The following is a 100,839-nucleotide window of genomic DNA, read 5'->3' as shown; positions in this document are numbered from 1 at the left end:
GGCCAGGCAGGAGGCCGCCTCAAGCTGGCCTTTGGGAATGCTGAGAAAGCCCGCCCGCATGATTTCCGTGGTGTAGGCCCCGACATTGATGGTCAGCGCAATCACCGCCGCATTGAACGGACCTATGCGCGCGCCCAGCACAGCCAGACCAAAGAACAGCCAGAAAACCTGAATGACCAATGGGGTGTTGCGGATCGCCTCCACATAAATCGTGACCGCGCGTTGTGCGAAAGGCCCGCCATAGAGCCGGGACACCGCGCAGAATGTGCCAAGCGCAAAGCCGGGAACGATGGAAAGCAGTGTCATCCAGATAGTCTGCTGAACACCGATCCAAAGCTCTGGCATGTAGCTCGACAAAAATGAAAAGTCGAATTCGTAAGACACAAAAGCTCCGTCTGCGCGAATACATTCCGCGCCAGCATTTAGACTTAGAGTTTTAATGGCAAACCGGACCAATAGACGCCATAAAGACACAAAAACTTTATATCTTCTGCGTTAGTACCGGAAAACCTCCCATTTCGCTTGCAAAAGTCCGTTGATTTTTCTTGACTAACGCAGCGCTATCATAGAATGGCTATTGTAGGCAATGATCAATTTTAAAAATTCTAAGGGTCGCCATGTCATCCGTTAATGACGTTTCCGCCACCATAATTCTCAACCAGCGCGATAATGTAGCCGTTGCACGGTTGGCAGTAGAGCCCGGAACCCCCGTTGCGCCCGGCGTTATCGCCAGTGCCACGATACCCAGTGGGCACAAGGTGGCCGTGCGCCACATTGCCGCTGGCGAGCCTGTGCTGAAATACGGGCAGGTTATCGGCACTGCGTCACGGGCAATTGAGCCCGGTGAGCACATCCACCTGCACAATCTGGAAATGCAGGACAGTGATGTGCGCCACGAATTCGCTGCCGATGGCCGGGAAACTCCGTTGCTGCCGGAAAATGAGCGCCGCACATTTGAAGGATATCTGCGCCCGGATGGCCAGGTTGGAACACGCAACTATATCGGCATCATTTCTTCAGTGAATTGTTCTGCCACCGTGTCTCGGGCCATTGCCGACCATTTCAATCGTGGCGGCGGGTTGAACGGCTTTGATAATGTTGACGGAGTTGTGGCGCTGACGCACGGCACCGGATGCGCCATCAACATGAAGACCGAAGGCTATCAGTACCTGATCCGGACGCTGAACGGCTATGCCCGCAACCCGAATTTTGGTGGCATTCTGATGATCGGTCTGGGTTGTGAGACCAACCAGATTTCGTTCATCACCGAAAAATACGGCCTGGAGGAAGGCCCCTTCCTGCGCACCATGACCATTCAGCAGCTTGGCGGCACGCGCAAGACCATTGAGGTCGCGAGTGACATCATCAAGGAAATGCTGCCCGCGGTTAACGCTGTAAAGCGCACGACTCAGCCGCTGTCGAAGTTGAAGGTGGCGCTGCAGTGCGGCGGTTCTGATGGCTATTCCGGCATTTCGGCCAATCCGGCGCTGGGATATGCCGCAGACCTGATTGTGGAAAACGGTGGAACGGCCGTGCTGAGTGAAACACCGGAGATCTACGGTGCCGAACATCTGCTGACTCGCCGTGCGACAACCCCTGCCGTTGCACAGAAACTGATGGACCGCATTGAATGGTGGCGTGAATACACGGCCCGCCATGGTGCCGAGCTGAACAACAACCCGTCGCACGGCAACAAGGCAGGTGGTTTGACCACGATTCTGGAAAAGTCGCTGGGCGCAGTGGCCAAGGGTGGCAGCATGCCGCTTGAGGCTGTGTATGAATATGCCGAGCTGATTGACCAGACCGGCTTTGTGTTTATGGACACACCGGGCTACGACCCTGTCGCCGTCACCGGGCAGGTAGCCGGCGGCTGTCAGCTTGTGGTCTTCACCACGGGGCGCGGTTCGGTTTCAGGCTTCAAGCCTGCGCCCTGCATCAAGGTTGCCACCAACAATGAAATGTACACTCATATGAGTGATGACATGGACATCAATTGCGGTGGCATCGTTACTGGCGAAGACAGCATTGAGGCCTCCGGGCAGCGGATTTTCGACAAGATCATTGCAGTTGCTTCCGGCGAAGCGCCATTAAGCGAGACCTATGACTACGGCGATAATGAATTTGTGCCCTGGCAGTTGGGCGCTGTGACTTGAGGCGGAATGAACGCTCCTTTTGAAACATCATCCAGCGGGCGCGTACCAGCCTATGCCCGGATCTGTGCCACGGTTCGCGCCAGCATTGCGCGCGGATCGTTGCCGCATGGTGCCGTGTTGCTGGAAGGCCCTCTGGCCGAACTTTTCAATTCCAGCCGCTCGCCGGTCAAACAGGCATTGGCACAGCTGGAATCAGAGGGGCTTTTGTTTCGCTTTGCCGGTCGTGGACTCATGGTTGGGAAGGCCGATGCGCCCCTGCGCCTGGATATCACTGCCGAAATGCTGGCTGATTCTGCTCAGGAACTTGCGCCTGAGCGTTTGAGTGTGGCCGAAACCCTGTATTACGAAGTTGAGCGCGAGATTCTGAAGCGCTCGCTTTTCGGGCGGTTTCGGGTCAACGAACTGGCATTGGCGCGCCACTACGACGTCAGCCGCATTGTTGCCCGGGAAATTCTGCTCAAAGTGCAGCAGGCCGGTGTTGTGGTGAAAGGCGAGAAAGCGCATTGGTGGATTGTTCCGCTGGATCAGAAGCGCCTGCGCGACCTGTATGAACTGCGCGAACTGCTGGAACCTGTGGCCCTGAGAGCCGCAGCGCCCCTGCTACCGGCACCTGTTCTGGCAAAGGTTGCCGAGCGGTTGCAAAATGCCACCACCCGCTTCCCGGATATTGGCATGGCAGAGCTTGGCCTGTTGGAAGAAGACCTGCACGGCACCTGCCTTTCCTTCTGCCCCAACAGGGACCTGACCGAAGCTTTGCTGCGGTCTCGCGCCTCGCAGATTTCCGGCAAACACATGCAGAGCATTCTCATGCGCACGCCCAGCACAGACGCGTTTCTGGAAGAACACCTTGCGATTGTCGGCGCGCTGCAGGCAGGTGATACCGACGAAGCTTGCAATGCCCTGTTGCAACACCTTGTCATCTCGCGCGAAAAGGGTGCAGATCGCTTGGCGGAATTCCACTCACGGTTTTCCGCTACGGCAATTGACTACATCATGGACTGAGCAAATCCACCGGGAGGGGTTATGAACCAGATTGACTTGAACGGGCGCGTCGCCATTGTAACAGGAGGGGCACGCGGACTGGGAGAGGCGACTGCAAAGCGCTTTATTGAAAGCGGAGCCCATGCGGTCATTTGGGACATTGACCCCGCCGCAATTGATGCAGCCATTGCCAGGCTTGGCGGCAAGGCCAGCGGTCAGGTTGTGGAACTGACGAATGAAGCCGTGGTTGGTCAGGCAGCCGATGCCGTGCGCGACCAGTTTGGCAAGATCGACATCCTTGTCAACAATGCCGGCATTACCGGCGGCAATGGCAAAACCTGGGAATTGCAGCCGGATGTCTGGCGGCAGGTTCTGGAAGTGAACCTTGTAGCCCCTTACCTCACCTCACGCGCCGTTGTTCCGGGCATGATTGAAAAAGGCTATGGGCGTATCGTCAATATTGCCTCCATCGCAGGCAAGGAAGGCAACCCGAACGCCTCCCACTATTCCGCATCAAAAGCGGGTTTGATTGGCTTGACCAAATCGCTTGGGAAGGAACTGGCCGGAACCGGCGTTCTGGTGAATGCGGTGACTCCGGCGGCTGCACGCACGCCGATCTTTGACCAGATGAAACAGGAACATATCGACTATATGCTGTCGAAAATTCCGCTGAATCGTTTTCTGGAACCTTCGGAAGCAGCGGCAATGATCGCCTGGCTCAGCTCCGAAGATTGCTCATTCTCAACCGGCGCCGTGTTCGACCTGTCTGGCGGGCGCGCGGTTTACTAAGGCCCATTGGCCCTTAGGCACTATGTGATTCTTGAAGACGAAAACGCCTCTGCACGTTTCCATGCAGAGGCGTTTTTTAATGCTCAATCCGCTCAGGCAGCCAGAAGTTTTTCCACTGCCGAAATTGCCAATTCAGCCTTGTCGCCATCCGGTCCACCGGCTTGCGCCATATCCGGCCGGCCACCGCCGCCCTTGCCGCCGATTGCTTCAGCCGCAGCGCGCACAAGGTCAACTGCGTTGATTTTACTGGTCAGATCGTCTGTCACGCCAACAACGACACTGGCCTTGCCATCATCCACGGCAACCACGGCCACAACGCCGGAGCCTAACCCCTGCTTCATGCCATCAACCACCGCTTTCAGTTCACGTGCTGGCACGCCTTCCAGCACACGACCCAGAAAAGCAACGTCACCAAGCTGTTTGGGTGCCGGTGCAGCGGAACCGCCATCACCCGCCAAAGCCAGTTTGCGGCGGGCATCTGCCAGTTCACGCTCCAACTTGCGGCGCTCTTCCAGCAAACCATCCACCCGATCAGCGATTTCTGCGGCACCCACCTTCAGTGAAGCGGCGATGCGGCGCACCCGTGCGTCCTGCTCCTGCAGATAGGCCCGTGCCGCCGAGCCGGTCAAAGCTTCGATACGCCGGACGCCTGCACCAACGGCAGATTCCGACAGAACATGAACAAGCCCAATATCGCCAGTTCCCCGAACATGCGTACCGCCGCACAGCTCGACAGAAAAGGTTTTGCCCTTTTTGTCGCCTTCATTCGCCTGACCCATGGAAACCACGCGAACTTCATCGCCGTATTTTTCGCCGAACAGCGCCATTGCACCCATGGCAATCGCGTCATCAACCGCCATGAGCCGGGTTTCAACCGGCGCATTCTGCAACACGATCTCATTGGCCAGCCGCTCAACCTCTGCCAATTCCGCATCGTCCATTGGCTTTGGGTGCGAAAAGTCAAAACGCAGACGTTCCGGCGAAACCAGCGATCCCTTCTGCGCAACATGCGTGCCCAGAACTTCCCGCAGACCTTCATGCAGCAAATGGGTGGCCGAATGGTTGGCGCGGATATTGCTGCGCCTTCCATGATCAACAATCAATTCCAGCGCAGCACCGACGCCCAATGTGCCACGGGACACCTGACCGCGATGAACAAACAAGCCGCCCGCGACCTTCTGCGTGCTGCTGACATTGAAGGTAACGCCTTCCGCCTTCAAAACACCCATGTCGCCGACCTGGCCACCGGATTCGCCGTAGAACGGCGTCTGGTTCAGCACAACTGAGGCCTCCTGCCCTTCGGCAGCCGATTCGACCTCCTTGCCATTAACGACAATAGCCGCAACCTGGCCTTCGGCAGTTTCGGTGTCGTAGCCCAGAAACTCGGTCGCACCCAGTCGCTCACGAATACCGAAATAGACCGTTTCGTCAGACACCTCACCCGACCCTGCCCAACTGGCGCGGGCTTCAGCCTTCTGGCGGGCCATTGCATCCTGAAAACCGGTCAGGTCGACGTGAATATCACGCGCTCGCAAAGCGTCCTGTGTCAGATCCAGCGGAAAGCCATAGGTGTCATAAAGCTTGAACGCCGTTTCACCGTCCAGCTTGTCACCCGCATGCATGGACTGCGTTGCATCATTCAAAAGCGAAAGGCCGCGGTCCAGCGTGACCAGAAAGCGCTTTTCTTCCAGTTGCAATGTTTCCGAAATCAGCGCTTCCGCCCGCCCCAGCTCAGGATAGGCACGGCCCATTTCGCCGATCAAAGTTGGCAAAAGCTTGTAAATAACCGGCTCGCGCGCGCCGAGCAGTTTTGCATGGCGCATCGCCCGCCGCATGATGCGGCGCAGAACATAACCACGCCCCTCATTGGACGGCAGAACGCCATCGGCAATCAAAAATGCGGTCGCGCGCAGATGGTCGGCAATAACCCGGTGGCTGGCAACCGTCTCATCCGTTATCGGCGCGCCGATGACATCCACCGAGGCTCTGATAAGCTGGCGGAACAAGTCGATATCATAATTGTTGTGCACGCCCTGCAGCACCGCCGCAACACGCTCAAGCCCCATGCCTGTATCGATAGAGGGACGCGGCAGTTCTACCCGCTCCCCACCCGGCATCTGCTCGAACTGCATGAAAACCAGGTTCCAGATTTCAATGAATCTGTCGCCATCTTCTTCCAGGCTGCCAGGAGGGCCACCCCACACATGGTCGCCGTGATCATAGAATATTTCGGAGCACGGGCCGCAAGGGCCGGTGTCGCCCATGGCCCAGAAATTATCGCTGGTTGCGATACGAATGATGCGATCGTCCGGAAGACCCGCAATGCTTTTCCAGAAATTGGCCGCATCTTCATCAGTGTGGTAAACCGTGACCAGAAGTTTGTCTTTGGGCAACCCGAATTCTTTGGTGATCAGGTTCCAGGCCAGCTCGATTGCATTTTCCTTGAAGTAATCTCCAAAGGAAAAATTGCCCAGCATTTCAAAGAATGTGTGGTGGCGGGCGGTGTAGCCCACATTATCCAGATCATTGTGCTTGCCACCGGCGCGCACGCATTTCTGCGATGTCGCTGCACGGTTGTAAGGCCGGGATTCAAGGCCGGTGAAAACATTTTTAAACTGCACCATTCCGGCATTGGTAAACATCAATGTCGGATCGTTGCGTGGCACCAGCGGCGACGAGGCTATCTGCTCATGACCATGCTTGCCAAAATATTGCAGAAACGCTGACCGGATTTCATTAACGCCGTTCATTCAATACACCCTGGAATGGCAGTTTGTGGCTTGGTCTTGCCTTATAAACCAGCAAGCCGCCTATGCTGCTTTAGAGCGTTTCAGACGAAAACGAAATGTAGAAAACGAGAAGCGGCAGATTTGAACCCGGCTGTGTAGCGCTTTTGCGTTTGACAGCCGCCATCGCAAACAAATCTGGTGCGGCTTTGCCATTCAGTCGAATGCAAAACCGCACCATTATCCATTCAGAAAAATCAGACCGCTTAAGGCAATCACTCGCCTTCAGCGTCACCCACTTCCAGAAGCTTTTCAGCAATCAACCCGGAATTCTGGCGAATAGAGGCTTCCAGCTCGGCGGCCACTTCCGGATTTTCACGCAGGAAGTTTTTGGAATTCTCCCGGCCCTGCCCCAGACGCTGGCTGTTATAGGAGAACCACGCACCGGATTTTTCAACAATGCCGCATTTGACGCCGAGGTCGAGGATTTCGCCCAGCTTGGACACGCCCTCGCCATACATGATGTCGAATTCAACCTGCTTGAAAGGTGGAGCCAGCTTGTTTTTGACGACTTTGACGCGTGTCTGGTTGCCGGTGATTTCCTCACGGTCCTTAACCGCACCAATGCGCCGGATATCCAGCCGAACCGAAGCGTAGAATTTCAGTGCGTTGCCACCAGTGGTGGTTTCCGGCGAACCATACATCACACCGATCTTCATGCGGATCTGGTTGATGAAAATGACCATGCATTTCGACTTGGAGATCGAGCCGGTCAATTTGCGCAACGCCTGACTCATCAAACGGGCCTGAAGGCCGGGCAAGGAATCGCCCATATCACCTTCGATTTCCGCACGCGGTGTCAAAGCGGCAACCGAGTCCACAATCAAAACGTCAATGGCACCAGAGCGAACCAGCGTGTCCACGATTTCAAGCGCCTGCTCGCCTGTATCAGGCTGCGAGATCAGTAGGTCATCAAGGTTGACGCCAAGCTTGCGGGCATAGACCGGATCAAGCGCGTGTTCAGCATCAACAAAAGCGCAAATGCCGCCGCTTTTTTGCGCTTCAGCAACGGTGTGCAGCGCCAGCGTGGTTTTGCCGGAGCTTTCCGGACCGTAAATCTCGACGATTCGCCCCTTTGGCAAACCGCCTACGCCCAGCGCAATATCCAAACCAAGTGAGCCGGTTGAAACCGTTTCGATATCCAGCTTTTCTGCAGCACCAAGCCGCATGATGGAGCCTTTGCCAAAAGCTCTTTCGATTTGCGAAAGTGCTGCTTCCAGCGCCTTATTTTTGTCCACCGAAACATCCTCAACAAGACGAAGTGAATTTTGTGCCATCTCAGCCCGGTCCTTATTTCACGCGTTGTCGCGGTGCGCAACGCTTATCGGCTCGAGGTTGAATGTACATACTTTGTTCTCATCACGCAAGTGTTTGATCTTGTTTTGTTCTGCACCTTGCGCGGGAGGAAAAGCCTATTCCTCCAGCATGTCCTTTACCGCAACTGCCAGGTCACGAAGGGAAAACGGCTTGGCAAGAAAGCCGAAGCGGGCACCCTCGGGCAGGTTTTTGGCAAAGGCGTCTTCGGCATAACCCGATACGAAGATGAACTTCAGTTCAGGCCGGGTCTTGCGCATTTCCCGCAACAATGTCGGGCCGTCCATTTCCGGCATCATCACGTCGGAAACAACAAGATCCACTTCGCCGCCTATTTCTTCCATGACGGCCAGTGCCTCAATGCCGGATGACGCCTCGTGCACGTCATAACCGCGCATTTTCAGCGCCCGCACATTGCCCGCACGCACATGGTCTTCATCTTCAACCAGCAGAATTGTTGCTGTACCGGACAAGTCCACCTTGCTGCCAGGATGCGCTGTCTCGGCTGTCGTTTCGACCTTCGCCACCGCTGGTTCAACTGGCATATGCCGTGGCAGGAAAATGCGGAAGGTTGTGCCCTCACCCATTCGGGAATCAACGAAAATGAAGCCGCCTGATTGCTTGATGATTCCGTAAACCATCGAAAGCCCAAGTCCGGTTCCCTTGCCGATTTCCTTTGTGGTGAAGAACGGCTCGAAAATACGCTCGGCAACATCTGCCGGCATGCCTGTACCGGAATCCGCCACCTCAACCAGCACATAATCGCCATAGGTCAGTTCGGGATAGCCAAAGCCTGCCACTTCCGCGGAGGCAACATTGCGCGTCGAAATTGCGATGTTGCCGCCATCCGGCATGGCATCGCGCGCATTCTGCACGAGATTGGTGATCACCTGCTCAAACTGGCCGATATCTGCCATCACTGGCCAAAGGTCACGCGCATGGTGCCGCTCCAGCTTGACCAGATCACCGGAAATGCGCCGCAGCAGCAAATGCATGTCGGCAACCACATCCGTCATGTTCAGCATTTTCGGCCGCATGGTCTGCCGGCGGGAATAAGCCAGAAGCTGCCGCACCAGTGATGCTGCGCGGTTGGCACTTTGCTTGATGAGCAAAAGGTCCTGGAATGAGGGGTCGCCACTGCGATGATTGAGCAACAGAAAATCCACCGACGCGGTGATGATTGTCAGCACATTGTTGAAATCATGCGCGATGCCGCCGGCAAGATTGCCGATTGCCTGCATTTTCTGAGCTTTGGCAAATTGCTCTTCCAGCGCGCGCTGGTCGGTGAAGTCGACACCAAAGACCAGTGCAGCCTCATCGCTTTCGCCGTTGATATCCGACACGGCGCTGAAGTAGAGCCGCACCGAACGGCTGTCTTCGCCAGCAAGCTCAACATCCAGAGACGGGATGCCCGCACGCCCCTGCATGGCCGTTTCCATGGCACCGCGAATAGCCTCGTGCGATTCATCACGCAGGGCTTTTTCCAGTGCGACCGTGCCATCAGCGACGGTTTCACCAAACAGGCGTGCAAACGCTGCATTGGCTTGAACCGGATGCCCGGCTCCGTTCAGCGAAGCTATGGCCATGGGGGAGGAATTGAAAAAGCGATTGAACCGGATTTCCGCCTTTTCAAGCGCATCAACCTCATGCTCTTTTCTGGCAGAAAGGTTGAGAACAACGGTGCGCATTCGACCAAGCCTGTCATCTGAGGCTGTTTCGGCCTGCTGCAACAAGCGAACAGGCAGACGCTTGCCGGACTGTGTCACCATGTCCACGTCCACCACACGCATACGCCCGGCCTCTGCGCGGGCGGCGGTCTGCAACAAAGCTCGCCCCTCAGCGCCAACAATATCGGCCACTGCCAGTTTCCCGGCGTCCAGTGCAGTCAGGTCCAGTCCCAACCACCCTGCCAGCGTTCCGTTCAGGTAGACAATGCTGCCAACCTCATCAGAAGCAAAAAAGCCCACCGGCGCGTGGTCCAGATAGTCGATAGCGTCCTGCAGCTCCTGGAAGAAAGTTTCCTGTTCGGTCCGCTCATCGGTGATATCGCAGATTTCCCAGACACTCAGCCGCCGCGCGCCAGAATTCAGCGCGCGCACCCGCACCCGGTACCATGTTGGCTGCGCCTTGCCGGACAAGGCCCGGGAAAGGCGAAACTCTTCCTGCCCGTCACCTCCTTCGCGGGCCAGATTGGACAGACGGTAGGTGGCTTCCGCCGCCTCAGGCTCTCGCAGCAGAAGCTGCTCAAATGTGCGCGCATCCTGCGCCGAATGCATGCCCGTGGCTTCACCATAGGCCCGGTTGGCATAGATGATTCGCCCGCGCTCATCGGTCATCAGCGTTCCAACGGGCAGATTGTCCATAAAATCCTGCGCCAGCCCCGCATCCGCAGATCGGGTGGAAAACTGCAGGAAGCCAAGCGCCAGCGCGAAGCATGCCAGAACACCGATTGCCGCCAGAAACCCGAAAATCGCCAAAACCGCGAACCCGCCAGCCGCATGCCCCCAAAGTGCCAATGCACCCGCCACGACCAACAGAAATGCGCTTAATGCCAGCAACCGCCAGACATTTGCGTGCCCTGCACTGCGGTTCACCAATGGCTTTTTGGGCGGAACTGAAGTTTCAGCAGTCATTTGAGAAGCCATCGGCCAAGGTGTAGAGTCCTGTTGGTTATTTGCCTTGTATGGCAACTTGCTGCGAAACTGCGCTACATGTCCAGAAGCGGCAAAACTGCCGCAGATTACAGGAATATATTCAGCACCGCTGGCAATTCTACCACTCAAAGCTGTCGCGGCCCTTGATGTGAGCAAGATTTCATAACAGAACCGGTGCAGAGTGCTGCGCCTGCCGGTTTGCTGGCAGCAATTGCAGCAGGAAGCTATATAATGACCATTGCAGCCAACGGATAAACCACTGGCCAATATGGACGACCAGGGAGACCGTAGAATGTTTGAGGGGCTCGTTAACGCTCTTGGGGGCGCAGGAATAGCCTCGGCTGTCGCTGTCATATTGGCCATCGCAGCAATTCTGATCATTGGCTATTTCATCTATGCACTGTTTCGCAGCCTTACTGGCAGCGGCAGGCTGCACCGCGGGCGCAACGCCCAACCGCGTGTTGCCGTGCTGGACATGACCCCGGTCGATCAGAAACGGCAGCTGGTTCTTATTCGCCGGGACGAAGTTGAACATCTTGTTCTGATCGGCGGATTGAACGACGTGCTGATAGAGTCCGGCATTGTGCGCCAACCGGCTGGTCGAAGAATAGATCCCGCCTTTGCTAACGAAAGCTCTGCTGCTCCAAAGCGGGCCGAGCCGGAACCTGTAGCCATGCCACGCGCACCGGCTGCGCAGGTGCGTAAGCCGGCCGCTGCACCTGCGCCTGCGCCTGTCGCGGTGCCAGTAGCGCCAGTAGCACAGGAAGTGCCAGAGCCGAGGCTGGAAACTCCGGCAGAACCGACCCTTACCGTTCCACAGGCTGCGCCACAGGTTCAACCACCACGCCCGGTGCAGCCACCGCGCTCCATGGCAACGCCCACCCTGCCAACAGCCCGCCCCGCACCCCAGGCGCCGGAAAGCTCTGGCACCATGCAATTGCGCGGCACGACCGGCATTCCGCAGCAGGCAGCACCAGCAGCGGCTGAACCAGCGGAGTTTGCCAAATCGGAGTCAACAGAGCCGACCCCTGCGCCACAACCACTTCAGGTGCGTAGTTTTGCCAGCAATGTGCAAATTCCGCGCCAGCAGCCACTGACCGCAAAACCAGCGGCTACCGCCCCGGCGGTTACGCCGCCGGCACCCTCCGGCAATGCTGGTGCTTCCAAAAATGACATTGAAAGCTTTTTGACAGCGGAACTGAACACCCGTTCAGCGGCAAAGTCAGCGCAAGCCACCACCCCTGCACCGGCCGCAACAGCGCAACCGGAAAAGCCGGAACCGGAAGCTGCGCGCAAGGAAGCAACGAAAATGCCAACGCTTGAGGATGAAATGGACGCGTTGCTCCGCGACTTCACCCTCGAATCGCCAGAACGGCGCTAGAGCCCAACTCGTTCATGCGGCCTCGTTTTAGCGATGAGGCCATGTGAAAAAACAGAGAGTTAAAGCGTTTCAGATCAATCACTCTTTCTGAAACGCTTTTGGAAGACACGCTGCAGACAAAGAAACGGCCGGATTTTCATCCGGCCGTTTTAATTTTACGCTTGGCAATGAGTGGTTCTACTCGTCCCGATAAACCTTCTCACGCCTCTCATGCCGTTCCTGCGCTTCCAGCGAAAGCGTAGCAATCGGACGCGCATCCAGCCGCCTCAGACTGATAGGCTCGCCGGTTTCTTCACAATAACCATAGGTTCCTTCATCGATCCGCTCGAGAGCTGCATCGATTTTCGCGATGAGCTTTCTCTGCCGGTCCCTCGCCCGCAGCTCTATGGCACGGTCGGTTTCCGAAGAAGCACGATCCGCCGCATCAGCAAGGTTTGGGTTTTCCGATGCAAGTGCATCCAGCGTTTCACGGGATTCACGCAGGATTTCAACCTTCCAGGCAAGGAGTTTCTTGCGAAAATACTCCCGCTGACGGTCATTCATGAAAGGCTCATCTTCCCTGAGTTCGCCTTCGACTTGAAGAGTTTCGCTCATTTCGCTTCCTCTATAACCGTCATTTTGCGCTGCTTATACCGGCAGTTTTTCGCCCCTACAAGATGGTTCTATTGTCAACATACCTTCGAAGGCATCAGCCATCAGAACTAGCAATTACTGCATTTTACGCAAGAATGGTTTAAAGCTTCTCAACCAGTCACATGCCCCGTTGCAGAGCGCGCAGAAAGCGGCAAAATAAGCATATGTCAGCACCATTCGCCCAACGGCTTTACCTACTTCGCCACTTCCATGCCTCCCCACCCATGCCGGGGCAGAGTGATTTTCAGCGGGATCTGGACACGCGAGGCATGCTTCAGGCGCGCAGTCTTCTGGCTAAAACCGGAACTGCGGGCCTGGAGTTTTCCAAGGTTTTTTCATCGCCTTCCGCACGAACCCGGGCGACTTTGCGGGGCATGGGAATTGCCGAAGACGATTCGCGAATCGAATTTGTGGATGCGCTGTATGATGCCGATGAAGCTGTTTACTACGACCTGACATGCCAAGGCGTGCAGGATGGAACACTGATTGTGGGCCACAATCCCGGCATGGAGGATTTTCTGATATCGCTCTGCCGGGAGGTGGACGGCGTCCCACCCGCTATGGCTGGCGGGCTTTCCACCGGCGTGCTCGCAGTGCTGCAGGTTCCCCGTCTGGCCGGCGCCATGCGCCCGGGCGCTGCAAGGCTGGAAAAGCTGCTGCTTCCGGATATTGCCTGAACGCGAATTGAAACGGCCCCGAACGGGAGTATGCATCAATCATGCCAAGCCTTGCCGATGAAGCGCGCTATGCGCTGGACAATCTGGCAGACCGCACAGCCGAGTTGTTTCACCCCACCCTGCGCATTGGCGTGACCGGCCTATCCAGGGCGGGAAAAACCGTTTTCATCACCGCGCTTGTTCACAACCTTCTGCATGGGGGAAGATTGCCGCTGTTGAATGCGCAGGCAGAAGGCCGCATTGGCCGCACTTATCTGGAAGAACAGCCGGATGATGCCGTGCCGCGCTTTCAATATGAGGAACATGTCCGTACCATTCTGGAAGATCGACAATGGCCACAATCCACCCGCGCCATTTCGGAACTGCGGCTGACCATTGAGTTTCAGTCGGCATCAGGTTGGTCGCGGCTGTTTTCCGCCGGGCGCATTTCACTTGATATTGTCGACTATCCCGGCGAATGGCTGCTGGATCTGCCTTTGCTGGATAAGGATTTTGCTGCTTTTTCGCAGGAATCCCTGGAGCGTGCGTCATTGCCGCAGCGCAGCGCCATTGCATCGCCTTTTCTGGAAATGATGCGGCAGATTGATCTGGCAGCCCCTGCCGATGAAGTGACCAGCCAGAGGCTGAGCGCCAGTTTTGCCGACTATCTGCGGCGCTGCCGGGAAGATGATGCCGCCCTGTCGACCTTGGCCCCGGGCCGGTTTCTCATGCCGGGCGATCTGGAAGGTTCTCCAGCATTGACCTTTGCGCCGCTGCCTGTAACGCCGGGCGCCGAATATCCGAAAAACAGTTTCGCCGCCGTGCATGCAAGGCGTTACGAGGCCTATAAAACCGTTGTTGTAAAACCGTTTTTCCGTGAGCATTTTGCCCGGCTTGACCGGCAGATCCTGCTGGTGGATGCCATGCAGGCCATTAATGCCGGGCCCGACGCGGTGCGAGATCTGGAAACCGCCCTGACCGATATTCTGACCTGCTTTCGCCCCGGAAGGGCAAGCTGGCTGGGCGGGCTTTTGACGCGGCGCGTGGACCGGCTTCTTGTGGCTGCCACCAAGGCTGACCATCTGCATCGGGAAAGTCATCGGCGTATGGAGGCAATTGTGCGCAGGCTGGTCAATTCAGCAGTTCAGCGCGCGCAATTTTCCGGCGCGCAGACAGAGGTCATTGCCATGGCGGCAGTGCGTGCCACGCGGGAAGCCAGCGTTGAAGACCATGGCGAGCGATTGCCGGTTATTGTTGGCACCCCGTTGATGGGTGAGCGGATTGCGGGCAAGCTGTTTGACGGCGAAACTGAAACGGCAATTTTTCCCGGAGATCTGCCAAAAGACCCGGCGGCATTGCTGGCCGCTGGTGATGAAGCTCTGGCCTCCATGGCTCCCCTGACCTTTGTGCGCTTCAAGCCACCAAGGCTTGAAAAGGATGAAAGCGGCCTGACCCTGTCGCTGCCGCATATTCGACTGGATCGCGCCCTGCAATTTCTGATTGGGGATCGGCTGGCATGAGCGATGACAGACAACGCCCGCCCCGGGCATTTGATACCACACCTGCCAGTCCGGCACCGCCGCGCCCTGCCCGTGCGCCGCGCGCCGTAACCGACCTTTCCATGGTGCAGCTTGACCCGGAAGAGGCACTGGAACTGGAAATGCTGGAAAGCTCTGCCACCGGCACTTTGCAGGCGCCCGCGCGCCGGCGACGCCTGACGTTCGGCAAGGTGTTTTTCGCCGGACTTGGCCTTGTTGTTTCCATGAGTGTCGGCCTTGCCCTTGACAGTCTGGTGCGGGATTTTTTCGCAAGGGCTGATTGGCTTGGCTATGCTGCAATGGTTGCATCCGCAGTGCTGGTTATCGGTGCGGTTGGCGTTGCCCTGCGCGAGCTGCGCGGCCTTATGAAACTGCGTCAGGTGGAGACAGAGCGCCGAGAGGCCCGCCAGGCCTATGACAGCAATGACGAAACCGCCGCGCGCCACGTCATTTCCAGGCTTTCCAGCATGCTTTCCGGCCGGGCGGAAACCTTTGCCGGACGCCAGCGCCTGAATGCGCTGGAGAATGAGGTGATTGACGGTCGAGACAGGATTGTGCTGGCCGAGCGCGAGTTGCTGCAGCCGCTGGACCTGCGCGCTCGCGCACTCGTGCTGGGCTCGGCCAAGCGCGTATCGGTTGTCACTGCCGTCAGCCCGCGTGCGCTGGTCGATCTGGCATTTGTTTTCTACGAAACTGTGCGGCTAATTCGCAGAATATCTGAACTTTACGGCGCACGCCCTGGCACAATTGGCCTTGCGCGGTTGACCCGCGACGTTTTGACACACCTGGCGGTAACTGGCTCAATAGCGGTGGGTGATGGGCTTGTGCAGCAGGTTGTCGGCCATGGATTGGCGCAAAAACTTTCGGCAAAGCTTGGAGAAGGCGTGGTTAACGGGCTTTTGACAGCGCGAGTTGGCCTCGCCGCCATGGATTTGTGCCGCCCTATGCCGTTTCTTTCCATTCAGCGTCCGGGCATGGGCAGCATGTTCCGCGACCTTTCGGCCGTTTTGAATGAGCGGACGGAAAGGAACGATTAACCGTTTTTCGAAATAATGGCAGTCTGATGTTCCCGACCTTCGAGGCCCGTTCCATGTTTCGCTCCATTCTTGCCGGCATTGTGCTTATGGCAACCACTGCAACTGGCTTTGCCGGTTCTTCGGATGCTTTTCTGAAGCATATTGACGGGCGTTGGATTGGCCCGGGGGAAATTGTTGCCGGCAAATACAAGGGCACACGTTTCACTTGCGATCTGGCTGGCGGCACCGAAAACCGCCCTTCCTCGATGGAACTTGACGGCACATGCCGCGTCGGTCTGTTTTCACAGAAAATGACCGCAAAAGTTTCGCACAATGGCTCAACCTATCAGGGCGCGTTTCTGGACGGTGCAAAAGGTGCAGGGCTGGACATCAGCTCTGGCGTTATCGAAGGCGACCGCATGGTTTTCGGGCTGGACCGCAAAAGCCTGAACGGTGCCATGGTTGCGCGAATGGAAAGCCGGGATGCGCTGAATGTCACAATTTCGGTCAAGGTGGACGGCAAGCTGGTACCTGTGCTGGGCATGAAGCTGAAACGCGAAGCAGGCTCCGTCCGCCAGACCGCGCTTCAAGAAGACTAGCTGCAAGGTCATCAAGTTATTAATAAGGCCGCCTGATCACCTCAGGCGGCCTTTTCAATGTTTAGAACTTCACGCGCAGACCAGCGCGGATGCCATGGTCTGAAATGCCGGAGCCGAACTGCCCGGAATAGTTAACAGCAAAGCTGGCATTGGGGCGGAACTCGGCGCTGAATCCTGCCTCTAACACGGCTACATCCTGCGCGAGCGGCACACCGGAAACGGCAAAGAGGCCCGATCCGGCAAATGAGTTGGTGCTGGCCGGCACATCGTCATTCAGGCTGTGACGCCACCCGGCCATACCATTGGCCGAAACCGTTATGCCGTTGACCTTGAAGTCGCTGCTCGCTCGCAGACCCAGCGTGGTAAAACTGGCTTCCTGCGTATCACCATTGCTGCTCAGTGATTCAGCCCCACCCGCTTCTGTGAAGCTCGAAGTGTCGAGATTCACGTAAGCGATGCCGGCAAATGGTTCGAACGAAACAGATTTCACATCAACGCCGTATCCGACTTCACCATAGGCCTGCGCTGTTCTTGCGGAATAGTCGGCAGACAGGGCATCGGCAAATCCGGAAAAGGCCACGGCGCGGCTGGATGACATATCATGCCAGGCATGATTGAGACCAAGCTTCAGGTTGAACGCGTCCCACTGCCCGCCGCCATAGACGCCCAGGCTGTAGGTGTCAGCCGATACGGAGCCCCGGCCACCATCCAGTTCAAGCTTTGAATGCCCGTAACCGCCCACAACACCGATGCGCAACGCGTCCTGTACAGAACCATCTACGCCCAGGAACAGCCCGCCCGCATCGCGGTTCGCGCCAGCCACATTGGTATTGCCATCAAAGCTGCCCCAGGAACCGTAACCCTGCATCCAGATGGCTCTTTCCCCGCCTTCAAAACTGCTTTGCAATTGCCGTGTCGTTGCCTCCCGGACAAAGCGACTGTCCTGCAACAGGCCGGTTTTGGCAGAGGCGTAAACCTCACCCGAAAGCTGGTCCAGCGCCGCCGGCATGGGCGCATCACTCTGGAAAGCGCCAACAGCAAGCCGCAGCGCATTGTCGTAGCTCAGGCTTTGCACACCGGTGGCCGCTGCGAACTGGTTTGGTGTTACCGCTGCTGCCGTGAACGGACGGGTTTGAACAGCGTTGATGTAGATGGCGTTGGGCGCATAGACCGCATCCAGCTCGAAAAATGCCGAGATGGCCCTTTCGCCAGTCAATTCATAAGTGCCGGCAACCCCATCAGTGGCGGTCAGCACGGTGTAATGTGCGTTGGTGGCAAATTCGCCGCTGCCGTATCTGCTCAGGTTCAACACTGCACCGGCGTCAATTGTCGCCGCACCGCTCACTGCTATCAGATCGGACACCATGCTGCCCGGCACCAGTTCCGCCTCATACACAGTGCCGCTTGCCTGGTTGTAATCGCCAACAATTTCCAGCGTACCTGGGCTGTTGCCCGGTGCAATGGTCGCTCCTGCCTGCAGCGCGGTCGCCCCCACTTTGCCCGATCCGGAAAGTGTGGCACCGGCAAACACAGTCACTGCCGATAACGCATTGTCGCCATTGACCACCAGTTCACCGCTTTTCACCAGCGTAGAGCCGGTAAAGCCGCCGCTACTATCGGCAAATGTCAGCACGCCATTGCCAGTCTTTTCGATGTAATCAAAATTGCGAAACTGCCCTTTGGCGCCAACGGAAAGCATCGAAACCGTGGCCGCCTCACCGGTGTCCAGAATGAGGTAATCTTCGCCGATACCGCCCTTTACAATGCCTTCAATGTTCAAATTCTCCGCGTTGACATAGAGCCGGTTTACGCCGCTGCCAAATCTGATGGCGTCACCGCCGCCAGTATTGGCAATCCGGCCGGAATTGCGGATCGTTGTATCGAAATCACCGGTAACAATGGTTGCATCAACATCTGAACTGCTGACGATCGTTCCGGTGTTTTCCACCATGTTGGACGTTCCACTGATCGTCACGCCGGGGCCCGTGGCATTGATTGTGCCGGTGTTCGTCAACGAAACTGCGCCATCATCACTGGTGACGACAACACCGCTGGCCCCCGAGACGATACCATCCTGCTGAACAGTGCTGGTGCCAAGTTTGGTTTCAGCCCAGATGCCCATCTGCTCGCCGGAAACCGAGCCGCCCAGCTTGTTTTCAACCAAAACGTCGCCGGAAACGCCGACCCGTGCATGGATGCCGTAATGGCCGATGCCCGCATCCGCGTGATCTGTATCGTCTTGCGAAACAAGCGTGCCGCTGTTGGTAATGGTGACATTTCCGGTTTCCGACCAGGAAACCGCGGCGGAATCGTCTTTCGCGGTCACCGTGCCGGAATTGATGACGGAAGAAGGGCCAGCCGAAGACCAGGCTACCAGGCCCTGCCGGATATTGCTGACCACCTGTCCGGAATTGTCGATAGTGGCCAGACCGTTATAGTTGATCGCCCGAATGCCCGCCTGCTCTGCCGTGACGGTGCCGGTGTTGGTTATGCTGACCACAAGCTCATCTTCGCCACTGCCATCAGCGTAAAGGCCGCGATACTGCGTCGATGTGACATTTCCGGAGTTGATCAGAGTGACGTCGCCGCCATGCGTGGTCAGCGTTATGCCAACCTGCTCTGTGCCATTGGCAATCACCGTGCCGGCATTGTCGGCATACATGCTGCCCGAACTGTTGTTGCGCATCCATATCGCGCCGAAATCCTTGTCAGACGTCAGCGATACATCCGCCCCGGCGATCAGCTTCATCTGCACATTGCTGCGCTCGGTGAACATCACCACGGCGGGATAATCCGCCCTGTGGACGGTGGTGCTGCCGATGATGGTCAAAGTCGCGTCAAGCGGGTCGGTCGAGCTGTCGCTCGTATTGAAAACAATTGCGCCTGTTGGTTCCGAGTCGATCGTTGCAGTGACGACGCCATCAACCGCACTGAAGGCGATTTCCTCAACGTGGCAGCTGATAACCGAGGCATTTCCTGTGACTGTACAATTGCCTGAAGGCTCTGCCAGAGCCGGTGTGCCCCCAAGCACGCCCAGCGCCAGCAATGGCGCGAAGGCCGCGGTCGCCAGCAAACGGCGTGTTACCTGCCCATAGTTTGATGTGCAGGCAAATTTGCAAAGTCTGGTCATGATGAACTCTATCCTGACAGCGAACTCAAACCGCCAGACACAGCTTCCTGTCCGCGGCTATACGTTGCATTGATTGAAGGGACTGAAGAATCCCGGGACGATCCCACCTCGCCCTTGCCGTCAGATTATACGCTCTAAAGTTATTTGTCTTTCACAAATATGATATCATATATAAGAATTTCTCAGTAAACTTTCTGGTCTTGCCACCACGTCCCGTCAGCAGAAACCGCATCAATTCCCGCGGTATCAGTCATGCTCAGCCAATGGCGCACGGTCTTGCCTGCCACTGCCATGTCTGGCGCAATATCAGCCAGCGGACACAGCACAAATGCGCGTTCCTGTATACGCGGATGCGGCAGCTCCAGCCGCTCACTGGCCCAGTGCGTTTCACCATAGGTCAACACATCAATATCAATTGTGCGCGGCCCCCATCGCATATGGCGCTGCCTTTTCAACGAAATTTCAACGCTCAGACACAAATCCAGCAACAGCTCGGGTTGCAAGGCTGTTTCCAGCAAGGCGCAGGCGTTGAAGAAGTCCGGCTGGTCCGTGACACCCCAAGGCGGTGTCTTGTAAAGGCGTGACACCGCCAGCACGGATGTGTTTTCACTATGGCTTAGAATTTCAAGCGCGCGACGCATGTTGGCGACGGGTTCGCCAATGTTGCCCCCAAGGCCGATGCACGCCCGGTTCATTGCGGCTGTCCTGCCGCCAGAACTGCGTCAGCAACCAGCAAGGCATCGCGGTTGGTCCGCACTGCATGCACCCTGAAAATATCCGCGCCCCGTTCTCGCAGCAGCACGCTGGTGGCAGCGGTGGCGATGTCGGGTTCGGGGTCATCCCGCTCCATCATGGCTTTGACAAAGCGCTTGCGTGAAGTGCCGACCAGCAGCGGAAAACCCAATTCATGCAGTTCGTCCAGACGCAGCATCAGCTCCAGATTTTCGTTGCGGTCTTTTTCAAACCCGAAGCCCGGATCCAGCACAAGGCTCTCATCCGATACATTGAATTTTCTGGCAATCTCTATGGATTTGTTGAGAAATTCAAACTGGTCATCAATCACACCAGTCAGTTTCTTCCGCTCTCTTCCGGTGTGCATCAAACACAGGCCAGCCTGCAGATTTCCGGCCACCGCTGCCATTTGCGGGTCCTTCTGCGCCCCGAAAACATCATTGATCACATGCGCTCCGGCAAGAACTGCCTTTTGTGCCGTTTCCGCACGATAGGTGTCTACCGAAATCAGGCAGTCGGACATCTGCGCCAACGCTTCAATGACGGGCAGGATTCGCCGCTGCTCTTCCAGCGGGCTGACCGGAACAGCGCCGGGGCGTGTGGACTCGCCGCCGATATCAATAATGTCTGCGCCATCATTCACCATTGCCAAAGCTGCGCTGACGGCCGCGTCAACGCTATCGCGATAGCGCCCACCATCGGAAAAGCTGTCGGGCGTCACGTTCAGAATGCCCATGATGCGGGCTTTTGGTCCCAGCTTCAGTGAGCGCCCATGCGCCAGACGCCAGACCCGTGCCGGATGCATCAAACGTTTCATACTCTGGCACCTCACGTTAACGATTTCCGAAGCCTTGATGCCCATATCATAAGACTGGCTTCGTAAAGACTGTGTCTTGCGTTAGTCTGGCGAACCGATGAACCAAAGTCTGGCGGAAAAATTATGAAATGCACAGTCGCCTTGCTTTGCACTTTCGGGCTTACCCTGGGGCTTGCCTCCTCGGCAATTGCGGCCAGCGTCAAACAGCGCGTCAGCTATTTCCCCATTTATGGCAACACGCTGGAAAAGCTGGAAGCTTCAATGTTGAAAAATGGGCCGCATTTCAATGAAAGCGCCTCTGGTCACCCCGGTGCCGCGACTGTCACTTTTGACGGCGTTGTCAGCTACAAGCCAACAGAGCGTGGCTGCGTGATCGATAACGCCGACTTTTCCCTGGTTGTCGAGCTTTCCCTGCCCAAATGGACCAACCGAAGCGGTGCGTCCGAGGAAACCATATTTTTATGGGAAACATTTGAGCGTGACGTGGTGCGTCATGAAATGCACCATGCAGATATCGCCCGTAAATGGGTGACAAAGCTTGAAATGGCGGTTCGCAACTCATCGGCTGCACCAGATTGTGAAACGCTTGAAAATGCGGTCCACAGAACATCCGAGCGCTATTTGAAATGGCATGAGGATGAACAACGCGATTATGACCGCAAGGAGTTTCGGGAAATGAACCTGCGGCTGAAGCGTGCGCTACGTGACAGGCTTCGGGCGGGCGACTGACAAGAGCGTTTCAGATGACCATCCGGTCAGCCGAAACGCTCCAGGCTTCATTCATAGGAACGTCCGCGCTTGAACGCAAAGACCGCACTGAGCAAAGCAACCAGCAATATGCACAGAGTGATTGGACGCGTTGCCACGGTGAAGAAATCACCACCGGCGAAAATCATTGCGCGGTTCAGGTTCACCTCGATGATACCGCCCATGACAAAGCCAAGGATCATCGGGATGGGTGAGAAGCCAAGCTTTTCCATGACAAATGCCAGCGCACCAAAGCCCAGCACCATGATCGAGTGGCCGATATTGTTGTCATAGGCATATGCGCCCACGGCCAGAAGCATGATGATGTAAGGCCCCAGAGTTCCGGCAGGAACCTTGGCGATTGGCACAAAGGCGCGCATGCCGAATATTCCGATGACCAGAAGCAGGATATTGCACAGGATCAGGCCGAAAAAGATCGACAGGACCAACGGCCCACCACTGGTGAACAGGGTTGGCCCCGGCACAATGCCCTTGCTGATCAGAACGCCCATCAACACGGCAATGGCGCCTGAACCGGGAATACCCAGCGCCAGAGCGGGCACCAGAGCGCCGGCCACGCATGCATTGTTTGCGGCTTCCGGCGCAGCAATGCCCTCATCAATACCGGTGCCGAACTTGTCGCCGTCCTTGCACCAGCGCTTTTCCTCATTATAGGCAACAACCGAAGAAATGGTCGGCCCCGGACCGGGCAGAACGCCGGTTGCAGTTCCGATCAGGCTTCCGCGCATGAAGGATGGTGAAAGCTTGATCCAGTCGCGGAATGGCAGGCCGTCATCCTCCCGCAGTTTGATGACTTCCGTACCATCCTTGCCCGGCCCCATGACGCGAATTTGCTCCAGCATGCGGAAGGCTTCCGGCGCCGCCAGCAAAGCAATGATCATCACCACTTCCGGAATGCCTTCAGCCAGGAATGGCAGGCCGAAATCGAAGCGAATGCCGCCAAAGCCGGATTCGCCAACTGTGGCCAGCAGCAAGCCGATGGTGGCTGCGATAAAGCCTTTGATCGGGTCCGCTCCGGTAAAGCTGCCAACAACCGAGAGCCCGAACAGCCCGATTGCAAACATTTCCGCCGGCCCAAACCGCAGCCCCACCCAAGCCAGCCCGGAAGCCGCGAAAACAAATATGACGCTGGATACAATGCCGCCGAAGACGCCCGAAACCAGCGAGATCATCAACGCGCGGTAGGCGCGCCCCTGCTTGGCCATCGGATAGCCGTCCAGCACGGTGATGGCATTGGCAGCGGTGCCGGGAGTGCGGATCAGAATGGAAGGAATGGAGCCGCCATATTCCGCGGCGGAGTAAATCGCCAGCAGGAACAGCACCGCACCTTCCAGCGGCATCAGAAATGTAAACGGAAACATCAGCGCCAGCGCTTGCGAGCCGCCGATGCCCGGCAGGATACCAAGGAAAATACCGAGGATAACTCCGCCCAGCACAAGGCCAAATGTCACCGGGTCGAAAATCATGAGAAGCGCTGGAATAGCGAGTTCAGAAAAATTATCCATCCAGATCGACCTTCTGCGTCAGAGACAATCCGGGCAAGGCTGCGCCAGGTATGCCTGCGGTATTGCGGAGAAACACGAAAAGCCTTTTGCAGTTTTGCAAATGGCTGAAATGCCTAGAGGTAGTAAGGCAGGAATTTCAGAGGCAGTTGCACACGCAGCGCCAGAACAAACAGGACATACAGCACCAACATTCCGGAGGCGGCTCCGATCAAGGTTGGCAGTGGCTTGCGAAAGCGGAAGTAAAGATAGCCGGCAAGATAGGTGAAGGCGGCAATTTCGAACCCGACGATTGGCATCAGCACCACCATGCCGATGGCCGTAACAACGGCGATCAGAAACAGCGCGCCGTTTTCACCCAGCGGCGAATTTGCCGGAATAACCCTGCCAGCCTGCTTGTCTGCCGAAGCACGACGGAGCGAGCGAACCAGCAGACAGACCGAAAGTACGCTCAGCAGCACCAGAATAAGCTGCGGAAAGAATGCCGCGCCCGGATATCCGCGCAGCACAGGCGGCGCAAAGGAAAGCGTCAGGTAAAAGCCAAAGGCGCAAAGCCCCAGCAAGACGACACTGGTCGCCAGGTCTACGGTGTTCTTTGTCATGTTTAACCGGCCAGTTTTCACGCAATGCCGAATGGCACCACCGCTCGTTGATCGAGATGCGAAAGTTTGGGGTGGCAGCGGCTGGTGCCGCTGCCATCAGGGCACCTATTGTGTAAGGCCCGACTCTTTCAGGTAGCGCGCAATTTCCTCACGAAGCTGGTGGAACCTTGCCGTATTAGCCTCGGTGTCTCGGCTGAATGCCGGTACAACGTGGGTATTGTTGGCCAGATATTCCTTGTAGCCATCGGACTCGAGCGCCCGCTCGAAAGCGTCCTGAATTTTGGACTGAATGTCGTCCGGGGTGCCCTCTTTGACGAACACGCCCTGAATCTGGTGGCTGAATTCATAGTCCTCATTCAGGTCAGCAGGAACACGCAACTCTCCGATGCCCGGCAGTTCCACCTGTTCCTCATTCAGCAGAAGAAGCATTCTGGCTGCACCGTTTTCAACATGCGGCTGCCAGATTCCGGGCGGGCCCATTGCGACGTCCAGATGGCCACCCAAGGTATCGCGCAGTGGCTCTCCAGAGCCCTGATAAGGCACAAAGCTCCATTCGACATCAAATGCTTCGAACAGTTTGAGCAGGTGAATGTGGTGGGCGGAACCAATGGCGCCGCCAGCAGCGGTTACAACGCCGGGACGAGCCTTCATGTCCTCAATAACGTCTTCAAAGGTTTCATATGGGCTGTTGGTGGAAACCGCGACCACATAGAGAAACTTTTCGACATCAACGATATTGAGAAACTGGTTTGGATCCGGCCGAAATGTCGGCAGTCCCATATAACCGGCAAAGCTGGAATTGCGCTGCAACCAGGTGTAGCCATCGGCCGGGCGGTTGGCCACATATTCAGCGGCCTCGTTGCCATTGCCGCCAGCACGGAAAACAACTTCGACCGGCTGCCCCAGTTCGTCACCGACCAGACGACCCATCAACTGGCACCATTGTGCCGCACCGGAGCCTGGTGACGTTGCACAGATGAACTCTGCGCGCCGCTCTGGCCAGTTTTCAGAGGCAGTGGCCATGGAAGTCAGGCCCACGGCCATGGCAACCGATGCACAGAGACCAGTCAGATATTTCCGATACACAATCATGCAATCCTCCCATTACATCGCGCCCCAACTCCCGATTGAAGCAGCTTATTGACTTATTACATTACAAAAACGTCATAAATTTCTGATATATTTAAATTTAATTAAGCGACGAATTCTCTGCGCCGCTCTTCCATTGTATCCTGCAGAAATGCGGTTGAACGAATTTCCACAAGCCGCGTCGGTTCATCTGCCGGAATGTTAAGGCTGAAAGAGGCGTTCAAAGGCACCTGAATGATGTCACCCTTGCTCGCGCTTTTGCGTTCGCCAGCAACATCCGCGTCGACTTTGCCCTGCAGCACATAGATGAACCGCTCATGGGCCGACATATCCTGCGCATATTCGTAACCTGCGGGCAGTTCGAAGAAACCGAAAGCGCACAGTTCACCTTCAATCCAGTCCACCCGTTTGCCAGCTCGCAACGGTTCATCCAGCGAGGTGAGAATTGGGTAATAGCAGTTGGGCACACCCTCGATGATGATTTCAGATGGTGGTTCACCGCTGGCCGTGCTGGCCGCACCTTTACGATCAGAAATTTCGCCGTCAGAGAATTTCCGGTTCACTTCCTCAAGTGTCATTGGCTTGTCTGGCAGAGCCTCATCCGCAGCAATACCGACCACGGACCAGGTTTGATCCTTGATGTACAGATATGCGCAGGGGCCATCTTCGGTCGCTTTCAGCGAATGGCGAACGTTGGACGGGATGAGAATGAAGGTGCCCGGCTTTACAATCTGCCGGTCCTTGCCAATGACCGCGTTAACTGTGCCTTCTAGAGTAAAAATCAAAAGCTCATTTGGATGATAATGTAGTTCTGAGCCGGTACCGGCTTTTTTCTGATTGAGGCAGTAATAAAGATAATTACCTTCAATGACCGGAGCCACGGCAGAAGAAAGATGGGGTGTTAATGCGACGGCTTCGAGATCTTCAAAACGGTGAAATGGCATTGGTTTGCTATCCTCCCTATTTATAATTAGGAGGGCCGACGATATTCATACTCAACACGGCCCGTCTGGGTTTTTTTAACCCTAGCCGCCTTGGTACAACTCAAATACCTAGTTTCTTTTGATAGGTTTGATCAGCTTTCATGATAGCTTTTGATCAGTGGCGTTGAATTTCTGTGATTATGCAGCGAGCACAAACACCGACCTCAGTCGACAGAAATGACTTGAGACGAGGTATCAAACAAAGATCGTAAGGTTATGATTTCAAGCGCTATCCCTGCCGCTCCGGCACATGCAGCACCAGGCCGGAAATAGCGTCGTTAACACGAATTTGGCAGGACAATCGAGAATTCGGCCGCACGTCGAAAGCGAAGTCCAGCATATCCTCTTCCATCGCTTCCGGTTCCGGCAATGCGCCTGCAAAGGCATCGTCAACATAGACATGGCAGGTTGCACAGGCGCAGGCGCCTCCGCAATCCGCGTCGATGCCGGGAACATCGTTGCGAACGGCTGCTTCCATGGCGCTGGCGCCATTTGCAGCATCAACCGTGTAGCGGGTACCATCAGGGGAAACAAAAACAATCTCGGTCATAACCGGGATTTGGCGGTCGAAACTTAATCTGTCAACGGGTTTCAAACCTTAAAGGCCAGGCAGCCAGCATCAACAGAGTGTAACTCGTATGCCCGAAAGCTTAGTCCAATGTGCGCAGAAACGTTGCGGCCTCGTTCAACGCATCAGTAAAAGCCTGCATTTTCAATCGCAGCACGGCAGGTGCCGCTTTTTCGACATCTGACGCAGCATCGGCAATGGCAAAAGCACCAACATGGCGCCCTGCACCGCGCATGGCAGTTGCCATCAGGCGCAACTCCTGTTCACTGGCATGTGGCGCACGCTGCAACACGAGCCCGATCTGAGACCGAAGCAACGCCAGAACGTTGCGCTCTACCTGTCTGTCTCCGCCAGACTTTCCAGCCAGAAATGCAAAATCTATCGGCCCGCGCATAGCGGTCGGAACCGTGTCGACAGGCTGGAACGGAGCGGAAATTGCTGCACTCAGTGTCATGATTCGCTTCCTGGCAAATTTGGCAGGAAGCCTACCGGGGCGCCCTGCTCAGTTATCAACTGATCTTGTTGCAGAATGGCGCATTGAACCAGACGGTTTTGCGGCAGTTTGGGGCCATTGCCATGATCTTTTGCAGGGCATGGTAAATGAAATGGAAAAATAGCGGCTTATCGGAGCCAAACCGCCGGAAGAAAGTTAACAGAGCAATCGGCGCAAACCATTGCCACACAAGGAAACTCAACTCCTGATGGCAAATCTTGTTAACCTTATTTTAAACTTTGCGGCGGGAACCGGGTTTTACAGTTCCCTTCTGTTTGCCCCATCTCTACCATAAAGATACGGGATTGCTGTTTTTTATGGTCTCATAAACGAAACGCTTCACCCGCCCGGCCATCGTTCATAACGGAAATTATGGCGGGTGAATGCAAACGAAATGCAAGGCGGCGCACAATGTCGAAGATCAGAACGGTCGAGCTTTCCGATGAAGCGATGATCGAACGCGAACTCGAAGAGGCGTTTCGGGATGCGCAGTTCGCGGACGATGAGCCGAGCACATCTCAGAAAGTTCCGGATGAGGATTTCGATATCGTCTTCGAGGAATTCGACCGAAACCTGAAAGCCGCCGCCAGCGCCTTCAAGGTGGAAGAAACCGTTGTCGAACAGCCTGAGCCCGATATGGTCTTGGATGATCATGAAGACAACATTCTAAAATCAATTCAAGACAATGAGTGGGTTTCCGAACCCAACATGTCAGACGACCTGGCCTTTGCACCTTCCGACCCGGACGAGGATAATCTGCAGGCTGGGCTGTCCGCCGCCGCTGAACCTGCAGCAAACGAACCGGCATTTCGGCCGGAAGTGGCTGCAACTGCTGCTGCCGCTGTGTCGGCGCAGGCTGCAGCACGCGCCGAACAGCAGAGCTTCCAGCCCGCCCCCGCCAATGATGAGCGCCGGTCTGCCGGTGTCATTGCAGACGGGTTGTTGAGCCGCAAGGCTTCGGCCCGCCCGCTGGCCATTGGTGGTATGGCCGCGGCTGCCTGGGTGGGTCTGGCCGGATATGCGACACTTGGCTATTTCGGTATCGAAAATCTGACAGGCGCCAATGCGGGTGCATCCTCGGCGCTGTTTGTCGCGGGCGGTGTATTGCCTGCGCTTATGATTCTCGGCTTCTCGGCAATGGTTCGCCGTATGCAGGATTTGCGGCTGATGAGCCGTTCGCTTGCCGAGGTGGCGCTGCGCATCGGTCAGAGTGACCAGGGGCGTGCCGCTGGTTTCCGCCCTTCGGAAGCAATTGACGCTCCCATGGCCCGCCTGATGGCTTTCGAGCAGCGGATTGCCGAAGAAGTGGCCGGGCTGGAGCGCAGCTTTGCTGATAATGAAGTGCGCGTGCGCGGTCTTGTTGGCGAACTTGGCACCGAACGTGAGGCCATGCTGAGCCACGCCGAGCAGGTCCGCTCGCTCCTCATCGGTTCGCACCAGCGGCTTTCCAATGATGTTGAAGGCGCATCGGAGCATGCGGCCGAGCGCATTGAGACTGCTGCCCACAATTTCACCGCGCTGCTGGACGACCGGACGAATGAGATCTCGCGTCATTATGAAGAGCAGAGCCGTAGTCTGACTCGCTTTTTCCAGGAACAGAGCGGCACCACGCAGGCGGCGCTGGACAGCACAGGCCAGGAACTGGCCGCCCGCATTGCCTCAACTGCGGATGAAGCCGGACAGCGTTTGAGTGAGGCGACCGAGGCGGTCAACCGGTTGATTGAAGAACGTTCAGGTGAGCTTGAGCGCAAGGCCGAGGAAATTACCCGTGGCGCTACAGAATTGAGCGACCGGATCCACGCTGCAATCAACAGCGCCAACGAAAAAATTTCCGGCGCTCTTTCGAATGGCAGCGAGAACTGGAGCGTCGATAACACGCTGTTTCTCAACAGCCTTGAAACCATGCTGGCCGAGCGCGCTGAAAAGATCAACGACGCAAGCGCACGCTTTACGGAACTGGTCAGTTCGCATGTCGAAACCCGGCTTTCTGCCCTTTCGGGCGAGGCTGGACGTATGGCTTCCGATGTGGACCAGCAGTTTGACGACAAGATTGCCAGAAGCCTGAACCTGCTTCAGACAAAGGGCGAAGATGTGCTGAGCCGCTTTGAACAGCGCCTGCAGCGTCTGGAACTCTTCATCAACAATCAGGGTCAGGACATTGTTGGCACATTGGGCCAGCAGGTTGAGGCTATCGAAACCTCTGCAAGCCAGATCGGCAATGCGCTGGATGTCGGCGTGACCAATCTTGAGAAGGTCTATGCCGAGCGCAGTGATCAGATTGGTACAATTTTTGCCACAGGTCAGTCGGCCGTTGCCGACCGTGCCGCAGAAGCTTTGGCCAATGCCGAATCCGTGTTCGAAAACCGTGCGGCAGTCGTGGCTGAGATGCTCGATGCGCGGGCCAAGGCATTTGACATGCTGGTTACCGACCGTATCGGCGATATTGAAACCACGCTGGCATTCACTCAGGAAAATCTTGCCGCCACTATGGAAGAGCGCGGCAAAGCGGTTGCAACTGCCGTTGATACCGGTGTCGAGCAATTGTCGACGATGCTTCAAAGCGTCGATAGTCGCCTGCTGGAAGACTTTGATCAGCGCTCACGTCTGCTCTCCGGTCAGATTGGCGAGCGGGTGGATCTGGTTACCGCCAGCCTGTCAGAGCGTGTCACCGACCTTGACACATCTCTGGCGCTGGCGCGTGAAACCATGGTTTCGACGCTGGACGAGCATAGTGGCGCAATCACCGGAGCTATTGACCGCAATGTCGAGCGGCTGGCCGCTCTTCTGGAAGATGTGGATGGTCGCCTGCTTCGTGGATTTGAAGGCAAGACCGAATTGCTGGCCGACAAGATCAATGATCGTTCGCGCCAGATTATCAGCCTGGTGGAAGAAAACCGCGAAATGCTGGAGTCCGGGCTGGAACAGCGCATGGGCCTGATTGCCAGCCTTCTGGAAGAACGCCGCAACTCGCTGGCTCATTTCATGGAAGAAGGCACGAAAACGCTGTCTTCCTCGCTCGAAAGCCATGCAACTTCGCTGTTCGCCAATCTGGACGAAAGCAGCCGCGAACTGTCCCGCATGATCGCGGACAGAATTGCTGCTGGCGAAGAGGCACTGGAATCCGCCGGTCGCCAGATTATCGCGTCGCTTGACCGGCAGAATGATGCCATTGATATCGAGGCCATCCAGCGACTGGAGGCTGCACTTGCAAGGTCTGAAAACGACCGCAACGAGCTGGCTTCTCGCATCACCGAACATGCAATCCGCCTTGAAAGCGGCTTTGACGATGTGGTTGAGGGCGTGTCTGTCCGGCTGGGTGAGCGGGTTGAAAAACTGCGCAGTGTTGTTGATGAATCGCGTGCGCACCTGCTTTCGGGAATTGATCAGTCCGCCGCAGAGTTCTCAGAGAGCATTACGTCCGGACGGCAGGAATTTGCCAGCAGCATCCAGACCAGTGCAACCACTGCTCTTGGCGCAATGGAGCTGGCCCTGCGGTCGCTGGTCGAAGGGCTGGAAAGCCGCACGAGCCAGATCAGACTTGTGGGATCGGATCTGCGGACCGGTCTGTTTGAAGGCATTGACAGCCGCCTTGAAACCATTGGTGGCCTGTTTGATGGCGCCCATTCTTCCTTCCTGGCAGAACTGGAAGAAAAGGCCGGCAGGCTTTCCACAGAGCTGGGACGCAGCAATGCCGATATTGCGCAGGCGCTGGATGACAGGGTAGCTGAACTGCGCGCTGCATTCGTTGAAGCCGATGGCCGTCTGTCCTCTGCACTGGAAGACCGGCAGACCCAGCTTGAAACGGTCCTCTCCACCGGATCGCAGAACATCACACAGTCGTTTGACGAGCGGACAAGCGCAATCAACACCACGCTGGAGCGTGGCCTTGCCAGCGTTGAAAAAACCTTGGCCGGCCGAACAGCGCAGATTGCCGAGGCTGTTCGCGACTCCATACTTGGCGCCACCGGAGAAATGGTGCGCAGCGCAGCAGATGCACGCGCCGAACTGGATCAGCAGACTGCACAGTTTGTGGAGCAGGTTCAGTTTGCAAGCAGCAACATGGCGGGAATGGGCGAAGATGCCCGCGCCAAGCTGATGCAGGATCTGAGCCGGATGACGGCAGAAATCCGCTCGGCCACGGAACAATTGCACGAGGCGACACAGGCAAGCCGCGAGGCTTTGACTGGCGACAACCAGCAGCTTGTTACCCATCTCGCTGGCGCTTCCCTTGCCATGCGTACCGAAGCGGAAGCCGCTCGCGGCAAGCTTGCGGATATGGCCGGCGAATTTGTTGGCAACCTTGACTCACTGTCTGAGAAATTCCGCCTGCAGACCGAAGGCGCACGCGGTCAGCTGACCGGCGAAGCACAGGCTCTTGCAGAGACCATTGCTTCGGCCAGCGCCATGCTGTCAGAGGCCGGTGGCGTTTCCAGACAGTCGCTGACCAGCAACGCCAGAAACATGGCGTTCGGTGTTGAGGAAGCAGCGCGCATTCTCACCGACAAAATTGACGAAATTCGCAAGGAACTGGCCACCCATTCGCTTGATCTGACGGGCGACCTGGACAACGCCGCAGGACGGGTGCGTGACGTCACAGCCGAGGTTCGGCAGGCTCTTGGCACTGGCGCCTCTGAAATGCTTGCTGGCCTTGCCGACACGATTGAAAAAATGGACGAGCGCAGCAATGAACTGCGCCGGCAGCTGGACTCGCAGGCAGAGCGCTTCGCCGATGTGCTGGAAAATGTTGCCATCACCATTGGCAAGGATATCGGGTCTGCCAGTGCTGCCCTGCGCAGTGAGGCCGAAGAAGCCTCCAGTGCAATTTCCGGCCGCCTGATTGAAGATGCACGTGAGGCCAAGGACATACTGACCCGCGACACGCACGAAATTTCCGCAACCCTGTCCGGCATCTCTCGTGCAATTCGCCTCGAGGCCGACCGGGCGCGTGAACAGGTGGTGGAAGCAACCAACGCATTTGCAAGCGAACTGAGCCTGCGGCTGGAGGCCAATGAAAATTCGCTTTCCAACCGAGCGCAGGCGGTTGGCGACGCCTTTGCCGAACGGGTGCAGGCTCTGGAAGAAATGCTGGCTTATCGCAATGGCGAGATTTCGCGCTTGCTGGATGAAGAAGCCCGCCCGCTCTTCAACCGCCTGGCAGAAGAAGGCAACGCGCTGGCATCGACACTTGGCGAAAGCGCACGCGAAGCTGCCGAACGTCTGCAGCAGGAAAACGCCAGCCTTGTGGAATCGTTCAGCCGCCACGCACGCCGTTTGATGGACGAGGTTTCAGCCAAATCGGTACAAGTTGGCGAAAACCTGCAGCAAAGCTCGGAAAATGCAGCGTCTCTGGTTTCCGACGCGCAGGAAAATCTGGTTCTGGAAGCTGGCCAGTTGATCCACCGGATCAACAATGCCACCGGCATGCTTGGCAAGCTGGTGGACGAAGCCAAGACCGAGTTGAACACCGTCGAACAGGGTTTTGCCGAAACCGCTGGCAAGCTGTCCGATGGCACGCAGCGCGCAGTGGGCATCATGCAGCACTCGACCGATCAGTTCAGCGAGAATGTCTCGCGGCTCGATCAGATTTCGACCGGCACTTACGAGCGCGTGGACGCGATTGCCGAGCGGCTTTCCGAACAGAGTTCAATGCTGACAGAAGCCGCGCATATGCTGGATGCTGTTCAGTCCAATATGAGCCATACCCTGGAAGAGCGTCGCTCTGGCCTGGAAACGCTGGCAACCGGCCTGTCCGAGCGTTCGGAAGAAATCTCAAAAACCGTTCGTTCGCTGGAAGAGGTTATCAGCCGCCGTATCGAGGCTACGCAGACCAGTTCGTCCTCCGCAGTTGAGAAAATGCGTGACAGCCTGTCAGTTGCATTGGACGAGGCCAATCGTCGCTTCGTTCAGGCCACGGAAGAAATGCAGTCAACAGCAGCAAATCTTCGTCAGGAGCTGGAGTCCACACGTCAGGAACTCAAGCGCGGCGTTTTCGAACTGCCGGATGAAGCCCGCGAAAGCACACAGGCCATGCGCAGGGCCGTATCTGACCAGATCCGCGCACTGAAGGAACTGGGCGAGATTGTTTCGCAGTCTGGCCGTACATTGGACGCACGGCCTGCCGTACGCCCGCAGGCAGCGCCAGTCGCCGTGTCGGTTCCGGTTCGGGAAGAAGAACAGCGTGTGTCGGTGCAGGAGTTTGAACGGCGAGCCGTGGGTGGCATCAGCGCGGATGGCAATCTGGCACGCGACATGCGCGGTCCGGTAGAGCCACGCCGGGTTGATACTGCCTACCCTGCAAGACCTCATGGAACAGCCACAGCAACCGCAGCAACGGCACCACAGCCCGTTGTTCCGGCTGCGCCGGCAACATCATCACCCGCCTCCGCTCCAAAGGGTCGTGGCTGGGTGTCAGACCTTCTGCGCCGCGCCTCGGCGGAAGAGGAAAAGGAAGCGGATGCGCTGGAAGCTGCGCTGACAGCCGAATTTGCCGAACAGCCACTGCCGGCACGCAATGTGCCATCACGCAGCGTTGTGGACTCACTCAACTCACTGTCAACCGACATTGCAGTGGCGATGGAACACGAGGCAGCCGTTGAGTTGTGGGATCGCTATCGCCGCGGGGAAAAGAACGTCTTCACGCGCCGGCTTTACACAACAAAAGGTCAGCAGACATTTGATGAGGTTCGTCGCAAATACCAGCGCGAACAGGATTTCAAACAGGCTGTGGATCGCTACATCGCAGATTTCGAAGCGCTGATGAATGATCTGCAGCGCCGCGAGCCAGACGGCCGCCGCGTTGGCGAATATCTGGTGTCCGACACGGGCAAGGTTTACACGATGCTTGCCCATGCATCGGGGCGGTTTGGTGTCTGAGCCTAACCACCTTTGACCATAAAAGCCGCCGCGCTTCAGTCAGAAGCGCGGCGTTTTTTATGTCGGGCGTTTCAGCTCGACGCTGCGTGTTGTTGGGCCTGTGGTTCGATTGCCAAGGCAGGTTAAAGCAAAATCCGAATGCCAATTTGTGATAATGGTCGTGCATGCCGTCGATACCGCTGCCTTTTGTAATTTCCCTGTTCCTGTGCCTTCTCCTTGTGCGGATGATCCGGCAGGGGGAACAGAAACTCGGTCTCTCTCACCTGCTGATTGCTGCATTTGCGGCTCAAGCGGTTCTGTCAGGACTGAACTGGAGTGTCGGCTGGCATTCTGCTCGTTTCATTCAACCCGTCGGTGCGGCCATCCTTCCAGCGCTGTCCTTTGCAGCATTCAGTCAACTGCACAGCAACGGCAGTTCAGGCTTCAAGCACCTTTTGCCGCACCTGATGCCGGCCGCTCTCGTTGCGCTTCTGGTCGCCTTCTGGCGCGCACCAATCGATGTTGTTCTGATTGCCATTTATCTCGGATACGGTTTTGCGCTCTTACGGCTTGCGCGGAAAGGGCCGGAGGCACTTTCCGCGGTCCGTATCGCAGATGAATGGACCGCGCACAAAGCGCTCATTGCAATGGCGATCATGCTGATCGCCACGGCCTTCATTGACGCGATTATTTCGCTCGATTTCCAGTTCGGTGACGGCAGACAGGCGCAAACGGTCTTGGCCATTTCAAGCGTCCTGTGGCTGGCAATTGCGGGCTACGCCGCAACGGTTGCAGACCGCACTCGCCCCGACATGCAGACGAATGTCGCTGCGGACGATTTTGCCGCTTTCTCACCGCTGCTGGCAGCCACGAGCACGGAAGATGACGAAGCCATAGCAAAACGCGTGGACAGTTTGATGCTGGAGCAAAATCTCTATCGCGATCCGGACCTGACATTGGGGCGGCTTGCACGGCGTTCAGGCATTCCGGCGCGACAGATTTCCAGCGCCCTGAACCGGGTCTACAGTCGCAACATCTCTCAGATTGTGAACGAATACCGCGTCAACGATGCGAAGGCGCGGCTGGTTACAACGCGTGATCCAGTCACCACAATCATGCTGGAATCAGGCTTTGGCACCAAGTCAAACTTCAACCGGGAATTTCTGCGCGTAACGGGCATGACTCCCACCAGCTACCGGCGTGGCGGCGGCCTGATATCTGCGGCAGCAGAAACGACCTCGCAGGCTGGTCCGTATCCATCGCACAAAACGACCTGAATCCTGATCTCGCACGTTCGAAAACGCGTTCAAGGACGCATCGTTCAGTGTTTCCCGGCAAGGCTTGGGCTGATCCCACAGCCACAAGAGCCATCCATGAAAACGATCACAGACATCGCATTGATGTTTTGCAGCACAATCTCTGCAATTCTGATGCTGAACCACCCCGTTGCCGCTGGCGAATTTGTTGGCGTGCAAGAATTCGTCACTCACTCGCAGGAGCGGAACAGAGATCTCGCCATGACCGTCTGGTACCCTGCGGATGCCGGCGGCAAACAGGTGACTCTCGGCGAGAGCGTGTTCTTTGAGGGCACGAATGCCATGCTCGAAGCGCCGATCTCTCGCGGAAAATATCCGGTAATCCTGCTTTCCCATGGCGCCGGTCTGGGCGGAAATCCGCAGGCCGCAAGCTGGCTGGCAACACCATTGGCAAAGCAGGGGTTTATAGTCGCGGCTCCGGCTCATCCCGGGAATGGCGGAGTAACCAGATCAGCCGCTGAAACAATGAAACTCTGGCTGCGGCCAGCCGACATCAGTGCGACTCTGGATCTGATGCAGAAGTTGCCACTTTTCCAGGATCATCTTGCAGAAGGAAAAATCGGAGCACTTGGGCTCTCAATGGGTGGCGGCACCGCCCTTGCGTTGGCCGGTGCGCGTTTCGACCCGATGCGTCTGGCAGGCTATTGCGACACAGACACGCTCAACGCATCTCTTTGCGAGTGGGTAAGGCAAAGTGGTGTCGACCTTCATGCATTGGATATGGGTCTGGCTGGTCGCAACAACGAGGACGAAAGGATCCTGTTTGTTATGGCGATTGACCCTGCTCCGGCAGACGTGTTCAAGCCTGGCTCCTTTGCCGGGATCTCCATTCCTGTTGACCTGGTCAACCTTGGCCACCCGGAATCCATACCCCAAACCGCGCTTGCATCCGAAATTGCCAAGTTGATTGCGCGGAGCAGGTATTCAATCATCGAAGATGCCAGCCATTACAGCATGTTTGGTGAGTGCAAACCCAAGGGTGCGGCAATTGCAGAGGCAGAAAAAGTGGGTGATCCCATCTGTTTCGACGGTGGTGGGCAGTCCCGCCGCGAAATTCATGAGCAGTTGATCAAGATGGTCAGTGCGGCTTTTGCCCGAGAGCTGCAAACTGCCCGCTGACAGCCGGCATGGAGTCCGTCGCCTCTGAATGGCCGCTTGAATGAGAGGTCGCCCCCGGGGGGCTGGATTGCTTCAGACTGAAGCGTGACATGTCTGCCCCGGCATTTCCGGCTCAAGCACCGGCGCTTAAGCTTATCCTTCCCTGGGAGATCTGCACGACCTGAATCGGTCGCGCAGACTACCCATTCACATCACGCGGCGCGGACGAACCATTCAACCAGTTCCAGTGACAAACGGTCGAATGCCGAGTTCAGCGCCGCCACGAACTGGCCGCTGCCCTGTCCAGATACAGGCTCTGAAACCTTGAAAATTCGGGTGGCGCGGACGATGCCGGTTTTGTCGTTCAACGCTTTGACAGCCAGCTCGATATTGGCAACCGGGCTGCCGGAAGCATATGAGATTTCAAAATGGCGGATTTCAATCACCACCTGATAATCAATCGCCAGACCTTGGCCAGGAATGCCCACTGCGGCAACTCTGCCCGAATTCTGGAAGGCCTGAACCAGTTGCAACTGCACCAGCCGTGGCAGCCTGTCGCTCCATTGGCTGCCGCCCAGATATTCCACCGTTTGGGTGGAAGGCATAACCACAATGCGCTCGCTGTCCAGGGTGCTGTTGGTGGTTGGCTCTGGCACCAGAACCTGAATATTGGCCACGCGCGTGCCCGCAACCGCGCGCGTGGGCGGATTAAGGTCAAATGTCTGCGGCGGTGGCGTCAGCGAGGCGCAGGCGCTGAGGCTCAGTGCCACGGCAGCCAGAATACCGGCTTTCAAAAAGGTTTTCCCTGCCATACTGCCCTCTTCACTCAAGTGTACCGAAAACGCCCGTTGCTTGCTCATCGACGGTTCCGCCCGTCAAATTCGCGAACCTGACCGGAACCACTGCCGCCGTAAATGATCCGGCTTGGATTGTTTGCCAAACCGATAATGGCCCGCTCAATCCGAGAGATTGCGCCGGTTGCTTCGCGTATCAACGCGCGCGCATCGTTCAGCCCCTGTCCGGAGAAGCTGTTCAGATTGGCCGCGATGGGACCAATGTTGACGCGAATAATATCCGCCGTTTCACGAATGGAGCGCAATGTTACCCGCGCTTCTTCCGCAAGCCCCTGCCCATCCGGGCTGTTGACCATGCCATCAACAGAGCCGAGGATGGACTGGACCTGCACAGATGCTGCGCGCAGATTGGCGGTTGTCGTGTCTGTATTGGCAATGATCCGGTCAATTTCTTCACGCCGATTGCCAAGATCCGTTGCTATGTTGTTCACCGACTCGGCGGCGCTGGCAATATTGGTCGTCGCCGATGTGATCTGGCCAAATGCACGCGTCACATCCTGAGGATTGATACCGGCAAGAAGCTGGTCAATCTGTCTTCGGGTTCCATCCACGCCATCCAACGCCCTGTTCAATGATGACAGAACGGTCTGAGTGCCCGTGAATATTCCACTCAATGTGTCCGACTGTGCGCTCAACGCATCAGAGAACTGGCGAACGCTTGCAATTGTGGAGCGAACTTCATCCGGGTTGATGGACGAAACAACCGACTGAGCGGATTCAAGAGTTGTGTCCAGCTTTTCAGCCACCGACTGCGCCTGCGTGGAAATTGGGCCGAGCGCTGCTACAAACTGGTTCACCGAGTTGATATTGTCATTGATGACATCGCCAACCCGGCCCAGGCTGCGAGCGGTGGATGTGACGGATTCAACCGCGCTGGTGAAATTGTCTGTCTGGTCACGCACTGCCTGCGTAATGGCGGTGACATTCTGCACAGACTTGTTGACGGATTCGACATCCAGCGCATTGATGAAGTTGGATGCATTGTCGATCAGCGGTGGCAGGCGAAGCGCAACGGTATTGGCGCTTTCCGACAAACGCCCAAGGCTGGCGACAAAGTCCGGAATCTGGTCAGCATTGGCCGCCAGGCTGGCGGTGAACACTTCGACGTGTTCCGATGTGCTGGCAATATTGCTGGCGGTGGTTCTGACCGCAGGGCCAACCTCGCGGACCAGCTTTTCAAACTCACCCAGAATATTGTTGGCGCGTTCGGAAATATCGCGGGCAGTTGCCAGAATGTCCGTCACGTCTGACGGACTGGCCCGAATAACCGGGGTTGCGCCCTGGGCAAGTGCGGATTCAATGATGTTTCGATCATTCACATTGCCGCCGCTCAGGCCGATAAAGCTGACACCCGTCAAGCCTTGGGAACCGAGCGTCGCGGTGGTGGAGGTGGTGATGGGCGTGGTGCGGTCAACCATCGTTGTCGCAATAACCACGCGCGGATTGTTCGGGTCGATGCGCAGATTTGTGACAGCACCAACCGCCAGACCATTGAACAGAACCTGACTGCCAACCGACAGACCAGACACTGTGCCCTCAATTCTGACAATCAGCGGAACTCGCCGATTGGCATCTGACACATTGGCTGACCAGTAGATAAAGCCGAAGCTCAGAGCCAGAATGACCAGGGTAAAAAGCCCGACAAGGATGTAATTGGCGCGGTTTTCCATAGTGTTAAACGTTCCCATCCGTCGGGCTTGCAATACCCGTTTTGTCGCCATCTACCGGCTGGTTCTCTTCAGTCACAACGCTGCGGGCCCGTTTGCCATGGAAGTAGCTTCGCACCCATGGGTCATCACTTGCCAGCATTGTTGCCAGATCCCCCTCTACCAGCACACGTTTTTTGCCCAGAACGGCAATTCGGTCACAGGCATGAAACAGGCTGTCCAGATCGTGCGTGACCATGTAAACGGTCAAGCCCAGAGTATCACGCAAAGTCATGATCAATTCGTCAAATTCTGCCGCGCCAATCGGGTCCAGGCCCGATGTCGGCTCGTCCAGAAAAACAATATCCGGGTCCAGTGACAGCGCACGCGCCAGCGCCGCGCGTTTGATCATACCTCCGGAAAGCTCTGACGGGAATTTGCCGGCGGCATCCGCAGCCAGCCCGACAAGATCGATTTTCAGTCGCGCCAGCTCTTCCATAAGCTTGGGCGAAATATCGAGATATTCCCGCATGGGAACCTGAATATTTTCAAGAACCGTCAGCGATGAGAACAAGGCACCCTGCTGGAACAACACGCCCCAGCGCTGTTCAACCGCCAGGCGCTCCGCATCGCTTGCCCGCTCATAATCGGTGCCGAAAATCTCGATCGTGCCTTTCTGTTTGGCGTTCAGCCCCAGAATGGTACGCAGCAAAACCGACTTTCCGGTGCCGGAAGCGCCGACAAAACCCAGAATTTCGCCCCGCCGCACATCCATCGAAAGACCTTCGAGAATGGTTTTGGAGCCGAAGCGCACGGTCACATCCCGGCAGGTGATGATCACCTCCGGCTCAGCGCCGTCGTTCCGGTTGCTGGCTGGCTTAATATCCGATGGCTGCATAGAAAATCGCGAACATGGCATCAAGAAGGATAACGAGGAAGATGGATTTGACCACAGAGGAGGTAACGCAGCGGCCAAGACTTTCAGCACTGCCGCCGACTTTCAACCCTTCGGAGGCTGCGACAACGCCAATGATGATGGCCATGAATGGAGCCTTGATAACGCCGGCAAGAATGGTGCCGACGTCAATTGCCCCGCGCAGCCGCATGATGAACGCTTCCGGCGTTATGCCGGAATAGAAATAGGTGACCACCATGGCGCCGGCAATGCCGGCCAGATCTGCCACGATGGCCAGAAGCGGCAGCACCAGCGTCAGCGCCAGAAGGCGGGGAAAAACCAGAACGCCAATCGGATTGAGCCCGATAACGCGCAGCGCATCCACTTCTTCCCGCATTTTCATCGAGCCAATTTCAGCGGTGATGGCGCTGCCGGAGCGCCCGGCAATCATGATGGCCGTGAGCAGCACCCCGATTTCACGCAGTTGCAGAATGCCGACCAGGTCAACCACAAAAATTTCCGCGCCGAAATAGCGCAGTTGAAACGCGCCCTGCTGCGCAATGACGCCGCCAATCAGAAAGCTCATCAAGGTGATGATCGGCAGAGCGCGCACGCCCATATGGTCCATTTGAGACACGATAGCGGCAGGGCGAAACTGGGTCTGGCCCGTCAGCCGCCGGCCTGCACCATAAAGCGATGCGCCGATGATGTTCAGGCCATCGATAAATTCCTGAACGACATTCACAACCCAGCGGCCAAGCCCTTCAAGCATGTCCAGCAGCTTGTTGCGGCGCGGTTTTGCTTCTTCCACATGCTTGGTGTCGAGAGAGCGGCGAACAACTTCAAACAGCGGTTCGCTGGCCTTGCCCACACCCTCCAGCGTGACCTTGGCACCTTTTTCGGTCAGGCCACGCACCAGCCGCTCAATCAGATAAGCGCCGGATGTGTCCAGCCGGCCAACATTCTGGCAGTCAACGGCAACGGCTGTGCCAAGGTTGGTGTTCAGAGTTTTGTTGACGTTTTTCTCTACGCTACCGACTGTGCGGGCCAGCCAGTCACCGCTGATGGCCAGTTGAACGGCGTCACCGGCTTTTTCAGCAGAAATCTGTGGTACTGCTACCTGTCTCTCGCCGGTCTGCGAAATATCCGCCATTGTATCGTAGAAAGCTCCGCCATGAAGTATCAGTCTGCACGACCATCAGCCGATTCGAGCGTTCGGCAACGGTAGCTAACCCGGTTTAGCTTGTCACCGAAGCATTTGGTAATTCAGGTTGTTACAACGAGGTTTTCATGGCACGTCGTCTTTCGGTCACAGTTGAGCGATTTCCACTGATTTCCGCCTTTACCATTTCCCGCGGGTCGAAAACCGAGGCGGTGGTGGTGAAAGTCAGCATCAGCGATGAATATGGCAGCGGCCATGGTGAGTGCGTTCCCTATTCCCGATACGGCGAAACCGTTGAAAGCGTGGTGCAGAGCATCGAGTTGATGCGCACCGGCATTGAATCCGGTGCATCGCGCCGCAGCCTGGCGCAGGACATGGCAGCGGGTGCGGCACGCAATGCGCTGGATTGTGCGCTCTGGGACCTTGAGGCCAAATCCAACGGCACCAACATAGAGCAGCTATTGGGGGTTCTGCCGGCAAGGCCGGTTGACACTGCTTATACAATTTCTCTCGACACGCCCGCGGCCATGGCGGCCAATGCCAGCAAAATGGCGCATCGCACGGTTTTGAAAATCAAGGTTGGCGGGGAAAATGATGCAGACCGAATGCGCGCGGTGCGTGCCGCGGCCCGGAACACACGGCTGATCATCGACGCGAATGAAGGGTGGACGCCGGACAATATTCGCCAGAACATGCGGGCCGCGGCGGCAATTCACGCAAGCCTGGTGGAACAGCCCTTGCCCGCCGGGCAGGACGATCTTCTGGCACGGATACCGCATCCCGTGCCGATTTGCGCCGATGAATCGGTGCATCAGACGCGTGATCTCGACAAATTGTGCGGGCGATATGACTATGTGAATCTCAAGCTGGACAAGACCGGCGGACTGACTGAAGGGCTGGAGTTTATGACCTATGCCCGCAAGCTTGGCTTTGGCGTTATGGTTGGCTGCATGGTTGGAACATCACTGGCCATGGCACCAGCATTGATATTGGCGCAGGATGCCGATTTTGTGGACCTGGACGGACCTCTGTTGCTGGCGAAAGACCGGCCGAACGGGTTGTTCTACGGCCCGTCCACTGTTTCCCCGCCTGAGCCTGCTTTGTGGGGATAAGCATTTCCCGTTGAAACAGTTTTGTTTCAACGTCAGGACAATGCGACAAAAAGAGAGTTTCAACATTTCCCGTTGAAACAGTTTCGTTCAACGTCAGGACGTTGCGACAGAGACGGCTAAACCGCAACTTCAGCCTTGATATGCGGGTGCGGATCATAGTTCGAAATCGTTATGTCTTCGAACCGGAAGCCAAAAAGATCCCGCACTTCGGGGTTCAATTCCAGTGTTGGCAATGGGCGGGGTTGGCGACGAAGCTGTTCTCTCGCCTGATCAAAATGGTTGGAATAGAGGTGCGCATCGCCCAGAGTGTGCACAAAATCACCCGGTTTGAGGCCGCAAACCTGCGCCACCATTTGTGTCAGCAGCGCGTAAGAGGCGATGTTGAACGGTATGCCCAGAAAAATATCCGCCGACCGTTGATAAAGCTGGCAGGACAGGCGGCCATTGGACACATAAAACTGAAACAGGCAGTGGCAGGGCGGCAGTGCCATTTCATCCACCAGAGCCGGGTTCCATGCAGAAACAATCAACCGCCGGGAATTCGGGTTGGTTGATATCGCACTCAGCACCTGCTGAATCTGGTCAATATGCCCGCCATTATAGTCTGGCCAAGAGCGCCATTGCGCACCATAAACCGGGCCAAGCTCGCCATTTTCGTCCGCCCACTCATCCCAGATGCGAACACCGTTTTCCTTCAGATAGGCAATATTGGTATCGCCCTGCAGAAACCACAGCAGCTCATGGATGATTGAACGCAGATGCAGTTTTTTGGTTGTAACCAGCGGAAAACCTTCCGCCAGATCAAACCGCATCTGGTGGCCGAACACCGAGCGAGTGCCGGTGCCGGTTCTGTCATCGCGATCAACGCCTTCTTCAAGAACACGGGAAAGAAGATCGAGATAAGCGCGCATGATGAATTCCGTTCGAAATTTCAAACCGGTCAGGGAAAGTCAGCAACCAAGGCGTTCACAATTCTCTAGCACAAACCGGCCTCTGCGCCATGGCCTTCGCAAGCTTGACAACAATTTCCTGTGGCAAACGCTTTTCAGATGCCTTTCCTGTGCTTATATAGCTCCTGTCGGACTTGATCCGGCTATGGCGATAAACTGCCGGTGCAATAAACCATTCGGACCCGGGGGCGGTACCCGGCGCCTCCACCTGAGTCCCTTGCAGTCAAGGGGTTGAGGCGGGGGCGAAATAGGATCGACGAGGGTGTAAAGATCGGACTTTCGCTCGGCATGGTACCACCGTCATCGGGCTGTTAAAGTAGTTGCAAACGACAACTATGCGGAAGCACGTCTCGCCGCTTAACGCGGTGCGATAGCTTCAAATTAAGCCCTGCGGGTTCGCACTTGCAGGCGGGGTTCGAAGGCACCTGGCAACAGAAGCCTTCACCTTTTCCTTTAAAAACGCACTTTTTCGCAACCAGCAATTGCGTGACCATTATTCCCCTTTGCAAACATTTATTCGCAACCGGGTTTGACAGGACTTTCATGCGCCGCAAACACAAGCTAAGAGAAAATCAAGCTGGTGTTTTCAATCGGAAAGCAATTCGGCTCAACAGTCATCCGGCGCAGCAGTTGCCGGTACAATGAGCAAACAGGTCGCCTTATGAGTCAGGATCTCATCCGCTACGATATTCTGGCGCAGGACGCATTACGGGGCGTTATCCGTAAGGTTCTGCACGAGGTTGTCAAAACCGGCCTGCCCGGAGAGCATCACTTCTTCGTCACCTTTCTGACGTCCGCTCCCGGCGTGCGCATTTCTTCCCGTCTCCGGGAAAAATATCCGGAATTGATGACAATCGTCATCCAGCATCAGTATTGGGACCTTTCGGTCAACGATACAGCTTTCGAAATCGGCCTTTCCTTCTCTGACATTCCCGAAAGACTGCTCATTCCATTCAACGCCATTCGCGGCTTCTATGATCCTGCGGTGAACTTCGAGCTGGAATTTGACGTTCGCGAAGTTGAAGCTGCCAATGAGCAACCGGACGGTGCCTCGGTAGCCAGCATTGCGGATGCGCCTGCCCGCCCCGCGCCTGTCGCAAGCGTTGACGCCGATGAGCCACCATCGACAGATGAAGACGACGCTGATGACGGTGCTGACGAGGCAGCCGAAGAAAAGCCTTCGGCCGATGTCGTTTCGCTGGATGCATTTCGCAAAAAGCCTTGAAGGTTGAACGTGGCGGACATTGTTAATCTTCGCACGGCCAGAAAACGGGTTGCCCGCCAGAAGGCGGCGGATGATGCAGAACAGAACCGCCTGATTCATGGCCTTTCGAAGCGTGACAAAGCCATGGCCGCGGTTGAAAACAAAGAAACTCGCCAGCGGCTTGATGGTGCGCGTCTGGAAATTGATCCGGGTGGGAAGAAGAAATGATTGTTAAACGGTCTGTGGCAATCAAAGGTCACCGCACCTCAATCAGCATTGAGGAATTATTCTGGAACTGCCTGAAAGGCATAGCAGCGCGGCGTGAACTGTCGCTTGCCGCCCTGATCGCGGAAATTGACCGGGCACGCGGCAAGGAAGAAAACCTGTCTTCAGCATTGCGTGTTTTTGTGCTGTCAGATGCTCTGTCTCGCTTGCCTGCGCCAGCCAGTGAGGCGGAAACGTCGCCTGTTCAACCTGCCCTGAGAGCTGTGTCTGGCAAGGGCTGATCGCACATCAGCGGCATGCGCAAGTCGATGCCGCATGGAGCCCGTCATTGCAAAGTCGGGTTGACTCCCGGCAAGCCATCATAACTTTCCGGCAAATTCAAATCCGGCAAATCGTAGCGGAAAGGCTCTGCTGTCTCGGCTTGAGGCGCTGGCTCGGGCGGAACCGTTTGGATGTCCGGTGCGGGCAACGGAACGGGTGCTGCCTCCTGACGCTGAGCTGAGATAGCGGCGCGGCGCAAAGCCTCCTGCTCAAGCAATTGTTGCTGCCGTGCTTCTTCTTCAGCCTCTCGCTGGCGGTTCAATCCTTCAAAATACCGGGCCTCGCGGCGCAGGCGCAATGTTTCCTGCAGGTCATCCCGCATATCCTGCACACGGATCTGCTCGTTGTTATAGGCACGCTGAGAGATATAGCTTGCCAGAGGCGAAACATCTGCAACGGCGAAATGGTCGTTCTGCGAACCCGACAGGCCATAGGTGAGGCTGGGGATGGCATCGCCGGTGAATTCGCCTTCCGGCGGCTGATAAATCACACCCAGAGACGCCGTGGCGGACCAGTCCGCCAGTTTCAGACTTGCCTGACCGGTAAGTGTTTCAGTCTCCACCACCTGCCTGAATGGCCCTGCCATTGCCGTGCCAAGGGCAAGCTTCAGCGGGAAGCTGACCTGTGCAAGCGTTCTTGGTGCGGCGGTTGAAGTGGCAGCCAGAACATCAATGCCTTGCGCGGCAGACTGAAACTCCTGCGCATCGGCATGGCCAAGCAGCGTCACCAGTTCCGGCGGGTTGAAACCGGTGAAGCCGGCATTCTGAATTGAAGCCTCGCCGCCGCCTGTGATTGACCCGACCATTTCCTGATAGGTCTGGCCAGAAGCACGACCAGCAAGCTGTCCTGACACCAGCCCTGTCACCGCGGCGTCTTGCGGCAGGGCGATATTCTGCGCGGTCACATCAAATTCCAACGTGCCGAAACCTGAGGAATTGCTGAAGGTGGCGGCTCCGGCAACCTGCCCGCCAGCGTAAGTGCCGGCGACATCGCCAAACTGCAGACTGCTGGTGGAACCCGCAATTTGTGCCGTGACATCGCTCAATTCAGTCTGCGCATCAATCCACAGCTTTCCGGCGGTCATTGAAATGGCAAATTCGGGAAGCTGCGACAGCAAGGATGTGCCAAGGGCGGTGTCTGGCCATGGATTGCCAGTTGGCTCCACGCCGTAGACCATCGTTGCCAACCATGGCAGCGAAAGGCCGGAAACAGCTATGCTGCCGCGCACCGGCATGGCTGCCTCCCGCGTCAGATCGGCAGCACTAATCTGCACATCGCCAAGCTGCCCTGAAGCCTCCGATATCGACCAGCCCTCTGCCGAACTTGCCAGCGTGGCAGACACATCTGCCGAAACAGCGTCCAGCCCCTGCACAAAGGCTACTCCAGCAGCGGTGAGCCAAGGCGACAGGTCTGCGGTTTGCAGCTTTGTCTGCAAAGTGCCTTCAACAAAGCCGTTTGCATTCCAACGGGTTGGACCTTGCGCGCTGAAGGAAAAATCCGGCGCAAGAACCGTCATTGCCGTCTGCGCCTGATCTGGCGCGCCATCCAAATTGAGCGAAATCTGCAAGGGAGACGGAAGACCAATATCAAATCCGGCGAAGCCGAACTGCTGCAACAGTTCCAACGCGTTTGCATCGCCAAGGGAAACTGCCAGCCTTTGGCGCTTGCTGGCGTCCGGATCGATTGTTGCGTTGACGCTGATATCTGTCCCGGCAGCCTGCCCGCTAACAGCGGCTTCGAACAGGCCAGGCTCTTCCGACGAGGACAAGGTTCCAGTCAGGGCCAATGGAGTTTGCGCGCCCAGCTTTGCGGCAACAGTCTGCGCAACAGGCCACTGCGGAGCAAATTGCTGCAAGACCCGGCCCAGATCGGATGGCCCGTCCATGGTGATATCAAACGCCAGGTCTGGCTGTGGAGCAGCAGCCAGATTGGCAATTGTTCCACGCGCTTCCAGATTTGCGCCGCCCAGATTTTCCACCACCAGCGTCTGCAGATCCAGAATGTCATGGGATTTGGTCAGGTCAACTTCCAGCCGCTGCGCCGACTGCCCGTCAAGAGCCACTGGCCCGGCATTAAAGCGGATATCCAGTACGTTATAGGCATTGGACAAAACAGACTCGCCAGTGAACAGTTTTGCAAAGGAGTTGAAACTGTTCAGGTCGACGGCCTCTCCGGACAAGTCCGCAGACAATGCATTGCCGCCTGCCTGCAAAATCTGCTCCACCCTGCCGCTCAGGATCTGGCCGCCAACATCCACTTCCAGTGCATCCAGCAATTGCCGCTCGGGTGCCAGTTCCACGCGTGCCGAAAAGCCTGCCCGGGTCATCTGCGACAGACTCGACCCTGCATCACCGCCCAGCCAACTGACCAGGCCGGCCGGGTGGCGAGAGGCAACCAGCATATCCCCACGGAAGCTCAACCTTTCACGGGCGCTGATAAAGCCTTCTGCCTCCACCAGCGTACGACCGGGCAACTCTGCACGAAAATCGCTGACGCCCCAGCCCTCCACACTTGGCGAGCCGACAACGCTGATGCCGCGCAGAACCGTGTCGCCAATCGTTACCACCGGCAATGCAAGCGTCACCTGCCCGGGAATTGGCACCGGCGGCACCGCTGCCAATGTGCTTCGCAGTGCTTCCACCCGGTTTGCGAACGTCGGCACAACGCCTTCATCCAGCGTTTGCCCGGCAATTGCGTCCACATCGACCTGCTCGCCATCCAGTGCCAGATCGAAATGCGGAATGCTGCCAAGCAGAATCTGCCCTTGGCCTTTCAGCACGTAGGGACGCTCACCCTTGCCCACTTCCACCCGCACATCTGTGAGCTGCGCCTCGCTGCTGGCAAACGCAATTTTGCTTGTGGCGCGCACGGGCGGCAGAGTGTCGGATAGCGGCATGCCAGCCGCCGGCGACAGCATTTCAAAATTACCGGCAAAATCAGTGCCGCCATCCCCCAGCTCTGTCGAGCCATCAAAGGCAAACGAGGCAGCCAGCCGGTTGGACGTCAGCGTCAGCCGAAATGGCCAGTGGCCACCCGTTTCCACAACACCGGAGGAAAGCTGAAACTGCAATGCTTCACCACCACTGACAAGCGTGCCACCACCGGCAAATGGCCCACGCAAAGTGCGGGCCGAAAGACTGGCATTGATGGATTTCAATTCGCGGCGCTGGCCGTTCGTGCCATTTTGCAGGCTGATGGAGCCATCGGTTACCAGAATGTTTTCCAGAACCACATTGGCGCCGCCATCCAGACTTGCGGGAATCTGTGGGCTGGTGGACCCGGCGCCATAGGGCAGCACCAGATGCGGCTTGCCCAGCTCCATCTGGAAAATTCTGATTTCGCCTGAAAGATAAGGTGCCAGTTCCGCGTCCATTCGGAAGCTCTCCAGCGTGACGGAAATTTCACCCGCCCCCTCGCGCCCAATTGTCACATCGGTGAATGTCAGGCTCGGAAACGGCAAAAGGCGCGCAGAAGCCTCCCCGCGCACTTTGACCGGATGGCCAAGAATACGCTCTGACTCTGTTTCAAAAGCCGTACGATACGCTGTCCAGTCGATAAAATACGGCGCGACCAGCGCCGCCATCAACAGTGCCACGACAACGCCGCCAATGGCGATGAACAGTTTCACCGTTATGATCTCCTTCAACCTGCATGCTTGCGGTCTGTGTGAGGATAGGCCAGACATTGATTGCTTTGTCGAGTAGCAATACTTGTTGCGATTCAAGTCATCTTTCGATCACCCATGCCGCCCACACCACTTCTCCCCTCGCATTGTCCTGTCGTTAAAGCGATTCCGCTTTAACGGGAAATGCCGGCCTTTTGCTTTCGCATTGTCCTGTCGTTAAAGCGATTCCGCTTTAACGGGAAATGCCGGCCTTTTGCTTTCGCATTGTCCTGTCGTTAAAGCGATTCCGCTTTAACGGGAAATGCTTTATGCCTACTGCCAAAACCATGTTCCCCTAGTGTTCTCCTGGAATTTGACTAAACTAAGCGTGATGAACGATTCAAGCGATAAATTACCCCCGATGAAACCGTCCGGCATTGCAGCCAGAGCCCTGGCCGCACGCGGCGCTGCCCCCGCCACAACCCATGCGGGCTATCTTTCCGGGCTGAACGACGAACAGCGCGACGCTGTGGAGTCCACAGAGGGGCCGGTTCTGGTACTGGCTGGCGCAGGCACAGGTAAAACACGCGTTCTCACCAGCCGCATTGCGCATATTCTGGCTACAAAGCGTGCGCACCCGTCACAAATTCTGGCTGTAACATTCACCAACAAAGCCGCGCGGGAGATGAAACACCGAATCGGCCACATGGTCGGGCAGGAAGTGGAAGGCATGCCATGGCTGGGCACATTCCACTCCATCGGCGTAAAAATGCTGCGCCGTCATGCGGAACTTGTCGGGCTTCGATCCAACTTCACCATTCTGGATACGGACGACCAGATCCGCCTGATCAAGCAATTGCTGCAAGCCGAGCAACTGGACGACAAAAGATGGCCGGCAAAGATGTTTGCCAGTCTGATGGATGGTTGGAAGAACAAGGGACTGACCCCAGACCAGATACCACAGGGTGACGCACGCGCCTTCGCCGAAGGTCGCGGCAGAAAGCTGTATCAGGCTTATCAGGACCGGCTTTTAACTCTGAATGCAGCAGATTTCGGCGATTTGCTGATGCATCCTATCAACATTCTGCGCAATCATCCCGATCTGCTGGCAGAATATCACCGCCGGTTTCGTTACATTCTGGTGGACGAATATCAGGACACCAACATCGCACAATATCTGTGGCTGCGGCTGCTGGCACAGCGGCCGGCGGGGCAGCAGCCCAACCTCTGCTGCGTGGGCGATGATGACCAGTCCATTTATGGCTGGCGTGGCGCAGAAGTCGACAATATCCTGCGGTTTGAGAAAGATTTTCCCGGCGCAAAGGTTATCAGGCTGGAGCGAAATTATCGCTCGACCCAGCACATTCTCGGCGCCGCCGCGCATCTGATAGCGCATAATGAAGGGCGGTTGGGCAAAACCCTTTTCACCGATCTTGTTGATCCCGAACATGACAAGGTTGCTGTCACCAACGCCTGGGACAGCGAGGAAGAAGCCCGCGCCATTGGCGAAGAGATCGAGCAGTTGCAGCGCAAGGGCCATGCGTTGAACGACATGGCCATTCTGGTGCGCGCCTCGTTTCAAATGCGCGGCTTTGAAGACCGGTTCGTAACGCTGGGCCTGAATTACCGGGTCATCGGCGGCCCCCGCTTTTATGAGCGAATGGAAATTCGCGATGCGCTTGCCTATTTCCGGGTCACCGTGCAGCCGGCCGATGATCTGGCCTTTGAGCGGATTGTCAACACGCCCAAGCGCGGGCTTGGCGATGTTGCCATCAAGCTTCTGCATGAGTATGCGCGTGCAAAAAACATTCCGCTGCTGGCCGCTGCCGGGGAATTGATTGAGGGCGAGGAGTTCAAGCCTCGCCCCCGCGCAGCTTTGGCAGAAATCGTCCACAATTTCCGCCGTTGGGGCGAGATGGTCACCCACATGCGGCACACCGATCTGGCCGAAACCATTCTGGAGGAATCCGGATATACTGCGATGTGGCAGAACGACCGGTCAGCGGAAGCGCCGGGGCGGCTGGACAATCTGAAAGAGTTGATCCGCTCGATGGATGACTATGACAGCCTGCCCGGTTTCCTGGAGCATATTGCGCTTGTTATGGACACTGAGCAGAACGAAAGCATGGATGCGGTATCAATCATGACGCTGCATTCGGCCAAAGGGCTGGAATTCGAGACCGTGTTTCTTCCCGGTTGGGAGGAAGGATTGTTTCCGCACCAGCGCTCGCTGGATGAAGGTGGGCGCTCTGGACTGGAGGAAGAGCGCAGGCTGGCATATGTGGGGCTGACGCGGGGCAAGAAGCGGGTCAAGATCTGGTTTGTTTCCAACCGGCGCATTCATGGCCTGTGGCAGAGCACAATCCCTTCCCGGTTTCTGGAGGAGTTGCCAGAGGCGCATGTGGAAGTGGCTGAGGCCTCATCTTCCTACGGCGGCTATGGCGCGAGCCGCTGGGACCAGGATGCGTTTTCCACGTCTTCCTACCAGACGCCGGGCTGGAAGCGCGCGCAGGCTGCCGCTCAGGCGGGAGGCTACCCCGGCGGGCGCGATGGCCGTATTTCTTATGGTGAAAACGGCGTTTCCGGCAGCAACCCGCGTGACAATGCGGCCCGGCGGGCAGACAAATACATCAATCGCGATGGCACCACCCGCAACGAACCTGCCACGGGCTTTGCCGGCAGGATGAACGAACCCTATGTTGCCCAGGCATCGCGAGGATCAAACCAGCCGCCACGCAAGGGTGCAGGCCTTTACTCATCGGCCATTGCGGGCGGCCCGCGCGAGATTTCCGGGGAATTGATCGCCAAGTCGGTAGCAGAAACGCCGAGTCAGTTTTCTGAAGGTGACAGAGTGTTCCACCTGAAATTTGGCAATGGCACGGTTGCGATTGTGGATGGCAACAAGCTGACCGTTGATTTTGACAAAGCCGGGCAAAAGCGCGTGCTGGAAGGATTTGTCCAGCCTATCTGATCGCTGACATCCAGTCGCAAATCCAACCGAGCCGAGATTGGTCGCCTGTTTCAAATTGCCACAAACGGCAATGTAGGCGATTTCATTATATCCTCATAATAAGCATTGCTGAAATTTTTCACACTCCATATCTTCGACTTTGAGGGGATTTGGGAGTAATTTTCGTGAATGTAAGCGTTTTCTTTCGCAGCCAGCCTGCGCGATGGGCTGTGGCTGCATTGTTTTTTCTGAACGGCGCAGTGTTGGGCAGTTGGGCGTCGCAAATTCCGGTCATGGTTCGGCAATTGCAGATTACCGAATTCACTTTGGGCATGTTGCTTGTGGCATTCGGCGTCGGCGCTTTGATTTTCATGCCACTGTCTGGCTGGCTGATGGCCAGATATGGCTCCAGAAACGTCACACTGGCTTTCACCGTAGCGTTTGTTTTTGCCCTGCCATGCGTTTCGCTCATAACGTCGCTTTGGCCCGCTTATATCCTCCTGTTTCTGTTCGGCGGCGTCAGCGGCGGCATGGATGTTTCCATGAATGCAAACGCTGCAGTGGTCGAGCAGTCCTACGCCCGCCCGATCATGTCTTCCTCACATGGCTTCTGGAGTCTGGGCGGCTTTGTTGGAGGAGCGGCCGGCGGCACTGCAATTGAAACTCTGGGCTTTGTTGGTCACGCATTTGCCGTCGGCGTCATCAGTGCGGCGCTGTTGATGGTCACCTGGCGGCACGTCATCAAGGATCCGGCGGCCGACTTCTCCAGCAAACTGCGTTTTTCCTTCCCGAAGTCGCCCACCATTTATCTTATAGGTCTCATCGCATTGTTGGGCATGATACCGGAAGGCGCAATTCGCAGCTGGTCTGCGCTCTATCTCACAGACGAATTGGGCGCAGATCTTGCCTTTTCCGGTTGGGCGTTTGCAGCCCTTTCCGCCACAATGGCCATAGTCAGGTTTTCCGGAGATTCAGTTCGCGCTCATTTCGGCGCTGTCAGGACATTGCAATGGTCCAGTCTGACCGCGGCAGTTGGCCTGTTGGTTGCTGGTCTGTCCGGTTCATATTGGGTTGTCATGCTGGCTTTTGCTTTTGTCGGTCTTGGCATCGCCAATATTGTGCCAATCGCATTCTCCGCTGCGGGTAATCAAGCCGGAGTGCCTACAGGTGTGGGCATGAGCGTTTCTGCCACTATGGGATATGCGGGCACATTGGCCGCCCCCTCCCTGATAGGCCTCGTGGCAGAAAGAACCGGTTTCTCGATGATCTTCGTCGCCTTCAGCCTGTTCATGATGCTTATATTTTTCATGGCCAATCTGGTGCGGACGGCAGATTTTACGAAAAGCTGAAACTGGTTAGCGAATTTCGCTCTGGCCCAGCCGGATTTCCCCGGCCAGATAAAGCACGGCATTGCCGGATACATAGACGATATCGTCCACCAGCCGGCAGAACAATTCGCCGCCCCGGCGAGAAATCTGCCGCGCCTGAAATTCGGTCTTGTTCAACCGCTCTGCCCAGTAAGGTGCAAGCGCGCAATGGGCAGAACCCGTTACGGGGTCTTCGTCCAGGCCATGGCGCGGAGCAAAAAATCTTGAAACAAAGTCCCCGCCATCCGCTGGCGCCGTTACAATCAGGCTGCGCGCATCCAGCGCCGCCACGGCGGCAATATCCGGTCGCATGGTCATCAGCGAAGACTCATTTTCAACCAGCGCCAGAATGGTTTCATCACCGGCAACGGGCACCAGCCGGGTTTCCAGCACCCGAATGCCAATGGCATTTTCCACCTTGCCCGGGTCACCACCTGGCAGAAGGTTACGGCGCGGCAGAGCCATTTCCAGGCCCTGTGCCGTGGCTGTTACCGTGAGGACACCGGCGCTGCGGGTCAAAAAGTGAAACGGGGGCGCAAACCCCAGCTCCGTCTGCAGCACATAGGCGCTGGCCAAAGTGGCATGCCCGCACAAGGGCACCTCGACTGCAGGGGTGAACCACCGCAATTCCCAGGTGTTATCACCCGCTCCAACCAGATACGCCGTTTCAGAGAGGTTGTTTTCCTGTGCGATGGCAGCAAGTTGTTTGTCGCCAAGCCAATACGGCAGCACAACCACCGCCGCCGGATTGCCTGCAAACAGGCGGCTGGCAAAGGCATCGACCTGCCAGATTGGATATTTCGCCATGATGTCGCCCCCACCCGTTCCGCCAGCCAGCGCCTATTGACCAAGTGCCAGCGGCTCCCACTTGTCCAGAAAAATTTCAATCGGCAGTTGCTGCATATCGCTCACCGCGTCAAACAGAAATTCACGCGGCCAATTCCACCATTCCAGCGCAGCAATTCTGTTGGCAATGGCTGGTGAAAAACGGTCGCGCAATTTGCGGGCCGGTACACCTGCCGCAACAGCAAATGCCGCCACATCTTTTGTGACGACGGCATTGGCACCAACAACGGCGCCATTGCCGATGCTGACACCTGGCATAATCACTGCTCCGTGGCCAATCCACACATCGTGACCGATCGAAACCGGTTTGTCCCTCCGCTGCTGACGAAAACTGGAATCCAGCGGGAGATATCGAAAATACTCATTCGGGCGATAGCTGATCTTGTGCGTGGTCAGCCGCTGCATCGGGTGATCAAGCGCATTGATGCGCACATTGGCAGCTATTGAACAGAACTTGCCGATTGACGTGTAGATTGCCTCGCCGCCCCGTTCGAAATAGGAAAAATCGCCCAAAGTCACATCCCGCAACAGGCAGCGTGGGCCAATTTCGCAAAACCGCCCCAGCCGCACGCCCTTGAGGTCTGCACTGCTGTGAATTTTCGGCTCATCCTGCCGAAAGCGCAAATCCTGCGAAATCTCATGAGTTTCGTCTGTCACCGTCGCACTTCCTGCTGAATCATGTGCTGTTTGCACAAATAGCTCTATGCCCCGTTTAAACGATCATGTATCGCGGGTGAAATATCTGGAGAAGCAAAATGGCTGAAAAACCCGATGGCGCGCCACGGCGCCCTTTTGCCCGGTTGCGCTGGGCTCTATGGAGCATGGTTGTTGTCGTGGCGGTGGCTCTTGCCATCGTATGGGCGCTTGGCGCGCGGCAGGTGACCACGGTCGGGCAAGCGCTGGAGCCTTATGGCACGCCCTTTCAGTTGACAGACCAGAACGGCGAGACAATCTCTGAAACGGATCTGCGCGGCGGCGCGGCGGCAGTGTTCTTCGGCTTTACCCATTGCCCGGAAGTCTGCCCGACAACGCTTTATGAACTGGCAGGTCACCAGCAGGCTCTCGCCGCTGACGGTCAGGAGCTGAAAGTGTTTTTCGTTACCGTGGACCCGGAGCGGGACACGCCGGAGGTCATGAAGTCCTATATCAGCGGGCTGGATGCCAACATCACCGCGATCAGTGGCGACCCGGAAGCGGTGCGCGCCATGCTGAAAGGCTGGGGCGTGCATTACACGCGCGTGGAAACCGATGGCGATTACACCATGGACCATACGGCTTCTGTGTTTCTGCTGGGGCGTGAAGGACAATTTGTCGGCACACTGGCTTACGGTGAAAACACCGATACTGCGCGCGAAAAGCTTAAACGCCTGACCACATTATAATCAAAAAAGGAAAACCGGTGGGACAGCAGAGATATTTCGCCTCAGCACCGCGTGCACAAGCGCAGGCCGCTTTTGACCGTCTGGACGCAACATTTGGCGAAGACGGCGCACCAATCGCAATAATTGAAATTGATGAGGCTGCGGATATTCACGAAGTGTCCGCCTATTTCGAAAATCCGGACCAGATTGATCCGGCATCGATCCGCGCGGTCTTCGCGCCGTTAACGCCAGAGGTTGAGGATCTGCCGGACATCGACTGGATGGCAAGTGTGCTCGCTGACTTGAAACCTGTTCGGGCCGGGCGCTTTCTTGTGCATGGCGCGCATGACCGCGACCGGGTGGAAGCAGGTGATATTGGCATTGAGATTGAAGCCGGACAGGCTTTTGGCACCGGGCATCACGGCACAACCGCCGGGTGCCTGATGCTGATTGATGAGATCGTGCAGAAATTTGCCCCAGCCAACGCGCTGGATCTGGGCACCGGCAGTGCGGTCTTGGCCATTGCCGTGGCCAAGCTGGCAGAAATTCCGGTTCTGGCCACCGATATCGATCCGGTGGCTGTGGATGTGGCGGAAGAAAATGTGCGCGGCAATGGCACGGATGAGCATGTGAAAACCGTGGTCGCCACCGGTTTTGACTCCCCTGCTTTTCAACAGGCAGGCCCGTTTGACCTGATCATTGCCAATATTCTGGCCGGGCCGCTGATGACGCTGGCCCCGGAGATGGAGCAGCAACTTGCGCCTGGCGGCAATATTATTCTGTCAGGAATTTTGACCCGGCAGCGAGATGATGTGCTGGGGGCCTATCTTGCCAGTGGCTTGCACCACCGCAAAACGGTGGAGCTGGGAGAATGGGTCACACTGCATCTGACCAGATAGTGTTTCCCGTTGACCGTTCGAGCTTCAACGAAAACCAGTGCGGCTCAACCAAGCTGTAAAGGTCAGTTGCGCTCGGGCGCAGCAGCATCAAACAGCGACATGCGATATCCGGCCTGCATGGCCATGGGTTCGCGGTCGCTGCTGCGGCCTGCTACCAACTGCAGGCGAAACGGCAGGCGGCGGCCCTGTGCGCTGGAAATACGGCGCGCAAGCTGCGGAAACCGCGGGGAATATTGCGTGCAACGCTCGTCATTTATCGTCAACATCATTTCAGCTTTCAGGCGGCTTTGCGCAGAATGGGTGCCCATGGCGCAAATTTTTTGCAACCACATCGGCCAAATCAGGCCAATGCATGAGTACCTCCCTGTTTGAAATATGCTCTATATCAAGCCACCGAGCCAGCCATGGTTATGCATAGCTGCTGTTCGTAAACTGCACTGCGATTCTCGACTTCGTTCATAAAATCTTCATCCTCGCCAAAGGACTCGCCAGATGTTCCAATCGTTTGAAGAAACCGCCAGCTCCCTGGAAAGCGCGGAGCGGCTGGCATTGCTGCGCAAATCACTGGCGCAACTTGGGGTTGATGGGTTCATTGTTCCACGAGCGGATGAGCATCAAGGCGAATATATTCCCGATTGCGCCGCACGGCTGCGCTGGCTCACCGGCTTTTCAGGCTCTGCCGGCTATGCGCTGGTTCTGCCGGAAAGCGCGGTGTTGTTTGTGGATGGACGCTATACGACTCAGGCCAGCCAGCAAGTGGACGCCAACGCGGTTGCAATTGGCAGCTCTGTGGATATGCCACTGTCGCGCTTTCTCGCAGACAAGGCCGTTGGTCTGACGATCGGTTTTGACCCATGGCTTCATACGCGAGGCGAAATATCAGCGCTGAATCAAGCCGCCTCGGACCATGGTTTTCAGATTGTCCCGCTGGATCACAACCCGGTGGATCGGTTGTGGCCAGACCGGCCTTTGCCGCCCAAGGGCGCAGTGGTTCTGCATCCCGAACAATTTGCCGGGCGCAATGTTGCCAGCAAGCTGGCTGAACTGGCTGAAACCATCAGCTCAGCCAGTGGCAATGCCGCCGTCATTTCTGACCCGTCATCAATAGCCTGGGCCTTCAACATTCGCGGTTCAGATGTGCCCCACACACCGCTGGCACTGGGTTTTGCGATTTTGCGGCTGCAGGCCAGGCCAATGCTGTTCATTGACCCGGAAAAGCTGGATGAAGAGGCGCTCCGTTATTTGTCCCAACTGGCCGATCTGAAACTGCCTGAGGAGTTTGAAGCGGAGTTGAAGGCTTTGGGTGCGGGCGCAAAAGTGCTGATCGACCCTGCCCTCACCGCAGAAAAAATTGCTCAGTTGATTATGGAGGGCGGCGGAAAGGTCATTGAAAAGCCTGATCCTGCACGCCTGCCCCGCGCCCGTAAAAATGCCATTGAGCTGGAAGGCGCGCGCACGGCCCATTTGCGCGACGGGGCAGCAATGGTGCAGTTTCTTCACTGGCTGGACCAGCAGGAACCTGGCTCCGTCAGCGAAATTTCAGCGGCGACCCGGCTTGAAGCGGCTCGCAGTGTCATCGGCCAGCAGACGCAAATGCCGCTTCTGGATGTTTCGTTCGACAGCATAGCCGGATCTGGTCCTAACGCCGCTCTGCCGCATTATCGCGTTAATTTTCAGTCCGATCGAACCCTTCAGGAGGGAGAGCTGTTCCTGATTGATTCCGGGGCGCAGTACCGAGATGGCACCACAGACATCACCCGAACGGTCGCAATTGGCGCGGTGGATGAAGAGCGTCGGCGCAAGTTCACTCTTGTGCTGAAAGGCATGATCGCCATTTCGGACATTCGGTTCCCAGCGGGCACACGTGGCCAGGATCTGGACCCGCTGGCGCGCACAGCTTTGTGGAAATCAGGCTGCGACTATGCCCATGGCACCGGCCACGGCATTGGTTCTTACCTTGCTGTACACGAGGGACCACAATCCCTGTCCAAGCGCGGCGCAACGCCTTTGGAAACCGGTATGATCCTGTCCAACGAACCGGGTTATTATCGCGAAGGGCATTTTGGCATTCGCATTGAAAATCTGATCGTTGTCACCCCACCTGCTCCGATTGAGGGCGGCGATATGCCGATGCATGGTTTCGAAACGCTGACTTTTGTACCGATTGACCTGCGTTTGGTCGTGCAGGACTTGCTTGAAACGTGGGAACGCGACTGGCTGAACCGCTATCATGAAGCGGTGCGCCACAAACTGTCGCCGCTGCTGAATGACAATGACCGGCAATGGCTGGCAGCGGCAACCAAACCTGTTTGAGAACAGCAAGAAGCCCCGCAATCTGACAATTGCGGAGCTGCATTCCGGCAAGATCAATTTTACCCGAGAAATTCCCGGTCGTTAGCGGCACATGCGACGCTGCCCATTATACGGCTGGAATGTACCACTTTGCGGGTCAAAACTGCGGTAACGCTGCGAACAATACTGATACCACTCCCGCGACCACGGTGCCGGCGCATAGGAATATTGCGGCGCTGGTTGCACATAACGTGGCTGGTTGTACGAGTTGGCAATGGCAGCACCAAGACCAAGCCCGACAATTCCGCCCACAATCGCCGCCGTCGCGTCGTTGTTGCGGTTGCGATAGTAGCCGTTGTTATAGTTGCGATAATACCGATTGTTGTAATTGCGGTTATGGTAGCGGCGGTTATCCCAGTTCCGCCCGCCATTCCAACCGCCTTGGTGCCCGCGACGATATGAGTTGCGCCATGGGTCTGCCTTGGCCGCCGTTGCACCAAACAGGCTGCTGATCAGCGACCCTGCACTGCTTTGCATATTTTGTGGCACAGCCACGCTTGCAGGCAACATTGCCAGCGCAAGCGCAACCGCCAGTGACTTACCTTTTATCGACTGTACTAATGACATGACCTGTCTCCTTGGAGAGCTTCTGCCCCCATGAAGCATTCCGCACCTGAACCGATGCTGAACGATTTGTTAACCTTTCATCAACAACGCTGATAAAGTCGTTCTTGATCCATCATAGCGATAAGTTGATCGACAAAACTCACTAAGTTGCGTCCCGCCCCTTCAATCAATCATCCTGCCACGCCTATATCCTTTGCAGATTATGCATGGAGGATTCGGCAATGGCCGCGCTGCACAGGTTTCGACTGGCAACACTGCTCGGAGTTTTAACTCTGGTCTTTACGATGACGGCCATTGATTACGCCGAAGCTCGCCGTGGCGGCAGTTTTGGCAGCCGCGGTGCGCGCACGCACCAGGCTGCACCGGCAACCAACACAGCACCCGCAGCAGCACCTGTTCAACGCTCGACTACGCCGGGCAATCCGGCAGCGGCACCAGCCACGGCCGGTGCGGCAGCGGCAGCCAGCCGCGGTGGCATGTTCGGCAGCCCGCTCATGCGCGGCCTGCTGATGGGCGGTCTGATTGGCGCGTTGATGGGCGCCGGCTTTGGCGGAATGGGTGGCATGCTGGCGATGCTGGCACAGCTCGCCATATTCGGTGGCCTGGCATTTCTGCTCTTCCGTCTGTTTCGCTCGCGTCAGCCAGCAGCGGCTGGCAACCGCCCTTCGCCGCTGAATTTCAACACAGAGCCAAGCCAGAACAACAATGCAGGCGGTGGCGCTGGCCGTGATTTCAGCCATCTGGGCGCTGGCGTCGGCCAGTCATCTACCAACGCTTCGCAGCCGGACGAGTTGGGCATTATGGCGCCGGACCTGGAAATCTTTGAACAGCGCCTGCACCAGTTGCAGCAGGCTTTCGGCAAGGAAGATTATGCGGCAATCCGCGAGATCACCACGCCGGAAATCATGTCCTATCTGTCTGAAGAGCTGGGGCAGAATGCGACACGCGGCGTCAAGAGTGAAGTTCGTGATGTGCATCTGGAACAGGGTGACATTGCCGAAAGCTGGAAAGAAGGCTCGCGTGAATTCGCAACTGTTGCCATGCGCTATTCAATGATCCTGTTCCTGCGGGACCGGCAGACCGGTGAAATCGTTGAAGGGTCTGACAGTGAGCCGGTGGAATCCAGTGAAATCTGGACCTTCCTGCGCGATCACCACGATGAGTGGAAGATCACCGCAATTCAGGAAGCCTGATTTAGAGCCATCACGTTGAGCCAGAATGGTTTCAACGGCTGGAGCAATTCGAAGACAATAGAATTGGAGCGTCTCGGGCAATCACCCGGGACGCTTTTTCACTTTCAGGGGCATGGCAAGTTCATCTATGCACCCAGTGCACGCGCCAGAATGACAATCGCTGTACCTGCAACAACCGTGCTCAGCAGCGAAAAGCGCAGCGCCAGAGCGGCGCACAGTACCAGAACCGACTTCTCCAGCCAGCCGCCATCCACAAATGCAGGCACCACCAGCGTTGGCAGCACGGCCGCAGGCACGGCGTTCAGCAGGGCATTGACCCGAGGTGACACGTGCCCCATGCGCGCCAGAACAACATGCCCGCCAGCGCGCGTTGCATATGTTGCCAACGTTGCCAGAAATATCAGAAGCCAGATGTTCATTGCTGACCTTCCTTGACCGGAAGTGGCATCAGCGCGGCTGCAATAAGGCCTGCCAAACCGCCCAGCATGATGTGCCACGGTGAGCCAAGAGCAAAGTAAGCAGTTGACGAAGCAAGGACGCTGGCACCGGCAACAGGAAAAAACCCTGGTCGTTTCTGAAACGCCATGGCCTGTGCCAGAAAGTAAACCGGCAGCACAAAATCCAGAGCAAAAGCCCGGGAATTTTCAATCAATCCGCCAAAAACAATTCCGGCAAGCGTTGCTGCGAACCACACAATGTACAACGTGAGGGAATAAGTGAAGTAATAGGTCTTTGTCAGCGTGCCGCGCGCTGCGCGCGCTTCGGCCGCAGCAAAGCTGGGGTCCACCAGCACAAAAAACGCCGCTGCCTTGGCCATTGGTGAAAACCGGTTGAGACTGCGCCCGACAGAAGCCGAATACAGCACATGGCGAAAATTGATGATCAGCATGGACAGGAGCACCGCCCACATTGGCGCTGCCAGCACGATCAACTGCAAGGCCGCCATTTGCGAAGCGCCGGCATAGACAAACACCGACATGCCAAGAGCCTGAGCGGGCGTCAGCCCGGCATCAATGGCCAACGCGCCGTAGATCGTGCCAAATGGCAGCATGGGCACCAGAATTGGCCCGACATCGCGCAGCCCCGCGCGAAATTCCCTTGAGCGAAACATCCTCAGCGACCAATCAACTCAAACCATGCATTTTCATCGATCACCGGTATGTTCAGCTCTTCGGCCTTTTTAAGCTTCGAGCCGGCACCCGGCCCGGCAACAACCAGACTGGTTTTTTTCGAAACCGAGTCCACGGACTTTGCGCCGAGCTCTTCTGCCATGGCCTTGGCTTCCTCGCGAGACATCCTCTCCAGCGCCCCGGTAAACACGATGGTCTGGCCTGCCACGGGTGATCCGGCATCGGCAACCTGATGCACTTCGTCCTGCGGCTCCACGCCCGCTGCCAAAAGCGCATTCAAGGCGTCGCGGTTATGCGCTTCGGCAAAAAACTCCACCACGGCCTGCGCCACCACAGTGCCGATGCCATCAATGCCGTTCAGCTCCTGCCAAGCATCATTGCCTTTGTCCTTGCGGTCCTCCGGCACCACCGCCTGCTGCGCCCCCGCTGCAAAGGCTGCGTAGGAACCGTAGTGACGCGCCAGCCTGCGCGCATTGATTTCGCCAACATGGCGAATGCCCAGCGCAAAGATATAGCGAGACAAAGGCACCTTGCGACGTTCGTTGATCGCATCCAGCAATTTGCGCACCGACCGCGCACCAAAGCCGTCGAAATTTTCAAGCCGCGTCAGAGACTGCGCCTGCCGCGCTTCCAGAGTGAAAATATCAGCGGGGGAATGTATGCGCAGCGAAGCGTCTTCGGCGTGATAGAAAAACTCGACCTGCTTGTCGCCCAGGCCCTCTATATCCATGGCATTGCGTGACACAAAGTGCCGGATCCGCTCCACCGCCTGCGCCGGGCAGATCAACCCGCCGGTGCAGCGTATCACCACCTCGCCCTCTTCCCGCACAGCATGGCTGCCGCATTTCGGGCAGCGGTCAGGAAATACGAAGGGTGTTGCGCCCTCAGGCCTCTGATCCGGAACAATGTCCAGGATCTGCGGAATCACATCGCCTGCACGCTGCACCACCACCATATCGCCGATACGGATATCGCGGCCCTCACGCAGTTGCGCGCCATTCTGGCCAATGCCCTTGATGTAATCGGCATTGTGCAATGTCGCGTTGGAAACCACCACACCGCCCACCGTGACCGGTTGCAGCTTGGCCACCGGCGTCAGCGCCCCTGTCCGCCCCACCTGAATGTCGATATCCAGGAGCCGGGTCAGTGCCTTTTCGGCGGTGAATTTATGCGCAATTGCCCAGCGCGGATGCCGGGCCACAAATCCGAGGCGGCGTTGCAGGTCCAGTTGGTCCACCTTGTAGACAACGCCGTCAATATCGTAACCCAGACTGGAACGCAGCTCTTCGATCTTGCGGTAATGTGCAATCAATTCTTCAACGGAATCAAATCGTTGCATCAAGGGATTGATCTGAAATCCAAATTCTTTCAGCGCTGCCACAACTTCGCTTTGGGTACCGCCAGGCAACTCGCTCATTTCCCCCCATGCATAGGCGAAAAAGCGCAGCGGCCTGGCTTTGGTAACCGAGGCATCCAGTTGCCGCATGGACCCCGCAGCCGCGTTGCGAGGATTGGCAAACAGCGGCAAGCCCGCACTGGCCCGTTCTTCATTCAGCGCAGAAAAATCAGCGTGGCTCATGTAAACTTCGCCGCGAACCTCACATATTTCCGGCGGCTTGCCATTCAGACGTTGCGGGATATCCGCAACCATCCGCGCATTGGCAGTCACATCTTCTCCCACCGTATGATCGCCACGCGTGGCAGCGCTGACCAGCGCGCCATTCTCGTAGCGGAGTGACAGCGAAAGGCCATCAATCTTCGGCTCTGCGGTAATGGCAAGCGGTGCAGTGTCTGGCAGTTTCAAGAATCGCCGGACGCGTTTGGCAAAATCTGCAACATCCGCATCGGAAAACGCATTGTCGAGCGACAGCATCGGCACAGAGTGAACAATCTTGCCAAACTTTTCCGCCGGTGGCGCGCCGACTTTGGCCGATGGCGTGTCGGAACGGACCAGTTCGGGAAACTGCGCTTCAATGGCCAGGTTGCGCCGGCGCAGGGCGTCATAATCCGCATCGGTTATTGTGGGCGCATCATCCTGATAATAACGCCGGTCGTGCTCGGCAATTTCCTGCGCCAACGCGGCCAAGGCAGATGCCGCTTCCTCCAGCGTCAGCTCTTCAACCGGCTTTTCCTGTGGCATAGCCTGATCAGGCTCCCTCGCCCATCAATTGCGTTGCGGCCGCGCGGGCCGCATCAGTAATCGTCTCGCCGGCCAGCATCCGCGCAATCTCTTCACGGCGGGCTGCCCGATCCATCGGTGTAACTTTGGTTGATACCGTTTCTTCGCCTGATTTGGAAATGAGAAGATGAGTTGCAGCCCGTGCCGCCACTTGCGGCGCATGGGTTACAGAAAGCACCTGCACTTTCTGCGCCAGACGCTCCAGCCTGCGGCCAATAGCATCCGCCACCGCACCGCCAACCCCCGTGTCAATTTCATCAAAGACGAGTGTCGGCGCCGAGCCGCGGTCGGCCAGAGCCACTTTCAAGGCCAGCAGAAAGCGGGACAGTTCGCCGCCCGAGGCCACCTTCATCATTGGTCCGGGCAATGTGCCCGGATTGGTCTGCACGCGAAACTCGACGGTATCAAAGCCACTGGGCATGCCGTTTTCTGCATCGGAAACAAGGCTGACCAGAAATGTTGCGCGCTCCAGCTTCAGATCCGGCAGCTCGGCTGCAACTGCCGATTCCAGTTGCGTTGCAGCTTCAACCCGCCGCTGCGACAGGCTGGTCGCCAGTTCCACATAATGCGCCTGTTTTTCCGCAACATCCTGCTCCAGCCGAGAAACACGGCCGGCACCCTCATCCAGTTCGGCAAGCTCACTTTCCATGCGCAGGTGCAATGCCGCAAGATCATCCACCGGCACGGAATATTTGCGGCCAGCAGCACGCAGTGCAAACAGCCTCTCCTCAGTGGATTCAAGATCAGCAGGGTTGAATTCGATTTTGAAAAGCGCACGCTCAAGACTGGTCTGCGCGTCTGACAGTGCATCCAGCGCAAGACCCAGCCGGTCAATTGCCTCATCCAGCAACCCGGGCACTTCTTCCCTGCGCCTGTCCAGCCGCCGCAGCAGGCTGGCCAGGCCTGGAACTGGCGAGCCATGGCCCGACAGTTCTTCATTCGCCTCATTCACATCGCCGGCAATTTTTTCAGAGCGCATCATGATCTGCCGCCGGTCAGCCAATTCCACTTCTTCGCCAACCTGTGCGTTCAACTGTGCAAGCTCATCCACAGAACTGCGAAGATATTCTGCCTCACGCGCGGCAGCTTCCACCCTGGCCAGTTGCTCGGCCAAGGCAGTTGCAGCGGCTCGCCACGCAGAATACGCTTTTGCTACAGCATCCGCTTCACCTGTCAGGCCGCCATAGGCGTCCAGCAACCGCCGGTGCGCAGAAGGGTCGACCAGAGCCCGATCATCATGCTGGCCGTGAATTTCCACCAGGCTTTCACCCAGATCCCGCATCAGGGAAACGCTGGAGGGCCGATCGTTGACAAACACCCGTGTGCGGCCATCCGCACCCTGAATGCGGCGAAGGATGAGGTCGCCATCTTCATCAAAGCCATTTTCAGCCAGCTTCAATCGGGCAGCATGGTCGGCCGGCAGATCAAAAACCGCGCTGACCTCGCCCTGGCGAGCCCCGTGCCGCACCAAGCCACCATCACCCCGTCCACCAAGGGCAAGCGTCAGCGAATCCAGAAGGATGGATTTGCCAGCACCAGTTTCGCCTGTCAGAACCGACAGGCCATCTGCCAGCGTCAGGTCCAGCCTTTCGATCAGAACAATATCGCGGATTGAAAGGTGGACCAGCATGTTGCTTCAGTGGCTTATCAACCCTGCGGAGCCGCTGGCGCACCAGCCAGCCTGCGGGCTGCATTGCCGAACCAGGACCCCGGACCGGCTGCCCTTGGCTCAAGCCCGCCCTGCTGCAACCGGGCATAGGCATCCCTGTACCAAGGTGATTCCGGGAAGTTCTGGCCCAGAACCGACGCTGCAGCCTGCGCTTCAGGCTGGATACCCATCGCCAGGTTCGCTTCCACCAGACGGTAAAGCGCTTCTTCGACATGGCGGGTCTGGCTGAAATTGTCGACCACATTCTTGAAGCGGTTCACCGCTGCAATATAATCGCGCCGTTCCAGGTAATAACGGCCGATCTGCATATCCTTGCCGGCAATCTGGTCTCTGGCCTGACGCAGCTTTGCCTGCGCATCGTCCACATATTCCGAATCCGGATAGCGATCGATCACTTCCTGCATGGCAGCAGCAGCGCGCGCCGTGTCTGTCTGATCCCGCGTGACTTCCGGAATCTGCCGGAAATAGGCAAGGCCAATGATGTACTGCGCATAGGCTGCTTCATCCGAACCCGGATAGAGCGAAAGGTAACGGCGGGCAGATGACACTGCCTCATCATAATCGCCCGAACGGTAGGATGTGAATGCGCGCATGACCAGTGCCTTGCGCGCCCATTCGGAATAAGGGTGCTGGCGGTCGATGGCTTCAAACTTGGCGGACGCCTCTTTCAGCCGCCCTGCTTCCAGATTGGCGAGGCCCTGATTGTAAAGCTGGTCTGCCGGTTCCGTCTGCGATGCCAAAGCCAGCGCATCAATGTCCGAATCTTTGCTGGACATACAGCCAGCAGGTAATATTGCCGCCCCTGCCAAAAGAGCAATTGCCAACGGCCGCTTAAAAGCAAACCTGCTGAATTTGGGCGTATATTGACGCATGTCCGAATTCCCCAGCTACATACACGGCGGCGGGTCGCCCCGCTTCCCCCGCCCTTCTACTTGAAAGACCAGTGTGCCGACAATGTTTGAAGGGCGCTTAACGCGCCTTTTTTGAGGCAATTGGTGATTATACTCAGAGTTTTTGCGGCTCATAAGCCGGCGAAGCCGCCCCGATGGACAATTCGCGCCTTGCGCGGGTGCCGGTGCGAACCGGCACTTCCACCATTTCAAAAGCGGTCGGATCAGACAACAGCGCCTGCAACGCCATTGCATTCAACCGGTGACCACCGCGATAGGAGCGGTAGCAGCCCAGAATGCGCGCACCGGCCAAAGCCTGATCGCCAATGGCGTCCAGGGCCTTATGGCGTACGAATTCGTCGACGTAGCGCAACCCGCCAGGGTTGATAACACCGTCATCGTCGCCAATCACAACGGAATTTTCCAGCGAAGAGCCAAGGGCATGACCTGATGCCCAAAGACGCTCAACATCCTTCATGAAACCGAAAGTGCGTGCTCTTGAAATTTCTTCGCAGAAAAGATCGGGAGTCAGGTCGGCCTTGAAGCTCTGGCGACCAATTGCCGCAGAGCTGAAATCGATGTCGATTTCGAATCGGGTCGAATCGTGCGGCCGATATTCGCCATATGCGCTGCCCATTTCCACACGCACCGGCTTCAGCACACGAACATAGCGGCGTGCGGCAAGCTGCGGCACAAAACCGGCTTCGCGGATAGACTGAACGAAAGCGTGCGAGCAGCCGTCCATGATCGGCACTTCGCGGCCCTCGATCTCCACAATCACATTGTCGATTTCCATGGCGTAAAGAGCCGCCATCAAATGTTCGATTGTGGCCACTCCCGGCCCATTGGGTTCACCCACAACGGTTGCCAGATCAGTGGAGGAAACATTGGCAGAGACAGCTTTGATTTCGCGTATGCCGCCAGAAGGCGTGGTCACCTGAAACACAACACCGGTTCCGGCATCTGCCGGATGCAACGTCAGTTCCACTGCTTCACCGCTGTGGACGCCGACACCGTTGAAGCCAATGCTGGCACCAATCGTCTGTTGCTGTTTAGCCAAGTTCACATCCTTGATTCCGGCAGGTCGTGCCTGCCATGTCGCATGCAATTTCACTGCATATTCCGGGGCGGTTAATCAGTTGCCACAAGGGCAAACCATCATCTCAAACCACACCCGCTATTTTCATGCTGGAAACTAGGGTTTAGCAGGCTGTTGGCCAAATCACGCTTCTTTACCCCATGTTACCGAAAACTTGCTTAACCGAAGGTAAATCTCATATTTTTCAGTACCTTAAACAAAATCGACCCGCACCTTGCGGTGCGGGTCGATGGTAACAATCGCTATTTTTGTGAACGGTTTGTTACACTCAGTTGGACTGGCGACGCAGGAATGCCGGGATTTCCAGCTGCTCTTCGTCGGTCTGCTGCCTTGGCTGGCTGTAAGGGCGAGCCGCTGAGTCTGCCGCAACACGCCGATTGGCGTATGGGTTGTGCTCCGGTGCAGGGCGACGCTCTACCGGCGCCGCATATGCATCATCACCCTCAACCTCGCGACGGGAAAGGCCGCTCGTCAGCTTGCGGATAAGGCCAAGCGCACCGCGCTCATTGCCGGCATCCATACCATTATGACGGTCCATCTCCGCCTGAACCACTGGTGGAAAATCTTCCACACGTGGCAGCCGGGTCTGAGCCGGTGTCTGCACAGTGCGCGGAGAAACCTGTGGTGCAACCATGGAAATTTCAGCTTCCAGAGCCGCGGTGAAGTCATCTTCCAGCTCGGCACCCAGCGAAGGCACCTGTGCGGCGGGCTGCCCAAATGACTGAGCCGTTGGCTGAGCAAACCCCGGGGCTTCCTGAACCGGAGGTGCAACGGGTGCGGCGCGTGGTGCAGGCGCTGCAACCGGGCGCATCTCTGCAGGACGGTCAAAAGCTTCTGCAGCAGTTTTGTCGATGCCGGTGGCAACAACAGAAACGCGGATCACGCCTTCGAGGTTTTCGTCAAATGTTGCACCCAGAATGATGTTGGCATCCTGATCAACTTCTTCGCGAATGCGGGTAGCCGCTTCATCAACTTCGAACAGCGTCAGGTCGCGACCACCGGTGATTGAAATCAGCAGGCCTTTCGCACCCTTCATCGACGTTTCGTCCAGCAGCGGATTGGCAATTGCCGCTTCAGCGGCAGCCATTGCGCGGCCTTCGCCGGAAGCTTCGCCCGTGCCCATCATTGCCTTGCCCATTTCACGCATCACAGAGCGCACATCGGCAAAGTCCAGGTTGATCAGGCCTTCCTTGACCATCAGGTCGGTAATGCATGCCACGCCGGAATACAGAACCTGATCTGCCATGCCGAATGCATCGGCAAAGGTGGTCTTGTCATTGGCGATGCGGAACAGATTCTGATTCGGAATAACGATCAGCGTGTCCACATTCTTCTGCAGTTCTTCAATGCCCTGCTCGGCAATGCGCAGACGGCGCTGGCCTTCAAAGTGGAAAGGCTTGGTCACCACGCCAACTGTCAGAATGCCTTTTTCCCGAGCGGCGCGTGCCACAACAGGTGCAGCACCGGTGCCGGTACCACCGCCCATGCCGGCGGTTACGAAGCACATATGCGAGCCAAGCAGATGGTCGCAGATCTCATCCAGTGATTCTTCAGCAGCGGCGCGGCCAACTTCCGGCTGGGAACCTGCACCGAGACCTTCGGTTACAGCGACGCCCATCTGAATGACGCGCTCTGCGCGTGACGAGCGCAGTGCCTGGGCATCGGTATTGGCGATAACGAACTCCACGCCTTCCAGCCCAGCATTGATCATGTTGTTCACAGCATTGCAGCCACCGCCGCCTACACCAAACACGGTGATGCGGGGCTTAAGCTCGGTAATGTCCGGCTTCTGGAGGTTGATGCTCATATCCAAAGGTTCCTTTTCGCAGTTGGCCGCCTCGCCGCGCCGGCCCTTTTTGATTTGATTCATGCCAGTGCGTACTGCGCACCATACTTTCGCTGCCCCGCGTGAAACTTGCGCGGCAAGTTCAAAACGCTAAAAACTTCGCCTCAACCATGAGCCAATTCTTCCGACACGGGTTTTCTCGTCGAAAGCAAAATCCAGAGGTGAGGTTTCCGCCACATATTCCTGCCAGGCAATCTGCGGGTAGATGAGCAAGCCGACCGACGTTGAAAAAGCCGGGCTTTTGTTGGCTGTGCTCAAACCGGAAACGCCAACTGGTCGCCCCAGCCGGACATTGCGTTGCAGAATTTCCCTGGCTGCTCCCGACATTCCGGCAAGCTGGCTGGCACCGCCGGTCAAAACCACGCGCTTGCCAATCACATGACCCAGCCCGGAACTTCCCAGGCGGTCACGAATCAATTCCAGAGTTTCTTCCACCCGAGGGCGAACAATCCGGGCAATAAGCGAGCGCGAAACGTGAATTTCGCCTTCCCCGTCATCATCCGCCAAAGCTTCAACAGTTACAGGCTCGCCATCTTCCAGAAGCTCGGTCAGCGCATTGCCATGCATGACCTTCAGACGCTCGGCCTGTTCGGGGCGGATTGAAAGCCCGCGCGCCAGATCCATGGTGATGTGCTGTCCGCCCATTGCCACAGCGTCGGCATAGGCAAAGTGCCCGTTCTGGAATATCGATATCGTGGTTGTGCCAGCGCCCATATCAATACAGGCGGAGCCCATGCGCGCTTCATCTTCAACCAGCGTTGCAAGGCCGGAGGCAAAGGGCGCAGCCACAAAAGCCTCGACAACCAGATGCGCGCGGTTGATGGCTGCTTCCAGATTGCGCAACGGCGTTTCTTCGGCTGTCAGCACATGCAGTTCCGCGCCCAGCACTTCACCAACCATGCCAACAGGATCATCCAGACCGTTTTCACCATCCAGCGAAAGATCAAAGGGCACAGAGTGCAGTGCAACGCGGCCCGGCGCCATTTGCGTGCGCGCAGACTGGTTCAGCACACGGCGAAGATCATTCTGCGCCACCTCGTTACCGGCAATGGTCATTTCTGCCGTGCCGCGCATGCTTTTCAGCCGCCCGGACGTTACGGAAACAATCAGACTTTCAATCGTCAGCCCGGCCTGCCGCTCGGCAGCGTCCACACAGGCGCGAATGGATTGCTCCGCCGCCGCCAGATCCACCACCACGCCGGACTTGATGCCGCGTGATCGCTGGTGACCAATGCCAATCACCTCTGCCACATGTGTGCGGTGAGGCAGCACTTCACTTTCCGGGCGCGGGCGCAGGCGCGCAATCAGGCATGTCACCTTGGAAGATCCTACATCGAGGATCGAGAACAGGTGCGTGCGACGCGGCGAAAGCTTTTCAATACGCGGCAGAGAATCTTTCATACCCAGAAACAGGCTCATGCCGGGTTCTCCCTTCTTGCCTGTCTGGCAACTCTTGCACGCTCGGCCATGGCAGCTTCCCGCCGGGCCATTGCCTCCGGCGTCAGCTTCACAGTCACTCTGTCCGTCAAACGCATATCCACCGAAGCAATATCGCGCGAAAGCAATCCATATTGGCGGTCCATCCGCACGACTTCCGCTGCCGCTTCAACCGCATCATTTTCTGGCAGGCGGATTGTCACGCCATTGTCCAGCCGCAGGTCCCACCGGCGCTGCCCCACACGAATGTATGCCGTAACGCGCGGCTTCAGCTCAGGCACCAGTTCGATATAGTCGAGAAAATCTGCCGCGGCCTTATCGGCGCCGGCACCGACAACCAATGGCAGCTCGGTGTAGCGTGTGGTGGCAAAATCAACGATTGGCTTGCCACTGCGGTCCACAATCACCAGATCCTGACCATGCTGCCAGATGGCAAATGGCTGTTTCTCAACAATCTCGACGATGACCTGGCCCGGATAGACTTTACTGATCGAGGCGCTTTCCACCCACGGCATTTCCTCCAGCGCCTGACGCGCATGCACAACGTCCAATGCCGGCAGGGTTTGCGCACCAACAGTGTAAATTGCTTGCAGGATATCAATCTGCGAGGTTTCGGAGTTGCCGCTGACATCAACCTGATCAATGGCAAAACCCATTGGCTCTGCCAGAGTGTCAATCACCAGGCCCGTGTGCCCACCCGAAGTGACGCCGTATAAAAGGCTTGATCCCAGCACCACCGTTGCCAGCACCGAAAATCTTGGCAGCGGAAATTCCTGGCATGTGCGGGCGTAACCGGAAAAGCGGCGCAGCAGAATATGTGCGCGCATGATAGCCCGGCTCATTGGCCGCATGTCGGCATTGCGTGGAGGTTGTCTTACCGCTTGCATGAGGCGTCCCTCACCATCCAGTCAAGCAGCTTGCCGAATGGCAGACCGTAAACCGCAGCGATATCCGGAACGAGCGATGTGGGGGTCATTCCCGGCTGGGTGTTGATTTCCAGCCAGATAACCTCATCCAATTGGTCGTTGTAACGAAAGTCCGAGCGCGAAACGCCTCGGCAACCAAGGGCGCGGTGCGCAGCAAGGGCATATTCGTGCACTCTGGCTGTTACCGCGTCAGGCAATGGCGCCGGCACAACATGCGTCGAGCCGCCCGGTGCATATTTCGCATCATAATCATAAAAGGCATGGTCATTGGACACGATTTCACAGACGCCCAGAACCACATCATGCATGACTGCACATGTCAGCTCGCGACCGGGAATGTAGCGCTCCACCATAACTGTGTCGCCAAATGTCCAATCAACTGCTGAAAGTTGCTGCGGCGGGTGCGCCTGATCTTCACGCACAATAACAACGCCAAAGCTGGAGCCTTCCGCCACCGGCTTGACCACGTAGGGCGTGGGCATGACGTGGCCGCGCGCCACTTCCAGCCGGTCCACCAGCATGGATTGCGCCACGCCAACCCCGGCATTGGAAGCAACCAGCTTGGCCTTTTCCTTATTCATGGCCAGGGCAGACGCCAGCACGCCGGAATGCGTGTAGGGAATTTCCAGATATTCAAGAACACCCTGAATGGTGCCATCTTCCCCGAACGGGCCGTGCAATGCGTTGAATGCCACATCGGGCCGCAGCTCGGTCAACACCGAGGCAATGTCGCGCCCGACATCCAGTTCGGTAACGCGATAACCTTCTGCCTGCAAAGCAGCAGCGCAGGCCTTGCCCGACGAAAGACTGACCGGTCTTTCACTGGACATGCCGCCCATCAGAACTGCCACATGCTGCTGCATCGAATCCACACTCCATCGCAGAAGGTTACACAAACCATTCATGCTTCCGTGATGGTTAAGCGGTGGTTAATCTCAGCGGCAGTTGGAAAGAAAATCGTAAGTGAATTTGAAAAGAATGCGTTTACCAATTCACCAAAACTACCCTGGATAGTTTCAGGTGATCGAATGGCGCTCCACGGCAGACCGGCAGTTCATTTCGCCGCATTGGTCTGCCGATGCGTCAGGTCAGTTTCACCGGAAATGCCCTTAGGGGATGAACGGCGCAACTTCCCGCCCCGGCTCGAATGCGCCAATGCGTTGAATTTCCCATTCCAGCAAAATTCCGGACGTTTCGAAAACACGACGGCGAACCGTTTCGCCCAACAGCTCAAGGTCATGACCGCTGGCGTTCCCGGCATTGATCATGAAGTTGCAGTGCATCTGGGACATCAGCGCATCACCAATTCGAAAGCCGCGGCATCCCGCCCGGTCAACCTCTTTCCAGGCTGACGTTCCATCCGGGTTTTTGAAGGTCGAGCCGCCAGTTTTTTCACGCACCGGCTGGGCCGTTTCACGGTGATGCTGCACTGCATCCATTGCGGCTTTTATCGAAGCGGCACTGTCTGTCGGCCCTTGCAGAACGCATTGTGTAAAAATCAAGTCATCCGGTGCACCTGAGTGACGATACCGGTATGCCATCGCCTCAGCGTTCAATTGATGCACGACGCCCCGCCGGTCCACCGCCCTTGCAGAAACAAAGCGTTCAGCCATTTCCACGCCATTGGCCCCGGCATTCATACGCAGAGCACCCCCTATCGAGCCGGGAATGCCATGCAGGAAATGAAATCCGCCCAGGCCCGCTTCAAGTGCGACGGCTGCCACCCGCTTGTCCGAAGCGCCTGCGCCAACCTGCAATTGACCATCCGGCAGAAGCTCTACCGCCCCGAAGCCCTTGGGTGGAAGGCGGATGACCACGCCTTTTATGCCGCCATCTCGCACCATCAGATTGGAGCCGATGCCAACAATTGTGACTGGAATTTCCATCGGAAGCGCCGCAAGCAGCGCTGCCAGATCGTCTTCATCAGCCGGTTGAAACAGCAATTCGGCACAGCCGCCAGTGCGAAACCACGTAATCTTGTCCATTGGCGCGTCTGGGGTCAGCTTGCCACGCAAGGGTGGCAGCGCAATCCCGTTCAGCAACCCGGACCCGTCCATCACGCAGACTTCTGCGACAATGCGCGCAATTCGTCGGGCAGCGCATAGGCCCATTGGGTGATAGAGCCTGCACCCAGAAACACAACCATGTCTCCGGGTTCAGCAATTTTCGCAACCAGTGGTGCAATTTCACCTGGCCCCGTCACCAATTGCGAATGCCGGTGACCGCCCAGTTTCAACCGCTCCAGCAGACTGTCGGAATTGATACCTTCAATCGGCTCTTCACCGGCAGCATAAACCGGGGTTAAAATCACCGTATCGGCATCGTTGAAACAAGCGGCAAAATCGTTGAACAGGCTTTGCAGCCGGGTGTAACGGTGCGGCTGCATGACGGCGATTACCCGGCCACTGGCTGCCGAGCGTGCGGCGGAAAGCACTGCGCGGATTTCGACCGGATGATGACCGTAATCATCAAAAATATCCACACCATTGACCTGGCCGGTGTGGGTGAAGCGACGTTTGACGCCGCCAAAGGAAGCAAGACCGCGCAAGATCGCCTCTGTGGAAATGCCAATTCGGTGTGCGGTGGCGATGGCGGCAGTGGCGTTGGACACATTGTGCCGCCCCGGCATCGGCAGCACCAGATCTTTCAACTCGGTGACAACGCCCGTCACACGATCACGAATGGTCACATCAAAAACCGAGCGCGGCCCATTCACCCGCACATTGTGAAAGCGCGCATCGGCCTGCAGGTTTTCGCCATAGGTGATGACGCGCCGGTCTTCAATTTCCGACACCATCTTCTGCACTTCCGGATGGTCAAGACACATGACGGCAAAGCCGTAAAACGGCACGTTCTCAACAAAATTGCGAAAGGCTTCCCGCACTTTGTCAAATGTGCCGTAATGATCCAGATGCTCCGGGTCGATATTGGTCACGACCGCGACATCGGCAGGCAGCTTCAAAAATGTGCCGTCGGATTCGTCCGCCTCTACCACCATCCATTCACCATCACCCATGCGGGCGTTGGTGCCATAAGCGTTGATAATGCCGCCATTCACCACTGTCGGGTCCATGCCGCCTGCATCCAGAAGCGTCGCCACCATGGATGTGGTGGTGGTTTTGCCATGAGTGCCGCCAATGGCAATGGCCTGCCGGAACCGCATCAGTTCGGCCAGCATTTCTGCGCGGCGAACAATTGGCAAAAATCGCTCGCGTGCTGCCGCCAGTTCCGGATTGCTGCGGCGAATGGCGGTGGAAACCACAACCACCTCGGCCTTGCCAAGATTGGCGGCGTCATGACCAACATGCACTGTCACACCTTTTTCACGCAGACGTTGCACATTGGCGTTTTCGCTCTGGTCCGAGCCCTGCACCGTATAGCCCAGGTTGACCAGCACCTCGGCAATGCCGCTCATGCCAATGCCGCCTATGCCGATAAAGTGCACCGGACCGATATTTGGCGGCATTTTCATGAGCGGTTTATCCTTGTGAAAGTCAAAATTACCTGATGGCCTTGCGGGCGGGCATAGCCTCTACCAGATCGGCAAGCAACTCTGCCGCATTATGAATACCGGTTGCGCGCGCAGCAGCGGCCATGGTTTCAGCTGTGGCGGCATTGTTGGCAATCTCTGCAATCAGCTCTGCCAGCCGCGATGGCGGCAACTCAGCCTGCCGTGCAACGATGGCCCCGCCCTGCGCTTCCAACCGGGCGGCATTGGCAGCCTGATCATGGTCCAGCGCATAGGGGTAAGGCACCAGAATGGCCGGGCGGCCAATCACCGCAATTTCGGAAACGGTTGACGCGCCGGAGCGGCTGATCACCAGATGTGCCTTGGCAATTCTTTGCGCCATGTCGGCAAAGAATGGTGAAACTTCTGCCGGAATGCCCTTTTCTGCATAGAAGGCCCGAACTGCCGCTTCGTCATCCGCCCGCGCCTGCTGCGTAACCCGCAATCGGGCAACCAGCTCATCCGGCAATAGCGCAATGGCCTCCGGTATGGCCTGGGAAAAGAAACTGGCACCCTGACTTCCGCCGAACACCACCAGATTGAACGGCTCGCCTTTACGGCTGGCGGTATAGGGAATGGTTGCCGCTTCCAAGACTGGCGGGCGCACCGGATTGCCGGTAACAACAATCTTGCCGGCAATTTCCGCGACAGGATTGTCCTGCGCCATACCGGCAGCAATTTTCATCACCCGGCGCGCCAGAAAGCGGTTTGCCCGCCCCATGACAGCGTTTTGTTCGTGAATCAGTGTCGGCCATCCGGCCTGCGTTGCTGCCATCATCGGCGGCACGGTGGGGTATCCGCCAAAGCCGATTGTAACATCGGGCTTCAACTGGCGCAGCAAAGCGCTGGATGTGCGAAAGCCCCGCCACAATGTCCACAACGAACGCAGCATGGCCACAGGCTGACGAGAGCCGAATGTGGCCGAAGGCACAAGATGCACGGCGCTTGCGGGGAAATTTCCGGTGAACCGGCCTGCACGGTCATCTGTTGCCAGATGCACATCTGCTCCACGCTTTTGCAGTTCATGCGCCAGCGCCTGGGCCGGAAACAAATGTCCGCCAGTGCCGCCTGCGGCTATCAAAACACGCTTTGCCATGGGGTTACCGCGCACCATAGGCGCCGCCAAGCGCCATTGTGCGATTTTTCAACCTATCGATCTGCGAGGAATTTTCGGCCCGTTTGCGGGTCAATGCCAGCACAAACCCGGCAGAAATAGCCACTGCCAGCATGGATGAGCCGCCATAGGAAATGAACGGCAAGGTCATGCCCTTGGCTGGCATGAGCTGAAGGTTCACCGCCATGTTGATGATGGACTGCATGCCAAACAGCATGACCAGGCCCGAGATTGCCAGACGGGCAAAAACATCGCGCTGCGCAAATGCCACCTGCAGGCCGCGAATGACGATGAAGCAGAAAATTGCCGAAAGAAGCATGCAGGTTATGATGCCGAATTCTTCAGCAATGACGGCGAAAGCAAAGTCGGTATGGCTGTCCGGCAGAATGCGCTTGACCGTTCCTTCACCGGGGCCTTGCCCGAACCAGCCGCCGCGCATGATCGCTTCCCGCGCAGTGTCTGTCTGGAACGTGTCACCCTCACCCGTCAGAAAGCGGTCTATGCGGCTGGCCACGTGGGAAAATGACAGATAGGCGCCGAGAAAGCCGACAACGGCGATTGAACCCAGCATGACAATCCAGATCCACGGCAAGCCGGCCATGAAGAAAAGACCACCCCATGCACCAGCGGTCAGAATGGTCTGGCCCAGATCCGGCTGGGCCACAAGCAGGGCCGCCACCACCAGAAGCAGAATGAAGGACAGCAAATTGCCCGGCACTTCCGGTCTTCTGGCGCGTTCGGCAAACAGCCATGCGCACACCACCACAAAGGCCGGCTTCATGAATTCAGACGGCTGCACGCCAAACGGGCCGAAATACATCCAGCGCCGTGCACCCTTGACCTCCATGCCAAAAAACAGCGCCAGCACCATAACGACCAGCGAAGCGCCCAGCATGAAGAACGACACACGGCGAATGCCATGCGGTGTCAGCAGCGACGTGCCCAGCATAATGGCAATACATGGCACCAGAAACACGGCATGGCGTTTGACAAAGTGAAATGAGTCCAGACCAATTCGCTCGGCCACCGGTGGGCTTGCCGCGAAAGACAGCATCATGCCGCCAATCATCAGCATCAGAAATGCAGCCAGCAACCAGCGGTCAATGGACCACCACCAGTCTGCGATCAGGCCTTTTTGTGCACGACTGACGGCCATGGCTCACCCTTTGGCGAAAAGCTGAACTCCCGGAATTCGCGTTACCGCCAGGCGGAACGCGTCTCCCCGAACTTCGAAGTTACGAAACTGGTCAAAACTGGCGCAAGCCGGAGACAGTAAAACCACCTCGTCCTGCCCGGTATTGGCGGCGTCACGCGCAGCGCTTGCGACGGCCTTCTCCAGTGTACCGGAAATTTCGTAAGGAATTCGTTTACCAAGAGTCCTGGCAAAGTCATCTGCAGCTTCGCCAATCAGATAGGCCTTGGCAACGTGGCCGAACAGCGGCTCCAGCGTTTCAATTCCGCCAGCCTTCGGCACCCCGCCGGCAATCCAGTGCAGGCGTTTGAAACTGGCCAGCGCTGGCGCCGCTGCATCGGCATTGGTGGCCTTGGAATCATTGATGAACAAAACCTTGTTCACCAGTCCCACCTGCTCCATGCGGTGCACCAGCCCCGGAAAACTGGTCAGCCCGGCGGCAATCTCGCCTTCACTCAGGCCAACAGCAAACAAGGTCGCAATGGCTGCTGCAGCGTTTTGTCCATTGTGCCTGCCGCGCAGAGAGCCAATGCCCGTCAGATCAAAACGGACAGTCTGCCGCCCCTCGCTTTGGCCGATCACCGCCTGACCATCAAAGCCGAAACCGTCATCCGGCAGCTCCGCGCGTGAGATTCGCAAAACTTTGCGGCCATTGCTTTCAAGCCGCGCTGCAATTCCCCGGCAAAATTCGTCATCGACACCAATCACGGCCACACCGGCGTGCTGCAGCAACCGCTCCTTGACGTCAGCATAGTGCTGCATGGAGCCATGCCGATCCAGATGATCGGGAGAAAGGTTCAGAAGCACACCAACAGACGGCGCAAGCGATGGGGCAAGATCAATCTGGTAAGAGGAGCACTCAACCACGTAGAATTTGTCCACAGACGGCGCATCGAGGGTCAAGACCGGAACGCCGATATTGCCGCCAAGTTGCGTGTCACGCCCGCTGACTTTCAAACAATGGGCAATCAGCGCCGTGGTGGTGGATTTGCCATTGGTTCCGGTTATCGCGATGAAGGGCGAAACGGGCGCAGCCACCTGCCGCTCCCGCGAGAAAATTTCCACATCACCAATGATTGGCACGGCCGCTTCATTTGCCAGCGCCGCTGACCAGTGCGGCTGCGGATGTGTCAACGGCACGCCCGGTGAAAGCACCAGTGCCGCCAGCCCTTGCCAATCCAGATTGCGCAGATCCCCCGTCGGAATTCCCGCAATCGCCGCCGCTTCAACGCTGGCCGGGTTATCATCAAAGGCCACAAGATTTGCGCCGCCGGCAACCAGGGCCTGAGCAGTTGCCATGCCAGAGCCGCCCAAACCAAAAAGGGCGACTGCCTGCCCTGCGAATGTGCGCGCTGCTATCATACAGTTACCGCAGCTTCAGGGTTGAAAGACCAACAAAGGCCAGCATGAAAGCGATGATCCAGAACCGGACCACGACCTGACTTTCCGTCCAGCCAAGCTTTTCAAAATGGTGATGGATAGGCGCCATGAGAAAAACGCGCTTGCCGGTCAGCTTGAAACTGGCAACCTGGATAATCACCGAGAGAGCCTCGATCACGAACAAACCGCCAATAATGGCCAGCACCAGCTCGTGCTTTGTTGCCACCGCGACCGCACCGGTCAAGCCGCCAAGCGCCAGCGACCCCGTATCACCCATAAAGATAGCCGCCGGCGGCGCGTTGAACCAAAGAAAGCCCAGTCCTGCGCCAATCACCGCACCGCAGAGCACTGCCAGTTCACCCGTGCCCAGCACGAAATGTATCTGCAGATAGTTGGCGAAGTTGACGTTACCGGCAACATAGGCAATCAGCCCCAGCGCCGCGGCGGCAATCATGATCGGCACAATCGCCAGCCCATCCAGCCCGTCTGTCAGGTTAACCGCATTGCCGGAGCCAACCATGACAAAAGCCGCAAAACCAATGTAAAAAATACCCAGATCCAGCAGAAATTGTTTGAAAAACGGCATTGGAACAGACGTCGCCAGACCATCCGTTCCGGCATAGACGATGATGGCCGAAGCCAGACCGGCAATCACAAACTCCAGTGCCAGACGCGAGCGCCCGGAAAACCCTTTATGGCTCTGCTTCGTGACTTTCAGGTAATCGTCATAAAAGCCTATGGCACCAAAGCCCAGCGTGACCAGAAGCACTGCCCAGACATAGAGATTGGCAAGATCTGCCCAGAGCAGCGTGGCCACGACTACGCCTGAAAGGATCATCAGGCCACCCATAGTGGGCGTGCCGGCTTTTTTGAAATGTGTTTGCGGTCCATCTGCCCGAATGGGCTGACCACGACCCTGCCGCAGACGCAGCATGGCAATGATGGAAGGACCAAACAGAAAAACGACGATGAAGGAGGTGATCATCGCCGCGCCGGTGCGAAAAGTTATGTAGCGAAAGACGTTGAAGATCTGAGCATCATCCGCCAGATTTGCAAGATAGGTCAGCATGACTTACCCCGCAGGCTGGGCAGATGTTTCAGGGGTTGCAACTTCATCCGCATGTCCATTGGCAACAACTAACCCCTCTACCACCCTTGCAAGGCCGATTCCGTTGGACGCTTTCAGCATCACAACATCACCTGCTTTCAAGTACTCTTTCAGCCTTGCCTGAAGCTCTTGAACAGAGCCAAACCATTGACAGGCAATCTGCCCCTGCAGCGCATCTGCAAGCACGCGAATGGCTGGACCGACAAGAAACACGGCATCCACAGCCGCTTCTGCCAGCGGCTGTGCAAGCTCTCCATGCAACTGATCGGCATGTTCGCCCAGCTCCAGCATATCACCCATAACGGCGACACGCCGCCCGCCAGGGCCCGGCTCCGTGCTTGCCAATACCGCAATTGAAGCGCGCATGGATGCAGGATTGGCGTTGTAGCTTTCGTCGATCACCTGGAAGCTGCCCCCATCCGGCAAAGCCGCATCATGGCGGGCGCCCCGCCCTTTTCCAGCTCTCCAGCCAGCCAGGGCAGCGGCTGCCCTGGCAAGATCGCCTCCCACCAGATCAACAGCGCCAAGCACTGCAAGCACATTTTGTGCAAGGTGCCGCCCGGCAGAAGCCAGCCGCACATCCACATTCACGCCGTCAATGCGCGCTTCCATGCTGCTGCCGCCATCCAGTTTCTGGTAGCGCATCAGCCGGTATTCTGCAGTTGCGGCCTCGCCAAAACTGGTTATCCGCATTGCCCCTGCCGCCCGCGCCATATTGGCAAGGTGCGGGCCAAACGGGTCATCGGCATTGACGATGGCAGCACCACCGGCGGCAAGTCCTTCAAAAATTTCGCCCTTTGCCTCTGCAATTTCCTGAAGATCGCGAAAATGCCCCAGATGCGCTGGCGCAATCAACGTAACAATGGCCACATGCGGCTGAACCAGCTTGACCAGCGGGCGAATTTCGCCCGGATGGTTCATGCCAATTTCAAAAATTGCAAAATCTGTATCTTCCGGCAGCCGGGCAAGTGACAGCGGCACACCCCAGTGATTGTTAAAGGAGGCCGCCGAAGCATGCACGGTGCCGCAGGCGGCAAGCGCATGACGCAAAGCTTCCTTGGTGGTGGTTTTGCCTACGCTGCCAGTAATGGCAATGACATTGGCACGGGTGCGCATGCGCGCTACGACAGCCAGCCGCTCCATTGCCTTGAGCACATCATCCACCACCAGCAACGGAATGGAAAAACGCGCCAGCGCCGGCAAACGCTTTTCCGACACAACCAGCAGTGATGCGCCGCTGGCAACTGCCGCGCTTAAAAAGTCATGGCCGTCGAACCGCTCACCCTTGATGGCAAAAAATGCCTCGCCTGGTTTGACCGTGCGGGTGTCAATGGAAACACCCGTTATGGATTCAGGCATATTGCCGATCGGACGGCCGCCCGTTGCTGCCAGAATCGCCTCGCCCGTCCATAGCGGTTCTGTCATTGACCAATCTCCGAAATTGCGGCGCGCACTTCCTCGATATCGCTGAAATGCTGGGTCTGAGTGCCTATGGTCTGGCCAATCTCGTGGCCTTTGCCAGCAACAATAACTGTATCCCCTGCCTCTGCGGCGGCAACTGCCTGCCGGATGGCGGTGCGACGATCGCCAATTTCCAAAGCCCCCGGCGCCGCCGCAAGAATTTCTGCGCGAATAACCTCTGCCACTTCCGAGCGCGGATTGTCATCTGTCACAATCACCACGTCAGCCAGCCTCGTAGCAATTTCGCCCATAATAGGCCGTTTCAGCTTGTCTCTGTCCCCGCCGCAACCAAACACAACAATGACCTTGCCAGTGGTAAACGGGCGCACAGACGCCAGCACGTTTTCCAGTGCTTCCGGTTTGTGTGCATAGTCAACAAACACTGGCACGCCGCCACGCGCGGTGCCTGCCAGATCAAGCCGTCCCGGTGCACCTTGCAAATGCTCAAGCGCAGCCAATGCTGTTTGCACCGGAGTTCCGCTGGCAATGGCCAGGCCCGCTGCAACCAGCGCATTGGCCATTTGAAATTCACCGGCCAATGGCAGAACAATTCGGAAGAGCCGCCCTTCGGCTTCGATCTCGCCAATTTGCCTGTGACGCTCATGCTCCAGCCGCTTCAACTTCAGCAAATTGCCGTTACGGCCAACGGTGTGCACGTTCAACCCTGCGCGGGAAGCTGCATCGATCGCTGCCGCAGACCACTGATCGTCGGCAAAAACAACCGCAGGCGCAGTTTTTGGCAGCAGCGTATCAAACAGCCGCATCTTGGATTCGAAATAGTGTTCCACCGTGGGGTGGTAATCCATGTGGTCGCGGCCAAGATTGGTAAAACCGCCAGCCGCCAGCCGCACCCCATCCAGCCGCCTTTGTGTCAGCCCGTGGCTGGATGCTTCCATCGCAGCATGGGTTACACCCTCATCTGCCAGTTCGCGCAGCAACAGCGCCAGATCCACCGGATCGGGCGTGGTCAGCGTGCCATAATCATCGCGTGTCGGACTGCGCACGCCGGTTGTGCCAATTGAAGCCGCGGCATTGCCTGCCGTCTGCCATATCTGCCGGGTAAAAGCCGCAACTGACGTTTTGCCACTGGTGCCGGTAACGGCAACAATGGTCTGCGGTTGGCGTTCATGGAAACGCGCCGCCATAATGGCCAGCACATGTCGTGGGTCTTTGGCCCGAATATGCACAATGCCGGGCGACACATCTGCGCCTTCAGCCGTTAACACTGCGATGGCGCCGCGGCTGACGGCCTCTTCAATATAGGCGCTGCCATCGGCCCGCGTTCCAGCCAAAGCGGCAAACAGAAATCCAGGCACGACCTTTCTGGAATCTGCCGTCAAACCGCCTATGGTCAGGTTCTCTGCCCCGGCAGGCACGGAAATCAGGTTCTGGCAAAGGTCGGAAAGCTTCATCGGCTACCATCCACTAGAGCGCTCCATGCGATCTTCGATCACCTGAAGCGCTGCTTGTTGTTCTATCGCACTGTCCTGCTGTTGAAGCGATTTCGTTTCAACCGGGAATGCCATGTCTTGTCGAAAATTCGAACGCGGTTGGTGGCGGCAGAACCGGCAGGCTTGTGCCTGCCGGGAATCACCATCAATAGCTCACGAGAAGCTGCGGGTTCTTTTCGCCGAAATTGGGCCGTACATCGAGAAAAGTTGCTGTACGGCGCACAATATTGGCCACCGTTGGTGCAGCGTTCCAACCGGCGGTGGCAAAAGGCTGCCCCGGCGCACGCTGTGGCTCGTCCAGCACCACCAGCACAACATAGCGCGGCTTGCTCATCGGAAATGCGCCCAGATAGGCATTGAATCGCTTGCCTTGCTGGTAACGGCCATTCTCAACCTTTTCAGCCGTTCCGGTTTTGCCACCCACGTCATAGCCCGCCACGTTGGCGGAACGGCCAGAGCCTTGCTCGCCATTCAGGTGGAACAAATAGCGCATTTCATCCGACGTGCGCTGGCTGATGACCGGAACTTTCATGGCATCTGCATCTGCCTTGGATCGTGGCAGGAATGTCGGTGGAATCAAATAGCCGCCATTCACCAGCGCCGCCGCCGCAACGGCGGTCTGTAATGGCGTTGTGGAAACACCATGGCCGAACGAAATGGTAATGGAGTTGATCTTCTTCCATTCACGCGGCTGCGTTGGCATCGCCACTTCCGGCAACTCTGTCTGCATGCGGCTCAACAGGCCCAGCCGGGTCAGGAAGCTTTTGTGCTCGGCCACACCCACGGCATCTGCCTGACGTGCAGTGCCAATGTTGGAAGAATACATGAAGATTTCCGGGACAGTCAGAACCCGGTTCTTTCCGCGATAGTCTGAAATGGTGAAGCCGCCGATACGGATCGGCGCACGTGCGTCAAACGAATCCGTAATGCGCACTTTGCCGCTGTCCAGCGCCATGGCGGTTGTGAATGCCTTGAAGGTGGACCCCATCTCGAAGGTACCCGCTGACATGCGGTTGAGATTTTCCTTTTTCAGCGCATCGACAGGATTGTTCGGGTCGTAATCAGGCAATGACGCCATGGCAACGACTTCGCCCGTTTCCACGTCCAGAATAACCGATCCTGCTGCAATGGCCTGATATTTTTCCATGGCCGCTGCAAGCTCGTCGCGCACCACATGCTGAACACGCACATCCAGCGACAACTCAACAGGCTCCAGGTCCGTGCCAAAAGCCAGACCAGCATTTTGCAACGCGCGATAACCGCTGTCATCGACGTATTTTTCCATGCCGGCAATGCCCTGATTGTCGATATTGACATGGCCAACCACATGCGAGGCAGTGTTGCCGCCAGGGTAGAAACGGCGCTTTTCGGTGCGAAAGCCAACACCGGGAATACCCAGCATGTGAATGGCCTGCATTTGTGCGGGCGTGATGTCACGCTTCAACCAAGCAAAGCCGCTGGTGCCGGAAAGGCGATTGTGCAGAAATTTCGGATTCATGTCCGGAAGCACACTCAGCAGCAGCTCTGTCGCCTCATCAGCATCAACCACCTTGCGCGGCTCGGCAAACAGCGAGGCACTGCGAATATCCGTTGCCAGCACTTCGCCATTGCGGTCGATCAAATCGGGACGCGGCGCAGATCCGTCGTGCCGCATAGCGCTGTAGGCAGCCGCCTCATCTGGCGCAACACCCCAGAACAGCAGCCGCCCGCCAATAACCGCATAAACGGCGCAGAACATGCCGATTGCCAAAACGAAACGTGGCCGGTTGCGCAACGGCTCGACCCGGCGCCTGCGGCGCAGACACTCGGCCGGCGATACATCCTCTGGCGGCTTTGTCTTGGCGGCTTTTTTCCAGAATGCCATCATTGTACGACACTCCCGTTTCTGGCGATCAGGCCAGCGTTTCTGTCATTGGCTTCAGGCATCACCGGAACAGGCTCCGAGGGCAGTTCCTCAGGACCGACAATCTGTTCCGGGGTGATTGGTACAAGCGAAAGATCGCTCGAAAAAGCATTGGCCAGCCGCTGCAGCCGGTAAGGCTGGTTCAACAGACTCCAGTCCGCCTCCAGCAGCGAAATCGTGTCCCGCTCCAGCCCTATGCGCCGGTCCACATCGCGCAGAGCTTCCTCAACCGCTTCCGCCTCATGCTTGATGCTGAATGTCCAGGTGGCCGCGCCCAGCATTACAGCAACCAACACTATATCAAGTGGCCTCAGCATCAGCGTACAACTCCTGTTTGCGGCAACGCAGCAAGCGCGGGAAAATCAAAAAAGCTCGACATATCATCTCCCGCTCGCGCAGGGGCCGCAGTGCGAACCGCCCAGCGCAACTTGGCCGAACGCGCACGCGGGTTCAGCGCAATTTCTTCCGGAGAACCGGTTTCCGCCTTGTTGCGTGTGGCGAAAGTCGCGCTTTCCTGCGCAAGGTCGGGCATGTGCCGGGAGCCGGACGCAGCCTGCGAACGATCGCGCAGAAAGCGCTTCACAATCCGGTCTTCCAGCGAATGAAACGTCACGACAACCAGTCGGCCGCCCGGCTTCAACATTGCTTCGGCTGCCAAAAGCGCATGCGCCAGTTCACCCAGTTCATCATTGACGTAGATGCGCAGCGCCTGAAATGTCCGCGTTGCCGGATCGATCTTGTCCTGCGGCTTGCGCCCGACAACACGTCCAACCAGATTTGCCAGATCAAGCGTTGTTTCAAATGGCCGCTCGGCACGCCGCGCCTCAATAGCTCTGGCAATGCGCCCCGCCTGCCGCTCTTCGCCCAGGAATGAAAGAACACGCGCCAGGTCGCCAGCCTTGAGCCGATTGACGACATCTGCCGCCGTCGGCCCGGATGCGCCCATCCGCATATCCAGCGGGCCATCCTTCTGGAAAGAAAAGCCCCGCTCCGGCGTGTCAATCTGCATGGATGAAACGCCGATATCCAGCACAACCGCATCAACCGGCTCTGCCGCAATGGCCCGCATATCGGAAAAACGACCCTCAACCAGGCGCAGGCGCCCGGCGAGCTCGTGCAATATCGGGCCTGCGGCGGCTATGACAGCAGGATCCTGATCGATAGCAACAACACGCCCGCCAGCCTCGACAATTGCCCTGCTGTAACCGCCGGCACCGAAAGTGCCATCCACCACAAGATCGTCGGGCGCAACGGAAAGCGCCTCCATGACGCCTTGCAGCAATACAGGAATATGCCGCTCCTCAGCCATCAGCGCCCGCCTGCCCGCATGGACTGAAGGCGCGCACGCGCCTCTGCCCGGTGCTGCTCAAACTGCTCCGGCTCCCAAAGCTGGAAGAAATCATTGCGACCGACAAACACCACCTTGTCAGTAATGCCGGTATGAGAGCGGATAAAATCCGTCACGGTAATGCGCCCCTCGGCATCGAATTTCAAAAACGCCCCGTCGCCATAGGCAAACAGCGACATGTCGGCAAAAGCTTCACCAAACGGGTCCTCCGCCGCCATGCGCGCCTCATACCGCTCCAGAAGATCCATGCCACCCACATCAATTGCCGGATGACCGATCGATTGCAGCGCATACAATTCGCCAAAGCCCTTAGCCGCCAGCACCTGCCTGAAGCTTGCAGGCACAGACACCCGCCCCTTCGAGTCGATGTTGTTGACGGCGTTGGACAGGAACCGGTTCATCAAGCGCTACACCCGCCCTTTCAACCGATTTTGCGACATTCAAACCCCCGTTCGATTTACGGCAAAACAAAGCCCGCCAGCAGCCCGAACACGAACCGCCACCCCATCGCACAGCAACAGGAATGATTGATTGATGATGTGAATGCCGCCCCAGGCGACGACCCCGATTTTGTCTAATCGTTTACCATGGGCCATCTTGGGCGTCAATGGGAAAGCACCCCACAGGCATGGAATCCAGCCCGGAGCAAGCGCAGGCCGGAATTTACTTTTTATAAATTTATCAAATGGTTAACAAGGCGCACCAAAGACTTCGCCCCGGTGGGGCGTTATCCCATACAAAAAATCAAAGGAGCCAGTTGGCCTATAAGCCGGGTTCTGTGCCATGGCCCGGGGGCCATGCGACGACCATTCCTCTGGGACGCAACTTACGCTGCGCCTCTAGCAACCTACCCGAACGGCATAATCCGGAGAAGACCGGCAGCAAGCTGCCACGCCGTTCCTATTCGGTCTTGCTTCCGGTGGGGTTTACCTTGCCATTTCTGTTGCCAGAAACGCGGTGGGCTCTTACCCCACCCTTTCACCCTTACCTTACAACCCGCAAGCGGGTTCAAGGCGGTCTGCTTTCTGTGGCACTTTCCCTGAGGTCACCCTCGCCGGGCGTTACCCGGCACCGTTTCTCCGCGAAGCCCGGACTTTCCTCTTCCGCCACCTTTCGGCATTGACGTGAAGCGGCCGCCCGGCCAACTGGCGCGCGATAACTGTGGCGGCAGCCGCCAAATGTCAAGCAACCAGTGCGGCAATCATCAGATAGCCGGGGTTTGAGCTCAGTGATCCAACAGCGCTAGAAGCCCTTGAGTCTGCGCGAGCTGACGGCCAGTTTTTCCACAAGCTCATCCGTGATCGGCTGCTTTGCCGAGAATGTAACCCCGGTCTTCGTGGCCGTGAGTTTCAGGCAAGAGATTTCGTCAGCATATGCGGCGATGGCTGCCGGATCGACATACAGGCCGCACTGTTTGCTGAAGGCCGCATAGCCCGCAATGATCGTTTCCTCGATCTGAAAGCCGGGCATATTGTATTTGATGACTTCTGTCGCGTCCGGCAGCGCCCGCGAGAGTTGGGCGCGCAATTGGCTCAACATGGCGCGGAACTGCTCCGGGGCGGCGGCAATATACGCATCATGATGATCCATCGTCATGCTGGCACTATGCCTTCCGCCAAGTCGCAAGGCAACAAATCGGGCTAAACGCCGCACGCCGCCATCAGAGCGGCAATATGTCTGCCACCTAGTATTTGGCCAACTGCAAATTCACCTTCTTGCAGTATTTGCGTGAGGTCGGGTTAGAGCGTTTGGCGAAGTGCCCGGCATTGTATTTCAGAATGGTGCCGCACAATGTGCCGCCGCCACGCTCCTGCGCACCAGCCAGATATTTCAAGCCATACTTCAAGTTGGTCGCTGGATCGTACAGGGCCTTGCGGCTCCCACGAAATCCCATGTCCCGGGCGGTTGCCAGCTTGATCTGCATAAGCCCGATTTCGCCCGCTGAGCCTGTCACCTCGGGCCGATAGTTGCTTTCGACAAAAACCACCGCGTGGGCCAGCTCCACCGACACGCCTGCACGCTCGGCCTCCGCAGCTATCAAATCTGCAAAAGGCTCATCAGCAAATATTTTCTGGCTTTCTGGCTCGGCCAAGGGCGCGGTTGAAGTTGTCGAGGCCGTATCGGCTTGTACAAATTGTATCGGGGCAAGCAAAAGCATTACCGACCCGAGAATAGCGGGCAGTCTGTTCATTATATTCCTGAGATTGAAAACCAGCAGCCTAAACGCGCCCACCGGCTTGATCTATCGACACCCTGCAATACACGCCAAGGCTTCTAGGCCGTCTTTTGCAAAAGGAAAGGGTGCAGCAATATGTCTTTTCAATCACGCAATGTTAACGGTTGAAACAATTCCGGCAATGCTGATGGCTAACACGCCCTGTTCACAAAAGGCTGGGCCGCATGGTCAACAGCGTGTGGAGAACGCGAATTGTGCTTGCGTCCGCGACCCCGTCCACTTGTGCTGGCCGGTGATGGCGCTGAAATGCAATTGTGGCCAGACGCGTTGTTTCATCGAACACACCGTTGCATTCCAAATCATAACCAAACGCCGCCAACATGGATTGAAAGGCCTCCACTGGCTGCCCGCGATCGCCTGCAGACAAAAATCTCCCACTGGCAATTTTAGGCGCTGGAACATGCAGGCCCACACCTGCCGCCGAAAGTTGATCCCAAGGAAACAATTCGCCGGGATCCTGTTTGCGTGACGGCGCTATATCGGAATGCGCCACCACGTTTTCCGGCGCAATCGCCCAACGGTCGACACAATCACGACACAGTCGGATCGTTGCCTCTATTTGCGCTGGCGGGAATGGTGGCAGCCCGTAATCATGGCCCCCATTCACAATTTCAACGCCGATAGAGCGGGAGTTTATGTCGGTTATGCCCCGCCAGAAGCTCTGTCCGGCATGCCAAGCCCGCGATTTTTCCGGCACAAGCTGCAAAACCGTGCCGTCCTCTTCGATCAGGTAATGCGAGGAAACGCCGCCCTCCTCTTTCGTCAGCCGATGCAAGGCGGACGCACAATCTTTCATACCGGTATAATGCAGAACAAGCATATCGGGCCCGGCGCAACCGCGCCTTTCGCCGAAGTTCTGAGATGCCACCACACGATTTACGATGACGCTGTCTGGTTGAAAAATCACGCGACAGACACTTTGGAAATATTGTCCCAGGCGGCGTTGATGGCCTTCATACGCTCAGTTGCAATGGCCATGAACTCTTCCGGCAGTCCCCGCGCCTGCAGCCGATCAGGGTGATTCTCCCTGACCAAATCAAGGTAGCGGCTGCGAATGACCGACATTGTGTCGGTAGGCGAAACACCCAGAATCGCATAGTCACCCTGTGGTCCGGAAAGGACGTGCCGGGCCTTGATCCGTTCGAACTCGCGATCGCTTAGCCCGAATATGCGGGAAATATCGGACAGAAAGTCCAGTTCGCGCTCGTGCACCATGCCGTCAGCCGCGGCAATGAAGAAGAGCCCGTCCAGCACGTCCGTCAACATGGCGCAGTCGCCATCGCAGGATGTGCTGCAAAGTCTGCGCAATCTGGCAGCATATAATTCGTAGCCAGCGGTGTCCTGCTGCGCCAGATCATAGAGGCGAAACACGTTTGCCACTTCTTCAGGCGGGATGACAAAAATGCGGCGGAATGCCGTGATTTCATTCTGGGTTACGACACCATCCGCCTTCGCCATTTTTGCAGCCAGCGCGATCATGGCAACGGAAAACGCAACCCGCCTTCGGGTTTCAGTATCGCCGGCATACAGAGTGCGCAGCCGCTCGAAAATTGCTTCAAGAGCGGATAGACCTTGCTTTGCAAGGTCGCGCATCAATGCGCCAAGAGTAGCGAGGATCGACATCCGGCTTTCCCGACCGGATGCAGAGAGCAGCCGATACTGTTTAAAAAAAGAACCAGCCGGGGCTTACCCACCCTCGACCAGCAATATTGCCACAGTCATACCCTCAGACGCCGCGACTTTGAAGCGGTTTCGCGAAATTGTCTTGTTGCGGCCCTATGGCAGATGCGCCGTAGGGCCGCCAAATTTGACACTATTGAGTACCACCAGTTGTGCCACCCGGAGCAGGTGCTGGTGGCGGCGGCGGTGGCGGTGCATCCGCGGGCGGTGTCGCAGCGCCCGATGGCGGCGGTGGCGGTGGCGCAGGATCAGCCGGGGTGCTCGAATTGTCTGAGCAGGCCGCCAGACCCAGCAGCGCTGCAGCGCCTAAAGCTATCAAAGACCTACGCATGGAATTCCATCCTTTTGTATCGTCCCACCGCCTTTCAAACCCGGTAAGGGCAATAAAGTTCAAAATGTCGCATCACTCTGCGTTAATTTTTATTTCCCACGGTGATAGGCAACTGACAGGCTGAGGTAAGGCAAATAGGGCAAGCTTGGTTCAAAGCGCGGGCTAAAAGCGCAAATAATTTAAATTAATACAGATAGTTAGCGCAGCGTCGCAACTGAAACGCAAGTCAGAATTGTCCGACGGGGGTGACGCGAAATCATGCGGAAGAATCTTTTTAAAAGGCTGCTATCGCTGGCAACGGTTCCACTCGTCCTCGCAATCGCTGGCTGTCAAACGGCATCACTGAGTGTTGAAGACCTCGGACTCACACGCATTTCCGGCCAGACTTCAGCGCATTACCCTATCCACGGCATCGACATCTCCAAATATCAGGGGGAAATTGACTGGCACACTGCTCGTCGGGACGGCGTCGAGTTTGTTTACATCAAAGCGACGGAGGGTGGAGACCTTCTGGATTCTCGTTTTCATGAAAACTGGCGTGGAGCGCGGGCAGCGGGCATTCCCCACGGCGCCTATCATTTTTTCTACTGGTGCCGCCCGGGGATAGAGCAGGCCCGATGGTTCATCAAGAATGTGCCGCAGGATGCCCTGTCGCTTCCGCCGGTTCTGGACGTTGAATGGACACCGCATTCTCCCACTTGCACACGCCGTCCTGAGCGAGCAGAGGTGATTCGAGAAATGGGCGCGTTCATGGATGCGCTGGAAAAGCACTATCGCGTGCGCCCCATGATTTACTCGACTGTCGATATGCACAGGGAAAGGCTGGTTGGCGCATTTCCGGGACATAAATTCTGGCTTCGGGCAGTTGCCGCCCATCCTGACGAAATTTACGAGGATCGGCAGTTTCACCTGTGGCAGTATACCGCCACGGGCACCGTTGCGGGTATTCGTGGAGAGGTGGACCGCAATGCCTATGCCGGCACCCGCGAAGACTGGCACAAATGGCTGGCCACGGTTTCCAAACGCTAGAAAATTTCCCGTTGCACGAGGGTCGTTTTCATCGGCATGACAATGAGGCGACACCACGAGCCGGCCACCTCTACCGCCGCGGTTAAATCGCATGTGATGGTCGAGCTATGCAATATATGTGCCCGGCACACGTGCCGAAATCTTCAAACCGCCATTTTCTCGCGCTTTGCCCACTTTAATATTGGCTCATCCAAGGATTCATCATGTCTGCTGCCCGCCGTTTCGGCCTGCCATTGGCCCTTTTACTCGCAACCAGCACTGCCGCACTTGCGCAGACCGCTGCCTGCGGTGGAAATTTTGGTGAATTTGTTCAGGGCGTCCGGGCAGAAGCCATCTCGCGCGGCATGTCTCCGGCTGGTGTGGACAGAGCCCTGGCCAATGTTCGCCAGGACCAGAAGGTTCTTCAGCGGGATCGCGCCCAGGGCGTGTTTCAACAGGCGTGGATGCAGTTCCAGGGCCGCATGGTCAACAACAACCGATTGGAACATGGCAGAGCCAATCTGAAAAAATATGCTTCCGTGTTCAACAAGGTAGAAGCGGAAACGGGTGTGCCGGGAGCAGTGATTGCCAGCTTCTGGGGGCTGGAAACCGACTACGGCAAGGTGCTGGGGGATTTTGACACACTGAACGCACTTGCCACGCTGGCGCATGACTGCCGCAGGCCAGAACTTTTTCGCCCCCATCTGATGGGTGCTATCGAACTGGTTGATCGTGGCTACCTGACGCCTCAGCAAATGCGTGGGGCATGGGCAGGTGAGCTGGGGCAGACCCAGATGCTGCCGGAAGATTACATCAAATTCGGAACAGACGCTGATGGCAACGGCCAGATCAACCTGTTGACGGATGTGCCCGATGTTCTGGTAACCACGGGCAAGTTCATCCAGTCGCTGGGCTGGCGCGCTGGCGAACCGTGGCTTGAAGAAATCCGTGTTCCAGACGATTTTCCGTTTGAACGTGCCGCGCTTGTTGCCAAGGAACCGCGGGCCAATTTTGCTGCCCTGGGTGTAACAAAAGCTGATGGTTCACCGCTGGAGCGCGACTCGCTGCCTGCTTCCATCGTTCTGCCGCAGGGCCGCGGCGGTCCGGCATTTCTGGCGTTCCCGAATTTTGACATTTACATCACCTGGAACAACTCGCTCACCTATGCGCTGACAGCGGGTTATTTCGGAACCCGGCTTGATGGAGCGCCAGCAGTGCGCCCCGGCAATCCGCAACCGGGGCTGGATGGCGACCAGATGAAACTGTTGCAGCAGCGGCTGGTTTCGCGCGGTTACGATGTCGGCAAGGTGGATGGCATCCTGGGTGCCAACACCAGAGCGGCCGTACGTGAAGAGCAATTGCGGCTTGGCTTGCCCGGTGATGGCTGGCCAACCCCTGCCCTGCTCGGCAGGTTGCAGTAGAGCCTTTAACGCCGTCAATCCGTTCCTATATTGAGTACGCCGGTGTGTTCCGGCGTTCCCACGGAGGAAAAGCGGGAATGATCACGGTCGAATATATTCTGCCCGGTGACCATGCGACGATGGGACATTCAGAACGCCTGCGCCGCCTCAAGCGGCTGGCGTTGCTGGCACGGGTTATGGATACCGCCATTCGCATACCGGGCACCGGCATCCGCTTCGGAGCGGATTCGGTGATGGGCCTTATGCCATTGGTGGGTGACGCAGGTGGCGCGCTTGTTGGTCTTTTGATCATCAACGAAGCACGGCGCATGGGCGTGCCACGCAATCTGCTGTTGAAAATGGCCTATAATGTTGGCGTCGACACAGTGGTTGGTGCCGTGCCGGTCGCGGGCGACGTTTTTGACGTCTATTTCAAATCGCACAAGCGCAATGTGAACATCATTCACGAGCATTTCGGTGTCAGGCCCGACCGGGCCTGATACAATAGTGGCTCACGCCGATCGGTTTCATCAGATACGGCATTGAGCCACTTTCCTGTCATAGTCAGGGTAAAGCAGCGGCAACATGCGCGCATGCGCTCCAACATCCATTCTCAGAAACTGCTTCTGCTTTTCGGAAAGGGCCGTTTCCATGATCGGACCCGCGCATTTGCAGCAACGTTCTGTGTCTGCGTGCAGCCAATTGGATCCCAATATTATTCACTGAAACCTCCGCTTGGCTTTTTGGCAAACTTTATCGCATTGGCAAAAAACCGTTCGATGCGAGGTTCGCGGCGCCTGCCTTATGGTTGCAGTGCACAGTCATCGCCAATCATCAAATCTACCTCGAAAGGCGTAAATTCCTTTAGATTATGGCGTTTTCGCTCACGGACAAACATTACCGCGTTGCAGCGAATTTTATCTAACGGATTAACGGGTTCTGGAAAATTTCAGCATTTTTATCGTTTTAAATTAGGTTCTTGCGTATTATTTTTCTGTTTCTTCGGCTTTGCCGCAACGATTTTGGGTTTACGAAGCGTTTATATTAATTCAAACTGCAACATACCGTGAGAAGGGAGTTGTTTCCGATGGAAATTACGCGTTCGCTAAATCTGCTGATGATAGGCGCCGCCTTTGTTTTTATCGGTGCGTTGGTTACGGGTGTCATTTCCTGACATTCGGCAGCTATGCCAGGTGCTTCTCAATGACCGATAGGAGCCGGGCCTTTTAAAGCCCGGCTTTTTCGTGCGCCATTTCCACCTTCTCCACTCCGGCTGCCGCATCAGGCCGCAAGCCCAGAATATGGCAGATGGAATAGACAAGATCGGCCCGGTTCATCGTATAGAAATGGAAATCTGAAACACCGCGGCGGGTGAGATCCAGCACCTGCTCTGCACACACCGCCGCAGCAACATGAGAGCGGGTTTGCGGATCATTTTCCAGCCCCTCGAAGCGCTGAGCCAGCCATTGTGGAATTGATGCGCCAATGCTGGAACAGAACCGGCTGATTTTGGTGAAATCGTGGATCGGCACAATGCCGGGAACTATGGGAATGTAGATGCCGGCCCGGCGAACGCGCTCGACATAACGCTCATAAAGTTCATTGTCGAAAAAGAACTGCGTGATCGCGCGCGTAGCGCCATTGTCCACTTTGCGCTTCAGCAAATCGATGTCTGTGGCAAAGTCCGGGCTTTCAGGGTGCTTTTCCGGATAGGCGGAAACTGAAATCTCGAAGTCCGGGTCAATGGATTTCAGTCCAGCCGTCAACTCCGCACCGTTGCGATAGCCATCGGCCCGAGCGACAAAATCGGCACCCGCACCATTCTGGCTGTCGCCACGCAGAGCCACGAAATGGCGAACGCCTGTCTGGCGGTACTGCCGAACAACCTCGTCAACTTCTTCGCGTGAGGCGTCGACGCAGGTCAGATGCGCCGCCGGTGCCAGTGCGGTTTCCTGCAAAATCCGGCTGACAGTGTGGTGTGTGCGCTCTCGCGTGGAGCCACCTGCCCCATAGGTCACTGAAACGAACGCGGGGGAAAGAGGCGCAAGCCGCTGAACTGCATTCCATAGCGATTCTTCCATCGCAGGTGATTTTGGCGGGAAGAACTCGAACGAAACTCGAATTGCCGGCTTGCGAATGCTTGTGTCGGACATAATCTCTTTCCTGTCAGGCAAGTTGCGCTGAGCGCAGATGCTCGCCCGGCAATGCGTTGGCCGGTTTGCGCGCCAGCGCAATTAGCACGGTCAGTTCTTCGCCGGTTTTTCCAGCGGGTGGCAATGTTTGCCCGGCTTCCAAAGCCAGCCCGGCACCTTCAAAATACCCGTTCAAGGTTTCATCGCTGAAGCCAAGGCGCAAATGCGCATGGTCGGTGCGCAGAAACTCGCAATCATGCGGGGCAAAATCGACAATCACCAACCGACCGCCGGGGCTCAGCACTGACGCCGCTTCCCTTATCGCATTGGCGGGATCGTCCAGGTAATGCAAAACCTGGTGCAGGGTTATGAGGTCGAACTTTCCGCCATCCGCTGGCAGATGATATGCGCTTCCCTGACGAACGGTAACATGTGAGTAATTGCTGCTGTCCAGCTTGGCGCGGGCAATTGCCAGCATCTCGCGAGAAGCATCGATGCCCAGCGCGCGCGCTGACGCCGGGGCCAGCAGTTCCAGCATGCGCCCGGTACCGGTACCAACATCCAGCAGTGCACCATAGGGCTCATCACCCAGAACCGCCTGCAACGCTTTCTCCGTTTCAGCATCCGGAACATGCATGGAGCGAATTCTGTCCCACTGCGCCGCATTGCTGGCGAAATAGTCCGCTGCGCGCTCTGCACGCTCGCGCCGCACCAGTTCCAGCCGCTCGGCATCTCTGGTCAACATCGGGTCCAACAGGTCAAGCGTTGGCAAAATGCATTGCACAAGCCCGGCCGCTGCGCCATCATCCAGCCGGAAGTAGGCCCACGCCCCTTCCTGATAGCGGCTGATAACCCGCGCTTCGGATAGCAACTTCAAATGACGGGAAATGCGCGGTTGCGACTGACCCAGAATTGTCACCATATCACTGACCGTCAAATCGCCCTGCGACAACAGAAGAACCAGACGCAGCCGCGTCGGCTCACCCACTGCCTTCAACAGATCGACACATTCAGTAAATGGCAGCATGGCCTTCACGATTCACCGCGAATAAGATAGACATAAGGATATGTTTATATGACGCGACTGGTTTGAGCAAGGTCCATTGAAATGGCAACAAACAGACAGAAGGCTATCGACCGGGCGCTCACCCTCACCATTCCGCGTGTGCCATTTTATGATGCGGAGGCCATTCGGGAAGCTGCAAAAGCCCCGCACCTGCGCGACATGCCGCCAGCCCAGGCTCTATGGTTGGCGGCCATAGCTCATATTCGCCATCAGCACACGGATTACGATACGCTGCGGGACGAGGGTTATGGCAGGGACGAGGCCCTGTTCTTTGTGCTGGATGGAATTAACGAAGTGCTGGACGATTGGGGTGCAACCCGCCACCTGACGTCCCAGCCGGAGCATCAGGCGGCCGATGAAGCCGATGAGTGACTGCCGCCCTGTTACAGGTCGGCTTTTGCTTTTGGCCTGCGGTTTTCCGGCTTGAAGGTCGCCACTCGGTAAATGTAAAGCAGCACAATGCCGATAACGACAATATTGGAAACCGGCCCGACATAACCATCTATCAGCTCGTAATTCTGGCCCATGATGTAGCCGGAAAATGCCAGAAATGACGTCCAGATCAAACTGCCGATGGTCGAGAACAAGAGAAAGGCTGGCATTGGCATTTGCGCAAGCCCGGCAGGTACGGAAATAAGGGTGCGGACAGTGGGCACCAGCCTGCCGAGGAAAACGGCCCAGTAGCCGTAGCGGCGAAACCAGCGATCAGCCGCTCGCACATCAGACGCCGACATAGTCATCCACCGGCCAAATTTGTCTGAAAGCCGGATAATGCGATCTTCGCCAAAGAAATACCCAAGATAGTACCAGGGCAGAATGCCGAGCACAGTGCCAACAGTGCCGGCAAAGATGACAGTGATGATGGACATCTGCCCCATTGCGGCCTGATAGCCAGCCAAAGGCATGATGATTTCCGACGGGATAGGCGGAAAGATATTCTCCAGAAACATCAGAAGTCCGATGCCGAACGCACCGTAATTTTCCATCAGGCTTCGAACGAACTCATCCATCGGGGCTTTTCCTTTTGGCGCATTCGCATGTTGTGAAGCGCCAATTGCTTCAGAGCATGTCCTGTTGAAACGGCACTGTTTTCAACGCCAGGACAATGCGGCAAAAACGAAGAGTAAGAGCGTTCGGATGAATGAGACATCACCTGAACGCTCCTGTGAAATCACCCCTGTAAAGCATGCAGGCTGAAGTTAAAACTGTGCCGTGCGCCATATCGGACGCACGGCACGGAAAATTGACATTGCAAACAGCGCGACGACCGGATCAGCCAAGCAATACGGTGCTAGTAACGCCGGCTTCAAGGTAGACAACTGCCGGCATCGTGGTGCTGGTGATCACATTATACATTGTCCCGCCGACGTCCTCTTGCGACATGCCGACAGACCACAATGCATCATTGCTGAAATCAACCATATCGCCGGAGTTGCCATCAACAAACAGCGTCTTAGTGCCGGCGCTATCATTGCCAACCATACTGCGAAGGCTTTGCGCATCCAGAATCAGCATGTTGTCTCCGGAACCGGTAAGATCGATTTTCTCTATGCTGCTGATACGGCTGCCGCCATTTGGATTTTCCTGCCCCTGGAAAGCAAGTTGGGTCAAATCCAACACCATACCGGAGCCCTGCAGTGTGATCGTGTCGTTGCCAGCGCCACCATCAATGCGTGCTAACCGTCCGCCGCTAACCGTATCACCCAGAGCTGCGCGCATGGCTTCCCCAATGATGAAATTGTCATCTCCCAGTCCACCATAGGCTATGCTTGCACCCGTCAGTTGAACACTGTCGTTACCAGCTCCCGCCACAATGGTTCTGGAATTGCCACCGTCAGTTAGGCTGTCAGCAGCATCCGTTCCGGTTTCGGTAACATGAGTGGCGTTAAACGCGCCTGTGGTGTTGCCAAAAATAACGTAGGTGCGCCCGGCGCCGCCGACAGCATCCTTGGCTGTTACCACCAGATCTGCAAAACCATCGCCGTTGACATCGCCACCAGCGGCAACTGCAAATCCGCTGTGGTCTCCGGAAACTTCACCAATAATGGCGAACCCGCCCTCTCCCGCGGCAATCGTTTCCAACTCCACCGCAGAATTGTCAGTTTTTCCGAAGACGACATAGGTCATGCCTTTGCCGGTATTGGTATCTTTCCCATCACCAAAGGCACCAATCAGCAAATCCGAAAAACCGTCTCCGTTGACATCACCTGCCACGGAGACGCTAAAGCCTGCATATGACAAGTCATCAGTGCGGGTAATGACAAACCCGCCCGTGCCAGCCGCCACATCAGCCAGGTCAATGTTCATGTTGGACGTTTTGCCAAACACGACATATGACCGACCGGCAAAAGCACCATATGCAGGTGCAGTCACCACAATATCAGCAAAACCATCGCCATTGACATCGCCGGCATAGGCGACTGTGTGGCCGCTGCCATAGTCGCCGCTTTCACCAATAATCGCAAAGCCGCCCGCACCAGCTGCCAGGTCTGCTGCCAGCGTACTGGTTGGGCTGGCACGACCAAACATGACGTAAGAACGGCCCTGCTGATCTGAGTAACCCGGCGCACCAATCAACAGATCTGCATAACCGTCGCCATTGATATCTCCGCCAGCCGACACGCTGTAGCCAAGCCCGTCACCGGCAAAGCCCGATCCATTGCCGGCAGTTTCCCCATCAATCACAAAGCCGCCATTGCCAAGAGCAACATCTTCCAGACTCACCGTGTCCAGATTGCTCTTGCCGAACACGATGTAGCTGCGGCCTCTTCCGCTGCTGGTGCCATTTGCGCCAACCAGTATATCCAGATAACCATCGCCGTTAACGTCGCCTGCGCCGGCAACACTGTAGCCGACCAGCCCGTTGGCCTCTGAGCTCGAAATGTAAAAGCCCCGACTGTTGGTGCCGAAATCCTTCATCTCGATCGTCGAGTTCGAGCTGCCGCCGAAGGCAACATAAACCATGCCGGCTTTTCCGTTGTATTCGGATGCGCCGATGATCACATCGTCATAACCATCGCCATTCACATCTCCGGCAAAGGCGACGGACTGGCCAGTCATATCGCCAACATTTTCGCCCATCAGCACAATACCGCCCTGACCGCCAGAAAGGTCGCCAGCAGTCACTGCATTGTTGTTGGCTTTGCCCCAGACGATATATGAACGCCCAAGCGTCCCGGTTCCTCCAGGCGCGCCGATAAGAATATCGCTCAGCCCATCGCCGTTAAAATCTCCGACGCCCGCTACGCTGTAGCCGCTGTTATGTCCTGCAGAGCCGGTTATGGCAAAGCCGCCAATGCCGTTGGCAATGTCTGTCAGATAGATTGGCGCCGGCTGGGTATCGAAGCCCCAAACGCCTTGTGCCAGCCCGGCAAATTCGTTGCCCGCAACGTCTCTTACGGCATCGGCACCGATCGTCACCTCATAGCGCACTCCAGCAATCAGGTCGCTTGTCGGATTGATGGTCAACCGGTCGCCGCTGATCGTGACCTGACTTGTGTCGCTTGCCACAAATGTCAGTGTCTGCGATCCGGACGTCAGTGTAATCATCCCGCTTCCGGCGATGATGGACTCGCTGAATGTCAGAACAATGTTGGCACTGGCCACGAGTTTGGCAGTCAGTGTTTGCGTGGTGAATTCCGGTGCAACCGTGTCCAGCACAAAAGAGGACGTTGCAGCAGTGCTGACATTGCCGGCAGCATCAGAGGCAATTGCGGATATTTGCACCGTGCCATCGCCCAGCGCTGCGATATCCTCATTTGTCAAAGCAATATGCTGACCCTCAAAGCCGTTCTCGACGGTTTTGACAACGCTGTTGGACCCACGCGTGAATGTCACAGTAATTGAAGCCTGCGTGTCGGTTGAGACAGCCACCACATGAGCAAGCACTTCCGCGGCTGTTCCGCCTCCTGACAGGTCGTTGCCCAGCGACAGATCCGGCGCATTTTCACTTGTGTCGATGTTGAAAGCGATTTCGCCAATGTCACTGCGGTTGCCCACAGCATCGGTTGCCGTAGCGGAAACATCCACCGGGCCATCGCCCAGTCGCTCCAGATCATCCTCAGTCAGCTTTACCAGCCCGGGTTCACTGCCAACCAGAACAGTTTTCAACACTGTGCCGTTCTGACCAACAATGATGACAGAAACGGTAGACCCGGCCTCTGCAAATACCCGCATGACGCCGGTTTCCTGCAAAGCTTCGGTACGGGTGGCGCCATTTTCAATATTGGATATCAGTTCAAGAACTGGCGCTTCCGGCGCCAGATCCAGTACAAAGCTGGTTGTTGCAGCAGGCCCAGCTTTGCCAGCCATGGTACGGCCCGTGGCAGTTACCGTTACCGTCCCCTCGCCCAGCTTTTCCAGATCATCCTCTGTCAGCCGCACAGCCTGCGCCGTGCCATAGCTGGTAAAGGATTTTGTCACAGCTTCCTTGCCCTGAAAAACAACCGTGACTGTTTCACCAAAGCCGCCGGTCACGCGCACCGCACCGCCGGACTGCATTGCCGAAGATTCTGATGTCCGCTCACCCACACCGGTGCCAAACACAATTGTCGGCGCAACCTGAACCGCGTCATCATCGCCATCGTCTGTGGCAGAGTCTGCACCTCTGGAGCTGGAACCACCCAGTGCAGCACCAACCGCACCCCCAGCGGCACCTAGGCCTGCAAGCCAGCCAAGGCTGGGCGGCACCGAAATACCCTGCAGCAGAAAAGCCCCGCTCAGAACTTCGTATTGCGCGGCGAAGCTGCTGGACAGACCCTGCAGCGCGCTCCAATCACCGGAAAAATGAATGAGGCGGCTGCCATCGGCCCCGATTTGAATTGCCGACGTTGTGCGGTCAATAACGAACACGCCGCCATCTTTTCCAGCCAGTTCCACAAAGGCATTTGTGCTGTAAAATCCGTCCAGAACAACCTGGCCACCATTATCGGCCATCAGGACCAGATCAGCGGCATCCCCGGCTTCAGTTGCAACGGCCACCACCTCACCGACATTCTCATCGACCATATAGGGCGGCCGTTTGACCAGACGAAAGCGTTGCCCCGCCTGTGGCTTGACGGTCACCTTCTGACCGGGCTCGACAGGGATCCGCACATTTCCATCAGTCAGGTAATATGTATCGCGGCTGGTTGACGAAAGCTGCCCAGCGGCATTTGCCGCGGTGTTTGACGCTCCGACCATAATCAGCTCCTAAGCTTTAAAAATCTTAGGGAGCATTATTCAAGCAATGATCTATCAGTCAAACAATTTTATATGTTTTATATATGACTTGCGTGGCTACTGCCGATTTTCTGAACGGGTGTGTCCGATCCGCCAGACAGGCCCGAAAGATTGACAGACACCGCTTCCTGCATGGCATCCGACAATTGCTCCATCGTGTAAGGCTT

82 protein-coding genes, 2 other RNA genes and 2 pseudogenes (1 of these 86 only partly in view) are annotated in these 100,839 nt (G+C 56.9%); 29 read left to right on the top strand and 57 right to left on the bottom strand.

What is annotated here, in order from left to right; translation table 11 throughout:
- Positions 1-384 (bottom strand): amino acid ABC transporter permease (locus FPY71_RS06055; protein WP_149298529.1); only part of this gene is annotated, 384 nt, incomplete at its 3' end.
- Between the two features lie 233 nt (positions 385-617).
- Here FPY71_RS06055 and FPY71_RS06050 point away from each other — a divergent pair.
- Genes FPY71_RS06050 through FPY71_RS06040 form a run of 3 tightly spaced genes read left to right on the top strand, consistent with a single transcriptional unit; the run spans position 618 to position 3,923 of the window.
- Positions 618-2,153, top strand: a complete 1,536-nt coding sequence (locus FPY71_RS06050; protein ID WP_149298527.1) for a UxaA family hydrolase — start codon at positions 618-620, stop codon at positions 2,151-2,153.
- A 6-nt stretch (positions 2,154-2,159) separates the two neighbouring features.
- Positions 2,160-3,155 (top strand): GntR family transcriptional regulator, encoded by a 996-nt coding sequence (locus FPY71_RS06045; protein WP_149298526.1) that lies wholly within the window; start codon positions 2,160-2,162, stop codon positions 3,153-3,155.
- A 21-nt stretch (positions 3,156-3,176) separates the two neighbouring features.
- A complete protein-coding gene (locus tag FPY71_RS06040) occupies positions 3,177-3,923 on the top strand; it encodes an SDR family NAD(P)-dependent oxidoreductase (RefSeq protein ID WP_149298524.1) in 747 nt (248 codons plus the stop codon).
- A 92-nt stretch (positions 3,924-4,015) separates the two neighbouring features.
- Here the strand turns inward: FPY71_RS06040 and alaS are convergent, their stop codons facing one another.
- From alaS to cckA, 3 genes are all read right to left on the bottom strand, one after another.
- Positions 4,016-6,673 carry an alanine--tRNA ligase gene (gene alaS, locus FPY71_RS06035; protein ID WP_149298522.1) on the bottom strand — a complete coding sequence of 886 codons (2,658 nt, stop codon included), beginning with the start codon at positions 6,671-6,673 and terminating at the stop codon, positions 4,016-4,018.
- A gap of 251 nt (positions 6,674-6,924) precedes the next feature.
- Complete coding sequence (recA, locus tag FPY71_RS06030; RefSeq protein WP_149298520.1) at positions 6,925-7,986, bottom strand: recombinase RecA; 1,062 nt, start codon at positions 7,984-7,986, stop codon at positions 6,925-6,927.
- Between the two features lie 135 nt (positions 7,987-8,121).
- On the bottom strand, positions 8,122-10,656 hold the full coding sequence (cckA, locus tag FPY71_RS06025; RefSeq protein ID WP_149298518.1) for a cell cycle histidine kinase CckA: 2,535 nt from the start codon (positions 10,654-10,656) through the stop codon (positions 8,122-8,124).
- 313 nt (positions 10,657-10,969) lie between these two features.
- Between cckA and FPY71_RS06020 the strand changes: the two genes are divergently transcribed.
- Positions 10,970-12,058, top strand: a complete 1,089-nt coding sequence (locus FPY71_RS06020) for a flagellar biosynthetic protein FliO (protein WP_188052226.1) — start codon at positions 10,970-10,972, stop codon at positions 12,056-12,058.
- Between the two features lie 177 nt (positions 12,059-12,235).
- Here FPY71_RS06020 and dksA read toward each other — a convergent pair whose 3' ends face one another.
- Complete coding sequence (gene dksA, locus FPY71_RS06015) at positions 12,236-12,652, bottom strand: RNA polymerase-binding protein DksA (protein ID WP_149298514.1); 417 nt, start codon at positions 12,650-12,652, stop codon at positions 12,236-12,238.
- A 203-nt stretch (positions 12,653-12,855) separates the two neighbouring features.
- On the opposite strand from dksA, the gene FPY71_RS06010 reads away from it, so the two are divergent.
- The 4 genes from FPY71_RS06010 to FPY71_RS05995 are packed head-to-tail and all read left to right on the top strand — an operon-like array spanning position 12,856 to position 16,500.
- Positions 12,856-13,368 carry a SixA phosphatase family protein gene (locus FPY71_RS06010; protein WP_188052225.1) on the top strand — a complete coding sequence of 171 codons (513 nt, stop codon included), beginning with the start codon at positions 12,856-12,858 and terminating at the stop codon, positions 13,366-13,368.
- 41 nt (positions 13,369-13,409) lie between these two features.
- The gene (locus FPY71_RS06005) at positions 13,410-14,867 is read left to right on the top strand and encodes a YcjX family GTP-binding protein (protein WP_149298510.1); all 1,458 of its coding nucleotides are present in this window, start codon (positions 13,410-13,412) and stop codon (positions 14,865-14,867) included.
- The gene (locus tag FPY71_RS06000) at positions 14,864-15,922 is read left to right on the top strand and encodes a YcjF family protein (protein WP_149298508.1); all 1,059 of its coding nucleotides are present in this window, start codon (positions 14,864-14,866) and stop codon (positions 15,920-15,922) included. Before FPY71_RS06005 ends, FPY71_RS06000 begins: the two co-directional genes overlap by 4 nt.
- A gap of 26 nt (positions 15,923-15,948) precedes the next feature.
- Positions 15,949-16,500 (top strand): hypothetical protein, encoded by a 552-nt coding sequence (locus FPY71_RS05995; protein WP_246160145.1) that lies wholly within the window; start codon positions 15,949-15,951, stop codon positions 16,498-16,500.
- A gap of 61 nt (positions 16,501-16,561) precedes the next feature.
- Here the strand turns inward: FPY71_RS05995 and FPY71_RS05990 are convergent, their stop codons facing one another.
- The 3 genes from FPY71_RS05990 to folP form a co-directional block, all read right to left on the bottom strand.
- Positions 16,562-19,630, bottom strand: a complete 3,069-nt coding sequence (locus FPY71_RS05990) for an autotransporter family protein (protein ID WP_149298506.1) — start codon at positions 19,628-19,630, stop codon at positions 16,562-16,564.
- A gap of 182 nt (positions 19,631-19,812) precedes the next feature.
- Complete coding sequence (gene folK / locus FPY71_RS05985) at positions 19,813-20,325, bottom strand: 2-amino-4-hydroxy-6-hydroxymethyldihydropteridine diphosphokinase (RefSeq protein ID WP_149298505.1); 513 nt, start codon at positions 20,323-20,325, stop codon at positions 19,813-19,815.
- Positions 20,322-21,179 carry a dihydropteroate synthase gene (gene folP, locus FPY71_RS05980; RefSeq protein ID WP_149298503.1) on the bottom strand — a complete coding sequence of 286 codons (858 nt, stop codon included), beginning with the start codon at positions 21,177-21,179 and terminating at the stop codon, positions 20,322-20,324. The genes folK and folP overlap by 4 nt, the downstream gene beginning before the upstream one ends.
- A gap of 123 nt (positions 21,180-21,302) precedes the next feature.
- Here folP and FPY71_RS05975 point away from each other — a divergent pair, with 123 nt between their 5' ends.
- Entirely contained in the window at positions 21,303-21,908 is a 606-nt protein-coding gene (locus FPY71_RS05975; RefSeq protein ID WP_149298501.1) for a DUF922 domain-containing protein, read from the top strand.
- 47 nt (positions 21,909-21,955) lie between these two features.
- Here the strand turns inward: FPY71_RS05975 and FPY71_RS05970 are convergent, their stop codons facing one another.
- The 6 genes from FPY71_RS05970 to FPY71_RS05945 form a co-directional block, all read right to left on the bottom strand.
- Positions 21,956-23,452 carry a tripartite tricarboxylate transporter permease gene (locus FPY71_RS05970; protein WP_149298499.1) on the bottom strand — a complete coding sequence of 499 codons (1,497 nt, stop codon included), beginning with the start codon at positions 23,450-23,452 and terminating at the stop codon, positions 21,956-21,958.
- A gap of 113 nt (positions 23,453-23,565) precedes the next feature.
- Positions 23,566-24,051: a tripartite tricarboxylate transporter TctB family protein gene (locus FPY71_RS05965; protein WP_149298497.1), complete on the bottom strand. Its 486-nt coding sequence runs from the start codon at positions 24,049-24,051 to the stop codon at positions 23,566-23,568.
- 105 nt (positions 24,052-24,156) lie between these two features.
- Positions 24,157-25,143, bottom strand: a complete 987-nt coding sequence (locus tag FPY71_RS05960) for a Bug family tripartite tricarboxylate transporter substrate binding protein (RefSeq protein ID WP_149298495.1) — start codon at positions 25,141-25,143, stop codon at positions 24,157-24,159.
- A 101-nt stretch (positions 25,144-25,244) separates the two neighbouring features.
- Positions 25,245-26,084 (bottom strand): cupin domain-containing protein, encoded by an 840-nt coding sequence (locus FPY71_RS05955; RefSeq protein ID WP_149298493.1) that lies wholly within the window; start codon positions 26,082-26,084, stop codon positions 25,245-25,247.
- 268 nt (positions 26,085-26,352) lie between these two features.
- Complete coding sequence (locus FPY71_RS05950) at positions 26,353-26,673, bottom strand: 2Fe-2S iron-sulfur cluster-binding protein (RefSeq protein ID WP_149298491.1); 321 nt, start codon at positions 26,671-26,673, stop codon at positions 26,353-26,355.
- 100 nt (positions 26,674-26,773) lie between these two features.
- Positions 26,774-27,145, bottom strand: coding sequence for a hypothetical protein (locus FPY71_RS05945; protein WP_149298489.1), 372 nt, complete (start codon positions 27,143-27,145; stop codon positions 26,774-26,776).
- Between the two features lie 450 nt (positions 27,146-27,595).
- Here FPY71_RS05945 and FPY71_RS05940 point away from each other — a divergent pair, with 450 nt between their 5' ends.
- From FPY71_RS05940 to FPY71_RS05930, 3 genes are all read left to right on the top strand, one after another.
- Positions 27,596-34,057, top strand: coding sequence for an apolipoprotein A-IV repeat region-like domain-containing protein (locus FPY71_RS05940; protein ID WP_188052224.1), 6,462 nt, complete (start codon positions 27,596-27,598; stop codon positions 34,055-34,057).
- A 164-nt stretch (positions 34,058-34,221) separates the two neighbouring features.
- Entirely contained in the window at positions 34,222-35,313 is a 1,092-nt protein-coding gene (locus tag FPY71_RS05935; RefSeq protein WP_149298486.1) for a helix-turn-helix transcriptional regulator, read from the top strand.
- A gap of 96 nt (positions 35,314-35,409) precedes the next feature.
- Complete coding sequence (locus FPY71_RS05930) at positions 35,410-36,471, top strand: alpha/beta hydrolase family protein (RefSeq protein ID WP_149298484.1); 1,062 nt, start codon at positions 35,410-35,412, stop codon at positions 36,469-36,471.
- A gap of 191 nt (positions 36,472-36,662) precedes the next feature.
- Here FPY71_RS05930 and FPY71_RS05925 read toward each other — a convergent pair whose 3' ends face one another.
- The 4 genes from FPY71_RS05925 to FPY71_RS05910 are packed head-to-tail and all read right to left on the bottom strand — an operon-like array spanning position 36,663 to position 40,998.
- Positions 36,663-37,310, bottom strand: a complete 648-nt coding sequence (locus FPY71_RS05925; RefSeq protein ID WP_246160144.1) for an ABC-type transport auxiliary lipoprotein family protein — start codon at positions 37,308-37,310, stop codon at positions 36,663-36,665.
- Positions 37,307-38,992, bottom strand: a complete 1,686-nt coding sequence (locus FPY71_RS05920; RefSeq protein ID WP_188052223.1) for an MlaD family protein — start codon at positions 38,990-38,992, stop codon at positions 37,307-37,309. Before FPY71_RS05920 ends, FPY71_RS05925 begins: the two co-directional genes overlap by 4 nt.
- Positions 38,979-39,848 (bottom strand): ABC transporter ATP-binding protein, encoded by an 870-nt coding sequence (locus FPY71_RS05915; RefSeq protein WP_149298480.1) that lies wholly within the window; start codon positions 39,846-39,848, stop codon positions 38,979-38,981. Before FPY71_RS05915 ends, FPY71_RS05920 begins: the two co-directional genes overlap by 14 nt.
- Entirely contained in the window at positions 39,829-40,998 is a 1,170-nt protein-coding gene (locus tag FPY71_RS05910) for an ABC transporter permease (protein WP_149298478.1), read from the bottom strand. The genes FPY71_RS05915 and FPY71_RS05910 overlap by 20 nt, the downstream gene beginning before the upstream one ends.
- A gap of 137 nt (positions 40,999-41,135) precedes the next feature.
- On the opposite strand from FPY71_RS05910, the gene dgcA reads away from it, so the two are divergent.
- Entirely contained in the window at positions 41,136-42,119 is a 984-nt protein-coding gene (gene dgcA / locus FPY71_RS05905; protein ID WP_149298476.1) for an N-acetyl-D-Glu racemase DgcA, read from the top strand.
- 116 nt (positions 42,120-42,235) lie between these two features.
- Here dgcA and FPY71_RS05900 read toward each other — a convergent pair whose 3' ends face one another.
- On the bottom strand, positions 42,236-43,030 hold the full coding sequence (locus FPY71_RS05900) for a thymidylate synthase (protein WP_149298474.1): 795 nt from the start codon (positions 43,028-43,030) through the stop codon (positions 42,236-42,238).
- Positions 43,031-43,157: 127 nt separating this feature from the next.
- Between FPY71_RS05900 and ssrA the strand changes: the two genes are divergently transcribed.
- The 4 genes from ssrA to FPY71_RS05880 all read left to right on the top strand — a co-directional run bounded on the left by ssrA (position 43,158) and on the right by FPY71_RS05880 (position 44,779).
- Positions 43,158-43,515, top strand: a transfer-messenger RNA (tmRNA) gene (ssrA, locus tag FPY71_RS05895).
- A gap of 215 nt (positions 43,516-43,730) precedes the next feature.
- Complete coding sequence (locus tag FPY71_RS05890; protein WP_149298472.1) at positions 43,731-44,294, top strand: SspB family protein; 564 nt, start codon at positions 43,731-43,733, stop codon at positions 44,292-44,294.
- Positions 44,295-44,303: 9 nt separating this feature from the next.
- The gene (locus FPY71_RS05885; RefSeq protein WP_149298470.1) at positions 44,304-44,501 is read left to right on the top strand and encodes a DUF4169 family protein; all 198 of its coding nucleotides are present in this window, start codon (positions 44,304-44,306) and stop codon (positions 44,499-44,501) included.
- Complete coding sequence (locus tag FPY71_RS05880; protein WP_149298468.1) at positions 44,498-44,779, top strand: ribbon-helix-helix domain-containing protein; 282 nt, start codon at positions 44,498-44,500, stop codon at positions 44,777-44,779. Before FPY71_RS05885 ends, FPY71_RS05880 begins: the two co-directional genes overlap by 4 nt.
- 44 nt (positions 44,780-44,823) lie before the next feature.
- Here the strand turns inward: FPY71_RS05880 and FPY71_RS05875 are convergent, their stop codons facing one another.
- Positions 44,824-48,447: an AsmA family protein gene (locus tag FPY71_RS05875; protein WP_149298466.1), complete on the bottom strand. Its 3,624-nt coding sequence runs from the start codon at positions 48,445-48,447 to the stop codon at positions 44,824-44,826.
- Between the two features lie 367 nt (positions 48,448-48,814).
- Between FPY71_RS05875 and FPY71_RS05870 the strand changes: the two are divergent.
- From FPY71_RS05870 to FPY71_RS05865, 3 genes and pseudogenes are all read left to right on the top strand, one after another.
- Positions 48,815-50,995 (top strand): annotated as a pseudogene (locus tag FPY71_RS05870) (ATP-dependent helicase); the annotation flags it as partial.
- Positions 50,996-51,202: 207 nt separating this feature from the next.
- Positions 51,203-51,394: pseudogene (locus FPY71_RS18830) on the top strand (hypothetical protein); the annotation flags it as partial.
- A gap of 164 nt (positions 51,395-51,558) precedes the next feature.
- Positions 51,559-52,722 (top strand): MFS transporter, encoded by a 1,164-nt coding sequence (locus FPY71_RS05865; RefSeq protein ID WP_246160143.1) that lies wholly within the window; start codon positions 51,559-51,561, stop codon positions 52,720-52,722.
- 6 nt (positions 52,723-52,728) lie between these two features.
- On the opposite strand, the gene FPY71_RS05860 is transcribed toward FPY71_RS05865, so the two are convergent.
- Together FPY71_RS05860 and FPY71_RS05855 are read right to left on the bottom strand one after the other, a co-directional pair.
- Positions 52,729-53,547: a PhzF family phenazine biosynthesis protein gene (locus tag FPY71_RS05860; RefSeq protein WP_149298460.1), complete on the bottom strand. Its 819-nt coding sequence runs from the start codon at positions 53,545-53,547 to the stop codon at positions 52,729-52,731.
- 33 nt (positions 53,548-53,580) lie between these two features.
- Positions 53,581-54,243, bottom strand: a complete 663-nt coding sequence (locus FPY71_RS05855; RefSeq protein ID WP_246160142.1) for a DapH/DapD/GlmU-related protein — start codon at positions 54,241-54,243, stop codon at positions 53,581-53,583.
- Between the two features lie 98 nt (positions 54,244-54,341).
- On the opposite strand from FPY71_RS05855, the gene FPY71_RS05850 reads away from it, so the two are divergent.
- Both FPY71_RS05850 and FPY71_RS05845 read left to right on the top strand, forming a co-directional pair.
- A complete protein-coding gene (locus FPY71_RS05850) occupies positions 54,342-54,968 on the top strand; it encodes an SCO family protein (protein ID WP_246160141.1) in 627 nt (208 codons plus the stop codon).
- A gap of 17 nt (positions 54,969-54,985) precedes the next feature.
- Positions 54,986-55,846 carry a 50S ribosomal protein L11 methyltransferase gene (locus FPY71_RS05845; protein ID WP_149298459.1) on the top strand — a complete coding sequence of 287 codons (861 nt, stop codon included), beginning with the start codon at positions 54,986-54,988 and terminating at the stop codon, positions 55,844-55,846.
- 62 nt (positions 55,847-55,908) lie between these two features.
- On the opposite strand, the gene FPY71_RS05840 is transcribed toward FPY71_RS05845, so the two are convergent.
- On the bottom strand, positions 55,909-56,115 hold the full coding sequence (locus FPY71_RS05840; protein WP_149298457.1) for a hypothetical protein: 207 nt from the start codon (positions 56,113-56,115) through the stop codon (positions 55,909-55,911).
- Between the two features lie 223 nt (positions 56,116-56,338).
- Here FPY71_RS05840 and FPY71_RS05835 point away from each other — a divergent pair, with 223 nt between their 5' ends.
- Positions 56,339-58,159, top strand: coding sequence for an aminopeptidase P family protein (locus FPY71_RS05835; protein ID WP_149298455.1), 1,821 nt, complete (start codon positions 56,339-56,341; stop codon positions 58,157-58,159).
- An 81-nt stretch (positions 58,160-58,240) separates the two neighbouring features.
- Here the strand turns inward: FPY71_RS05835 and FPY71_RS05830 are convergent, their stop codons facing one another.
- Positions 58,241-58,765: a BA14K family protein gene (locus FPY71_RS05830; RefSeq protein ID WP_188052222.1), complete on the bottom strand. Its 525-nt coding sequence runs from the start codon at positions 58,763-58,765 to the stop codon at positions 58,241-58,243.
- Between the two features lie 206 nt (positions 58,766-58,971).
- Between FPY71_RS05830 and FPY71_RS05825 the strand changes: the two genes are divergently transcribed.
- The gene (locus FPY71_RS05825; protein ID WP_246160140.1) at positions 58,972-59,958 is read left to right on the top strand and encodes a TIM44-like domain-containing protein; all 987 of its coding nucleotides are present in this window, start codon (positions 58,972-58,974) and stop codon (positions 59,956-59,958) included.
- 125 nt (positions 59,959-60,083) lie between these two features.
- Here FPY71_RS05825 and FPY71_RS05820 read toward each other — a convergent pair whose 3' ends face one another.
- The 28 genes from FPY71_RS05820 to FPY71_RS18435 all read right to left on the bottom strand — a co-directional run bounded on the left by FPY71_RS05820 (position 60,084) and on the right by FPY71_RS18435 (position 89,846).
- Positions 60,084-60,377 carry an AzlD family protein gene (locus FPY71_RS05820; protein WP_149298450.1) on the bottom strand — a complete coding sequence of 98 codons (294 nt, stop codon included), beginning with the start codon at positions 60,375-60,377 and terminating at the stop codon, positions 60,084-60,086.
- Entirely contained in the window at positions 60,374-61,069 is a 696-nt protein-coding gene (locus tag FPY71_RS05815) for an AzlC family ABC transporter permease (protein WP_149298448.1), read from the bottom strand. Before FPY71_RS05815 ends, FPY71_RS05820 begins: the two co-directional genes overlap by 4 nt.
- A 2-nt stretch (positions 61,070-61,071) precedes the next feature.
- Positions 61,072-63,228, bottom strand: a complete 2,157-nt coding sequence (gene ligA / locus FPY71_RS05810; RefSeq protein WP_149298446.1) for an NAD-dependent DNA ligase LigA — start codon at positions 63,226-63,228, stop codon at positions 61,072-61,074.
- A 7-nt stretch (positions 63,229-63,235) separates the two neighbouring features.
- A complete protein-coding gene (gene recN / locus FPY71_RS05805) occupies positions 63,236-64,897 on the bottom strand; it encodes a DNA repair protein RecN (protein ID WP_149298444.1) in 1,662 nt (553 codons plus the stop codon).
- A 17-nt stretch (positions 64,898-64,914) separates the two neighbouring features.
- Positions 64,915-65,808: an outer membrane protein assembly factor BamD gene (locus tag FPY71_RS05800; RefSeq protein WP_149298442.1), complete on the bottom strand. Its 894-nt coding sequence runs from the start codon at positions 65,806-65,808 to the stop codon at positions 64,915-64,917.
- Between the two features lie 133 nt (positions 65,809-65,941).
- Entirely contained in the window at positions 65,942-66,892 is a 951-nt protein-coding gene (gene lpxC / locus FPY71_RS05795) for a UDP-3-O-acyl-N-acetylglucosamine deacetylase (protein ID WP_425457859.1), read from the bottom strand.
- 301 nt (positions 66,893-67,193) lie between these two features.
- Positions 67,194-68,732, bottom strand: a complete 1,539-nt coding sequence (gene ftsZ, locus FPY71_RS05790) for a cell division protein FtsZ (RefSeq protein WP_149298438.1) — start codon at positions 68,730-68,732, stop codon at positions 67,194-67,196.
- A 129-nt stretch (positions 68,733-68,861) separates the two neighbouring features.
- The gene (gene ftsA, locus FPY71_RS05785; RefSeq protein ID WP_149298436.1) at positions 68,862-70,190 is read right to left on the bottom strand and encodes a cell division protein FtsA; all 1,329 of its coding nucleotides are present in this window, start codon (positions 70,188-70,190) and stop codon (positions 68,862-68,864) included.
- On the bottom strand, positions 70,187-71,095 hold the full coding sequence (locus tag FPY71_RS05780; RefSeq protein ID WP_246160139.1) for a cell division protein FtsQ/DivIB: 909 nt from the start codon (positions 71,093-71,095) through the stop codon (positions 70,187-70,189). The genes ftsA and FPY71_RS05780 overlap by 4 nt, the downstream gene beginning before the upstream one ends.
- Positions 71,083-71,997 (bottom strand): D-alanine--D-alanine ligase, encoded by a 915-nt coding sequence (locus FPY71_RS05775; protein ID WP_149298434.1) that lies wholly within the window; start codon positions 71,995-71,997, stop codon positions 71,083-71,085. Before FPY71_RS05775 ends, FPY71_RS05780 begins: the two co-directional genes overlap by 13 nt.
- 246 nt (positions 71,998-72,243) lie before the next feature.
- A complete protein-coding gene (gene murB, locus FPY71_RS05770; RefSeq protein ID WP_149298432.1) occupies positions 72,244-73,191 on the bottom strand; it encodes a UDP-N-acetylmuramate dehydrogenase in 948 nt (315 codons plus the stop codon).
- On the bottom strand, positions 73,191-74,606 hold the full coding sequence (gene murC / locus FPY71_RS05765; RefSeq protein WP_149298430.1) for a UDP-N-acetylmuramate--L-alanine ligase: 1,416 nt from the start codon (positions 74,604-74,606) through the stop codon (positions 73,191-73,193). Before murC ends, murB begins: the two co-directional genes overlap by 1 nt.
- 28 nt (positions 74,607-74,634) lie before the next feature.
- On the bottom strand, positions 74,635-75,738 hold the full coding sequence (gene murG / locus FPY71_RS05760) for an undecaprenyldiphospho-muramoylpentapeptide beta-N-acetylglucosaminyltransferase (RefSeq protein ID WP_149298428.1): 1,104 nt from the start codon (positions 75,736-75,738) through the stop codon (positions 74,635-74,637).
- Between the two features lie 4 nt (positions 75,739-75,742).
- Positions 75,743-76,912, bottom strand: a complete 1,170-nt coding sequence (locus FPY71_RS05755; protein ID WP_149298426.1) for an FtsW/RodA/SpoVE family cell cycle protein — start codon at positions 76,910-76,912, stop codon at positions 75,743-75,745.
- Positions 76,913-76,915: 3 nt separating this feature from the next.
- A complete protein-coding gene (gene murD, locus FPY71_RS05750; RefSeq protein ID WP_149298424.1) occupies positions 76,916-78,310 on the bottom strand; it encodes a UDP-N-acetylmuramoyl-L-alanine--D-glutamate ligase in 1,395 nt (464 codons plus the stop codon).
- A gap of 4 nt (positions 78,311-78,314) precedes the next feature.
- On the bottom strand, positions 78,315-79,397 hold the full coding sequence (gene mraY / locus FPY71_RS05745) for a phospho-N-acetylmuramoyl-pentapeptide-transferase (protein WP_149298422.1): 1,083 nt from the start codon (positions 79,395-79,397) through the stop codon (positions 78,315-78,317).
- 3 nt (positions 79,398-79,400) lie between these two features.
- The gene (locus FPY71_RS05740) at positions 79,401-80,861 is read right to left on the bottom strand and encodes a UDP-N-acetylmuramoylalanyl-D-glutamyl-2,6-diaminopimelate--D-alanyl-D-alanine ligase (protein ID WP_149298420.1); all 1,461 of its coding nucleotides are present in this window, start codon (positions 80,859-80,861) and stop codon (positions 79,401-79,403) included.
- Positions 80,858-82,309 carry a UDP-N-acetylmuramoyl-L-alanyl-D-glutamate--2,6-diaminopimelate ligase gene (locus FPY71_RS05735; protein WP_149298418.1) on the bottom strand — a complete coding sequence of 484 codons (1,452 nt, stop codon included), beginning with the start codon at positions 82,307-82,309 and terminating at the stop codon, positions 80,858-80,860. The genes FPY71_RS05740 and FPY71_RS05735 overlap by 4 nt, the downstream gene beginning before the upstream one ends.
- A 184-nt stretch (positions 82,310-82,493) precedes the next feature.
- Complete coding sequence (locus FPY71_RS05730; RefSeq protein WP_188052221.1) at positions 82,494-84,215, bottom strand: peptidoglycan D,D-transpeptidase FtsI family protein; 1,722 nt, start codon at positions 84,213-84,215, stop codon at positions 82,494-82,496.
- Positions 84,212-84,568, bottom strand: coding sequence for a cell division protein FtsL (gene ftsL / locus FPY71_RS05725; protein WP_149298417.1), 357 nt, complete (start codon positions 84,566-84,568; stop codon positions 84,212-84,214). The genes FPY71_RS05730 and ftsL overlap by 4 nt, the downstream gene beginning before the upstream one ends.
- The gene (gene rsmH, locus FPY71_RS05720; protein ID WP_149298415.1) at positions 84,568-85,560 is read right to left on the bottom strand and encodes a 16S rRNA (cytosine(1402)-N(4))-methyltransferase RsmH; all 993 of its coding nucleotides are present in this window, start codon (positions 85,558-85,560) and stop codon (positions 84,568-84,570) included. Before rsmH ends, ftsL begins: the two co-directional genes overlap by 1 nt.
- Positions 85,560-86,000: a division/cell wall cluster transcriptional repressor MraZ gene (mraZ, locus tag FPY71_RS05715; protein ID WP_149298413.1), complete on the bottom strand. Its 441-nt coding sequence runs from the start codon at positions 85,998-86,000 to the stop codon at positions 85,560-85,562. Before mraZ ends, rsmH begins: the two co-directional genes overlap by 1 nt.
- Positions 86,001-86,348: 348 nt before the next feature.
- An RNA gene (rnpB, locus tag FPY71_RS05710) (RNase P RNA component class A) lies at positions 86,349-86,748 on the bottom strand.
- 93 nt (positions 86,749-86,841) lie between these two features.
- Positions 86,842-87,195 (bottom strand): iron chaperone, encoded by a 354-nt coding sequence (locus FPY71_RS05705; RefSeq protein ID WP_149298411.1) that lies wholly within the window; start codon positions 87,193-87,195, stop codon positions 86,842-86,844.
- A gap of 88 nt (positions 87,196-87,283) precedes the next feature.
- On the bottom strand, positions 87,284-87,790 hold the full coding sequence (locus FPY71_RS05700; protein ID WP_149298409.1) for a lytic transglycosylase domain-containing protein: 507 nt from the start codon (positions 87,788-87,790) through the stop codon (positions 87,284-87,286).
- 190 nt (positions 87,791-87,980) lie between these two features.
- Positions 87,981-88,742 (bottom strand): peptidoglycan recognition protein family protein, encoded by a 762-nt coding sequence (locus FPY71_RS05695; RefSeq protein WP_246160138.1) that lies wholly within the window; start codon positions 88,740-88,742, stop codon positions 87,981-87,983.
- Positions 88,739-89,458, bottom strand: coding sequence for a J domain-containing protein (locus FPY71_RS05690; RefSeq protein WP_149298407.1), 720 nt, complete (start codon positions 89,456-89,458; stop codon positions 88,739-88,741). Before FPY71_RS05690 ends, FPY71_RS05695 begins: the two co-directional genes overlap by 4 nt.
- Before the next feature lie 190 nt (positions 89,459-89,648).
- Complete coding sequence (locus tag FPY71_RS18435) at positions 89,649-89,846, bottom strand: hypothetical protein (protein WP_188052220.1); 198 nt, start codon at positions 89,844-89,846, stop codon at positions 89,649-89,651.
- A 258-nt stretch (positions 89,847-90,104) separates the two neighbouring features.
- On the opposite strand from FPY71_RS18435, the gene FPY71_RS05680 reads away from it, so the two are divergent.
- The 4 genes from FPY71_RS05680 (at position 90,105) to FPY71_RS18560 (ending at position 93,324) form a co-directional block, all read left to right on the top strand.
- Positions 90,105-90,875, top strand: coding sequence for a glycoside hydrolase family 25 protein (locus tag FPY71_RS05680; RefSeq protein ID WP_149298405.1), 771 nt, complete (start codon positions 90,105-90,107; stop codon positions 90,873-90,875).
- Positions 90,876-91,078: 203 nt separating this feature from the next.
- Positions 91,079-92,275 (top strand): lytic murein transglycosylase, encoded by a 1,197-nt coding sequence (locus FPY71_RS05675; protein WP_149298403.1) that lies wholly within the window; start codon positions 91,079-91,081, stop codon positions 92,273-92,275.
- Between the two features lie 77 nt (positions 92,276-92,352).
- Positions 92,353-92,754 (top strand): DUF4112 domain-containing protein, encoded by a 402-nt coding sequence (locus tag FPY71_RS05670; RefSeq protein WP_149298401.1) that lies wholly within the window; start codon positions 92,353-92,355, stop codon positions 92,752-92,754.
- Positions 92,755-92,847: 93 nt separating this feature from the next.
- Positions 92,848-93,324: a hypothetical protein gene (locus FPY71_RS18560; protein WP_210246237.1), complete on the top strand. Its 477-nt coding sequence runs from the start codon at positions 92,848-92,850 to the stop codon at positions 93,322-93,324.
- 156 nt (positions 93,325-93,480) lie between these two features.
- Here FPY71_RS18560 and metF read toward each other — a convergent pair whose 3' ends face one another.
- Together metF and FPY71_RS05660 are read right to left on the bottom strand one after the other, a co-directional pair.
- Positions 93,481-94,407: a methylenetetrahydrofolate reductase [NAD(P)H] gene (gene metF, locus FPY71_RS05665; RefSeq protein WP_149298399.1), complete on the bottom strand. Its 927-nt coding sequence runs from the start codon at positions 94,405-94,407 to the stop codon at positions 93,481-93,483.
- Positions 94,408-94,420: 13 nt separating this feature from the next.
- Positions 94,421-95,413: an ArsR/SmtB family transcription factor gene (locus FPY71_RS05660; protein ID WP_149298397.1), complete on the bottom strand. Its 993-nt coding sequence runs from the start codon at positions 95,411-95,413 to the stop codon at positions 94,421-94,423.
- Between the two features lie 81 nt (positions 95,414-95,494).
- Here FPY71_RS05660 and FPY71_RS05655 point away from each other — a divergent pair, with 81 nt between their 5' ends.
- Positions 95,495-95,824, top strand: a complete 330-nt coding sequence (locus FPY71_RS05655) for a DUF2293 domain-containing protein (protein WP_425457858.1) — start codon at positions 95,495-95,497, stop codon at positions 95,822-95,824.
- A gap of 11 nt (positions 95,825-95,835) precedes the next feature.
- Here the strand turns inward: FPY71_RS05655 and FPY71_RS05650 are convergent, their stop codons facing one another.
- From FPY71_RS05650 to FPY71_RS05640, 3 genes are all read right to left on the bottom strand, one after another.
- On the bottom strand, positions 95,836-96,462 hold the full coding sequence (locus tag FPY71_RS05650) for a DedA family protein (protein WP_149298394.1): 627 nt from the start codon (positions 96,460-96,462) through the stop codon (positions 95,836-95,838).
- A 262-nt stretch (positions 96,463-96,724) separates the two neighbouring features.
- Positions 96,725-100,633 (bottom strand): Ig-like domain-containing protein, encoded by a 3,909-nt coding sequence (locus FPY71_RS05645; protein WP_149298392.1) that lies wholly within the window; start codon positions 100,631-100,633, stop codon positions 96,725-96,727.
- A 77-nt stretch (positions 100,634-100,710) separates the two neighbouring features.
- On the bottom strand, positions 100,711-100,839 hold the 3' end of the coding sequence (locus FPY71_RS05640) for a response regulator (RefSeq protein ID WP_149298390.1). The gene runs 327 nt beyond the window's last position; 129 of the gene's 456 nt are visible here — the last part of the coding sequence; the start codon falls outside the window, past its right edge; it ends in the stop codon at positions 100,711-100,713.

This window comes from Aureimonas fodinaquatilis (assembly GCF_008369445.1).
In the GTDB taxonomy this organism is placed as follows: Bacteria; Pseudomonadota; Alphaproteobacteria; order Rhizobiales; family Rhizobiaceae; genus Aureimonas; species Aureimonas fodinaquatilis.
The sequence above is the reverse complement of the archived record's forward strand: the minus strand, read 5'-3'. Positions and strand labels throughout refer to the sequence as shown.

Coding starts and splice junctions, on each gene's coding strand:
- mraY (WP_149298422.1), bottom strand. CDS start 79,397: ATGCTGACCTATCTTGCAAATCTGGCGGATGATGCTCAGATCTTCAAC.
- recN (WP_149298444.1), bottom strand. CDS start 64,897: ATGCTGGTCCACCTTTCAATCCGCGATATTGTTCTGATCGAAAGGCTG.
- FPY71_RS05900 (WP_149298474.1), bottom strand. CDS start 43,030: ATGCGCGCTTATCTCGATCTTCTTTCCCGTGTTCTTGAAGAAGGCGTT.
- FPY71_RS05755 (WP_149298426.1), bottom strand. CDS start 76,912: ATGGCCGTCAGTCGTGCACAAAAAGGCCTGATCGCAGACTGGTGGTGG.
- ftsL (WP_149298417.1), bottom strand. CDS start 84,568: ATGCTGAGGCCACTTGATATAGTGTTGGTTGCTGTAATGCTGGGCGCG.
- mraZ (WP_149298413.1), bottom strand. CDS start 86,000: ATGAACCGGTTCCTGTCCAACGCCGTCAACAACATCGACTCGAAGGGG.
- FPY71_RS05730 (WP_188052221.1), bottom strand. CDS start 84,215: ATGATGGCATTCTGGAAAAAAGCCGCCAAGACAAAGCCGCCAGAGGAT.
- FPY71_RS05830 (WP_188052222.1), bottom strand. CDS start 58,765: ATGTCATTAGTACAGTCGATAAAAGGTAAGTCACTGGCGGTTGCGCTT.
- dgcA (WP_149298476.1), top strand. CDS start 41,136: ATGGCACGTCGTCTTTCGGTCACAGTTGAGCGATTTCCACTGATTTCC.
- FPY71_RS05960 (WP_149298495.1), bottom strand. CDS start 25,143: ATGATTGTGTATCGGAAATATCTGACTGGTCTCTGTGCATCGGTTGCC.
- FPY71_RS05675 (WP_149298403.1), top strand. CDS start 91,079: ATGTCTGCTGCCCGCCGTTTCGGCCTGCCATTGGCCCTTTTACTCGCA.
- FPY71_RS05940 (WP_188052224.1), top strand. CDS start 27,596: ATGTCGAAGATCAGAACGGTCGAGCTTTCCGATGAAGCGATGATCGAA.
- FPY71_RS05850 (WP_246160141.1), top strand. CDS start 54,342: ATGGCTGAAAAACCCGATGGCGCGCCACGGCGCCCTTTTGCCCGGTTG.
- metF (WP_149298399.1), bottom strand. CDS start 94,407: ATGTCCGACACAAGCATTCGCAAGCCGGCAATTCGAGTTTCGTTCGAG.
- cckA (WP_149298518.1), bottom strand. CDS start 10,656: ATGACTGCTGAAACTTCAGTTCCGCCCAAAAAGCCATTGGTGAACCGC.
- FPY71_RS05890 (WP_149298472.1), top strand. CDS start 43,731: ATGAGTCAGGATCTCATCCGCTACGATATTCTGGCGCAGGACGCATTA.
- FPY71_RS05945 (WP_149298489.1), bottom strand. CDS start 27,145: ATGACACTGAGTGCAGCAATTTCCGCTCCGTTCCAGCCTGTCGACACG.
- FPY71_RS05965 (WP_149298497.1), bottom strand. CDS start 24,051: ATGACAAAGAACACCGTAGACCTGGCGACCAGTGTCGTCTTGCTGGGG.
- FPY71_RS05680 (WP_149298405.1), top strand. CDS start 90,105: ATGCGGAAGAATCTTTTTAAAAGGCTGCTATCGCTGGCAACGGTTCCA.
- FPY71_RS05835 (WP_149298455.1), top strand. CDS start 56,339: ATGTTCCAATCGTTTGAAGAAACCGCCAGCTCCCTGGAAAGCGCGGAG.
- FPY71_RS05935 (WP_149298486.1), top strand. CDS start 34,222: ATGCCGTCGATACCGCTGCCTTTTGTAATTTCCCTGTTCCTGTGCCTT.
- FPY71_RS05820 (WP_149298450.1), bottom strand. CDS start 60,377: ATGAACATCTGGCTTCTGATATTTCTGGCAACGTTGGCAACATATGCA.
- ligA (WP_149298446.1), bottom strand. CDS start 63,228: ATGCCACAGGAAAAGCCGGTTGAAGAGCTGACGCTGGAGGAAGCGGCA.
- FPY71_RS05930 (WP_149298484.1), top strand. CDS start 35,410: ATGAAAACGATCACAGACATCGCATTGATGTTTTGCAGCACAATCTCT.
- FPY71_RS05645 (WP_149298392.1), bottom strand. CDS start 100,633: ATGGTCGGAGCGTCAAACACCGCGGCAAATGCCGCTGGGCAGCTTTCG.
- folP (WP_149298503.1), bottom strand. CDS start 21,179: ATGAAACGTTTGATGCATCCGGCACGGGTCTGGCGTCTGGCGCATGGG.
- FPY71_RS05840 (WP_149298457.1), bottom strand. CDS start 56,115: ATGATGTTGACGATAAATGACGAGCGTTGCACGCAATATTCCCCGCGG.
- FPY71_RS05860 (WP_149298460.1), bottom strand. CDS start 53,547: ATGGCGAAATATCCAATCTGGCAGGTCGATGCCTTTGCCAGCCGCCTG.
- FPY71_RS05660 (WP_149298397.1), bottom strand. CDS start 95,413: ATGCTGCCATTTACTGAATGTGTCGATCTGTTGAAGGCAGTGGGTGAG.
- recA (WP_149298520.1), bottom strand. CDS start 7,986: ATGGCACAAAATTCACTTCGTCTTGTTGAGGATGTTTCGGTGGACAAA.
- dksA (WP_149298514.1), bottom strand. CDS start 12,652: ATGAGCGAAACTCTTCAAGTCGAAGGCGAACTCAGGGAAGATGAGCCT.
- FPY71_RS06005 (WP_149298510.1), top strand. CDS start 13,410: ATGCCAAGCCTTGCCGATGAAGCGCGCTATGCGCTGGACAATCTGGCA.
- FPY71_RS18435 (WP_188052220.1), bottom strand. CDS start 89,846: ATGCGTAGGTCTTTGATAGCTTTAGGCGCTGCAGCGCTGCTGGGTCTG.
- FPY71_RS05970 (WP_149298499.1), bottom strand. CDS start 23,452: ATGGATAATTTTTCTGAACTCGCTATTCCAGCGCTTCTCATGATTTTC.
- FPY71_RS05995 (WP_246160145.1), top strand. CDS start 15,949: ATGTTCCCGACCTTCGAGGCCCGTTCCATGTTTCGCTCCATTCTTGCC.
- murG (WP_149298428.1), bottom strand. CDS start 75,738: ATGGCAAAGCGTGTTTTGATAGCCGCAGGCGGCACTGGCGGACATTTG.
- FPY71_RS05780 (WP_246160139.1), bottom strand. CDS start 71,095: ATGCAAGCGGTAAGACAACCTCCACGCAATGCCGACATGCGGCCAATG.
- FPY71_RS06000 (WP_149298508.1), top strand. CDS start 14,864: ATGAGCGATGACAGACAACGCCCGCCCCGGGCATTTGATACCACACCT.
- murD (WP_149298424.1), bottom strand. CDS start 78,310: ATGATAGCAGCGCGCACATTCGCAGGGCAGGCAGTCGCCCTTTTTGGT.
- rsmH (WP_149298415.1), bottom strand. CDS start 85,560: ATGGCTGAGGAGCGGCATATTCCTGTATTGCTGCAAGGCGTCATGGAG.
- FPY71_RS06050 (WP_149298527.1), top strand. CDS start 618: ATGTCATCCGTTAATGACGTTTCCGCCACCATAATTCTCAACCAGCGC.
- FPY71_RS05690 (WP_149298407.1), bottom strand. CDS start 89,458: ATGTCGATCCTCGCTACTCTTGGCGCATTGATGCGCGACCTTGCAAAG.
- FPY71_RS05705 (WP_149298411.1), bottom strand. CDS start 87,195: ATGACGATGGATCATCATGATGCGTATATTGCCGCCGCCCCGGAGCAG.
- FPY71_RS06040 (WP_149298524.1), top strand. CDS start 3,177: ATGAACCAGATTGACTTGAACGGGCGCGTCGCCATTGTAACAGGAGGG.
- FPY71_RS05915 (WP_149298480.1), bottom strand. CDS start 39,848: ATGCAGCCATCGGATATTAAGCCAGCCAGCAACCGGAACGACGGCGCT.
- ftsA (WP_149298436.1), bottom strand. CDS start 70,190: ATGAGCCTGTTTCTGGGTATGAAAGATTCTCTGCCGCGTATTGAAAAG.
- ftsZ (WP_149298438.1), bottom strand. CDS start 68,732: ATGAGCATCAACCTCCAGAAGCCGGACATTACCGAGCTTAAGCCCCGC.
- FPY71_RS05975 (WP_149298501.1), top strand. CDS start 21,303: ATGAAATGCACAGTCGCCTTGCTTTGCACTTTCGGGCTTACCCTGGGG.
- FPY71_RS05880 (WP_149298468.1), top strand. CDS start 44,498: ATGATTGTTAAACGGTCTGTGGCAATCAAAGGTCACCGCACCTCAATC.
- FPY71_RS05800 (WP_149298442.1), bottom strand. CDS start 65,808: ATGCGTCAATATACGCCCAAATTCAGCAGGTTTGCTTTTAAGCGGCCG.
- FPY71_RS05735 (WP_149298418.1), bottom strand. CDS start 82,309: ATGAAGCTTTCCGACCTTTGCCAGAACCTGATTTCCGTGCCTGCCGGG.
- alaS (WP_149298522.1), bottom strand. CDS start 6,673: ATGAACGGCGTTAATGAAATCCGGTCAGCGTTTCTGCAATATTTTGGC.
- FPY71_RS05910 (WP_149298478.1), bottom strand. CDS start 40,998: ATGGCGGATATTTCGCAGACCGGCGAGAGACAGGTAGCAGTACCACAG.
- murC (WP_149298430.1), bottom strand. CDS start 74,606: ATGAAAATGCCGCCAAATATCGGTCCGGTGCACTTTATCGGCATAGGC.
- FPY71_RS05740 (WP_149298420.1), bottom strand. CDS start 80,861: ATGACAGAACCGCTATGGACGGGCGAGGCGATTCTGGCAGCAACGGGC.
- FPY71_RS18560 (WP_210246237.1), top strand. CDS start 92,848: ATGCGCTCCAACATCCATTCTCAGAAACTGCTTCTGCTTTTCGGAAAG.
- FPY71_RS05920 (WP_188052223.1), bottom strand. CDS start 38,992: ATGGGAACGTTTAACACTATGGAAAACCGCGCCAATTACATCCTTGTC.
- murB (WP_149298432.1), bottom strand. CDS start 73,191: ATGGACGGGTCCGGGTTGCTGAACGGGATTGCGCTGCCACCCTTGCGT.
- FPY71_RS05655 (WP_425457858.1), top strand. CDS start 95,495: ATGGCAACAAACAGACAGAAGGCTATCGACCGGGCGCTCACCCTCACC.
- FPY71_RS05990 (WP_149298506.1), bottom strand. CDS start 19,630: ATGACCAGACTTTGCAAATTTGCCTGCACATCAAACTATGGGCAGGTA.
- FPY71_RS05925 (WP_246160144.1), bottom strand. CDS start 37,310: ATGAGCAAGCAACGGGCGTTTTCGGTACACTTGAGTGAAGAGGGCAGT.
- FPY71_RS05815 (WP_149298448.1), bottom strand. CDS start 61,069: ATGTTTCGCTCAAGGGAATTTCGCGCGGGGCTGCGCGATGTCGGGCCA.
- FPY71_RS06020 (WP_188052226.1), top strand. CDS start 10,970: ATGTTTGAGGGGCTCGTTAACGCTCTTGGGGGCGCAGGAATAGCCTCG.
- FPY71_RS05950 (WP_149298491.1), bottom strand. CDS start 26,673: ATGACCGAGATTGTTTTTGTTTCCCCTGATGGTACCCGCTACACGGTT.
- FPY71_RS05825 (WP_246160140.1), top strand. CDS start 58,972: ATGGAGGATTCGGCAATGGCCGCGCTGCACAGGTTTCGACTGGCAACA.
- FPY71_RS05955 (WP_149298493.1), bottom strand. CDS start 26,084: ATGCCATTTCACCGTTTTGAAGATCTCGAAGCCGTCGCATTAACACCC.
- FPY71_RS05670 (WP_149298401.1), top strand. CDS start 92,353: ATGATCACGGTCGAATATATTCTGCCCGGTGACCATGCGACGATGGGA.
- FPY71_RS05775 (WP_149298434.1), bottom strand. CDS start 71,997: ATGCAGCAGCATGTGGCAGTTCTGATGGGCGGCATGTCCAGTGAAAGA.
- FPY71_RS06045 (WP_149298526.1), top strand. CDS start 2,160: ATGAACGCTCCTTTTGAAACATCATCCAGCGGGCGCGTACCAGCCTAT.
- FPY71_RS06010 (WP_188052225.1), top strand. CDS start 12,856: ATGTCAGCACCATTCGCCCAACGGCTTTACCTACTTCGCCACTTCCAT.
- FPY71_RS05700 (WP_149298409.1), bottom strand. CDS start 87,790: ATGAACAGACTGCCCGCTATTCTCGGGTCGGTAATGCTTTTGCTTGCC.
- FPY71_RS05650 (WP_149298394.1), bottom strand. CDS start 96,462: ATGGATGAGTTCGTTCGAAGCCTGATGGAAAATTACGGTGCGTTCGGC.
- folK (WP_149298505.1), bottom strand. CDS start 20,325: ATGAACCGGGCGTGCATCGGCCTTGGGGGCAACATTGGCGAACCCGTC.